The organism is Flavobacterium sp. 38-13 (assembly GCF_001899155.1).
Classification (GTDB): Bacteria; Bacteroidota; Bacteroidia; order Flavobacteriales; family Flavobacteriaceae; genus Flavobacterium; species Flavobacterium lindanitolerans.
The window spans coordinates 1-115343 of sequence record NZ_MKVG01000014.1 but is presented as its reverse complement, the minus strand read 5'-3'; the positions used below and the strand labels follow the sequence as shown (position 1 = coordinate 115343).

Below are 115343 nucleotides of genomic sequence, written 5' to 3'. Positions count from 1 at the left end.
TAAACATTGTTCAATGAAGCGATGTTTGCAGTCATAGATTGCATTTGTTCTTTTAATTTAGCAGCGTTGTCAGCGATTTCTTTGTTAGCCTCAGCATTTCTAGAAGCACTTTCCAATTGTACTTTGTACAAGCTGTTTAATGACTCCATTTGAGCTGCAGCCATAGATAATTCTTCGCTGTATTTTTTTGTAGCTGCAATTCCGTCAGCAGCCGGAGAAATTCCTTTAGCAGCAGATTCGAAATTTTTGATACTGTTTCCTAAGCTAGCCATTAATTCACCATCAATTTTAGCTTCTTTCAATAGGTTATCTAATTTTTGAGACAATAGACCTTGAGCTTCAGTTGGGTTTTCTTTTTTAGCTTCTTTCTTTTTAGCTTCACCTCCTGCTAATTCAGGATATACAAGAGTCCAATCAATTTCGTTATCTACAGGCTCGAACGCAGACAAAGCAAAGATAATCGCTTCTGTTACAAGACCAATAGTTAACATTACGTTTCCTGTTAGTGGTCCTATTTCGAAGTGGATGATCTTAAATAATGCTCCTACGATTACAACTGCCGCTCCCATACCGTAAGCGAAATTCATTGCTTTTTTGCTTAAAATTGCCATAATAATAAATAGTTTTTAGTTAGTTAAGTAAATATAATAATTATAAAGTTGGTTAAATTTTCTTATTTAGGTGTGTTTCCTGTATTTTGAACACCCATATAATCCTGTACGGTTCTGAAACCGATAAAGCTTCTTGCAGAATCAGCATATTCGAAGTCTCTTGTACTTACCTGCAAGAAATAAGCAACATCTTTCCAGGAACCTCCGCGTGTTACTTTACGCTCATTTTTAGCATCCGGCACGTTAGGGTTCATTGTAGAAACATATTCGTAAGATGATGCATCATAAGAAGAGTTTGTCCACTCCGCTACGTTACCTGACATATTATAAAGGTTATAATCGTTAGGCTCGTATGATTTCGCTTCTACAGTATACAAAGCTCCGTCAGCAGCGTAGTCACCACGGTTAGGCTTGAAGTTTGCCAGGAAACAACCTCTGTCGTTTTTAGCATAAGGACCACCCCAAGGGAAAGTTCCTGACTCAAGGCCTCCTCTAGCAGCGTATTCCCATTCTGCTTCTGTTGGAAGACGGAAAGAGTTGATTTGGTTTCTTCCTTTTTTCTTCGCCTTGATGTATGCGTTTTTGTATAATGTTCTCCAAGCACAGAAAGCTTTAGCCTGTTTCCAGGTAACACCTACTACAGGATAATCATCATAAGCCTGGTGCCAGAAGTAATCATTATGCATTGGCTCATTATAAGAGTAAGCGAAGTCTTTAATCCATACCGTAGTATCAGGATAGATTTCAATTGGCTCCGTCTTTTTATAGAAATCTTTTCTTCCTTTTTTCTTAACCGCATCGTTTAGATTCGCTTCAGAGTAACGGAATTTCAATTTTGAAACATCAATAGTTCTTAATCCGTTGTATGATTCGGCAGCAGGCAAGTACATTGAATCCATAACCTCAACATAATATTCATCCGGATATTTCTGAGGGTCTGTAATCAATTTTACTTTTTTATTCAGCTTTCTTCCCGCATACGGATCATCTCCTGTACCAACACTATAGTAATTCTCATACATATATTTGTCATAAGGAGACATTGTAGCCGGATCTGTATCATCAAACGCAAACTCACCGATACCACCAGTTCCTTTGGTCTGACCTACTTCTTCAGCAAGAATAGCCAAACGCATTCTGATAGTTGAGTCTTTCACCCAATTCACAAATTGCTTGTACTCGCTATTCGTAATTTCTGTTTCATCCATATAAAAGGATCGAACGGTAACCGTTTTTGTCGGAGCGTCCTGTACGTTGGCTAAATCATCATCTGATTTACCCATAATAAAAGCACCACCTGGAACCAGAGTCATACCGTATGGTTTTTCTGGATGCCATTTTCTGCCTTTCACACCTACTAACTCCCCTTTATCGCTCGAACCACAGCTTGTCAATATTGATGCTAATGCTGCTAATGCAATGAACTTCTTCATATAAATTTGGGTTATGATATATTCTTATTTTTTAAGGGCGTAAACCTATTTATTATTTTTCTAAAAAACAATTTTTTTATTAAAAATCCTTAAATAAAGTATAACATTGACCTAAGGATGTGTTAAAAAAAATAGGAACGTGCCGTCTATACTATATTTTTCCTTTGTGCCTTCCACCATCTTTCCGGGATTTCGTTGGCACAAGCACCTAAATAATCTTCATAAGTGCAAGGTAATAACGTATTTCTTTTTAATTTATTATTAACATTTGAAATAAAAGGTATTTCTATCCACCAACGTTCTGTTTTGTGGCTTTTAAAAAACACCAGTTCCTCGTCTTCTAAAGGCACAATGTATTTTAAATAGTTATCTCTGCTTCCAAACGGATACTCGTTCGAACGATAATGATAACCTTCAATAAAATACCACACAATCTGGGCGATCAGAACTGCCTCCTGTTTTGAATTATTGTGATTAAAAATGCCAAAAATTGAAACTTTATCGCTGATTCCTGCATATCTTGATAAAGAACAGATTTCTTTCCCGTTAAATCCGTTGGGTGTAAAAGTAATAAAATTACCGGAATCAGAAGATTTCACACATGTTAAATCTACACTCACAATATCCGCATCTCTGAAAACCGGCTCGGCTATTGAGATATTATTGGAAACTTCACCCAAACGATAGGCATCAAAGAATAATTTTTCTATTAAATCAATCTCTTCCTGTGAGTTATAATAGGTTTGATAACCCAGGTTGCTGTAATTAAAAAGATTGTTAGGTTCTTCAACAATCATTTTAGTAAGGTAGGAATTTGCAGAAAGTGGTCTATCGGCTGCTCCAAAGTCAAATTTACTATCGATAGACGCAACATTTACCATTTGTTCCAATTCATCAAAGGCTCTGTATAGCGGATAGGTCAAATCCTGTGAACCACCAATAACTATCGGAATGATTTTGTTTTTCAACAAATAGGCTGTCACTTTTTTTAAGGCGAAATAGGTATCTTCTATATCGTTGCCAGCCAAAATATTTCCCAGGTCTGCAATTGATGCTTCCCAGTTTCCCGGAAATAATCCATACAGTTCCTTGCGGATATGCGACAGCTTTGTATTTTCAATTTCAATATGGGCACCTCTGTTTTCCTTCACTCCCACAATTGCGAGTCTGATTTTGCTTAAATCAGGAAAGTCTTCTCTGGTATGCAGTACTACCTTGCTTCCTAAATTCTGGGAAGACAGTCCGTTAATAAACTCCAGTATCTCTTCATCTAAAGGAGTCAGAAAATCAAATTCCATATATTATTTCTTTTTTACAGTAGTTTTTTTAGCAGCCGGCTTTTTCGTAGCGGTTGTCTTTTTTGCCGCAGTCTTCTTTGCGGGAGCCTTCTTCTCAATCATATCTTTTACTTCGTCCAAAGTAAGTTTGGATGCATCAACATCTTTACTCAATTCTATCTTGACCTTCCCTTTGGTAATGACTGAACGTCCCCAACGCGCTTTTTCAACCCGGATTCCGTCTTCTTTCCAATCATGAATTACCTTATCAATCTCTTTTTGGAGCTTGTCCTCTATCAACTCAGTAATGTCGGATTGGGAAAGATTGTCGAAATTGTATTTTTTGCTGACATTAATAAACATGCCATTCCATTTGATAAAAGGTCCGAAACGACCCACTCCTTTTTGTACCGGCTCATTTTTATACGTTCCGATTGGAGCATCTGCCTGTTCTTTTTCGGCTATCAATTCTTTGGCACGGTCAAAAGTAACATCCAAAGGATCTTCTCCTTTTGGAAGCGAAATGAACATTTTTCCAAATCGCACGTAAGGCCCGAAACGACCATTGTTAACTTCTACCTCTTCACCTTTATAATCTCCTAATTTTTTAGGCAGCAAGAACAAATTCAAAGCTTCTTCCAGAGTAATATTTCCAATATTCTGGTCAGCCATCAGACTTGCAAATTGCTTTTCATCATCTTCCGCATCACCTATCTGAGCCATTGGACCAAATTTACCCAAACGAACGCTTACCGGTTTTCCGGTTTTCGGGTCCGTTCCCAGAATTCTCTCTCCCGATTCTCTCTCTGCATTGGCTTCAACATCTTTTACATTAGGATGGAACTGGTCGTAAAACTCCTGCATCATCTTTGCCCAGTTTACATTTCCTTCTGCAATTTCATCAAAATCCTGCTCAACTTTTGCCGTAAAATTATAATCTAATATTCTTTCAAAATTCTTTACCAAGAAATCGGTCACAATAACACCAATATCGGTTGGAACGAGTTTTCCTTTATCAGAACCTGTATTTTCCTTTAATACTTTTTCATCAACTTTTCCGGACTGTAAGGTCAATTGTGTATATTTTCTTTCCTGCCCGTCCAGATTTCCTTTTTCAACATAATTTCTATTAATAATAGTAGAAATGGTTGGCGCATAGGTCGACGGACGTCCAATTCCAAGCTCTTCCAGTTTTTTAACTAAAGAAGCTTCCGTATACCTTGCCGGCGGTCTGGAATAACGTTCTGTTGCAGTGATATAATTGTTCTGAAGTTTTTCATTCACTTTTAAAGCCGGAAGCATTCCTTCCTGTTCTTCGTCTTCATCATCATGTCCTTCCAGATATACTTTAAGAAATCCTTCAAAAAGCAAAACTTCTCCGGTTGCGGCAAACACCTCTGAATGGTTATTGGCTTCAATTTTTACATTGGTTCTTTCCAATTCGGCATCGCTCATCTGCGAAGCCAATGTTCTTTTCCAAATCAGGTCATAAAGTCGGGCCTGGTCTCTATCAATATTCACCGTATGTCTTGACATATCTGTCGGACGGATGGCCTCGTGAGCTTCCTGGGCACCTTTGCTCTTATTGGCAAAAGTTCTGGGCTTTGAAAATTCCTTACCATACGATTTGATGATTTCTGCCTCAGCCGCATTTATGGCTTCATTCGACAGATTGACACTGTCTGTTCTCATATAGGTAATCAATCCCGCTTCATAAAGCCTCTGGGCCAATTGCATCGTTACCCCAACCGGGAGGTATAATTTTCTTGCTGCTTCCTGTTGCAAAGTGGAAGTAGTGAAAGGTGCTGCCGGTGATTTTTTGGTAGGTTTCGTTTCTAAATCTGATACCTTATATGTAGAACCTATATTTTTATTCAGGAAATCTTCGGCTTCTTTTTTTGTATTGAAATTCTTTGGCAGTTTCGCCTTAAATGTTTTTCCTGCTTCATTTGAAAATTCTGCTACTATAGAGTAAGAAGCTACGGCTTTAAAGTTTTGGATTTCTCTTTCTCTTTCTACAATTAATCTTACTGAAACTGACTGTACTCTTCCGGCAGAAAGCCCGCCTTTTACTTTTCTCCATAAAACCGGAGAAAGCTCATAACCCACCAATCTGTCCAGGACTCTTCTTGCCTGCTGCGCATTTACCAAATCGTAATTAATCCCTCTTGGATTCTCAATCGCTTTTTGGATTGCCGTTTTGGTAATTTCATGAAAAACAATCCTTTTTGTTTTTGATGGTTCTAACTTTAATTCTTCTGACAAATGCCACGAAATGGCTTCTCCTTCACGATCCTCATCACTCGCCAGCCAAACCGTATCTGCTTTTTTAGAAAGATCCTTGAGTTTTTTCACCAATGCTTTTTTATCAGGAGAAACTTCATATTTTGGAAGAAAGCCATTTTCAACATCTACTCCTATTTCTTTAGAAGGCAAATCTGCTATATGTCCATAACTGGACTCTACCTGATATTCGCTCCCTAAAAACTTCTCAATGGTTTTTGCCTTTGCAGGCGACTCAACAATCACTAAATTCTTTGCCATAATGCTTCTGTTTGTGTCGCAAAAGTATATGAATTTTTTAAATATTGCATTTCAGAAAATTTTAAAAGTAAAATTATTAACTCCTAACAGACTTCTGAGAAAGAGCAAAACACTGATTCTTAAAAGATTGAAAATACCATATAAATTTTAAGAAGCCATACCTTATATAGACACCCTTTACCTCCTATCGGCTTCCTTTTTATGTTAAACATTCGGATTTCATAACCGATTTTCATTTCTTATTTATAAATTTATGCAAACATATTACAAGATTTTTCCTACCATGAATCCAAACTAAAACGAAAACATCGTGATTTCAGTCCTTAAGAAATACCTAGAACAGAATCGGCATGGCAATCTGAATGAGGAATTTAAAGATATTTATCTCTCACACCCCAACTACCCAAGCTTGTTTTCCGTCACAGACACTCTGGAAGTGTTGCGCATTGAAAACATGGCTGCCAATGTTCCTAAAAATCAGCTTGAAAATCTTCCGGAACACTTTATTGCAGCTATAGAAGTCAAGGATGCCCTAAACTTTGTCTTTGTCAGTAAGAACCAGGACACTATTATTTATGAGACCGAAAACAATGAAAAACATACCGTAAACCTGGAAGAATTTCGGGAATTATGGAATGGTTTGATTCTGGCAATTGAGAAAAACGAAAAACCATCTGATATAAAAAAATCAGAACACAAAATAGCCATTACTTTAGCACTATTGGCCACTGTTTATCTGGTTTCTAATTTTGCTTACGGATTTGAAATTTACGGCTTCCTGTTCAGAACCCTATCATTTATAGGGTTGCTTGCCGGTATTTTTATACTTTTAGAAAAAAACGAGAACGGCAACGAACTTGTTTCTAAAATCTGTAGCTTTAATTCCAATACCTCCTGTGATTCTGTAATAAAGTCAAAAGACAGCCGGATTACCCAATGGCTTGATTTTACAGACTTGCCCATTTTATTTTTCTCCATCAATTTTATAGCCGGTTCATTAGCGGGGTTTGCTTTTGGCATTATCGGGTTGCTTAGCCTGCTGTCATTACCCGTTTGTCTTTATTCGGTATACCTGCAACAGACAAAACTTAAAAAATGGTGTGTACTGTGTCTTGTTGTGTCGTCTTTGGTTTTGGCACAATCATTATTGTACGTTTCATATTTTGATAATTTCAAGATAAATCTAACGGCTGTCATCCATTACTCTATTATAACTGCAATTTGTTCTGCCTTGTGGTTTCCGTTAAAAAAAATTATATCCGAAAGAAAAGACCTGGCAGACAAAAACAAGGAACTTTCCAGATTTAAAAGGAATTTCAATCTATTCGAATTTCTTTCTTCAGATGTACAGGAGTTGCCGGAATTGACAAGCCTAAAACCTATTCTTTTCGGAAATCCGGAAGCTTCATTAACCCTAAGGCTTTTCCTTAGTCCCAGCTGCGGTCATTGCCATACAGCTTATCAAAAAGGTAAAGACTTTATGGAAAAATATCCCGAAAAAATCAGGTTGGCGGTTTATTTTAACCTGAATATAGACAATCTTGGAAATCCTTATGTGCCTGTCGCAACAAATCTGCAGCAGATCTATTTTAACAATGGCAATATCAGACAGGCTATTGAAGACTGGCACGTCCAAAATCTCAATATCGAAGACTGGTTAAAAAAATGGAAACAGCAAACCATCAGCGAGGAAGTAGCGACAGAACTCAATAGACAATACCAATGGTGTATCAAAAACGAATTCAATTATACGCCGGTAAAAATAGTAGACCATAAATTATTGCCTAAAGAATATGAATTAGAAGAAATAAAATATTTCCTGTCGGAACTGGAAGACCTAAAAGCCGCAATCGTTTAGACGTAAATTACGGACTAGTTGTTCATCCTAAGGAAATAAGAAATATATTTGACTAAATTCGAAAAAATTAATGCAGAAATTCCCTTTTTTCAAACAAGCCGACCAAAAAGACTGTGGCCCTACCAGCTTGAAGATTATTGCCAAATACCATGGCAAAAATATCAACATACAAAAGCTTCGCAGTCTAAGCGAAACCACCAGAGAGGGAAGCAATTTGCTATCGCTAAGTGAAGCGGCAGAAAAAATAGGATTCCGGACACTGGGTGTACGGCTCAGTTTAGAAAAACTGGAAGAAGCCCCTTTACCGTGCATATTGCATTGGAATAACAATCACTATGTCGTACTGTATAAAATCAAAAAAGGGGTTTATTATGTTTCTGACCCTGCCTTTGGGCTGCTCCAATACAATAAAGAGGATTTTTTAAAATCCTGGATTGGAAATAATGCAACCGAAGCAACTCCAGAAGGAATAGCCCTTCTTTTTGATACGACACCCAAATTCTACGAAAACGAATTTGAAAAAGAAAACAAAAGCGTTTTTGGTTTCGGATTACTTTCAAGATATGTATTCCGGTACAAATCGTTTATTATTCAATTAGCGATTGGACTTCTGGCAAGCAGTTTATTACAACTGATTTTTCCATTCCTTACGCAAAGCATCGTCGATATTGGAATCCAAAACCAGAATATTCACTTCGTTTATCTGGTCTTGTTTGCCCAGCTTTTTTTGTTTGCCGGAAAAACAGCCTTGGAACTTATCAGAAGTTGGATATCACTCCATCTTTCGGCAAGAATAAACATTTCGCTTATTTCTGATTTCTTTATCAAACTGATGAATCTGCCAATTTCCTTTTTTGACGTCAGGATGACCGGAGACATCATGCAGCGAATCAACGACCATAACAGAATTGAGCGACTGTTAACAACCTCGTCACTGGATGTGCTGTTTTCTATAATCAACATGATTATAATGGGAGGTGTTCTGGCCTATTACAACCTGAAAATCTTTTTGGTTTTCTTTGCCGGAAGCCTGCTCTATTTTCTTTGGATTATACTGTTTCTTAAACGAAGAGAAGCCTTGGATTACAAACGCTTTTCAGAAATCAGCCAGGAGCAAAGCAAGGTCATCGAACTCATAAACGGAATGCAGGAAATCAAGCTCCACAATGCCGAAAAGCAAAAACGCTGGAGCTGGGAATATATTCAGGCCCGCCTTTTTAAAGTTTCCATGAAAGGATTGGTATTGGAACAAACACAAAACATTGGTTCCTCAACCATCAACCAACTTAAAAACATCTTCATTATTTTCCTTTCTGCCAAATTGGTTATTGATGGAGAAATTACGCTGGGTATGATGATGGCAATTACCAGTATTGTAGGAAGCCTGGATGGCCCGATTACACAACTCATCCAATTCATCCGGGAAGTACAGGACGCAAAAATATCACTTTCCCGATTATCTGAAATCCATGAAAAAGAAGATGAAAGCCAACAGGAAGAAAATCAGATTCATGAATTTCCTGTTGATTCCGACATTGTACTTAAAGACGTCAGCTTTAGATATACAGGAACAGACACTCCTGTTTTAGAAAATCTGAATCTTGTCATCCCTGCCAATAAGATAACGGCAATTGTAGGAACCAGCGGCAGTGGTAAGACAACGCTGATGAAGCTCCTGTTGAAATTTTACGATTGCGACAAAGGAGAAATTACGGTTGGAAACACGCTCCTTAAAAACATTGCCCAAAAAGCATGGCGTGCCAATATTGGCGCTGTGATGCAGGAAGGCTATATTTTTAATGATACAATAGCCAACAACATTGCGATTGGTGTTGACATTATAAACAAGGAAAGACTCGCCTATGCCAGCGATGTGGCAAATATCAAAGGATATATTTCAGGCTTGCCTTTGGGATATAACACCAAAATTGGCATGGAAGGCATTGGCATGAGTACCGGGCAAAAGCAACGATTATTGATTGCCAGGGCGGTTTACAAAAACCCGGAAATGTTGTTTTTTGACGAGGCTACATCGGCACTGGATGCCAACAATGAAAAAGAAATCATGGAAAAACTGGATGTTTTCTTCAAAAATAAAACCGTTGTGGTAATTGCACACCGACTAAGCACCGTAATGAACGCTGACCAGATAGTAGTTCTCGATAATGGAAAAATAATAGAACAAGGCAATCACGAAGCATTAGTAAAATTAAAAGGAAGCTACTACCAGCTTGTTAAAAACCAACTGCAACTCGGAACATAATATGCCAGACGATAAACACATAGAACTACGAAGTGAAGAGGTTCAGGAAATCCTGACCAAAGTACCGCATTGGATGATACGATGGGGAAATGTGGTTATTTTAACCGTACTGTTATCCTTACTGGTCATGTCGTGGGTTGTAAAATATCCTGACATTGTCACTTCAGAAATTACCATAACCACGCAAATCCCTCCACAAAGACTCATTACCAAAAGTTCGGGGCGTATTGAGAAAATTTTTATCAAAAACGGAGAAACTGTTTCGGCAAATACAGCTTTGGCCGTAATTGAAAACACGGCCCGATATCAGGATGTATTTTTGCTAAAAAGCATTATCGACACCCTTAAAATAGATAAGAGTTTTATCCGGTTTCCGTTTGAATCGCTCCCTTCCATGCAGCTGGGTGAAATTGAAGGGCCATTTGCCGTATTTGAAAAAGATTTTATTGCTTACAGCCTTAACAGAAAATTACAGCCTTATAAAGTAGAAGGCGCTGCACAAAATTATGAAGTCATCGAAATCAAAGAAAGGCTAAACCTTTTGCAACAGCAAAAACAAATAAGCGAAACAGAAATTCAACTTAAAAAGAAAGAGCTTGACCGTTATAAAAAACTTTACGACAAAGGCATTATATCCACACAGGAATGGGAAACTAAAAATTTAGATTATCTCCAGACAGAAAAAAACTTGCGTGGACTCAGTTCCTCTATTTCGCAAATGAAATCGTCGTTGAATGATTTGAACAAAAACAGCAAATCGACAAAGATTAACGAGACTAAAGACGATGTAAGTCTGTTCAGGAATGCCATACAGTCCTATAACCAGTTGAAAAAAGCCATTGCCGATTGGGAATTAGCCTATGTGCTCCGGTCATCAATTTCAGGCGAAGTCTCTTTCATGCAAGTATGGACAGAAAACCAAACCATTACGGCAGGCGATAATGTTTTTTCTATTATCCCGAAAGAATCTGACAATTACATCGGAAAGATAAAAGCCAAGGCTCAAAATTCAGGAAAAATCAAAATTGGCCAGAATGTAAATATCCGTCTGGCAAATTATCCTGACCGGGAATTTGGAGTCATCAGAGGGAAAATACAATCCATCTCTTTAACCCCTGATAAAGAAGGCAACATTCTTATTGATGTATCCTTGCCAAATAAACTGGAAACTTCCTATCACAAAAAGATTGCATTTCGTCAGGAAATGAGCGGAACTGCCGATATTATCACCCAGGATTTGCGATTAATTGAGCGACTGCTTTACCAATTTCGGGATTTATTCCGAAGAACCTAAAAACGGTAAAAAACATTCCAAAAACATTGTTAAATCTAAATATGACATCTTGTCATATTACTTCAAATAATTGTATCTTTGCAAACTGATTAAATTTCTCTTTGGGAGACTATGGAAAAGATAATAGAAGAAAACAAGCAAGGAGAAAGCCTTGTATTAGAACATAAAACAGGAAACACCAAAAAGCTTTTTATTGAAAGTTATGGTTGTGCCATGAACTTTTCAGATAGTGAGGTTGTAGCCTCTATTTTATCTGAAAATGGTTTCAATACTACTCAAATTCTGGAAGAGGCCGATTTGGTATTGGTCAACACCTGTTCCATTCGGGACAAAGCAGAACAAACCGTACGAAAAAGACTGGAAAAATACAATGCTGTAAAACGCAGCGTGAATCCAAAAATGAAAGTGGGTGTGTTGGGCTGCATGGCAGAACGCCTTAAAAGTCAGTTTTTAGAAGAAGAAAAAATTGTCGATTTGGTTGTCGGCCCGGATGCTTATAAAGACCTTCCAAATCTTTTGCAGGAAGTAGAAGCCGGAAACGATGCCATCAATGTTATTCTTTCCAAAGATGAAACTTATGGCGATATTTCTCCGGTTCGTTTGCATAGCAATGGCGTTACTGCATTTGTTTCCATAACAAGAGGATGCGACAATATGTGTACCTTTTGCGTAGTTCCTTTTACCCGTGGCCGTGAAAGAAGTCGTGAGCCGCAAAGCATTATGGAAGAAATCGCCGACTTGTCTAACAGAGGTTTTAAAGAAATTACTTTATTAGGACAGAATGTAGACAGCTATCTTTGGTATGGTGGTGGTTTGAAAAAAGATTTTGTCAAGGCAACCGAATTCCAAAAAGCTACGGCTGTTGATTTTGCCCAATTACTGGAAATGGTCGCTACAGGATTTCCAAAAATGCGTATCCGTTTTTCAACATCGAATCCGCAGGACATGCACGAAAGCGTATTGCATGTTATTGCAAAATATCCAAACGTATGCAAACACATCCACCTTCCCGTACAATCCGGAAGTGACAGGATATTGGCAGCAATGAACCGACTGCATACCAGAGAAGAATATATCCAACTGATTGATAAGATAAACCGTATCATTCCGGGTTGTGGCATCACCCAGGATATGATTTCAGGATTTCCTACCGAAACGGAAGAAGACCACCAGGATACATTGAGCTTAATGGAACATGTCAAATACGGTTTCGGATATATGTATGCCTATTCTGAACGTCCGGGAACACTGGCCGGAAGGAAAATGGAAGATGATGTGCCGGAAGAAACAAAACTAAGAAGGCTTCAGGAAATAGTTGATTTACAAAGAAAACACAGCGCTTTCAGAACCCAGGAATTCTTAGGGCAAACTGTAGAGGTGCTGATAGAAAAGACTTCTAAAAAATCCGAAGAGCAATTCTCAGGCAGAAACTCACAAAGCATAACAGTTGTTTTTCCTAGAGAAAATTATAAAATAGGTGATTTCGTAAATGTAAAAATCAATAGTTGTACCAGTGGCACTTTAATTGGAGAAGCCGTTGGATATAGTGATATGAATTAATTTTGAGATTTATGATTGCAGATTTATGATTTGAGATTGCAGTTTAAACATATAATTCATGCAATTCGTTGTATAATGATAAAAAGTATAAGTCTTATCTCGAGTTGACATAAACAGCCACTGATTCAAAGATTTCACAGATTTAGAATCTTTATAATCCATCAATCTGCGGCAAAAAAATAAACAAATACAAGCCTTTGATTAAAAACAAACAGCCACTGATTCAAAGATTTCACAGATTTAGAATCCTTATAATCCATCAATCTGTGGCAAAAAAATAAACAAATTACAAGCCTTTAATTAAAAACAAACAGCCACGATTCAAAGATTTCACAGATTTAGAATCCTTATAATCCATCAATCTGTGGCAAAAAAAACAAACAAATTACAAGCCTTTAATTAAAAACAAACAGCCACGATTCAAAGATTTCACAGATTTAGAATCTTATAATCCATCAATCTGTGGCAAAAAAATAAACAAATTACAAGCCTTTAATTAACACTCAAAGTCACAGATTTGGAGATTTATCGGATTCAAAATCCTTAAACTTTCTAATCTAAAGCAAAAATAAACGCCAAAAAGAATAAAGTATGAGCTATTACAAAGAAGAAGAGACGTATAGAATAATTGGAATTTGCATGGAAGTTCATAGAAATCTAGGCCCGGGGTTATTAGAAATAATTTACAAAGATGCCTTAGAAATAGAACTTACAGACAAGAATATTCCTTTTGAAAGAGAAAAAGAATTCCTGATAGAGTACAAAGGAAAAATCTTGCCTCATAAATTTTATGCAGATTTCATCATAAATGAAGATATAATTTTGGAAGTAAAAGCAATAAAGGAATTTTCAAAAGAACACATTGCGTAAATACTAAATTATATGAAGCTATCTAATTCAGAAATAGGCTTGCTAGTTAATTTTCAGGCTAAATCATTACAATATAAAAGATATATTTAATTATCTTACGCTAGTAACATAATCAAAACCATCATTTAAAATAATTTAAATGGAATCAGTTCAAGCCATAAAACAGCGATTTGAGATTATCGGGAATGACCCGAAACTGAATCGTGCAATAGAAAAAGCAATTCAGGTTGCACCAACAGACATTTCCGTCTTAGTGGCAGGAGAAAGTGGTGTCGGAAAAGAAAGCATTCCTAAAATCATCCACTCGCTTTCACACAGAAAGCATGGAAAATATATAGCCGTAAACTGCGGTGCGATTCCGGAAGGAACTATTGACAGTGAATTATTTGGCCACGAAAAAGGTGCTTTTACCGGAGCAACTTCAACCCGCGAAGGCTATTTTGAAGTCGCTGACGGAGGTACTATTTTCTTAGATGAAGTTGGTGAACTTCCTTTAACCACACAGGTACGTCTGTTACGTGTTTTGGAAAACGGAGAATTTATAAAAGTAGGTTCCTCTCAAGTCCAAAAAACAGATGTAAGGATTGTGGCGGCTACCAATGTCAATATGTTTGATGCCATCGAAAAAGGAAAATTCAGGGAAGACCTTTATTACAGATTAAGTACTGTCGATATTACGCTTCCGCCTTTAAGAGAAAGAAAAGATGATATCCATCTGCTGTTCCGGAAATTTGCAGCCGATTTTGCACACAAATATAAAATGCCTCCAATCAAGCTTGATGACAATGCAGTCCATTTCTTGTTGCAGTTCCGTTGGAGCGGTAACATCCGTCAGCTTCGAAACGTGGCAGAGCAGATTTCTGTTTTGGAAACCAACAGGGATATTTCGGCGGCAACATTACAATCTTACCTTCCATCAGAAGGCAGTCAGTTACCGTCTGTAATCAAGGACAAAAAAAGCGAAAGTGATTTCAGTAACGAAAGGGAGATTTTATACAAAGTGCTTTTTGATATGAAAAGCGACCTGAATGACCTGAAAAAACTGACATTGGAATTGATGCAGAATGGAAATACAAAAGTTCAGGAAAACAACAAAAACCTGATTCAGAAAATTTACGGAAGCAACCCTTCAGACAGCGAAATTGCTTTTGAAGAACAGCCAAGTGTGGCCCTAATCACAAAGCCAAAAGCGGAAGAACATTTTGAAGAAAACGATGACAATTTCACATTTGCTGAAACCGTTGAAGAAGAAGAAATCCTGAAACTGGAAGAAAAGGAAATCGAACTTATCAAAAAATCATTGGAAAAAAACAAAGGAAAAAGAAAGGCAGCAGCAGATGAGCTTGGAATTTCCGAAAGGACACTATACCGAAAAATAAAGCAATTTGATTTGTAAAAACTGTCTATATTTGACAAACTAAAGCATGAAATACATTAAATACATCATCCTTCCGGTCTTATTCCTTGCCTTCAATGGCTGTTCTGTATATAATTTTACAGGAGCGAAACCCATTAACGCCAAGACCTTCCAGGTTAATTATTTTCAGAATAATGCCGACCTTATCGAACCCGGAATTGAACGTAAATTTACTCAGGATTTGCAAAACCTGATTCAAAACCAAACGAACCTCAGCCTGACAAATTCAGGAGGCGAATTGGTTTATGAAGGCGAAATTGTAGATTACAGGGTTTCTCCAATGACTGCCACGGCCGACCAAAGAGCTGCCCAAAACCGTTTGACAATCTCTGTAAACGTGCGTTTTACAAATAAGAACAAAGAAGAAGATGATTTCGAAAAAAGATTTTCTTTCTTCTATGATTTCCCCGGAACAAGCCAGCTTGTAGGGTCACAACTGACCACTGCACTGGATGTAATTTTTGAAAGGATTACACAAGACATCTTTAACGAATCATTAGCCAAGTGGTAACAAAATAAACTATTTGAATTTGAACCTTACTGAATTTACAACCTTACTAAGCCACCCAAATGCCGTCAGTGAAAGACAGGTATCTGCTTTGGAAAAAATAGTCGAAGAATTTCCCTATTTCCAAAGCGCAAGAGCTTTACGCCTAAAAGGATTGTACAATCAGGACAGTTTTAAATACAATGGCGAATTAAAAGTCACTGCGGCACATACAACAGACAGGAGCGTATTGTTTGAATACATCACCTCGGAAAATTTTATGGCCATCAACAAAGCTTTTTTTGCAGAAAAAGAAGCCCGAATCAATGCCATTAAAGTTAATGAGATTGAGATTCTGAATCCGGAGAAAAAAGAGGAGCCTGTAAAAATCGACCCTCTTGAACAATCTATTCTGACTTCAATACGCGAAGCTTCTGCCTCAAAACCGCAACAGGTTGAAGAAGAAAAAGCTATAGAAATTCCGCAGCAAGAAACAAAGCCGGAAATCTCTGAAGAAAGCATAGAAGAAAAACTGGAAATTGGGAAACCACTGGAATTTTCCCGTGGTGAGAAACATTCTTTTCAGGAATGGCTTCAATTATCGACTTTTAAGCCAATCCAGAGAGAAGAAACTCCAATTGAATCTGAAAAAACAGCTAATACGGAAGAAATTTCAGAAATAGATTCAGAAAAAAAGAAAAAATTAGAAATAATTGACCGGTTTATCGAAGCCAATCCAAAAATTTCTCCTGTAAAAAACACTACTCCTATTTCATTGATTTCTGAGCGGAACTCCCAAGATAATTCATATCTGATGACAGAAACCCTGGCAAAAGTTTATCTCGAACAAAAGAAATATCAAAAAGCAATTCAAGCTTATGAAATATTAATTTTGAAATATCCAGAAAAAAGTCATTTCTTTGCAGACCGAATTTTGGATATTAAGACATTACAACAAAATAACAATAATTAAAACAATGAGCACATTTACAATTTTTTTGGTTTTAATCACAATCGTTTGTTTTCTACTAGTCGTAGTTATTATGGTACAAAACCCTAAAGGTGGCGGTTTGTCATCTACACTAGGCGGTGGCGGACAAATGGGTGGAGTTCAGAAAACTACTGATTTCTTAGACAAAAGTACCTGGACACTAGCCGGATTGTTAATTGTTTTGATTTTATTGTCTAGTTTGAGCTTCACAGGAACTTTTGGTGGCAATACATTAAAAACAATCGACCCAAAAGCGGCTCCGGCTCCAAAAACGGCTGCGGCTCCGGCAAAAACCAATGCAGCAGAAACTCCGGCTACAGCGCAACCAGCAGCTACAGCACAGGACACAGCAAAATAATTTTTTTGAAAAAATACATTCAAAATGCCAACACGTCAGATGTTGGCATTTTTTTTTGACCAAAATGTCATAAATAGCGATTGGCACAATTTCTGTCTAGTAGAAGAAAACTTCAAAAACACATATAAATATAAAATTTTATAATTATGGCTTTAAACATTAAACCTCTTGCAGACCGTGTATTGGTTGAACCGGCAGCAGCAGAAACAAAAACTGCTTCTGGAATTTTTATCCCTGACACAGCAAAAGAAAAACCTCAAAAAGGAACCGTTGTAGCTGTAGGAAACGGAACAAAAGACCACAATATGACCGTGAAAGTCGGTGATTCTGTACTTTACGGAAAATATGCCGGAACAGAATTAAAATTAGAAGGTAAAGACTACCTGATTATGAGAGAAGATGATATTCTTGCAATAATTTAAAGGCTAAACGCTATAAGCTATAGGCTAAAGGCTGTAAGCCTTAAAAACATATTCAATATAAGCCAAAAAAACATGAGAGATTTTAAAAAGTATGACATCTGGCAATCAAGTCATTCTTTCACCTTAGAAGTTTATAAAATGACTTCCAATTTCCGAAAGAAGAAACTTATAATTTGATAAGCCAAATCCGAAGGGCTTCCTCTTCTATTCCAACTAATATCAGTGAAGGTTGTGGAAGAAACAGTGATAAAGAATTCAATCAATTTCTCAACATCGCATTGGGATCAGCTAATGAAACAGAATATCTTTTGATCTTGTCCAGAGATTTGCATTATATCAATACTGAAATTGCATTAGACTTTCTTGATAAAATCAATTCTATAAAAAGTAAAATATACAATTTAAAACAAAAATTAATTTCACCAACGGCCTAAAGCGTAAAGCTTAAAGCCTAAAAAACAAATACAAAAATGGCAAAAGAAATAAAATTTGATATCGAAGCACGCGACGGTTTAAGACGTGGTGTTGACGCTTTAGCAAATGCAGTAAAAGTAACCCTGGGACCTAAAGGACGTAATGTAATTATAGGAAAATCATTTGGCGGACCTACTGTCACTAAAGATGGTGTTTCTGTGGCCAAAGAAATAGAACTACAGGATACGCTTGAAAATATGGGAGCTCAAATGGTTAAAGAAGTAGCTTCTAAAACCAATGACCTTGCCGGTGACGGTACTACAACTGCGACGGTTTTGGCACAGGCTATCGTAAAAGAAGGATTGAAAAACGTTGCTGCGGGTGCAAACCCGATGGACTTGAAAAGAGGTATCGATAAGGCTGTAGAAGCTATCGTAGCCGATTTGGCAAAACAAGCTACAGAAGTAGGTACAAATACAGACAAAATCAAACAGGTTGCCTCTATTTCTGCCAACAATGACGATGTAATCGGAGAATTGATTGCTACAGCATTCGGTAAAGTTGGCAAAGAAGGTGTAATTACCGTTGAAGAAGCTAAAGGAACAGACACTTATGTTGATGTAGTTGAAGGTATGCAATTTGACAGAGGTTATCTTTCTCCATATTTCGTAACGAACTCTGAAAAGATGGAAGCGGAATTGGAAAACCCTTACATCCTGCTTTACGATAAAAAAGTTTCTTCATTAAAAGAATTACTTCCAATCCTGGAGCCAGTGGCACAATCCGGAAAACCATTGTTGATTATTGCAGAAGATGTTGACGGTGAAGCATTATCTACTTTGGTTGTAAACAAACTAAGAGGTGCCCTGAGAATTGCTGCTGTAAAAGCACCTGGTTTTGGAGACAGAAGAAAAGCAATGTTAGAAGACATCGCAATCCTAACCGGAGGTACAGTCATTGCTGAAGAACAAGGCTATACTTTAGAAAATGCAACGCTTGAAATGCTTGGAACAGCAAAACGTGCCACTATCAATAAAGACAATACTACATTGGTTAGCGGAGCCGGTGACATCGAAATGATTAAAAACCGTGTCAACCAAATCAAGAGCCAGATGGAAACTACTACTTCTGACTACGACAGAGAAAAACTTCAGGAACGTTTGGCTAAATTAGCCGGTGGTGTTGCTGTACTTTATGTTGGAGCTGCTTCAGAAGTAGAAATGAAAGAGAAAAAAGACAGAGTTGACGATGCTTTACACGCTACCCGTGCAGCAGTTGAAGAAGGAATCGTTGCTGGTGGAGGTGTTGCCCTTTTAAGAGCTAAAAGCGTTTTGAAAGACATCAAAGCTGACAATGCTGATGAAGCTACCGGAATCCAGATTGTTTCCCGCGCAATTGAATCTCCTTTGAGAACAATTGTTGAAAACGCCGGACTTGAAGGCTCTGTAGTTGTTGCTAAAGTAGCTGAAGGTTCAGGAGATTTTGGTTACAACGCTAAAACTGATGAATATGTAGACATGCTAAAAGCAGGAATCATCGACCCTAAAAAAGTAACCCGTGTTGCTTTGGAAAATGCAGCTTCAGTTTCAGGAATGATTCTGACTACAGAATGCGCTTTGGTTGAAATCAAAGAAGAAAATGCCGGAGCAAGCCCAATGGGTGGCGGCATGCCGGGAATGATGTAAAAATCAATTTATATTTTTAAAAAAGGACGCTAAATAGCGTCCTTTTTTATTTCTGATAAACAAAATCATTAATTTAATACATATATTGCATCTGTTAACCATTATACAACATTATTATGCAATCCATCTTTCGCCTCCATGTAGTTTTTATTTTTTTCGCTGCCACATTTTCCTGCTACTCCCAGGAAACAGATTCCCAAAAAAACTTTATTTCAAAAACCATTGAAGATTATTTCTTTTTGGAAAGAGAAAATATCCATCTTCAGCTTGACAAATCAGTATTTATTTCAGACGAAGATGTATGGTTTAAAGGCTATGTATATCATCGCAAAGAAGAAGTTCCTTTTTTCACCACTACCAATGTCTATGCTTCCCTCTATGACGAAAACGGAAACAGAATAAAAGACAAATTATTATTTAGTAGCATGGGTAGTTTCTCCGGGAAATTTGAATTGGGAGATGCCTTCAAAAGCGGCAACTACTATATTCAGGTTTTCACCAACTGGATGAACAACTTCAAAGAAGACGAATCTTCTGTTTTTAAATTCAGTGTCATAAATAAAAATGACAGGACCGCCTCAATCAAGAGCTCACCCGATTATTCCAAAATAAACATTGAGTTTTTCCCCGAAGGTGGCTCTATCATTCAAGGCACTCAAAATACAGTAGGCATAAAAGTAAGCGATTGTCACGGTAATCCTTTGCCATCAATTGAAGGTGAGATTATCGGTCCGGAAGGCAAAAGCCTTCAGAAAGTCAGCCTGAATAGATTCGGATTGGGGAAATTCCAGATTTTTGGTGACAGCAAAACCTCAAAAGCCTCTTTTCTGGTCAATGGGAAAAAAGTAGAAGAAAATCTGCCATTTGCATCCCCAAATGGTCTGGCACTTGAAATCAACAACTTTGCATTAAAAGACAAAACGATTGTCAAAATCAGAACCAACGAAAAAAACATTGCTTCTTTTAAATCAAAAAAACATTATCTGGTAGTACATCAGGACAACAAATCCACCATCTTTGACATAGATTTCAAAAATACTTTAGAACAAAACATCACTTTCACCAAAGACAATCTCTCCGAAGGTGTCAATACCGTCAGAATAATCGATTCTGATATGAAGCAACTTGCTGAAAGGTTTATTTTCAAATACCCCGAAGAATCCTTAAAGCTTGATATAAAGCTTTTGAAAAAAGGAAAAGATTCCATCCATTTTTCCGGGAACCTGAACTCCGTTAACAGCAGCATTAGTATTTCAGCCGTTCCGGAACAATCAATCGCAATAAACCAGGATTATTCAATCCGCGCTTCCTTTCTGCTAAATCCGTATTTATCTAAAAACCAATCCAACACCAACTATTATTTTGAAGAAGTATCAAAAGCAAAAGAGTTTGAGCTTGACCTTCTCCTTTTAACCCAAAGTACCGGAAAATACAAATGGGAAAACATTGTGACTACACCTCCAAAAGACAACAACACCTTTGATTTTGGACTTACGATCAAAGGAACGATAAATCAGACCCTGGCTGACCGTAAAAAATTCAAGGTAAAGTTATTTTCATTACAATCCAGCATTAGCGAATCCACAGGAATCAATGATAAGAATGAATTTTATTTCAACAACATGGTTCTGGCCGATTCAACCTGGGTAAACTTCACACTAACCGACGACAAGAACAAGCCAATTGTTTTAAAATTATATCCGCAGATTTTAAACGGACGAAGAACATTCAACAAGCCCTTCAAAATAGAAAAAAAGGAATGTGCCTCCATTGAAGAAAAGGTAGAATATGAAACCCCAAGTTTTGTAAACGGAACAATTATGCTTGAAGACGTTGAAATTGCCGTAGAAAAGAAAAAGAAACTTAAATATTCGAATAGTTTAGGAAACGGAAATCTTAGAGGTTACAAAGTGGCAGAAAATGACCAGACAGACGTATTGAACTTTATTAGAAACAATGGCTTTGAAGTTCCTACGATTAACGGTTTTTCCAATACGGTAGAAATCTACAGCCGTTCCGTAACAACCATAAACGGGGCAAGAAGTACTCCGATACTTTTTATTGACGGACTTCAGCAAATGAGCTTTGATTTGCTTCTGAATATGAGAATGAACGAAGTAGATGAAATTTACATCAATGCACACGCTATTGTTCCATCTGTAAATAACAACATCGGAATTATAAAAATTTATATGAAAAAAGGCGGTAGCGGTTTGCCACAAAAAAATAACGCTATTCCTTTTGAAATAAAAAATGCTTTTTCAAAGATTGAACCTTTTAAGAATAAGCTGTATACTTCAACTGAAAACAGAGGCTTTCAAAATTTTGGATTAATTCATTGGATTCCTGCCATATATACCCATGACAGCAAGGAATTTAAATTTCAGATTCCAAATATGGGACAAAAAAACGTAAAACTACTTATTGAAGGTTTTTCTGCCGAGGGGCAATTAATCTCTGAAACCAGAACAATCTCTTTGGAATAAAAAAATCCGAAGCCTAAACTTCGGATTTACCAACTAAAAAAACCAACCAACTATTAAATAGAAACTTGATACTGTGCGATAAAAGCTCCTTTATGGTCTGTCAGATTGCCCGATGTATTATATATCGGGCGATTCTGATAGGATACCGTAAACTTTGAAGTCTGTCCGTTTAACAGCCAGTTTACGCCTATATCATAAAAACTCATATCCTTATTCAATCTTTCATAATGGGCATGTTGGATTGCAACATACGGCATCAGAGTTGTCATTCCAATCAGGTTATCTTTAAGTTTGTAGCCTAACTGTGCATACAAAACATTTCCGGTTCCATAGGCCGGGAAACCATTTCCGCTACCATTCAAAACAGTTGAATCACTACTTCCATTGGCAGGATTCATTGGCGCAGCATTACGGATGTAATTGGTTCCGAAATCATAATGCGTAAAATTTCCGTAAAAACTTATCGCCTCACCTCTTGAACCTATTGGCGCATCATAAAAAACATCTGCTGCCAAATGAAGCATATCTGTATAAATAGTATCATTGACCGCATTTCTATGCCACATGGCATCTTGCTGGTATACAATCCCGGCTCCTATATTGAAGACTTTCTTTTTCCCTAAATAACTTCCGGTAGCGTAAGGAGTCAGATTGGATTCCTGTTCCTTAAACTGGTACTGGAAATAACCATTGAATTGCATCTGTGGCGGCTTCGGAGAAAAATTAGACCTTTCACTTATTGCCGCAACATAGCCGGAACTTTTCTGTATGGCCAGTGGCTGTGCAAAAGCCATCCTATAGTCTAACTTACCCAGCTTGCCTTTTGCATAAAACGAAAGCTTTCTGACGAACTGGTCTGTTACATCGTTTGTTGATTCAAGAAATAACGGTATATCAATACCCATAATAGAACCTACGGAAGAAGCAGAAAATCTTGACAATCCTGTCCATGAAGACAAGCCCGCCCCTAAAGACAGCTTTTCTTTATCAATGGCATATTCACCCAATGCATCATGAATAAAAAAACCCTGTTTCCTGTCGGAAACATTATTGAAGTTATTCTGGCCAATTTGCCCATAAATAAAAACACGGTCTGCAACCTGTCCGTACATCTGAATCCTGAATCTTCGGATACCGATATCTGTTCCGGCCGTTTTAGGGGAATCAAAAATTGTAGTCCCCGGATTATACTCCTGATTTCTAATCCAAACCTGGGAAAGCATTGCAAACTTCAGATAGTTGGAACCGTCTTCATTCAGGTATAATTTCTTATCGTGCCAAAATTCATGTTTCGGTTTTTCCGGTGCAGGCTGTTGTTCCTGTGCAATCGTTTTTTGCGACAGGAAAAGGACTGATAGTCCGCAAAAAGCCAGTGAATACTTCAATGATTTCATTCTATGTAATTATTTATTTCCAATCCTCAATATCTCAATCCCGACAGCATCTTTCCAATCCGTCAGGCATCTGTTAATCCCAAGTTATTTTGTCAGACCATTGATGTAAAAATACCTTGAAAAAATTCAAGGTATTTTTTTACTGTTTTTAGTTTCTTTCGTAAGCACAACAAGTATGAAGCTTTGCATAGTCTTCATCTGTCGCCTTTACTTTTTCAGTATCGTGCCCCACTTTGGCAATGGCTTTCTGCACTTCCTCTTGCGAAGTTTTTTCTTCATTCAGAATAAGGTGTAGTTGCTTATCTCCAATATCCCAGCTGGCCGATTTTACACCTGCAACTGAAAAAGCTGCTTTTTCGATTCGTTTTTTACACATTTCGCAGTTGCCTTTAACTTCAACGGTATGTTTTGCATTTTTATTCTTTTTCTCTTGTGCCTGTACTGCAAATCCTATTAGGGAAACAAAAAGCACTATCATTAATTTTTTCATATTTTCTGTTTTTAATTATTTATCCTTAGTTTATTTTATCTTAAATCGCAATCCTGCATAATACATCTGTCCAAAAATTGGCGCATAGATTATGGAACTATCAAAATTTGGTCCAAACGGATTATCACTTCCTAAAATGGCCTTATCCTGTTTATAATTCCCTATGTTTTCACCACCAACATACACTTCAAAGGTAGAAGAAAAAGTTCTTGTGATTTGGGCATTCATCAGAGAAAAAGATGGCGAATAGTCCGGAAGCCTGTCAGATACAGGATTTGATGCCGTATTTGGCAACTGTTGTTTCCCAAGCCAATTGTATGTAAAATCGAATTTCCATTGCTGCCCTTTATCCGTGATATGTGTCTCATACTCTAAGTTACCAAAGAAACGATGTTTCGCCTGTAACGGTCTTTGTGCGCTTCCGCTTAGGTAATCGGTTTCAATTTCATAAAACTTATAAGCCGTTCTTAAATTAAAATGTGTTGCCAGTTCATAATTAAAATCAAGCTGTAAACTGTTAGCAAATGATTTTCCGTCCAGGTTATAAAACAAAGCCTGCTGTGGACTGGCATACAAATCTACAACAGCCTGATTTTGGAAATCGGTTCTGTAAAAATCAAAAGTAACTTCTGCCGGCCTGTTGAAAAGCGTAAAACCCTGCATAAAGCTGACTCCGTAATTCCATGCAATTTCCGCATCCAATCCGTAGATTTTGCCTCCCGTATTCAGAATATCAAAAACCCTTGAACTGGCAAAAAGCTGTTGGTTCTCTGCAAAAATATTCGCAGAACGTTTTCCTCTTCCTGCAGAAGCCCTTACTACTGCCCTATCCCACGGATTGTATCTTGCATGGATTCTTGGCGTAATAAAAGTTCCTAATCGGTTGTGATTATCAACTCTGGCACCGGCAACCAAACTGAAGTTTGTGGTATTATCATAAGTATATTCAAAAAATGCACCAACAGAATTATCAATTCGGTTGAAGTCTCTTGCAATATTTGGTACGCCCACAAACTCATCGTATTTGTCATAGGTAAAATTCAACCCGGTTGCAAACTTATTCAGCGTATTGCTGATAATGGAATTAAAAATCAGATTGGAATAAAAACTTTTCTGATTAATATCATACCTGTTCAGACCAAAATACGATTCCTGGTCATGACCATTGAAAGAAGTCTGGAACCCGATACTTTGGTAAGGCATATCAGGAAAAACATAACCCAATTTTGCCGAAACATCATAACGCTGTGTTTTGATTTCAGAACCCCAGTAATTTGTTGTGAATTTATCGCGGTCTTTATCAAAATCAATTTCTCCGGTCTGCTTTGCATCATTCATGTACCTGAAATTCAAAAAGCTTACCCATCCTTTTTCCATGTCGGTATACTGCCATCTGTTCAATACGTTAATTTGTTTTGAAAGCGGATTATCCAAAAATCCGTCATCATTCATGTCGTTCTTACCCAATCTGGCATTACCATGAAGAAATAAACTTGTACTCCATTTATCAGATACCTTTTTGTTGAAGTGGGTATTTAGTTCAAAACGGCTGTCTGTAGAACCATAGGCATTCAGGAAAAAAGGAATATCGTTTACAGGTTTGATAAGTTCTGTATTGATCTGTCCTGAGATACTTTCAAAACCATTAACAACAGACCCCGCACCTTTTGTAATCTGTATGCTTTCCACCCAGGTTCCGGGCGTAAAAGAAAGGCCATAAGCCTGTGAAGCTCCTCTTACCGAAGGAAGATTTTCTTCCGTAATCATCAAATAAGGGCTTGTTAACCCTAACATCTTAATCTGCTTTGTTCCTGTCAAAGCATCAGAAAAGTTGACATCGATTGACGGATTCGTCTCAAAGCTTTCTGCCAGATTACAGCAAGCCGCTTTCAGCAATTCTTTGCTGGACATTGTAGTAACGTTGGCCGTTTTCATATACGATTTCTGAAGGCTTTTTCGCTCTTTGTTAATCGTAACTTCTTCCAGCTCGTTATTCTGAACAAGGGAATGGTGAATAAAATTTGGAGAATTTACAGTAATCGTGTCTGTTGAGAATCCCACATAACTAATCACCAATTTTGTAAATTCCGGCTTATAAGAAATTGAAAAGTCTCCATTTACATCAGTAGTTGTACCTATCTGGGTGTTGAGCCATTGTATACTGGCCCCAATGATTGGCTGTCCTGTAGCAGTTCCTTCTGTTATTTTCCCTTTCAACTCTTGCGAAAAAGAAGCGGCAGAAACGATAAGACATAACAGCAGTATGAATTGTTTTTGCATAAAAAAAGATTTAATAGTATAATTATAGTTAAGCCATCGAAGGCTTTACGGAATTATCTATCAAATCACGCGTAGAAAATATACTGGGAATATAGCTTGAATAAGGGCGGCGCATTGGCATCGCAATAGTATTCAATATTTTCCTGCTTTGGAGCCTGAAGTGGCTTTCCAAAAACTTCCGGTTTCCAATCCTGGAATATAACAGCAGGTCCTGAATGAAATGAAAAGGTTTTTACAACTACCTGTTCTGATTTTTTCTTAAGTTCAACTTTCTTATCAGAGCAGCATTTTTTTCCTTCTTCTGCTTTTTTGGCACAACACTTCTTTTCAGTAGTTTCCTTTTTAGGCAGGGCACATACTTCAGAAGTTTTATAAGCCGCTGAAATGGAAGAAACTTTTCCGCCACAGAAATGCACATTGAAAGCAAATCCCATATTGGAAACCAACAGGAAAAGTGCTAAAATCAAACTTGTGCTTTTTCTTAAATTCATTAACTTATAAATTGTCTGGTGCAAAACTATTAAAATTGCCAACACAAAACTATTTAAGAATTGTTATTTTTTTTCGAAATCTTATTCTGGTAAAAAAAGGCCGGAACAAATAACAACAAAAACAGCGGTTGGATTAAAAACCTTCGGACATAAAAAAGCAAAAGGTTGTTTTCCTGGTCGGAAAAATTGAGAATGGAAAAAAAGACCGCTATCAGCAGGATGAAAAAAACCAGATATAGCATACCTGCAAATTTTGACAACCCTAAATCTTTAAACAAAACCTGTATGATAGCAATTGAAATCAGACTATTTAATGCATATCTTAAAAAAAGGCTGAAAAACAACTTAAAGGAATCATACTGCGGAAAAGGCTTTTCCATATAATCACTTCTGAAATAAGCCAGAAACGGATCGTAAAAATATTCTTCAAACAGCCTGATTAAGGCCAGAAGAAAAACCAGTATTAGCGATAAAGCGATTTCTTTTTTATAATTAAGAAGCTTTTGCATGCAATGAAAATTTTTGAACCCACAATACCCAAAGACCAAATACTACTCCATAAATAAAGAGTGGAAAAACAACACCGTGCAAAATATGCTCATATTCCGGATAATGATACAACGCAATGGCAAGCAATGCAATTCTAAGAATATTTAATATGTGGATAACCAGAATACTTATCAGGACAAACACTATTGTTTGCTTCATTTTCCCTTTAAAAGCAACAACAAATGCCACGAAAAGAATCATAACACTCATGGCATTGCAGCCTTCCACTACTCTTGCTATAAATTTGCCGTTAAGAAAAAGTTTTACAGAGGGCTGGGAGTCATGTGGAGCAATTGAAGTATCCTGCCCGAAAAGATGGAGTACATCATTAGTCTGTGAAGCTACAAGTTCTGTAAAACTGTCCGTTTCAAATTTTTCAGCATCAAAACTATTGAGATACAACTGATATGCAAACATCAGCACTCCATAAGTCAGAAAAAACTTTAGGAGAAATATAAAAAACGGCCGGTATTGGACGAAGTAACTTTTCAAAAAAATATTTTTAACAAAACTATACAATTTTAGCTTTCCGTAATTAAATACTTTTGTATAGTAAAAACCATCATTATGACTTTTGAAGAATTAAAACCTAAGGTTGAGGACATCCTCCACCACAAAGACATTTTAAGAGAAGACAAATTAATGCAGATTTGCCATCTCTTAAGAGACAACATTGACTATTATGACTGGGTTGGATTCTATTTCAGGAATGGTGATAAAGAAGAATTGATTTTGGGCCCTTATGCCGGCGAACCAACAGACCACACGGTTATTCCTTTCGGAAAAGGAATTTGCGGACAGGTGGCTGTTTCCAACCAAAACTTTGTAGTGCCTGATGTAAAAGCACAGGACAATTACATTGCCTGCAGCTTTACGGTAAAATCTGAAATCGTAATTCCGCTTTTTGTTGAAGGAAAAAACATAGGCCAGATTGATATCGATTCCAACGTATTGGATCCTTTTACTGAAATGGACGAACGCTTCCTTGAATTTGTAAATGCTGAAGTAGCCAAATTATTTTAGGAACTCCAATCCCTAAGCAGATTCAAAAACAAGCTAACTGTCAGCCGTTTAAACAAAACAAACTCTACAAACCGTATTTTTTAAAATCTTTTTTCTGAAAATTATTTTTTCTGAAAATAAATATTACCTTTGCACTCGAATAAGAAAAACTTATTCATTACATAATAATCATTTAAACAAATATTGGCATGTACTTAACTAAAGAAGTTAAAGAGCAAATCTTCGCTAAACACGGAGGATCAGCTAAAAACACAGGTTCAGCTGAAGGACAAATCGCGTTATTCACGCACAGAATTGGTCACTTGACTGAACACTTGAAGAAAAATCGTCACGATTACAACACGGAGCGTTCGCTTGTCCTACTAGTAGGTAAAAGAAGAAGCTTGCTTGATTATCTTAAGAAAAAAGATATCAACAGATATCGTGAGATTATCAAAGAATTGAATATTAGAAAATAATTCAATAGAAAAGAGGTGCTCACGCGCCTCTTTTTGTTTTTACATATTGCCGAAAAAAAGTTTGGTTTTTCATTGGGTTTTAGATAACTACACACAACAACAACTACAACACAACTAAAACCCATTGTTTAATCAAAAGAGGAAAAATTTTATGATTCCAAAAGTTTCAAAAGAAATTATCGATTTAGGAGATGGAAGAAGCATCTCGATCGAAACAGGAAAACTGGCAAAGCAAGCCGACGGATCTGTAGTAGTAAGAATGGGAGATTCAATGTTGCTTGCTACCGTAGTATCTGCAAAAAAAGCAACTCCCGGAGTTGACTTTTTGCCTTTAACAGTTGACTATCGCGAAAAGTTTGCAGCTGCAGGTCGTTTCCCTGGCGGGTTTTTCAAACGTGAGGCACGTCCAAGCGACAGCGAAATCCTTACCATGAGATTAGTTGACCGCGTTTTGCGTCCGCTTTTCCCGGATGATTACCATGCAGAAACACAGGTAATGATCCAGTTGATGTCTCATGACGAAACCGTAATGCCTGATGCTTTGGCAGGTTTGGCTGCATCTGCAGCACTAGCAGTTTCAGACGTACCTTTCTCAACCCTGATTTCAGAAGTACGCGTGGCCCGAATCGACGGTAAACTCGTAATCAACCCAAGCCGTGCTCAATTGGAATTATCTGACATCGACATGATGATTGGAGCTTCAAAAGATTCTATCGCAATGGTAGAAGGTGAAATGAAGGAGATTTCAGAAAAAGAAATGGTTGAGGCTATCAAATTTGCACACGAAGCTATCAAAATCCAGATTGAAGCGCAGGAAAGACTGCAAAATCTTGTTGGCAAAAAAGAGGTCCGTACTTATGAAGAAGAGCGCAATGATGAAGCTATCTACGAAAAAGTAAGAGAATTGGCTTACGACAGATGTTTTGCTATTGCTCAGGAAGGAACAGCCAAGCACGAGCGTTCTGAAAAATTTGCCGAAGTAAAAGAAGATGTAAAAGCTGCTTTTACTGAAGAAGAATTATTAGAAAATGGAGACCTGATCTCTAAATACTATTCAAAAGTTAATAAAGAAGCCGTTAGAGAAGTTATTCTTCAATTAGGATTGCGTCTTGACGGAAGAAAAACCACCGAAATCAGACCAATCTGGTGTGAAATCGACTATCTTCCATCTGTTCACGGATCTTCTTTGTTTACAAGAGGAGAAACTCAGGCGTTGGCCACTGTAACTTTGGGAACTTCAAGAGAATCCAACCAAATTGACACTCCATCAGAACAAGGTGAAGAGAAATTCTACCTGCACTATAACTTCCCTCCTTTCTCAACAGGTGAAGCAAAACCGCTAAGAGGAACTTCAAGAAGAGAGGTTGGACACGGAAACCTGGCGCAACGTGCCTTGAAAAATATGATTCCTGCAGACTGCCCATACACTGTAAGAGTAGTTTCAGAAGTTTTGGAATCTAACGGTTCTTCATCTATGGCTACCGTATGTGCCGGAACTCTGGCTTTAATGGATGCCGGTATCCAAATGACAAAACCTGTTTCAGGTATTGCAATGGGATTGATTTCTGATGATAAAACCGGAAGATGGGCTGTATTGTCTGACATCTTAGGTGATGAAGACCACCTTGGTGATATGGACTTTAAAGTTACCGGAACTGCTGATGGAATCACGGCTTGCCAAATGGACATCAAAATTGAAGGTCTTGCCTATGACATCATGGAAAAAGCCCTTGAACAGGCTCGTGACGGACGTTTGCATATTCTGGGAAAACTGACTGAAGTTATCGCTACCCCAAAAGCAGAAGTGAAGAAACATGCACCAAAAATCGTTACCAGAATCATTCCTGGTAACTTCATTGGAGCTTTGATCGGACCTGGTGGAAAAGTAATTCAGGAACTACAAAAAGCTACCGGCACAACTATCGTTATCAACGAGGTTGACGAGCAAGGCGTTGTAGAAATTCTTGGTACTGATCCGGACGGAATGGCAGCAGTATTGGCAAAAATCGATTCTATCGTTTTCAAACCTGAAGTAGGCGAAACATACGAAGTGAAAGTAATCAAGATGCTTGATTTTGGTGCGGTAGTAGAATATACTGCAGCTCCGGGTAATGAGGTATTGCTTCACGTATCCGAACTGGCATGGGAAAGAACTGAAAATGTTGCTGATGTGGTAAAAATGGGTGATGTATTCCAGGTAAAATACCTTGGGGTTGATCCTAAAACCAGAAAAGAAAAAGTTTCGAAAAAAGCTTTACTGCCAAGACCTCCTAGAGACGAAACAAAAAGACCTCCAAGAGAAGAGGATAAAAAATAATTAATTCTTATATAAGGTTAATTCAACTGAAGCCCCGTTTCATTTATTTGAAATGGGGCTTTTAAATTGTATACATTTCATTTTAAAAACGATTTCCTTATTCACGGTTTATCCCTGCGTAGTTTTATTTCTTCTTCTGCACATTTTTTTTCTTAAGAAAAGGCATTAAGAAATTCATTTTATTAAATGACAATCAATAAGTTACACCTATAAACATAACATTCAAAATAAAATAAAAATATTTTGTTTACCTTTTTGTAACTTTTTTGCAACTCGTTACGTATAACAACCTGAATACATAAATTAAGGAAAAACCAGAATGAGACAGCTCAAAATTACCAAGCAGGTAACTAACCGTGAAACTGCTTCCTTAGACAAATACCTACAAGAAATTGGAAAAGTTGACCTTATTACCGCTGATGAAGAGGTAGAATTGGCTCAGAAAATAAAAGCCGGAGACCAGAGAGCATTAGAAAAATTGACAAAAGCCAATTTGCGTTTCGTGGTTTCTGTAGCAAAACAATATCAAAACCAAGGACTTACACTTCCTGACTTAATTAACGAAGGAAATCTGGGTCTTATTAAAGCAGCACAACGTTTCGATGAAACACGTGGTTTTAAATTTATCTCTTATGCAGTTTGGTGGATTCGCCAATCTATCTTGCAGGCTTTGGCAGAACAGTCACGTATTGTTCGTCTGCCATTAAACAAAATCGGTTCTATCAATAAAATCAATAAGATGTATGCGTTATTGGAGCAATCTAATGAGCGCCCGCCATCTGCTGAAGAAATTGCAAAAGAACTTGACATGACAGTAAACGACGTAAAGGAATCTATGAAAAATTCCGGACGTCACCTTTCAATGGATGCTCCTCTTGTTGAAGGAGAAGATTCTAACCTTTATGACGTTTTGCGTTCTGGTGAATCTCCAAATCCGGACAGAGAGCTAATCCACGAATCTTTGCGTACGGAAATCGAACGTTCATTAGAAACATTGACTCCAAGAGAAGCAGATGTGGTCCGTTTGTACTTCGGTCTGGGCGACCAGCATCCTATGACTTTGGAAGAAATAGGCGAAACTTTTGACCTGACACGTGAGCGTGTTCGTCAAATTAAGGAAAAAGCAATCCGCAGGTTGAAACACACTTCGAGAAGCAAAATCCTGAAAACCTATTTAGGATAACAAATTGCAAAGTTTTCTAAAATCATTTTGATTCTTAGATTTTATTTGTATCTTGTTTTCCCAAAAAATTGACACCCTTATATTATAATATTTAACGTAACAACAGTTCAAAACTGTTCGTTTTTTGATTGATGATTGAAACTCCGGCTGATTACCGGAGTTTTGTTTTTTTATCAAACAAAACTGCCGGTCTGTTCGCTCCGCTCGGGTTTCCGGGGTTTTGTTTTTATCTAAAGAAAGAACACAAAAAAACTATTTTTAATAGCTCTTTCACACAAAGCGCGCAACCTTAACTACTCAGAACCTTAGAACCTTTTACACAGCCTTTGTTATGATTCTCATTTTAGCCACAGATTGGAATGATTACACAGATTTAAAAAATCAATACTAACCCAACAACATTCTCCCTTTTACAAAGAACACAACCTTAGCCACTCAGAACCTTAATTCCTTAGCACCTTTAAAAAAATCTTGTATGCTTAGCTGTTTAACTGTACTTTTGCACAAAACAACACAACAACATGAAAAATACCCTCATTGCACCTTCTGTGCTGGCTGCCGACTTTGGAAACCTGCAGCGTGACCTTGAAATGATTAACAACAGTGATGCCGATTGGTTCCATGTAGATATTATGGACGGTGTTTTTGTACCTAATATTTCTTTTGGGATGCCAGTATTGGAAACCATCCAGAAACACGCCAAGAAAACAATTGATGTGCATTTGATGATAGCTGACCCTGACCGCTATATCAAGACTTTTGCTTCACTTGGCGCTAACGTATTGAGCGTTCATTATGAAGCCTGCACGCACCTTCACAGAACATTACAGGCTATCAAAGCTGAAGGAATGAAAACCGGAGTTGCTTTGAATCCCCATACCAGTGTTACCGTATTGGAAGATATTATTAATGATATTGATGTGGTTTGCATCATGAGCGTGAATCCAGGTTTTGGAGGACAGTCATTTATTGAATCGACCTATAAAAAAGTAAGACAATTGAAAGAAATTATTTCCCGCAATAAAGCAGAAACCCTGATTGAGGTAGACGGCGGTGTAACAGACAAGAATGCCAAACAACTGGCTGAAGCCGGTGCTGATGTTTTAGTAGCCGGAAACTATGTTTTCAAGTCCGCCAATCCAACCGAAACCATTTCCCATTTAAAGAAGACTGCCTCACTTTAAAAGCATTTCTATAAAATAAAAAACCTGTTCTACGAACAGGTTTTTTTTATGCAATTAATTCAGATATTCCTCTTTAAAATTAATCATCTTTTTTACCCTTTCATATAATTCAGGGTGTTCTTTCCTGAAAACCTGTGGAGACTCAAAAAAGTGTTCCAGCAATACGGCCAGGAACTCAAATTTATTTTCATACGCATATTCGCGAAAATAGCCTCTCTGAACCAATTCTAACGATAATGCTGCATCATCATAGTATTTTACGATTTCGTTGAACTCATCGTAAAATATGGACGCATTTGGGTCACCATTTGTCTTTTTAGAATGAAAATGGAGTACATGTGCAAATTCGTGCAATCCTAAATTTACATTATCGTTTGTTGTATTGTGTCCTGAAAGAAAATCTTCCCAAGAAAAAACTACTGCTTTCAGCCGCAGGTTAAATTCTCCTTTATGATTTTGCTGTGTTATGACGGACGTATATTGGCCTGGATAAATAATGATTTTTCTAAACAGCGGTGTAAGATAAAACCGCATTCCGAACGTCAGCATAACATAGGTTCCGGCAATCATAACTTTCATTTCTTCTGTAACGGAAATGTCTTTGCCATGAAATTGGTAATTCATCAGGAATGACTTGACACGGTGCTCAAAATAGACTTTTCTCTTATCGGAAAGCTTTCTGTAAAAAGAAAATTCTCTTTCCAGAATCTGTCTTTGAAATGGTATTATTTTTTTAGGAACGGGATACCAATGAATATATAAAGGCTTATTAAAAATCAACACGTAAGCCGGCTCAACAAATAGCCTTATAAAGCCTGCAACTACTAAAAGGACTACGATTGCCGCAAGCAAAAAAGTTAAAACAGTAAAAATGGCTTCACTCATGTCCTGAATTTATTTTTTGGAAATAAAAAAGGGACTAAATCAGTCCCTTTAAAAAATCTGTGACCCTGGAGGGGTTCGAACCCCCAACCCTCAGAGCCGAAATCTGATATTCTATCCAGTTGAACTACAGGGTCAGTTTAGATTTTAAGTTTTATGACAATAATTTCTTTACGATAGTTGAGATGGTCTTTCCGTCAGCCTTTCCTGCCAATTCAGCAGAAGCCTGCCCCATAACCTTACCCATTGAAGCCATTCCTGAAGCACCTGTTTCAGCAATAATTTTAGCTACAACAGCCTCTACTTCTTCTTCGCTTAATTGGGCCGGAAGAAATTTTTCAATTACAGCAGCCTGCTGCAATTCCGGTTCTGCCAAATCAGGTCTGCCTTGCTCAGTAAAGATATTGGCACTGTCTTTTCTCTGTTTTACCAAACGTTGCAAAAGCTTGATTTCATCGTCCTGAGTAATTTCTTTTGCCCCCGAGTCTGTTTGCAGAAGCAACAATGCAGACTTTACAGCTCTTAACGATTCAAGGCTTACTGTATCTTTGGCTCTCATCGCCGTTTTGATTTCTTCGTTGATTTTATCTTGTAAGCTCATTAGTATGATTCTTTTCTATTTACAAATTATCTAAAAATCAGGCAGATAAACTTTTCAGATTACAAAACATTATTATTTCACGCTCTAAATGCCTAAATGCTTCTTTTAAACTTGTTGCGAAGATAAAAAAAATAACCCGAAAATCAATTGAATTTTCGGGTTATCGGGTTTTGGTTTGAGTTAGTTAATCTACGTTGTCGTGAAGAAAGGAGTTATTTGAACGCAATTGTAAATCGTCGTTACTGTCCGTTCCTAGTGACATCCTAGATTTGCTATTATCAGCCTGGGTATGATTCAAATCAATTCCCATTCTTTTGTAAGCTGGTTCTTTTTCGAACTCATCAACTCTTGATGGATTGTTATGGAATTTATAGTTAAATTCTTTCATCTTCAATCTTCTTTCATCAGCTCTCTTTTTCAAAGTCTGCTCGATAGTCATTTCAAGAGGCGATATTTCTTCAAAGGCAGTATTGTTGAATTTAGGTTCTTCTACCTTCATTTTCAAATCCAATTCTTTATCTACCGGCTCTTCAACTTTAGCTACCGGTTTTGACTGGATCAGTTCGTTTTCAACTTCCATATATTCTTCCAAAGAATATTTCACAATACCTTTTTCGTTCAATTCTGTTACAGGAACCACCTGAACCGGCTGGTTTACCTTAATATCCTTAGTCTCGTTTGACAATTCGAAAAGAATTCTGTCTTCTTTTGGCTCTTCTGCTTTTTTAATTGGCAGGTCAAAAGAGAAAGTAATCTGCTCTTCTTCTTTGTAGGCCACAAATTCCGGCTCACGAACTTCCATTTCTCTCACTTCCGGAGTCGTAATATAAAATTCATGCTCGCTGATAGGTGATACTATTTGAAATTCAACATCGATATTTTTGATGAATTCGGTCGTTTTTATCAAATCAGAAACGATTTCCGGCTCTTCAACTTTCGCATCTGCTACTTCAAAATCTTCCAATGCAAAAACAATCTTTTCTTCAGTCTCTTTTTTTTCTTCTACTGGAGCCGGCGAAAAATTGAATGATGGCACTACTTGTTTTTGTGACAGGTCTCGCCCCATTTTTTGCTCATCCTCTAAAGCGTGGATAATTTTTTTTGGTTCCGTATTAACGATTTCGTTTTGCTGCTCTACATTAAATCCCGTAGCGATAATCGTTACAGCAATAGAATCTCCAAGCGCTTCATCTTCACCAACCCCCATAATGATGTTAGCATTAAAGCCTGCTTCCGTCTGGATATGGTCGTTGATTTCTCCGATTTCGTCAATAGTAATTTCATTGGTTCCAGAAACGATAAGCAACAATACGTTTTTGGCTCCGGTGATTTTATTATCATTCAACAATGGAGAATCTAAAGCCGCAATAATCGCTTCTTTGGCACGATTTTCACCAATTGCTGTAGCAGACCCCATAATTGCAGTACCGCTATTTGACAATACTGTTTTGGCGTCTTTTAAGTCAATGTTTTGAGTATAGTGGTGCGTAATTACTTCGGCAATACCTCTTGAGGCTGTTGCCAAAACTTCATCCGCTTTAGAGAAACCCGCTTTAAAGCCCAGGTTTCCGTATACTTCTCTTAATTTATTATTGTTGATTACGATAAGCGAATCTACCTGTTTTCTCAATCGTTCAACACCAACCAAAGCTTGTTCAGAACGGACTTTTCCTTCAAACTGGAACGGAATGGTAACGATTCCAACTGTAAGAATGTCTCTCTCTTTAGCCAACTGAGCAATTACCGGTGCGGCTCCTGTTCCGGTTCCGCCTCCCATACCAGCCGTGATGAAAACCATCTTGGTATTGCTGTCCAACATTTTTTCAATATCGGCAATACTTTCTATAGCTGACTGCTGCCCAACTTCAGGATTTGCCCCTGCTCCAAGACCTTCTGTAAGGTTCACACCTAACTGAATCTTGTTTGGAACGGCGCTATTTTGCAATGCTTGAGAATCTGTATTGCAAACGATAAAATCCACTCCTTTAATCCCTTGCTGAAACATGTGGTTGATCGCGTTGCTTCCGCCTCCTCCAACACCAATTACCTTAATTACATTTGATTGATTTTTAGGTAAATCAAATGAAATGCTTCCAAAATCTGAGTTGCTCATCATAATATTTGGTTTTAATTTCTTTTCCTTTTCTTTTTAATTTCTGTCTGGCAATTATGCCCTATTCTGCATTGTCTAAAAACTCTTTTATCTTGTCGATGTATTTGTCAAAGAATGACTTTTTCATCCTGCCTTCTGTAGAAACAGATTTGGCCTGTTCTACTTTTTTAGGCTGCTCTTCGATTACTTCTTCTTCATAATGGTTAGAAGTTTCTACAACCACTTCTTTATGAACCTGAACCGGAGGCGCTTTTTCAACTTCTACCTGATTCAACGGAACCGCGCTTCTGGTATTGTTTCTGATACTGTTCATCACCAATCCAACAGCAGTAGCATACAACGGACTTGAAATTTCCTCATCTGAATTTCCTGCCAGATGTTCATTTGGATAACCGATTCTTGTATCCATTCCGGTAATATATTCTACCAATTGCTTGATATGCTTTAATTGGGCTCCTCCACCTGTCAGAACGATTCCTGCTATTAGTTTCTTACGAGGGTCTTCGTGTCCGTAGGATTTGATTTCTGTAAAAACCTGGTCAATAATCTCAACTACACGGGCATGGATAATCTTTGATAAATTCTTCAAAGAGATTTCTTTCGGTTCTCTTCCTCTCAAGCCCGGAATCGAGACAATTTCATTGTCTTTATTTTCGCCCGGCCATGCTGAACCAAACTTCACTTTTAAAAGCTCTGCCTGTTTTTCTATAATGGAACATCCTTCTTTGATATCATCGGTAATTACATTTCCGCCAAAAGGAATTACTGCCGTGTGGCGAATAATTCCGTCTTTGAAAATAGCAAGGTCTGTAGTTCCACCTCCAATATCAATCAGGGCAACGCCCGCTTCTTTTTCTTCCTGGCTCAATACCGCATCTGCAGAAGCCAATGGTTCTAATGTCAAACCTGACAAATCAAGACCTGAACTCTTAATGCAGCGCCCAACGTTTCTGATAGAAGAAGCCTGTCCAACCACAACATGGAAGCTCGATTCAAGTCTTCCTCCATACATTCCGATTGGTTCTTTGATTTCCGCCTGTCCGTCAATTTTAAATTCCTGCGGCAGGACATGGATGATTTCTTCACCCGGAAGCATAGCCAGCTTGTGAACCTGATTGATTAACAAATCAATATCATTTTCACTGATTACTTCTTCAGGATTGCTTCTGCTGATGTAGTCACTGTGCTGAATACTTCTGATGTGCTGGCCGGCTATACCCACCACCACATCTTTTATTTTATAACCCGAATCCACTTCAGCTTCATGCACAGCCTGTTGGATGGATTGAATTGTCTGTGTAATATTGTTAACAACACCTCTTGCAACACCCAGGCTCTTGGATTTTCCAACACCCAAAATTTCAAGTTTTCCGTATTCATTTTTCTTGCCAATCATAGCGACAATCTTGGTTGTCCCAATGTCTAAACCTACTGCAATGCTCTCTTTTTCCATATCCTAATTTTTGGTGCACACTACCTGTTGCGTAAACTTCAGATTTACTGTCTTGTATTTATTTATCAAACTGTCCTGAATTGCCTTTTGAAAAAAGGCTTTATAATTCTTGAACTTCCTGTCTACATTGATGGTTCTTCCGAAATCGATAACATAATCAAAATTTCTGTTCATCATTTTCAGGCTTCCATTCGGCAAAACCTGTATGGCAATGATATTTTTATGCAAAAACTCATCGTCATAGATGTAACGAAAAACTTTGTTCAGTTCTTCTTTATTTTTACTGCTAATCCCCCCCGTAACCATTGGAACTCTGGCAGTGAAATTATCAGATAACGGCATCTCATGTCCTTCATAATCAATATAAAAAGAACCGTTATCATCAAACACCCGGGCTACCGGCGTCTTTTGTTTCACCACTGCTTTTAGGACACCATCAACACTCACAAATACGTCACACTTTTCGATCATATTGTGATTATTGAGGTTTTTCTCCAACTTATTCAAATCTAACTCATCTTTTTGAATGCTCGTAGGGGCTGCATTATTTTCTATTAACAATTTATTAACCGCTTCTTGTGTAATAAATGGGCTGTTTTCATTGACAAATTCCACTACAGATTTTTTCAATTTTCGCTGTTCATTTCTCTTCGAAGTAAATGAATACAGAAAAATTACCAATGCGAACATCAGCACCAATTTAATGTTTGTCCAGTTAAACTTTTTCATGCAAAGCCTGCTTAATTGGTTTCACTAATTCTCCTATATCACCTGCTCCTATTGTAACAACAACACGGGCATCACTTTTCAAAATTTCCGAAATCAGGCTGTCTTTTGACACCAGTTTTTTATTCGGATTATCAATCTTCCCCAGCAACCATGCTGAATTTACTCCTTCTACCGGAAGTTCTCTTGCAGGATAAATATCCAACAGGATTACTTCGTCAAAAGCCGAAAGGCTTGAGGCAAAACCATCGATAAAATCCTTGGTTCTGCTAAACAGATGCGGCTGAAAAACAGCCAGAACCTTGTCTTGCGGATAGAGTTCAGAAACCGCCTGATGTACTGCGTTTATTTCCGTCGGATGATGGGCATAATCATCAATATAAACCCTGTTTTTTTCTTTAATCTGATAGGAAAACCTACGTTTTACACCCTGAAATGAAAATAATGCTTTGGCAATGGCTTCGGTCGGGGTGCCGAAAGTATATGCCATTGCCAAAGCGATAAGGGCGTTCGTTAAATTGTGTTTTCCCGGCAAATTAAACCGTATGTCTTTTATAACTTCTGACGGCGTCTGTACGTCAAAAACATAAGTGCTGTTTTCAATTCGTATATTGAAAGCTTTATAGTCTGCTTCATCATTAACTGCAACGGTGATTCCTTCAAGCGGAAGTCCTTTTGCGACAAATAGTTTTTTCTTGTCTTTTACCTTATCGGCAAATTCTACAAACGATGCTTCAATAGAAGCAGTATCGCCATAAATATCCAAATGGTCCGCATCCATAGATGTCACGCAGGCGATGTCCGGATATAGGTGCAGGAAGGAACGGTCGAATTCATCTGCTTCAACAACCGTTACGGTTTTTCCGCTGCCAATCAGGTTGGAATTATAGTTTTCTACGATTCCTCCCAAAAATGCCGTTACATCTGCTCCACTTTCATATAGGATGTGCCCTAAAATACTTGATGTAGTGGTTTTCCCATGTGTTCCCGCAACTGCAAAACAAAAGGTGTCTTTTGTAATTATTCCCAGTACTTCAGCTCTTTTTTTGACCTGATATTCTCTTTCCAGAAAATAGTTCCATTCTGAATGCGTTTTTGGAACTGCCGGGGTTATTATAACCAGCGTGTTTTCTGCATAATAGTCTTTGGGAATCAAAGAAATGCTGTCTTCAAAATGAATTTCGATTCCAAGAGCTTCCAATTCTTTTGTCAGCTCAGTTTCCGTCTTGTCATATCCAGATACGCTTTTACCGATAGCCTTGAAATAGCGCGCCAAAGCGCTCATTCCGATGCCTCCGATTCCGATAAAATAAACGTTATGTATCTGATTCAAATTCATTTTTTTTTATTTTTTAGCCTAATGTTACAAAGTCTTAAAGTTTTAAAGTCTAAAGATTTTTGCCTTTATGACTTTTGTCTTAACAACTTTTGACTTTATTACTTTTGACTTTATTACTTTTGACTTTCAATTAATTTTATTATTTCATCAACAATGTCTTTTGTTGCATTTGGCATTGCCATTTTTTTTATGTTCTCCCCCAGGCTTTCCTGTAAGGCTTTGTCTTCCAAAAGCTTGTTAAAAGTTGAAGTGAATTGGGTATCCAATTCGTTTTCCTTCATCATCAGCGCTCCTTTTTTATCAACAATAGCTTTTGCATTTTTTGTCTGATGGTCTTCAGCCACATTAGGCGATGGAATAAAAATTACCGGCTTCCCTACCAAACACAACTCGGAAACAGACGATGCTCCTGCTCTGGATAGTATCACATCGGCGGCTGCATATGCCAAATCCATCCTGTCAATAAATGCCTTTACCTGTACGTTTTCTTTTTCATCGAAGTGTTTGTATTCTTCAATATAGAATTTTCCGCATTGCCAGATTACCTGTACATCCTGTGATATAAAATTCACCAATTCTTTTGCAATTAGCTGGTTGATTCTTCTGGAGCCTAAACTGCCACCCAAAACCAGCAACACTTTTTTATCCGGGTCCAGTTTAAAATAGTCCCTGCTTTCTTTTTTCTTTCCTTTTATGTCTATCAAATCCTGACGGACCGGATTTCCTGTGAAAACTATTTTGTCTTTTGGAAAAAACCGTTCCAGATTTTCATAAGCCACGCATATTTTGCTGGCGTTGCCGCTCAGCCACTTGTTTGTAATTCCCGGATAGGAATTCTGTTCCTGTATTACAGTCGGGATTCCTGCCGATCCTGCTGCCTTTAACAATGGCCCGCTGGCAAATCCTCCTGTTCCGATGGCTACATTTGGCTTAAATTGCTTTATAATTTTTCTTGATTTAAGCAAGCTATCCATAAGCTTAAAAGGGAACATCATGTTGTCAAGCGTCAGCCTTCTTTGTATTCCTGCAATCCACAATCCTTTGATAGGATAACCGGCCTTCGGAACTTTTTGCATTTCCATTTTGTCTTTTGCTCCTACGAATAGGATTTCACAATCCGGAAAACGGCTTTTTAATTCATTAGCAATGGCAATTGCCGGATAAATATGCCCGCCAGTTCCGCCTCCGCTTAATATGAATTTTAATTTCTGCATTTTTTATTTTCTTTTGTACAGATTACTCTGCCCTCTTAAATCTTTTTTTTTGCCACTGATTACTCAGATTACACAGATTCTCTTCAAACTGCTATCATAAATCTTAAATCAACAATCTCAAATCCCAATTTCTTTTTTTGCCACTGATTACTCAGATTACACTGATTCACTTTTCAAACTGCATCTTAAATCTAAAATCTGCAACCTTAAATCTCGAATCACTTCCCCATCACCGCTTTCATCGGGTTGTCGCTTACATCTTCAATTGCATATTGTGGCTCTTTATTTTCAACAGCCGTATCTTCATCCGGATTGTTTTCACCATTCATTTCCCTTTCAATCAATCTTTGAAGCGCTTCTTCTCTTTGCGCCCTTTCAAGATTTTCCTGAGCAATTTCCTCATCTTTCTTGGTTACGCTTAATATAATTCCTAATGAAACACAGGTCATCCAGATTGAACTTCCTCCGCTACTTATGAGCGGCAAAGTTTGTCCTGTTACCGGTAATAATTCAACAGCAACTGCCATGTTTATGAGTGCCTGGAATACAATCGGGAAACCTAATCCTACAACCAGCAATTTTCCAAACAGCGTATTAGCTTTATGCGAAGCTATCAGGAACCGGATAAACAGCATAATGTATAAGAACATTACGGTGAGTGCACCAAGCAATCCGTTTTCTTCCACAATAATCGCATAGATAAAATCTGAAGATGATTGTGGAAGAAAATTTTTCTGTATGCTTTTTCCCGGACCTACGCCATAAATCCCACCTGTGGCTATTGCAATTTTTGCTTTTTCAATCTGGTAGTTATCTTCATCCGGCTTGTCGCTTGTAAAATTTTCAATACGGCTAACCCAGGTATCTACACGGTTTGGAAAGGCATCCGGAAATGCTTTTGCCATGAGGATAAAAAAGGTAAGACCAACAATACCGGCTCCAATAACAAGCCCCAGATATTTCAAAGGATATTTACCTACGAAAACCAGCATAACCACCATCGAAAATATCAATGCGGCTGTAGAAAAGTTAGCAGGTAAAATCAGCATAATGATTGCAAAAACAGGAAGCCATAACTCGATTACGGATTTTTTAAACGTATCTTCTACTTCACGTTTTTTAGCCAGGTATCTTGCCACATAAATCATCAGCACCATAGAGGCCAATGTTGATGTCTGGAAGCTGATACCCACAAACGGAATCTGAATCCAGCGGCTTGCGTTTGCGCCGCCTATCGTTTTCCCTTGCAAGAGTGTATACAGCAACAGCAATCCTACGATTGGCAAAGCAATCATAGAGATAGCTTTGAAATAATGGTACGGAATTTTGTGTACCATATAGACTATCAGAAATCCGATTCCAACGTGTGCAAAATGCTTTATCAAAAAACTCATAGTGTTTCCTGACCCGTTTGCACTGTATGCCAAATTACTACTCGCGCTGTAAACAGGCATAAACGAAATCAAAGCCAACAGGGCGATGAATGCCCAAATGACCTTGTCTCCTTTAAGATTGTTTATAAACTCTTTCATAATTCCCTTTCTTTATTTTCTTTTATCTAAAAACAGTTAATCGTTACAGATTTTGGACTGCCTGCTTGAACTGCCTTCCTCTGTCTTCATAATTTTCAAACAGGTCAAAGCTGGCACAAGCCGGAGACAGCAATACCGTATCCCCTTTTTCTGCCATTCTTTGTGCATATTTTACAGCATCTTTCATGTTTTGGGCTTCAATCAACTCATCAACAACATCACCAAAAGCATCAATAATTTTTTTGTTGTCAATACCCAGACAAATAATTGCCTTTACTTTTTCACGCACCAAAGGCATCAATTCCGAATAGTCATTGCCTTTGTCAACACCACCTACAATCCATACTGTTGGGGTGTTCATACTATCCAAAGCATAAAATGCAGCATTTACATTCGTCGCTTTTGAATCGTTCACATATTGCACGTTTTGAATTTTAAGCACTTTTTCCAAACGATGCTCTACACCCTGAAAATCAGAAAGGCTTTCACGGATTGTGGATTTTCTGATTCGCAATAATTGCGCAACCGTAGCGGCTGCCATTGCATTTTTCACATTGTGTTTTCCTTCTAAGGCTAGTTTGTCTTGTGGCATAACAAATTCTTCGTTATTGATGTTTATATTGATTGTATCTTCTTTTGCAAAGGCTCCGTTTTCTATTGTTTTTGTCATTGAAAAAGGCAGCAGTTGCGCTTTTGTTTTATTCATTTTAAGCCAATTATGGATGGCTTCGTCATCAGCATCATAAATCAGGTAATCTTCTTCTGTCTGGTTTTCCGTTATCCTGAATTTTGCGGCGATGTATTTTCCGTAATCGTAATCGTACCGGTCTAAATGGTCAGGGCTGATATTGGTGATTATGGCAATATGTGGCTTATAATCTATAATTCCGTCGAGCTGAAAGCTGCTTAATTCAAGAACGTATATGTCATGTTTTCCTTCTGCTACCTGCCAGGCGAAACTTTTGCCTACATTTCCTGCCAATCCTACATTGAGTCCTCCCTGTTTCAGCAAATGATAGGTCAGCATGGTGGTAGTAGTCTTTCCGTTGCTTCCCGTAATGCCAACCGTTATCGCTTTTGTGTACTGGGCTGCAAATTCAATTTCAGAAATGACCGGTATGCCTCTCTCCACAAGTTTTCTCACTATTGGAGACTTTTCAGGAATTCCGGGGCTTTTCATCACCACATCTGCATTCAGAATCAAATCTTCCGTATGCTTTTCTTCTTCCCATTTTATGCCATGAAGACCAAGAACTTCTTTGTAATTGTTTTTTATTTTCCCAAAATCCGACACAAAAACGTCGTATTCTTTTTTCTTACCGAGAATTGCCGTGCCGACACCGCTTTCTCCACCTCCTAAAATGACCAGTCGTTTTTCCATTTACCTTAATTTTAGGGTTACGATTGACAGAATTGCCAATAAGATTCCCACGATCCAGAAGCGGGTTACAATCTTACTTTCGTGGTAACCCTTCTTCTGGTAATGGTGATGCAATGGCGACATCAAAAATATTCTCCGGCCTTCGCCGAAACGTTTCTTTGTATATTTAAAATAAGACACCTGTAATACGACGGAGAGATTTTCTGCGAGGAAAATACCACACAATACCGGAATCATTAATTCTTTTCTGACTGCAATAGCTAAAACAGCGATAATTCCACCTATGGTTAAACTTCCTGTATCACCCATAAATACGGTTGCCGGATAGGTATTGTACCAGAGAAATCCGACGAGTGCTCCGACAAAGGAGGCGATATAGACCGTCATTTCGCCCGAATTCGGGATATACATTATGTTCAGGTAATTCGAGAAAATAATGTTACCGGATACAAAAGTGAAAATTCCGAGTGCAATGACCGAAATGGCCGATGTTCCTGCAGCGAGACCGTCAATCCCGTCTGTAAGGTTGGCTCCGTTTGATACGGCAGTGATGATAAAAATCACAACCGGAATAAAAATCAGCCAGGCATAATCTTTATAATTATCTCCTGCCCATGAAAGCAGTTCTGCATAATCAAATTCGTTGTCCTTGAAAAACGGAATTGTTGTAGCGGTAGATTTTTCTTCCAACGGAACAGCCGAAACGGTTGTCTGATTTGTAGCAAAAATATTAGTGTTGCCTGTATCCGTTCTTACCGTAACACTTGGATGGAAATACAAAACTGTTCCTACAATCAATCCCAAACCAACTTGTCCGATAACTTTAAATCTTCCTTTAAGCCCCTCTTTATCTTTCTTGAAAATTTTAATATAATCATCTATAAATCCGATGGTTCCCATCCAAAGCGTAGTGACAATCAGCAGCAGGATATAGATATTATTCAATTTGGCCAATAACACGACCGGTACTAACGTAGCGACGATGATAATGAGTCCTCCCATGGTAGGTGTTCCTGCTTTTTCATTTTGTCCTGCAAGACCCAACTCTCTAACCGTTTCACCAACCTGCTGTCTTCTCAGAAAGTTGATAATCTTTTTACCAAAGACTGTCGAAATCAATAGCGAAAGTATGATTGCCAGTCCGGAACGAAACGTTATGTATTGGAAAACTCCTGTTCCCGGAATGTCCATCTGGTCTAAATAGTCAAATAGATAGTATAGCATAGATTCTCTATTTATTCAATTGTTCTAAAAGTTCTGTTACAATTTTCATATCGTCAAAGTCATAGCGCACACCATTAATTTCCTGGTAGGTCTCATGTCCTTTTCCTGCAATCAGTATAATATCGTTTGGCTGTGCCAACTGGCAAGCTGTTTTTATAGCCTGCTTTCTATCTACTATAGCCAGTGTTTTTTTATAGTTTTGGGGCTCTACGCCTTTTTCCATTTCTAAAATAATTGCTTCAGGGTCTTCTGTTCTCGGATTATCTGAAGTCAGTATTGCTTTGTCGCTCAATGTCGATGCAATATTGGCCATTATTGGGCGCTTGGTCTTATCTCTGTCGCCACCACAACCTACAATTGTTATAAGCTGCTCATTTTTAGTCCGGATATCGTCGATTGTCTTTAATACATTTTCCAAAGCATCCGGTGTATGTGCATAATCAACAACAGCGGTAATATTTCCTTTAGAAACTATATATTGGAATCTCCCCGACACACTTTCCAGTTCTGACAACAACCTCAAAACTTCCATAGTATCCAGTCCTAATTCGACAGCCGTTCCATAAATAGCCAGCAGATTATAGGCATTAAAATTCCCTATCAACCGAACCCAAACTTCCTGTTCATTAATTTTCAGCAAAAGTCCGGAAAGCTGGTTTTCTAAAATCTGCGTTCTGTAATCGGCATATGATTTTAGGGCGTAGGTCAGCTTTTTTGCATTGGTATTCTGCAGCATGACCGGTCCGTTTTTGTCATCGATATTTACCAGGGCGAAGGCACCTTTTGGCAATTGGTCGAAAAATGTTTTTTTGACATCGCGGTATTCTGCAAATGTTTTATGATAATCTAAATGGTCATGCGAAAGATTTGTAAAAACTCCTCCGGCAAACTGTAATCCTTCAGTTCTTTTCTGTGCGATTCCGTGCGAGCTTACCTCCATAAAGCAATATTCTACTCCCACATCGTTCATTTCTTTCAAGAACTTATTAATTGTAATGGAATCTGAAGTAGTAAGCATCGACTTGTATTCCACATCGTCCACGACATTTTTTACCGTAGAAAGCAATCCTACCTTATAACCGGCTTTTTTGAACAATTGATAGAGCAGGGATGCAATGGTTGTTTTTCCGTTTGTTCCTGTAATACCTACCAATTTCAAATTAGCCGATGGATTTCCATAATAGTTCGAAGCAATAAAAGCCAAAGCTCTGTTCGTGTCTTTTACCTGCACATAAGTGACCCCTGAAACTATATTCTCCGGAAAAGTATCACAGATAATTGCGATTGCTCCTTTGCTTAAAGCTGTTTCTATATATTCATGTCCGTCTGCAACAGTACCACGAATAGCTATAAATACATCATTATTTTCAATTTTTCTTGAATCAAAATTGATGGCATTGATAGCAATTTCCGTCGAACCTTTTACAGCTTCAATTGCAACTTTGTATAATATATCTTTTAGAATAATCACGATAATTCTAATATTATGGTTCTGTTTTTTACTATGGCTTCACCCGGCGGGATGGATTGTTTTTTCACTTTTCCGATTCCGATAACCTTAACTTTCATTTTCATGTTCTCAAAAAGCGCTACGGCATCCATTCCTGCCATTCCCTGCACATTCGGGATTGTTTCTTTCGAAACCAAATCGGAATATTTTGCATAATTCTTTTCCTGATTGATGCTTTTTCTATTCAGGTTTTTAATTTCATTGGTTGACGGTACATCGGTAAAAATCTTCTGAGCGATTCTTTTGAAAACCGGTCCGGACACATCACCTCCATAAAAACCTTTGCTTTTGCTTGGTTTGTGGATGATGACAATACAGGAATATTTTGGATTGTCTGCCGGAAAATATCCTGCAAATGACGAAGCATAATACATTGCATCTGTGTGTTTTCCTTTGGCATAATCCACCTGCGCCGTTCCTGTTTTTCCTGCCATTGAAAAGTCTTTGGAATACAATTTGGAACCCGTTCCTTTTTTTACCGTATTTTCAAGAACTTTTCTGACTTTTTTCAAGGTTTCATCAGAACATATTTTTGGGTTGATGACTTCCTTGTCAAATTTTTTGATGGTTTTGTTCCATTCTTTGATTTCTTTTACAAAGATTGGCTTCACCATTTCACCATTATTTGCAACGGCATTGTAAACCGTAAGCGACTGCAATGGCGTCATTGAAACCCCATAACCAAAAGCCATCCATGGAAGTGACGTACCATTCCATCGTTTTGTTTTTGGCTGTGGAATAAACGGAACCCCTTCGCCTTTGAAAGGCAACCCTAACGGCTTGTTAAGTCCCATTTTATTAATTCTTCCGACAAACTCCATCGGATTGTCCTTATAATTTTCATAGACCGCCTGCACCATCACTGTATTGGAAGAAAGTTCAAAACCTCTTGCCAATGAAACTTTTCCATAGCCGCCTTTTTTCGAATCTCTTACGTGTCTGTTATGGTAGGTAATGTCACCACCACGACTGTCATATATCTGGCTTGTATCTACTTTTTTATCATCCAAAAGGGCAATCAGGTCTATCAGTTTGAAAGTAGAACCCGGTTCATGAGATTCTGCCACTGCATAATTCAGCGTTTCGGAATAGCTGCCGTCTTCTGTCCTTCCAAGATTTGAAATCGCCTTTACTTCGCCTGTTTTAGTTTCCATCACAACCACACATCCGTGTTCTGCTTCATAATACTCCAACTGCTTTAGCAAAGCATGATGGGCAATATCCTGTATGTAAACATCAATTGTAGAAATAATGTCATATCCGTCCTGAGGCTCTACCTGATTGTTATCGCTGATTGGTTTCCATTGTCCTTTGGCGATTTTCTGCTTCAGTACTTTTCCGTCCTTACCGTTGATATAATCTTTAAAAGCCCATTCGATTCCTTTTCCATCAACTCCGCCGTCTACATATTCTCTTTCATAACCAATGGTTCTTTGGGCAATCATGCCAATTGGATGTTCTCTTACCGTTTTCTGCTCTGCTATCAGGCCGCCTTTATTAGCTCCCAAGTTAAACAGCGGGAAAGTTTTCACTCTCATATATTCTGTGTAACTCAATCCTCTTGCCAACAGCATATATCTGTTTTTGTTGGCTTTTGCCTTACGGAATTCATTGAGATAATGAGAACTTGGCTTACCTAACAACACCGAAAGTGAATCGGAAAGCGCTTCAATATTTTTATTAAAATCTTCCTTTTTAGGTGCTACGGCATCAAACCGGATAGTGTAATTTGGAATGGAAGTAGCCAAAAGACTTCCGTCTGCAGAATACACATTTCCTTTGTTGGCAGGAATCACAAAATTTTTCACAGTGCGGTCTTTCGCCAGCTTCCTGTAATAATCACCCTCAACCCACTGAATATTGGTCAGCTTTACGATTATTCCAGTAGCCATCACCACGATTGCAAATGCAACGAGGTAAATCCTGTAAGAAATATTTTTTTCTTCTACTGCCATAACTTTTCAAAAAAGCCTTTTTCTTTTTCTTTTAATACCTTAATTTTTTTTGGGGGAACAGATGATGGAAAAATTCCTTTGACTTCCATTTTCTGGGAAATTGTCGATTCCATTTTCAGCTTCATCAACTCAGAGCGCCTGTCTACAAATTCCGAACGCAGTTCTTTTACTTCTTTATCTAACTCGGTAATCCTGTATGTTTTCTGCTCGTAATTGTGGGAATTTGCAATCATTATCAAAGCCAGTACAATTAAAAAGATGATGAACTGCCAATTTTTAGCCGCATCATCATTAATGAGAAATTTTGCTTTTAATATGCTGTAGATTCCACCTTTCATTTCCTGATTTATGATTTTGGATTTTTTGATTTATGATTTTGGATTTATGATTTTGGCTAGTTTGACCCATTACCTAAAATCTTAAATCATAAATCTTACATCTAAATACTATATCTTTTCTGCTATCCTCAATTTTGCACTTCTCGCCCTATTGTTTACCCTGATTTCTTCTTCATCAGGAACAATCAATTTCCCTATTGTTTTGAATGGAACCGAAAAATTCCCGAAGAAATCACGTTCCGGCTCACCTTCAAACATTCCGTTTTTGATGTATCTTTTCACCAAACGGTCTTCAAGAGAGTGATAGGAAATCACGCTCAGGCGTCCGCCCGGTTTTAATATTTCCAGAGATTGCTCTAAAAACTCTTTTAAGACATCCATTTCCTGGTTTACTTCAATACGGATAGCCTGATACATCTGCGCCAAAATCTTATTGCTTTTGTGCGCCGGTAAAAAACGGCCCAAGACTATCTTTAATTGCTCTGTATTTCTTATGTCACCATGCTCCCTAGCTTCTAAAATCACCCTTGCAATGGCAGGAGCATTTTTCAGCTCACCATAGTCATAAAATACACGACGCAGGTTTGCCTCGTCATAACCATTAACTACAGTATAAGCACTCAAATCATTTTTTTGGCTCATTCTCATATCCAGCTCCGCATCAAAACGCGTTGAAAAACCTCTTTCAGCTACGTCAAACTGATGAGAAGACACCCCTAAATCAGCCAAAATTCCATCAACGCTTTTCACATTGTGGAATCTTAAAAACCTTTTGATAAACCTGAAATTCTCATTAATCAGCGTAAATCTGTCGTCATCAAGAGCATTCGCCAACGCATCTTCATCCTGGTCAAAAGCAAACAGCTTTCCTTCAGGCCCTAAACGCCTCAGGATTTCTTTTGAATGACCGCCGCCTCCGAAAGTCACATCCACATACACCCCATCCGGCTTGATATCCAAACCGTCTACAGTTTCTTTCAGCAAAACCGGATTATGATATTCCATTGTCGTCATCATTTATATTTCCCATTACATCTTCAGCCAAATCTGCAAAATCTACATCATCGCCTGAAATTGATTTTTCATACAAGTCCTTATCCCAGATTTCAACAATATTTACCGCCGAAGACAATACCAAATCTTTTGAGATATTTCCAAAAGCCGTCAGGTCTTTCGGAATCAGAAGCCTTCCCAGATTATCAATCTCCACCACTTTCACTCCGGCAGTAAAGCGTCTGATGAAATCATTGTTCTTCTTCACGAAGCGATTCAGCTTATTGATTTTCTGCATCATCAAATTCCACTCTGCCATTGGATAAAGTTCCAAACAAGGCTGAAACACGGAACGTTTCAACACGAAACCATCATTCAATGAATCCGTCAGCTGCTTTTTCAAAGGAGCAGGCAGAAGCACACGCCCTTTGGCATCTATCTTACATTCATATGTTCCGATAATGGTATTCAATGAGTTACGTTTTTCATTGTTTCATAGCAAATGTAGAAAAATAATTACCACAATTTACCACAATCTACCACTTTGTTGATAAGTTTTACCACATTACACTCGAATTCGACACAAATCAGCCACTCAAAATATCAGGTTTTATTGCTAATACTTTAGCTAAATTTAATTTTGCCGATAAATTCAATAAGAGATTTGTGATTTACATTAAAAATTTTACGCATTTTTTAAAACGAAACCACAAGAATAAAAAACCGAAATAATTGACTGATACCACTTTAGGTTCCGAAGGCCCAGAAAAAACGTTTTCGTTAGAAATTACTTACAGCATTAAAAAATAAGCTGAAATTTTAAAAGTAAATTATCAATACAAAAATTCGTTTTTATCTATAAAATCATATATTTGTGTGAATTTGAAATGCCTAAAACAATCAATGGAAGAACACTTAATAAAAGAAGGTAAATACAAATATTTTGAAACCGGTGAAGGAACACCCATCGTTATCCTTCATGGACTTATGGGAGGATTAAGCAATTTTGACGGCGTTGCAGAATATTTCCCAAAACAAGGATATAAAGTTGTCATCCCCGAATTGCCCATCTACACGCAAAGCATCCTAAAAACCAATGTAAAAGCCTTTGCCAAATATGTTAAAGATTTTATTACCTACAAAGGTTTTGAGCGTGTGATACTTTTAGGAAATTCATTGGGCGGCCATATTGCCCTGTACCACACCAAAATGTATCCTGAAAAAATGCTTGGACTGGTAATAACAGGAAGCTCAGGTCTTTATGAAAGCGCCATGGGTGACAGTTATCCGCGCCGGGGCGATTATGAATACATCCAGAAAAAAGCCGGCGATGTTTTTTATGACCCAAAAATAGCCACCAAAGAAATTGTTGATGAAGTCTATGCCATGGCCAATGACAGAATCAAATTAATCAAAACCTTAACGATAGCCAAAAGCGCCATTCGCCATAACATGGCAAAGGATTTGCCAAAAATGCACGTTCCTACCTGCATCATTTGGGGGAAAAATGACAAAGTAACACCTCCGGAGGTTGCTGAAGAATTCCACCAGTTATTGCCAAACTCAAGTCTTTACTGGATTGACAAATGCGGACATGCCCCAATGATGGAACATCCGGATGAATTCAACAGATTGATGCACGATTGGCTGCAAAAGACACATCTATAATTTTTTAGCCTATATAAATAACCGCGGTTTTACGGATTCCTTTCCAGAAAACCGCGGTTATTTTTTTTGACTACCTTTGCAGAAATCGAATAACTGTTATGAAAATCAATTCCGCCGAATTTATTATAAGCAATTCCGAAGTCAGCAAATGCCCTCAGGAACGCCTTCCTGAGTATGCGTTTATTGGAAGGTCGAATGTAGGGAAGTCTTCCCTAATCAATATGCTGACCAATCATAAAAATCTGGCAAAAACTTCAGGAAGACCCGGAAAAACACAGCTTATCAATCATTTTAAAATCAACAGCAACTGGTTTTTGGTGGATTTACCGGGTTATGGTTATGCCCGGGTTTCAAAAAAGACCAAGGAAGTATTCCAGAAATTCATTACCGATTATTTTGAAAAGAGAGAGCAGCTGGTCTGCGCTTTCGTATTAATTGACATCCGTCTGGAAGCACAGGCTATTGATTTGGAATTCATAACTTATTTGGGAGAAATTGAAGTTCCTTTCTGTATCATTTTTACCAAAGCCGACAAAATCAGCAAGACTAAAATCGATTCACATGTAGCGGCCTATCGCAAAAAACTTCTGGCGAGCAATTGGGAAGAAATGCCTCCCTATTTTATCACCTCCTCTGCCGATGGAACCGGAAAGGAAAAGCTGTTAACTTATATTGAAGAAATCAATACGGAAGTATTCAAAGACCTGAATAATTTTTAAAAAAATACGGACTCAAATTGAGTCCGTATTTTTTTTTATTTGGGCAATATTTATTTTGCCTTCAAATCCATTTTTTCTGCGAAATAATCGCAAAAATCTCTCATGGTATCTGACATTTTCTCATCGTCTGTAGCTCTTTGGAAAGTGTCTGCCATAGCAACAAGGCTTTGGTGAAAGAATTTCTTCATTTCATCAACCGGCATGTCTTTTGTCCAAAGGTCGATTCTCATCGTTTCCTGCACGTTGCTATCCCAGAATGAAAGCATCATGGCTTTGGATTCTTCCTGAACTACACCGCCATCCTGAGCTGCCCAGAAAAGTTTTTCCGGCACTCTGTTTTCATCCAGTTCAACTGTTATTTTTATTTCAGAGGTTATTTTTTTAGACATTACTTTTTAGGTTTGTATTTGGATTTATCAAAAATTTCTTTTGCATCGGTCTGCAATAATTGCTGCAAAGATACGTCATTGTTTTTCATATAAGAACGAACTATCTGCCATCCAATCCATCTTCCTATCTGTCCCGGAGATTCGTTATCTATTTCCAGATAAAATTTGGAGAATGGTGCCGGATTGATAAATCTTCCCGGTAATTTCGGGTCAGAATCGTATAATAGTTTCTCATCAACAAAATAACGCCAGATGTATCCTTCATTTTCCTGGCTCCATGCAATCTGTTCCGGCGTATAGCCAATTTTATCTGCATCTGAAATCTGCGGAATCAACAGGTCTTTCATGTACAATTCTTTACCAAAATAAATCATCTGCGAAAGCAATGTTCTGTCTGTTGGCGGTACAATTTTTCGTATTGCAAAACTCGAAACCACATCTGAAAGCAGTTGTGATTTTTCAAAAGTCTTTCTTTGGTATTCCGGGAAACCAGTATAAAACTCATGGTCTTTGCCAAGATACACATCTAATGATACAAGCAGCAGGCTATCCGCATAGATAACTTTATTATCCGTATCTACTTCCGAAATCAGCGTTACGACCTTTGGCAGTCGCGTTTCCGGAAAATAGTATTTTATATGACGGAAAAGCTCTTCCAAATCGCCTCTTTCTTTCTGAAAATTGCCAAATTTTTTCTGAACCTCATCATGCACCTGCTTTAGCAGTGGGTTTTTCATTTTATTGATCCAAACCGTATCTTCATTTCCCTCAGGAAAAAAATACGGGAATTGCTGTTTTATTTTTGACAGCTCATTCGGGTCCGATTCATAAAAAACTTTATCAAAACGTTCTACAGTAAGTTCCACAGGAACTTCTTCTATTGCTTTTTCTACTTTATCTTTTTTATCACAGGAGATGAAAAAGAGAGTAAACATCAATAAAAAGGCAAGTTTTCTCATTTATATTTTTGTTAGTATTTTTGTATTAAATCTTAACCTTAAATTATGAATTGTTTTGTTTAACTTTAATAGATAAAATTTAAAGTGCAAATATACACTTCAACAATCTAATTAATAAAATTGTAATGCAAAAAAACAATACGCTTCAGGCCGATAAGGTTACATCCCACATTGTAAATTGGCTAAAGGACTATGCTACAAACGCAAAAGTAAACGGTTTTGTTGTTGGAATTTCCGGCGGTGTTGATTCTGCCGTTACTTCTACATTGTGTGCCGCTACCGGCATGCCAACCCTTTGCGTCGAAATGCCTATCCACCAGGCACCAAGCCAGGTTTCCAGAGGAAGGGAGCATATTGAGCAATTAAAAAAGAAATACTTAAACGTAGAAAGTGTTGAAACCAACCTGACGACTGTTTTTGAGATTTTTAAAAGTGTAGTTCCCGCCAGCGATGATGAAAAAAAATTACATCTCTCTCTCGCCAATACCAGAGCACGTCTGCGCATGACTACTTTATATTATCACGCCGGAATTCACGGAAGGCTGGTTGCCGGAACCGGAAACAAAGTTGAAGATTTCGGGGTAGGTTTTTACACAAAATATGGCGATGGCGGTGTAGACGTAAGTCCTATTGCTGATTTGATGAAATCTGAAGTGTATCAGCTTGCGGAATACATGGGGGTTCCTGAATCCATTCTGATTGCTGCTCCAACCGACGGGCTTTTTGGAGACGACAGAAGTGACGAAGACCAGCTTGGCGCAAGTTATGATGAATTGGAATGGGCCATGAAGGCCGTTGAACAAGGAAAAGAGGCAACCGATTTTACCGGAAGAAAAGCAGAAGTTTTTTCAATCTATAAAAGACTTAATTACGTAAATCAACATAAAATGATTCCGATTCCTGTTTGCGAAATTCCGAAACATTTGAAATGATTTTCATACAACCTTTATTTAATTTGAAAAAATTTAACTAAATTTACTATAGATTTATCAGTTTAAATTTAAAAAAAATGAATTATGATTAAAATATGTTTAGCCGATAATCATCCCATCGTCCACTACGGGATTAAATCCTACTTTAAAGACAATTCAGAAATCAGCATTGTTGGCCATGCTGAAGACTTTACTACTTTAGAAGATATCCTCAATAAAAAGTCTGTTGATATTGTTATTTTGGATTTGGATTTGGAAGGTCTGTCCAGCATCAACCTTATAAAAGGAATGGTTAAAGATTATCCTTCAACAAAGATTGTGATTTTCACAAATCTTTCCGAGCAAATGTATGCCCCGAATGCTCTGAAAGCAGGTGTTTCTGCCTACATCCACAAAACTTCCAAATTAGAGAATCTTGCATCCGCATTGATAAAAGTTTACGGAGGCGCTGTTGTTTTTAGCGAAACCGTAAAGAAAAATCTTGCCCTGATTGGAAAAAGAAACAAATCAGAGCGTTTGTACAGAAAACTTTCTACACGTGAAATTGAGGTATTACGCTATTTGAGCGATGGAAAAAAGAATAAGGAAATTGCCAAAATTCTTGACTTAAACGAAAAAACAGTGAGTACCTACAAATTAAGGCTTCTTACGAAATTAAATGTAACTAACCTGGTTGACTTGGTTAATAAGGCAAAAACGCTTGAAATAGTCTGATTTTAGCTATAACGCGACATTACCCTGCCTAGTTTGGATGAAAAAGAATTGATTAGTTTATAATAATCCATAGCCATAGACAAGGTTTCCGTATTATCTGAATCCGGACCCGATGTTATGCTTCCTTTCAACTCCTCTATAATCCTGTCAACAAGATACCACCTCAACGTCAGGATTGTTTCGGAAACATATTGTTCAATGGTTTGGTCTTTCTGCTTTACTATAATGTTTTGACCTTCCCAATTGTGAAGAACTTCCCTTTCTTCATGCATCAATATGTCTGTCACTTCTTGCGCTAATTCCGGCGCAAGATGCATGAGATAGTGTTCTGTATTAAACGATTCATTCTGGTGGAAATAATTCACCATATCGTTATATATTTCCCGGAATAACGGATTTGCCAATTCAACTTCATCTTCCTGAAGGCTCAGATAAATTCTTTGGTAGACCTTATATTCTTTTTTTTCCGTAACTTCTTCTATCTCACCTTCCTCATTTGCACGGAGTATCACATCTTCAAATTCTTCGGTCTTATTTCCATAAAGCAAAAGAATTTCTATTATTTTTCTTTCCAGTTCATAGAGTACATCTATTCTTTGTGACTGTTCCGGATTCTCATTTTTGACAACTTCAAAAGCCTTCTGCTCCTGTTTCTGCTTCTTACCTGTCTCAACTACGTCTTTCTGAATGAGCTGCGCCAGTGTATTGACCAAAACCTGTTCAGAAATATCCATGATTCTTGCCGTCTCCTGAAGGTAGATTTCACGTTGGATTCTGTCCGGTATTTTTGAAATACTCGTAACCATATCGCGAATGAGCCCCGCTTTTTTTACAGGGTCATTTTGAGATTCATCCATCAGGAGCGATGCCTTAAACTGAATAAAATCTTTTGCATTGGTATCCAGATAGCGGACAAGTTCCTCATAGGAATTTTTACGCGCAAAGCTATCCGGGTCTTCTCCCTGAGGAAACGTACAGACCTTTACATTCATTCCTTCTTCCAGAATAAGGTCAATTCCACGGATGGAAGCTCTCAATCCGGCTGCATCACCATCAAAAAGTACCGTAATATTTTTTGTCAATCGGTTAATCAGACGGATTTGATCTGATGTCAGGGCTGTTCCTGACGATGCCACGACATTTTCTATGCCTGCCTGGTGAAATTGTATTACATCGGTATAGCCTTCAACCAAATAACAATTATCCAGTTTGGCAATGGATTGTTTGGCATAAAAGATTCCGTAAAGCACTTTACTTTTGTGGTAAATGTCGCTTTCCGGCGAGTTCATGTATTTGGCCGCTTTTTTATCGTTGCCGAGAATTCGGCCACCAAAGCCCAACGTTCTTCCCGACATGCTCTGTATAGGAAACATCACACGCCCTTTAAAACGGTCAAACTGCTTGTCTTCCTTAACAATAGTCAATCCCGTTTTTTCGAGATATTCCAGCTTATAGCCTTTCCCTAATGCTTCTTTAGTCAAGGCATCCCAGGTGTCAGGCGAATAGCCCAATTCAAATTTTCTTATTGTTTCGTTGGTAAAACCTCTTTCCTTAAAGTAAGAATAGCCAATTGCCTGTCCTTCTTCATTATTGAGAAGTATGTCGTGGAAATAGCGTTTTGCAAATTCAGAAACCAGATACATGCTTTCCTTTTCATTAGCTTCTGCTTTTTCTTCCTGCGACTGCTCTGTTTCTTCAATTTCTATGTTGTATTTCTTGGCAAGGTACCTGATGGCTTCCGGATAGGTAAAATGCTCATGTTCCATTAAAAAAGCAACAACGTTACCTCCTTTTCCGGAACTAAAATCCTTCCATATCTGTTTTACAGGAGAAACCATAAATGAAGGCGAGCGTTCATCCGAAAACGGGCTCAGTCCTTTAAAATTACTTCCCGCTCTTTTCAATTGCACAAAATCACCAATGACCTCCTCAACACGGGCGGTTTCAAAAACGGTATCTATGGTTGTCTTGGCAATCAATGGCTAAAAAAATCAGGATTTAAGAGCCCAAAGATACGAAGATTTTGTCTTGCAGAATTCGGCAGACTATAAGAAAAGTGCTCATTTCCCAAAACAGGGAATGAGCACTTCTCAACGTATTCACTAACTTCAACTTTTCTAATTAAAATCAAATCTGATTCCTAAGGAGACATTATTCTGGTCAATTTCATTGTCGCGGAAAATCGTATTCAGGTCATATTTAACATACAAGCTCGTCTGTCCATAACCAACATAAGCGCTGAGTCCGTATATAAAATCATTAACATTAAAATCGCCTTTGGTTCTTTCTTTTACATTATGGTCGTCTATTTCATATCGCAAAATCTGTTTTGATTTCACATTTACTCCCGCATAACCACCAACACCCAATCGGAAACTTTCGTGTGAGCGGAAATATGTCCTCTTTTCTGTAACACGTTTTTTTGTAAAATCCAATTCCAGATGCAACGGAACTACCAGATAAACGTTTCTGAAACGGGAGTCTTTCAGATGAATCGGATTTCTTTCAAGGTTGGTCTGGTCGCCATTAACAACAAAGCTCCGATTGTCTGTAGGCCTAAGATTGTTGTACATCAAAGACAGTCCGTATTTTGCATGCAGGAGGTTATGGTTTTTAGCCAATCTCGTATTGAACGCAATTCCCCATTCATAAAAATGCGACCCCCACATTCTGTAATCTGAACCTTCTAATGAACCCAGGTCGCCTTTTGTGAGTGCATTGTTAAGTCCTATTGCAAAAACAAATTGTGAAGTTGTTCTTAACTCGCCTCTGTTGTTTCTTATAGAATCTCTTTTTGGCGAATCTTTTTCCCAATAAATGCTGAACGCTGTTCTTCTTCCTTCAGACGGCAATTTTCCGTCAACCTTTTCCCTAACCAGGTCAGTAAGTTTTGCTTCTTCGGCACCAACCCTGGTTTCTATATTTTTAGCCCTTACATCCGCTAATTCCATTTTACGTTTGTCTGCTTCTTCAAGGTCAATTTCTCCTTTTTCGAGTAATTTATTTACAGCTTCTACTTCCTCTTTGAGCGCGTCTTTTTCTTCTTTGGTAATGGTTTCGATACGCAAGGCTATCGCTTTAGCTCTTTGCTCAAAAGTTTCCTGTGCTATTGCTTTAGATACTAAAAAACATAGCATTATCATTGCATAAAAAATAATTTTTTGCATGTCATTGGGTTTTAAAAAATTAAATCTGGTTTATTCGTTGTTTCTGTTTGCAAGGGATGTTTTGACAGATTCATAATTTCTGCCAATTGATTTGATTACTCTGTTTCTAAAACTTTCGTTCAATTCTCCTTCAACATCAGAAAGAAGACCCTTAGAGTCTACTTTCACACTCGATTTTGCAACATATTTCTTCACTGATTGTGATTGGATTTTGTTTTCGGCTTCGGCCAAAAGTTTCTCTGATTCGATATACTTGTTTGCCTTAACCGTTTCTTTTTGCTCAACAGTAGCTATCGCTTCAGTTTTTTCAGGCATAACCTGCGAAGTTTTATCTTCCTGCGAAACAGCAGAAGATTTTATTTTTTGAACCTTCTTTTGTTCCGGCAATCTTGAAGCGATGGCTCCTGCAGCTGCTGTTGTGATTTGATTTGATGATTTTGTATTGTATTCGTCTACAGTTATTGTCTCTCCCTGTTTTTCTGTTGTTTTTTCCTGAACAACAACTCCTTTTTCTTTAGCGGTCTGGATTTCTACTTCTGGCTGTTTGAAGAAGATTGTCCCGACCAGCAAAAACCCTAAAAAACTGGCTGCAATATAGAGCCATGTGCGTTTTTTCGGCTTACTTTTCTTTTCTGCTACCGACAGCATGGCGTCCAGCCTGTCCCAAGACATTTCAGAAGGCTGAATAGTTCTTTCATTAAGCTTCTTCTTGAAATCCTGTTCTAATTTATTCAGTTCCATTTTGAAAATTCTTTAGTTTGTTAATTTGTTCCTGCAGCATTTTTCTTGCATGCGACAATTGCGATTTAGATGTTCCTTCATTAATTCCAAGCATTTTCGCAATTTCCTGATGCTTGAATCCTTCAATAGCATAAAGGTTAAAAACCATTCTGTAACCATCCGGAAGACTGTCTATCAAAAACTGAATATCTTCCACGTTAAACTGACTGTCTGTATTGTTATAGGTTTCCTCGAAATAGGTTTCGTCTTCAATATACTTTACTTTTTTCTGAACTCTTATAAAGGAAATACATTCGTTAATCATTATCCTTCTAATCCAGCCTTCAAAACTTCCTTTGTGTTCAAAATTTTTCAGATTGGCAAAAACTTTCATAAAAGCCGTAATCATTACATCTTCTGCCTGATGCAGGTCTTTTATGTATTGCCTGCATACGCTTAACATTTTGGGAGCATGTCCGGCATATATCTTCTGCTGAGCATGCCTGTTGTTCGCTACAGCCTGGGCGATTATGTCTTTTTCTTCTTGATGTAAAGCGATAACTTTCATTTATATTTTTCGGGTCTTTTTGATAATCGAACCTTCCAATTAGTGTTCTATTGGTATAGACGAGTCTTGTTTGAAAATGGTTGCATGGATAGCAAAAAAAATTAAAAATCAGATATAATAAGCTGTAATTACTTATAATAGAAGAGCTAAATTAAAATATTTTTTGCTTCTCAAGTCTTATCTGTTGTGTTTTGCCATCCTTATTTAGGCTTATGACAATTTCATTTTTTCCTTCCAAAAGAATATTGTAAGTTTTTTTACACATACAAAAATCCTGACAATCTATTTTTTTACCATTTATTCCTTCAACTACATCATCTATCCGTAAGCCTGCTTTCTCAGCCGTGGAGCCTTTTAGTAAGGTTGCTATTTTTGTTTTTCCATTATCGTATTTGAGCGTAAACCCATAAGTTATCCATCCTTCATCTGCTGTTTCAACAGGAAGAAAATACATTTCACCATCTTTAAAATTTAGGGTGACGATATAGTCTTTTATAATTGGGTTGCCAATCAGGGATTCATTATTTGATGAAGTATAAAGAATGGGCTTGTTGGAATAATAAAGATTTTTAATTTCAAGCTTGCCTGAATTCATTACATAAATTGATTCTTTGATAATGCCATTCCCACCTTCTGTTCCACCTCCTATAATCTCACAGACATTTTCTTTATCATGCTTTTTTGCTGCTTTTTCTGTCATGCTAAACAAAGTAGAACTTCCCAGGTCAAACATCATTTTTTCTTTCTTGCCGTTTATCCGTACCTCTATATAAGGCATGAGTCTGCTATTAAAAGTAACCGGAACTTTTATCGCTTTTTGCAGATTTACTATTTTGCCAATCTGGTCAGTAACAATTATTTTTTTTCTCGGATAGTCAATCTGCCAGATATAATTTTTGATAATACTCGCCCCAATCAATCCGCCATCAATCGTGCATTTAATTGTGGGTGATTCATCAAAATTCATCTGCAAAGCGGCAAGGTCATGAAAAGTGAGGGGACCAATATGCAGGCTGTCCAGTTTTACAATATTGATTTCTTTTTTAATTTTATTGCTGCTTCCTACTGTCTGCCTGGTCAGTATCGGGAAATTGTTTTTTTCCTGTATGGCATCTGTAATATTGTTATAGCCTCCGGTGTCAAAAATATAATCGTAGGTATGATTTCCTATCCGAACCTGGATGACAATTTCATCATTGCGGTAGCTAAAAGGAATTTCAAAATAAAAGTTTTTGTTCTCTGAGGGAGCAGTATTAATCCAATTCAGTACTTCTTTAGGCTTTTGGGCACAAACCTGTAGTGTGATAAGAAAGAAAGAGAAGTAGAGGAAACGCATGACTGACAGATTTTAGGTTCTACTGTCAAAGACGATATTACGGCTAAAAAGGTTGCATAGCAATAAAAACAATCAGCAGCAACAGATTATTTTTTTCTTTCTATCACATAATTTACCATCAGGGTAAGCGCATCCTTGTAGGGAGAGTTGGGAAAATCCTGAATTAGTTGCAACGCTTCTTTCTGGAATTCGGTCATTTTTTGTTCTGCATAGGCCAGACCGTTATTTTCTTTTACAAAAGAGATGACTTCTTTTACCCGTTTTTTGTCCTTATTGTGATTTTTAATGGAGTTGATAATCCAGCTTTTTTCTTTTGGTGTACAATGATTCAGCACATAAATCAATGGCAGCGTCATCTTTTGTTCTTTAATATCGATTCCGGTTGGTTTTCCAATAGCATCATCGGTATAGTCAAACAAATCGTCTTTAATCTGGAATGCCATTCCAATGAGTTCACCAAATTTGCGCATTCTTTCAATAACCTCATCATTTTCCGGAGCTACAGAACAAGCTCCGAGTGAACAGCAGGCTGAAATTAAGGTTGCTGTTTTCTGGCGTATGATTTCGTAATAGATGTCTTCTGTAATGTCCAGCCTTCTGGCTTTTTCGATTTGAAGCAATTCTCCTTCGCTCATTTCTCTTACGGCTACAGAAATTATTTTCAGCAAATCAAAATCACCATTGTCAATAGAAAGCAACAGTCCTTTTGAAAGCAGGTAATCGCCAACCAAAACGGCAATTTTGTTTTTCCACAAAGCATTGATTGAGAAAAACCCGCGACGCCTGTTACTGTCATCAACAACATCATCATGCACTAAAGTTGCAGTGTGGATTAATTCGATTACCGAAGCCCCCCGATAGGTTCTTTCGTTGACTGTACCACCTGAAACCATTTTGGCTGTCAGGAAAACAAACATCGGTCGCATTTGTTTTCCCTTGCGGTTTACAATATAGTAGGTAATTCTGTTGAGCAAGGCAACTTTTGACGACATCGCTTCATGAAACTTTTTCTCAAAAAGTTCCATTTCGGCAAGAATCGGCTGTTTTATTTGCTCCGTGATTTTCATTGAGGACAAATATACTATTTAAGTGGTAAAGTACAAGAGGTGTTGTGAGGTTATAGAAGATGCAGTTACATTAAATACGCTATCAAAGTTTGAAACTTCGAAAACATAATGCGTTATAATTATTCTTGTTTTGTTATAAATTTGATTTTTTAAAGAAAAAAGATTATGTTTACAACTTAACAGCCATATAAATTTATTCAAGCATGAAAAAAACTGTATTTATTTTATTCGCCATGTCTTTCCTACTTTTAAGCTGCGACAAAGAAAACCTAGAAACACAAAATACAAATAGTGTTTTAAAAGATGACAAAAGAATCAATAGCCAAAAACGTATTATTGATAACAAGCTAAGTGATTTTATCACTGAATGCATCGCATTAAACAATCAAATCCTAACAATTTTAGAAGAAAGCAATAGTGACATAAAAAGCACCAGCCAAAATCTTGATGATATAAAAGACGAGGCAGAACTATTACGCTATTTTGAAAAACTAAAAATCTCTAAACCTGACAAACTAGTTAGACTTACAAAAGAACTTTCGATTCAAACTGAGATATTTTATCGAGACAACAAAGAGTTTTATGAAATACCAGAAGCAGACAGGTTTGAAATCATAATGCAAGAAATAGATTCTCAACTCAATTATGAAGCACATACTTCTTCTAAAAGAACATGTAAAGAGCAGTGGGCAATAGACGATGCCAGATGTGAACGTACCTTTTGGATTGGCGTATCTTTTGCCGCAGCTTCAGGGTTTGTTTCCTTTGGCTGGAGCACGGTAATCGGATATGCTGCCGTGCAGGCCAATATGATTGTTTGTAAAGCTGATGCTAACGCAGATTATGAAGCATGTATAAGAAAATAAAAAATATTAGTAAAAAAGATATTAGCGCAATAATATCGTACAGCTTTCTTTATATGGTGTTGATTATTCAAATTTTTGACACTGATGACTCGTTATTATACCTACAGTATATCATTTTGGGCGTATCAATAGTGTTTACCATTGTTACAGTATCACTCCGGAAATCCCCGAATAAGTAAAGAAACAAACCCTGACAGAGTTTGGAACTCTGTCAGGGTTTGTTTCTATTGTTTTTGTTTGAAAAATAGTTACGTTTAAAAAATTAAGCAAACTATTTACCAATTTTTAATTAATCTATACGCCATGTTTAAGATAAAAATCGATAAAAAGGTTATTAGCCAAATTATATCAGTTGGTTTGCTTTATACAGGTTTACTTATTCCATTTTTTGACACTGATGACTCATTATTATATCTCCAATATAGCATTCTAGGTGTATCGATAGCACTTACTATTGTCACGGTACCACTCCGGAAATCTCCTAAGAAGTAAAAAACAAACCCTGCCAGAGTTTGGAACTCTGGCAGGGTTGAAGTATTCTTCGATTTTTAATTAAGCTTCTTTATTTGCCAACTGTCCGCAGGCGGCATCAATATCTTTTCCTCTGCTTCGGCGTACTTTCACAACAATATCGTTTCTTTCCAAAGCTTTTATGTATTCGTTTATCGATTCTTCCGAAGCTTGCTGAAATTCACCATCATCGATCGGGTTGTATTCGATAAGATTGACTTTGCACGGAACATATTTACAGAATTTCACCAAAGCATCAACGGAAGCTTTATTGTCATTAATTCCTTTCCAAACGACATATTCATAGGTAACCCGGCTTTTGGTATGGCTGTACCAATATTCTAAGGCTTCACGCAAATCAGCCAACGGAAAGCTTTTGCTAAAAGGCATGATTTGCGAACGGATTTCATCAATTGCAGAATGCAGGGAAACTGCCAGTTTGAATTTCACTTCGTCGTCAGCCAGTTTTTTAATCATTTTAGGAACTCCTGAGGTTGAGACCGTAATTCTTTTTGGCGACATTCCAAGTCCTTCCGGCGAAACAATCTTGTCTATTGCTTTCATGACATTGTTATAGTTCATCAACGGTTCTCCCATTCCCATAAAAACGATATTCGATAAGGGACGATTGTGATACAGTCGGCTTTCATTATCGATGGCCACTACCTGGTCATAAATTTCATCAGGATTCAGATTTCGCATTCTTTTCAGCCTTGCAGTAGCACAAAAATTACAATCAAGGCTGCAGCCCACCTGAGAAGAAACGCAAGCCGTTGTTCTGGTTTCCGTAGGAATCAATACTGATTCTACCACCAATCCGTCATGGAGACGGACAGCATTTTTTACAGTTCCATCTTCACTTTTTTGCATTTGGTCGACCCTGATATGGTTGATGACAAAATTTTCTTCCAGCATCTGACGCGTTGCTTTGGCAACATTGGTCATGTCATCAAAATTATGCGCTCCTTTGTTCCAAAGCCATTCATAGACCTGATTTCCGCGAAAAGCTTTGTCTCCGTTTGAAACAAAAAATTCCCTCAATTGGTCTTTTGATAATGCTCTGATGTCTTTCTTCTCAATTTGCATGGCGCAAAGTTATATATTCAAAGTGAGATGTACCTAATGAGTGTTAATATTTTATAATTTTGTAAAAACTTTTTACCATGCATTTTATTTCTCCCGAGCTAGAACTTTATGTCGAAAAACATTCTGAAAACGAACCTGCACTCTTAGCAGCCCTTCACAGGGAAACTTTCCAAAAAATTATGCAGCCGAGAATGCTTAGCGGCCATTTTCAGGGTAGAGTCCTAAGTATGATTTCCAAATTGGTCAATCCGGAAAATATTCTTGAAATAGGAACCTATACAGGTTACGCCACTTTATGCCTTGCAGAAGGAATGAAGGAAAACGGTTCCATCGACACTATTGATATTAATGAAGAATTACTTAGCATTCAAAAAAAATATTTCGACCTGTCGCCATGGAAAAACCAAATAACACAGCATTTGGGAAATGCATTGGAAATTATACCTACACTCGGAAAGAAATTTGACCTGGTTTTTATTGATGCCGACAAGGATAATTATCTGAACTATTTTGACATGATAGTACCTATAATGAATAAGGGAGGTATTATTCTTTCTGATAATGTGTTATGGAGTGGCAAGGTATTGGAAACACCAAATCCGAAAGACATAAGTACCAACGTACTTTTAGAATATAATAAAAAACTGAAAGACGACCCGAGAATTGAAACCGTATTGCTTCCTATCCGCGACGGATTAACCGTAAGCAGGGTTTTATAACCTAATTTCGTATAGGTTCATCATTAGTCGGATTGTCGACGTATTCTTTTTGTGGAAAGTATTTATCCCTTAAGTAAGCATATAATCGCAGCATGATCATTGCCATTAAAATTCCCCATACATATCCGCAAAGAATATCTCCCGGATAATGCAGTCCGAGATAAATCCTGCTGTAGGCAAAAATCAGCGGCCACAAGAAGATAAAGCCCATATATTTAAGGTAAGGCTTCAATACTTTATAAAGAAAAAAGGCAGCAGCCATTGAGTTGGATGCATGGCCGGAAATAAAGCTAAAGGATTTTCTTGTCTGTACGGCACGAATCAGGCCTGCAAGGTCAGGGTCGCTTCCCGGCCGTAATCTTTGGAAGCCGTTTTTGAAAAGATTTGTTGTTTGGTCTGTCAATGTAATCAGTAAAGCCATAACTACAATTATCATCAGGGCGTGCCTCCAGCCCAGATTTTTGAAAACCAAATAGAGTATGATAGCAAAAATTGGAATCCAGTTGATCTGTTTTGTAATAAATAACCAGAAACCGTCGAACGTTTCAGAGCCGAGACTATTGAGATAAATAAACAGGTTTCTATCAAGTTCTAACAATGTCTCCATTATCTATCCTGTCTTTTTATAGGTCCTTCCATCGTTTCGATATCTTCTTTTACTTTCGTAATTTCTGAATTGATATCTTGTGTTATTTTGTCCAAACCAAAACTGTTATCGTTGGAGTTTTCAATAATTTTATTGAAATTTTCTTTTACCTTACTGATTTCTTCAGAAAAACCGCCTGTTAATGATTGGGTATCCAAACCATTTTCTGAAGCTGTCTTGTGAATTTCAGTTTTAATATCGTCTGTTGCATTTTTAAGCTGCTGCATTCCTTTTCCCAAAGTTCTTGCTACTTCCGGAATTTTATCTGCCCCAAAAAGCATTATGGCTATAAATATGATGAATACTAATTCCGATCCTCCGATACCAAACATAATCTTGTATTTTATTCTCGCAAAGATACAGCAAAAAAACAACCGCGGTCTTAGCTTTATTGCTTTACTGTTCTTTTTTAATATGATTTTAACTTAATCCTCCAGTTCGTCAAATTTAGATTTAGCCTTCTCTCTTGGCCATGAATTGTTCTCTAAATCAATATCTGCGGTCTGTAATTTTGGGTCCAGCTTAATCTTAGCTACTTTTTTATCTGTTGCAAAAACACGGGACACTACCTGATTGCCTTTCCTCCATATTTGTACCGGAAAATTAAAATCTTCCGTGGTACCGTCTTCATAAACCAGCTGTACCAAAATTGGCATTAGCATACCTCCTGGCTTTTCAAAAGCAACTTCGTAAAAATATTTTGGGGATTTGAGTTTGCTTCTTTCTTCCTGTGTATATTTTTCCTGAATAAAGTCAGACAACACTTTTATATCATTAACATCCAAAGGTTTTATATTCTTTTTATTAAAACCTTCAGAATCTGACGAAACCATATAAACGAACGGCCCTTCCTCTTTATTAAAACGTCCCTTTCTTATATTGACATCTTTAGTTTCTTTTGGTGCTTCTGCCGTAACATAATATTCTTTCACATTTTGGATTCCTATATCAACATAATCTGTAGAATAAAACCACCCTCTCCAGAACCAGTCCAAATCAACCGCCGAAGCATCTTCCATGGTTCTGAAAAAGTCTTCCGGCGTAGGGTGTTTAAATTTCCAACGGTTGGCATAGGTCTTGAATGCATAGTCAAACAATTCTTTCCCCATAATGGTTTCACGCAATATGTTCAATCCTGTGGCAGGCTTGGCATAGGCATTGGCCCCAAATTGGTGTATTGTTTCCGAATTTGACATAATTGGCTCTAAAAAATTCTGCGGTCCGCTCATATACGGAACAATCTTAGCCGCGGGTCCTCTTTGTGAAGGATAACTCGGGCTTAATTCCTGTTCTGCCAAATACTGCAGGAAAGTATTCAATCCTTCGTCCATCCAGGTCCATTGGCGTTCATCAGAATTGACAATCATCGGGAAAAAGTTATGCCCTACTTCATGAATAATCACGCTTTGCATGCCGTATTTTATTCTTTCGCTTACGAATCCGTTTTCATCAGGACGTCCGTAATTCCAGCAAATCATAGGATATTCCATTCCCTGGTCTTCGGCAGAAATCGAAATTGCTTTTGGATAAGGATAGTCAAACGTGTGTGAGGAATAACTTTTTAAGGTATGGGCAACCGTTTTTGTTGAATATTCGCCCCAAAGCGGGTTGGCTTCCGGCGGATATAATGATATGGCCATTACTGACTTTTCCGAAAGCTTTACAGCCATGGCGTCATAGATAAATTTTCTTGAAGTTGAAATTCCAAAATCACGCACGTATTTTGCACTGAATTTCCATGTTTTTTTCTTGTCTGAGAAACCTTTTGAAGCTGCTTCTGCCTCTTCCTGAGTAACTACCACAACCGGCTTGTCATAGGTTTTTTCTGCCAACTGATATCGCTTAAACTGTTCTGCAGTGAAAACTTCTTTCCTGTTCAGCAAGTCACCCGTCGCTTCCAGAATATGGTCTGCAGGAACGGTGATATTTACTTCAAAATTCCCAAACGGAAGGGCAAATTCTCCCGAACCCCAAAACTGCATGTTCTGCCAACCTTCTACATCATTATAGACGGCCATTCTTGGATAGAATTGGGCAAGTACATACAGGTTATTACCATCTTTATCAAAATGCTCATAACCGGAACGTCCTCCCTCTACCCTATAATTATTGATATTGAACCACCATTTTATAGAAAATGAGATTTTTTCTTTTGATTTCAAAGGTTTCGGCAAATCAATACGCATCATGGTATGGTTGATGGTATATTTCATCGGATTGCCCTTCGCATCTTTTACATATTCAATCACAAAACCTCTTTCCGGTTTTTCTTCCAGAAATTTTTTCGAAAACCCGGCCGGAGTCATTGCCTTATCCATTTTTTGATTATCTACCAAAGGTGATTCCGAGTCTTTCGCTTTTTGATTTTGGTCGAGCTGCACCCATAAATATTCCAGATTATCCGGCGAGTTGTTATGATAGGTAATGGTTTCCGTTCCATAAAGCCTTGCATTACGGTCATCCAATTCGATGTTCATCTTATAATCTGCCTGTTGCTGATAATAGGCCGGACCTGGCGCTCCCGATGCTGTTCGAAACATATTAGGCGTGGCCATCAAATCATACATCTGGCTGAATTTGTTGGTATCGTATTTCCCAGGCTCGCGCTTCTTTTCCGTATTTTTTGTTTCTTGCGCAAAGAACACCGCAGGAAGCATCGCGAATAGAAAAATTATTTTTTTCATGGAGGAGTTGGGTTATTTTAAGATTGAAATTTAATCAATTTGATGTAATACCGGAAAAAAAATGCTAATAATTTAACTGACCCCGTATTTTGTCTGAGGTAAGAAGCAGGCTTTGCTTTTTCCCTAAAACGTGCGTATGGAAAATATGCTGCTGGTCATAAAGCTCCATTAAAATAGTGTCTTTTATTTCGATAGAACTGATTTTCTCGACATTCTTGATTGTGAAATAGCAAATCAGGACATTATCTTCTACTTCTTTGCCTAAAAAACGGATTTCTTTTTCCTGTTCGTTTACTTTAACGGCAAATTTTTCCTGAAAATATTTCTGAAGCAGTTCTTTGCTTTCTTTTATTTCCTTACTTGTTCCCAGATATATTTTTTTGCCAAACCTTTTCTCCAAGGCCAAATCCATATCATCAATAAAAAGTCGGGATGTTATTTCTATGGCTTTCTTTTCCGGCACATAATCCAATTGGTTTACGGAAACATAAAATTTGTGAAGCGAAGCCGAAGTCAGCCCAGTAAACAACAGTAAAAGAAAAACTATTTTGATTGCCTTTTTCATTTTACAAAAGTACTATTCTTTTACAATTTCTTCATTTTGAAGTTCATTGTATTTTCTGGCCAGTTCGATTATTGCCAATTTGATTTTATCTTTCACCCTCGAATTGACAATTTTCATAAAATCCGGCTGTTCGGAGCAATAATACTTGAACGCCATGACATAATCAGGGTCAATCTTTAGTACTCTAATGAAATATTCATCACTATACAGGATTCCAATTCTTTCAATCAGCATTAGTTTTTTCTCACCTTCGACCCTTGCTTCTCTTTCTGCCCTACTTCCTACTCTGGCTATCATCCTTCGTTCTGCAACCGTATAAACTTTTGGCTTGAATTTTATGATTCCTAAATTATAGGCCGTTATGTTGACATATTTTGTAATTTCGACTTCATCGAGCTGATTTATTTTAGGCTCCATTTCTATAATAATGATATCTTTTTGAAAATCATCCGCTTCAATGATTTTTCTTTTATAATGCATATTGACAGCTGAAAAAACGAGCAGGTCGTCAACCTTTGCCAGAATCGAAAAATCTCCATTGGAATCTGTGACGGCTGATTTTTCATTTACCAAATTCACCAGATTTATGCCTTCAACGTTATTGCCGTTTGCAACAACTCTTCCCTTTATCATTTTTTCTTGCGAAAGGGCGACATAAGAAACCAAAAAAGTAAGGAGTAAGATTTTATTGCTTTTCATCAGACTGCAACTTATTGTATTCTACTGCAAGTTCATTGATCCAAAAAGTTGCCAGTGTTTTGTTTTTTCCCCTAACGGCACTTGCGAATTTAAAATCTTCGATACAGAAGTATTTGAATGCCATGATGTAATCAGGATTGATTTTAAGGGTTTGCGTATAAAATTCATCATCGAAAAGATCATTTACTTTTTCCAGAAGTATTTGTTTTTTCTCTACCGAAATATTCTGCTTAAGTCTTTTGGTCCTGCCCGACATTAAATTAATTAGCGGGTCGAGCAGTCCCGTGGTGGCCGTCCTCAATTTTCTTTCTGCCGGGGTGTAAACTTTTGCAGGCTTTGATAAAATGCCTAAAGAAACAGCATTAATGTTGTTGTATTTTGTAATTTCTACTTCATCCAGCTGATTGGCTTTGGGTATCATCTCAATGATAACTACTTCCGATTTCAGGTCGTCAGCATCAATAATTTTTCGCTTGTATTCGAAATTCAAAGCAGACAGAACCAGCAAATCGTCTTCTTTTGCCAGAATGCGAAATTCTCCTGCTGCGTTTGTAACGGCTGATTTTTCATTAACCAGATTGACTACATTAATTCCTTCAACATTGTTGCCACTGCCTGTAACTTTTCCGCGGATTATTTTTTCCTGTGAAAAAGTAAAGTGCACTACAAATAAAAAGGCAAAAAGAAAGCTAGTTTTCATCTGAAATCAATTTAAGATATTCCTTTGAAAGCCTGGCCAGTTCAAACTCTGACTTTATCTTATTTTTATCTTCTAATAACCTTACAAAATTCTCATCACCTATACTGTATAATTTAAAACCTTGTATGTAGTTTTCAGGTATTTTAAGATGTCCTAAAAAATAGTCATCCTGAAACATATCTTCTACCTTTTTCAACAAAAATTCCTGCTGTTCGATTTGCACTTCTTTCTTAAGACGTTTTGTTTTTCCGTTTATTGCATTTAGTACCGGATCCAAAGGAAATTGTCCAAACAGAAGGCCAACCAAATGGACCGGCTTAAAATCACCAGCCGTCCTGAGTCTGCGTTCTGCAGGAGTATATCTTTTTGCAGGAGTTTCCAAAATTCCCAATTCAAAAGCATCAAGATCCTTATACTTTGTAATCTCTACTTCGTCAAGGCTTGTTGTTTTTGGAATCACATTAACAGTAATCGCACCAGCAAGGATGTCTTCTTTGCTAATGATTTTTCTTTTGTACTCGAAATTTATAGCTGAAAACACCAGTAAATCGTCTTCTTTTGCCGAAATAAAAAACTCACCCTTTTCATCTGTAACTGCTGATTTTTCATTAACCAGATTAACCACATTAATACCGCCTACATAGTTTCCATCTGCCATTACCTTTATTAGCAGAAGTTTCTCCTGTGATTGTGAAAACAACATTCCTGCCGATAGCAGAAAAAGCAAAAGCGTGTAATTATTTCTTTTCATCGGCAAGCAATCCCCTATATTTTTCTGCCAGTTTTATGATTGATACTTCAAGAGCGGTTTTATTGTTTTGGTCTAATGCCTTGCTAAACTCTTCATCGCCTACAATGTAGTATTTAAAGCCATTGACATAGTCTTTCGGAATATCGAGGCTTTCTGTATAATAAGCCTCGTCAAAAAAATTATCCAGCTTTTCAAGCCTGGCTATTTCTCTCTCTACCTGAACTCCTTTTTTAAGCGTTTTTGTTCTACCTGATAAGAAATTAAGAATGGCATCGTTACTGATACCCAAACCTTGTATTAGTTCCACAGGCTTTGACGCCGTCCTCAACTTTCTTTCTGCCGGTGTATATTTTTTCACTCCCTGCACTACCGAAAATTCATCACTTTTTTCAACCACAACTTCCTGAAGCTCTGTCACCTCAGGCTTCATCACAATTTCAACATTTCCTGAATTGAATTCGTCTTTTGTAATCGTTTTTCTTTTGTGTTCAAGATTGGCTCCCGACAAAATCAGCACGTCACCTGTTCTGGCATAAATGTAGAATTCTCCTTTTGCATTCGTTCTGGTCTGGGTGGCATTCGAAAAATTAACTACTTCAATATCATCAACCGGAACTTGTCCTGCTGTTATTTTTCCATATATTTTTTTATTCTCCTTACTCTGCGAAAACGCAATTTGAGAAAGCAGTATGAGTAGTATTAAAAAGTAATTATTTTTCATTGGTTATGGTTTGAATATATGTTTTGGCAATCTCTCCTAATAAAAATGTCGCCATTGCTTTATTTTTACTGTTCAGATTTTTTACTAATCGTTCGTTTTCAACCGCATAATACAAAAATCCTTTGACATTTTCGGCAGGGATTTTAAGTTTTTTCGTATAGTATTCTTCTTCAAACAAATCCTCCAGCTGGCTTATCCATTTCTCTCTTTTTTCTACTTCCAGTTCTTTCTTGAGCATCGAAGTCCTTCCGGACATCAGGTTTAAAAGCGGGTCGAGAGTAAATGAATTATTTAGTCCTACTTTAGGATCTACACCTGTCGCTGTTCTTAATTTTCTTTCGGCCGGTGTATAGACCTTGGCGGGCTTGGGTATAATTCCTAAATCGTAAGCATTGATATTTTTATATTGCACGACTGTTACTTCATCCAATTGATTTACCATAGTTTCCAGCTTCACAAAGAACAATTCTTTCTCAAAATCAGCCTGGCTGACTTCCACAATTTTACCTTTGAACTGGATAGACGAAAACATTAATGAATCTCCTTCTTTGGCCTGAATCGAAAAATAACCGCCTTCTTTGGTTACTGTTTCTTTTTCTGAAGACAGGTTCAGGACATAAATCCCATCAAGATTGGAAGCAGATGCCATAACTTTCCCTTTCAGGTTTTTTCGCTCGGAAACCTGTGAAAGCACCGAAGGAGAAACAGCTATAAAAAAAGAACATAAAAATATTTTTTTCAGCATAATGAATTGAGGGATAAGTTTGTCAGGTAAAAATATCTTATCACCTCCCAAATTATTGCCAACGACCTAATAAATTTGTGTTAATAATAAAGTTAGCATTCTACTGCTTTATAATTTCCAACCTTGCTAACTTTACGTCATAAAATCATATTAAAATGAAAAATCTGATTATAGCGAGTACCTCAACATTACACAACGGAGGTTATCTCGAATATCTTTTGCCGGAACTTTCTGTTCACTTCAAAAATGTGTCGGAACTTGTCTTTATACCTTATGCCAGACCAAGTGGTATATCACATGACGAATATACTGAAAAAGTACGTCAGGCTTTTTCTAAAATCAACATTAAAGTAAAAGGCCTGCATGAATTTGAAGACCTGAAAGAAGCCCTAAAACAAGCGGAAGGAATTTTCACAGGTGGCGGAAACACTTTTTTATTAGTAACACAGCTTTATCGTCATGACCTGATGACTTTGCTGTCTGAAACATTAAAAAAAGGTACTCCTTATTTAGGAACCAGTGCCGGAAGCAATATAACCGGACTGACAATGCAGACTACTAATGATATGCCTATTATTTATCCGCCAAGTTTCCAGACTTTGGGCATGATTCCATTTAACCTCAATCCGCACTATCTCGACCCGGACAGCAACTCAACACATATGGGCGAAACACGGGAAACAAGAATAAAAGAATTTCATCAATTCAACACTTTACCCGTTTTAGGGCTTAGGGAAGGAAGTTGGCTGGAAGTAAGAAACGAAACCATAACCTTAAAAGGAAATCTGAAAGCACGCCTTTTCAGACAAAACCAGCAACCTGAAGAATTAGAAAGCGGAAGTGATTTGAGTTTTCTGAACTAGCAACATTTAATGCCCCCTGAAGTTCATAGAACTTTGCGCCTCTGCGAGTAATTATTTCACGCAAAGGCGCAGAGGCGCAAAATACAAACCCCTAAATTTATTGGAAATCTATTTCTGATAAAATTTTGGAAATAAAAAAACCTCAAGCTTTCACTTGAGGTTTTATTTTTAGAGCGGAAGACGAGGCTCGAACTCGCGACAACCAGCTTGGAAGGCTGGAGCTCTACCAACTGAGCTACTTCCGCATTTCTACGGTGCAAATATAAGCAATAAGTTTTTTCAGTTGCAAGTTTTTTTTCAAAAAAAATACAATCTTTTTTTCGCAATCTTTGCACAAATAAGCTTTTCGACCGCTAAGAGTTTTATTATTAAATTGTTATATTTTACAATACCGCCCAAAAAATTTTAAAAGAAAAATGGAAACTATAAAAGAAATACCCGCATTAGATACATTTTCTGTCCGACATCCCGTTTTACGACCCGGAAAACCGATAGAAACCTGCCATTTTGAAGGCGATAATTCAGAATCTACAAAACATTTTGGCTTATTCAGCAATGAAAAACTTGCAGGCATTGCTTCCCTGTTCATACATCCCACTCCTTTCTTAGAAGAAAAATTACAATTTCAACTAAGAGGCATGGCCATATTGCCGGAATTTCAGAAAAAAGGATTTGGCGAAGCTTTAGTAAAGCATGCAGAAAATGATGCCCGGGCACGTGGCGGAAAAATTATCTGGTTTAATGCACGGGAAATTGCGGTTGGATTCTATAAAAAACTCGGATATGAAATTATTGGAGAGCCTTTTGACATAGCCGTTATTGGTAAACATTATGTAATGTACAAAAAGTTAGATACCGTATAAAAATTTACCGGGTACTTCGCAACTTGAAACTTTTTGAGTAACTTCACACAAGTCCTTGTACAATTCTTTGGTTATGTATCGATTTTTTCTCATAACGGCATTATTGCTTCTTCTGGTTTCCTGCAAGGAAAAAGAAATCGCTTATACCCCACCTTTAAATAAGGATACAGGAGATGTGACCAAACACGAACCCAGAAGTTATGATATTGATTCCGCTTATGTAGCAAGCTTTGAGAATGATTCGCTTACTTCATTTTACAGGATGAATGGTTTCAAAACTGTATGGAATACGTCAAAAAACAGACAGCTCATCATTGAAGAACTTTTAAGAGTTGACAAGGAAGGTTTAGAACCTAAAGATTACAATTCCTACGAGTTGGAGCGTCAGGAAAAAAGCCTGTCTTCATTAACCGAAAAAGAAATCGTAAGCTATGACGTGCAGATGACACTTGCCATTCAAAAATATCTTCTGCACCAGACCCGCGGCAAACTAAATCCAAAAGAACTTTATGCGGATTGGGATTTGATTCCTAACCAGGCAAAAATCAATCAGCTATTAACAGATGCCAGCAATGGTGATTCACTACAGACTATTATTGAAAAAGCAAAACCAAACCATATTGTCTATAAAAAACTAAAAGAAGCGTTGGTGCTCATCGATAAATTCCCAACCGATACGCTTAAAAAAATAGAAGTTGCCGGAAAATTAAAAGTAAATGATACCAGCCAATCAATCATAAATATCAAAAAAAGACTGATGTACTGGAGAGACATGACACCACAAGATTCTCTTACCAATCTTTACGACCCCGAAACTGAGAAAGGAATCAAGAGATTCCAGTCCAGACATGGGCTTGTAGCAGATGGAGTCATTGGCCCGAGTACGGTCATGGCACTAAATATTCCTAAAAATGTGCGGAAAGAACAAATCATTGCCAATCTGGAACGCTGGCGATGGTTCCCTAAGAATATGGGAGAGCACTATATTATTATCAATATCCCTGATTACAGGCTCTATACGGTTTTTAAAAATGATACGACCAGAACACATAATGTGATTGTTGGCACTTCTAAAAGGAAAACACCCATATTGAGTTCTAAATTGAGTTATGCCGTATTCAATCCTACATGGACTGTCCCTCCTACAATTTTAAAGGAGGATATAATACCTGCCACAACAAAAAACCGAAACTATCTCACGAAAAAAAACATTACTGTTTATGACAAAAACGGAAAAGAGGTAAGCTTAACGAGCTGGGATCCTGAAAAAGCACTGAACTATCGCTACGTGCAAAGTCCCGGCACTTATAATTCATTAGGAATGGTAAAAATAATGTTTCCGAATAATTTTACGGTTTACCTGCATGACACGAATCACAGGGAATATTTTGACAAAACTAACCGTTCACTTAGCTCCGGTTGCGTCCGGGTTCAAAATCCGTTGGAGCTGACAGAGTACCTGTTAGACGATAAGAAAAACTGGAGTCTTGAAAAGATTACCGAAACCCTGAAAAGAGAAAAAACTCAAAATGCGAAAATTAAAAAAGAAATTGCCATTCACCAGCTATATTGGACAGCATGGAGTAATGGCAATAGTTTACAATTCAGGCCTGATATCTACACCTTAGACAGCAGTCTGTATCTTAAATTACGAGATTAATTTAGTTGCTGCTTTATAATTAGCAGAAGGATGGTAGATAAAAAGGCACGATTTATCTTTAATCACATTGATAACTTCTTTTGTAATTCCAACCGGTAATGCAGGGCATCCCTGGCTTCTTCCAAGTCTTCCGTGAGTTTTTATAAAAGATTCTGCCACATAGTCGGCACCATGAACGACAACCGCTCTGCTTCTGGCGTTATCATTTATACCTTTCTCTAATCCATCAAGGCGTAACGAAAGACCGTGTTTTCCCTGATAAACTTCTCCGGTGGCATAAAATCCAAGACTGCTTTTGTTAGAAGAAGATGCATTTGAAAACTCTTTTGCATATTCTTCGCCTGTATTTCTGCCATGGGCAACAAGTGAATTATAAAGTACCGTATTGGTTGACATGTCAATAATCCACAATCTCTTGGAATTGGAAGACAGACTAAAATCGATAATTGTTAATATGTTTTTTGAAACCAGACCTTTCTCTTTCAGTTGGTAAAAACCCTGAAGCGCTTTTGAAAAACTCTCCAATTTTGGTAAAGAAAGATTATTTGAATGCAGTGTGTGGTATAGCTTTTCAGCTTTCATCGAAAAACTTGCTTCGGCTGTGGCTGCAATTAATTTTTCTGGCTCTGTAGGTTTGCTCACATTTGTTGTAAATGAAGCAAAAAAGTACATGAAGACGGGTAAAAACTTGTAAATCATTGAAATTCTAATGGGTTAAAATTGACTTGGGGAGCGCCAAAAGTATTAAAAAAAATTTATTCTCAAAATTTATTACTCTTAAAATGAGGTATTTAACAAAATTAACCTTTTTTTAATTTTAGTGTAACAGAGATTATAACGCACAAAATTCAAAAATATTGCAAAGTAATTGTGTATGTATATTTTATGGCTATTTTTGCTATATAAACACGCACAAATGGGCAAACCGTTTTCACTGATTTTACTTTTTTTCGCAATCATTTCTACTTTCGACTCCTATGGTCAGAGAAAAAACCTGCAAGCAAAATCAATTTCCGAAAACATTTCCATTGACGGTAAACTTAATGAGGCCATTTGGAATACTGCTCCGGTCGCTACCGATTTTTTAATGCTCGAACCCGATAACGGAAGGCCAATAAGTCCAAACAAAAAAACGGATGTTCGCATATTATATAACAATGACGCCATTTATGTAGCCGCCACACTCTATGACGATGAACCCAAAAAAATACTAAAAGAGCTAACCCAAAGAGACAATTTTGGAACAGCAGACCATTTTGGAATTTTCATCAACGGATTTAATGACGGCCAACAGGATTTCCGCTTTTTTGTAAGTTCATCGGGCGTGCAGATGGACTGTCTTGCGACTGAAGGCGGTGAAGATTATAGCTGGGATGCCATTTGGGACAGCGAAGTTTCCATTACAGAATATGGCTGGGTCGTTGAGATGAAAATTCCATATGCGGCACTGCGTTTTTCTAATGATGAAAAACAGACATGGGGTCTTAACTTCTACAGGGAAATAAAAAGAGACCGCCAGAAATATACTTGGAATCTGATTGATATGAAAATTGGAGCCGCGCTTCCTCAAACCGGCCAACTGGAAGGTATTGAAAATATAAAACCGCCCACGAGACTCTTTTTTATACCCTATTCTTCTTTCTATGTAGAAAACAATAAGGAAGGAACAGATAATAAATTTAAGGCCGGAATGGACATCAAATATGGCATCAACGATTCTTTCACATTAGACGCGATTCTGGTTCCTGATTTTGGACAGACAAAATATGATAATGTCGTATTGAATTTAGGACCTTTTGAACAGCAGTTCAATGAAAACCGCCCTTTTTTTACGGAAGGAACTGACCTCTTTAACAAAGGAAACTTATTATATTCCCGCAGAATTGGAGGTAGCCCCTCCACGTACCTGTATTCTTCAGATGAAAATGTTATTGCCAGTAATCCATCTACTGTCAACCTCATTAATGCCATAAAAATTTCAGGAAGAACCTCTTCAGGACTCGGAATTGGCGTACTGAATGCTGTTACTGAAAAAACATACGGAACTTTAAGAAACACACAAACCAATGAAACCAACAGAGTGGTCGTAGAACCACTTACCAACTATAATATTTTGGTTTTAGACCAGAGATTTAACCAGAATTCATCTGTAGCACTCGTAAACACTAACGTAACCCGCAATGGTGAATTTCGTGATGCAAATGTTTCTGCTTTGGTTTATGACCTGAACACTAAAAACAACAAATTCAATCTCACGGGAGATTTTAAATACAGCTATATCAACGAATATGGCGATAATGACAATCTGAATGGCATCAATACCGCCATACAAATTGGAAAAAAAGGAGGAAAATGGAGATATAATACCGGAGCTACATATGTTTCCAAAGAGTATGACGCCAACGACCTCGGCATCACTTTTATTAATAATTTCCATTCGGGTTATGTCAACCTGGGCTATAGAATTTTGAATCCAAATTCCGTTTTCAATACTTTTAAGATTAACACAAATTATTACGCCGAATTCCAAAATACTACGGGCCGCCTGCAAAAAGGTGAAATAAATATTGACTTTACTTCAACAAGCATAAAAAATGATTATTATGCCATTTCTGTCTATATCAGCCCACTGGAAACGTATGATTTTTATGAGGCACGTGTTAACGAACGCTTTGTGAATCTTCCTAAAAATGTTTATTCTTCATTTTATTTCTCCTCCAATTACAACAGGAAATTTGCCCTTGATTTCAACCCTTACTTTACCGTAACAAGTGAAAAAAACCGTGTTTCCTATGGTTTAAAAATAGCACCCAGATATCGATTTAGCGACAAACTGCTTATGAATTATATGATTGAGGCTTACAACCAGAATAGTGACAGAGGATGGGTGGCTTTTGATGGTGATGCTATTATTTTTGCCGAACGCGACCGCAGGACATTGACTAACGAATTGGGTTTAAAATATTCAATGAATCCAAAAATGACTTTAAATCTGGCGGCCCGCCATTATTGGTCATATGCAGAAAATAACCAATATTTAACACTTCAAAACGACGGTAGCTTAACATCAAATAGTACTTTTACAGTAAATAAAAATTCGAATTTCAGCACCTGGAATTTTGACCTTTCCTATTCATGGTGGTTTGCTCCAGGAAGCCAGATTTCGGTACTTTACAGAAACAATGCTACTGATAGCAGAACAGAGATTGACAGGAGACTCGGAAACAATTTTAAAAACCTTTTCAACAACAACCTGAACAACATCCTTTCAATCAGCGTCAGATATTTTATTGACTACAATTCGATTAAAAACAAGTTTTAGATGAACAAAAAAGTAATCCTAATGATATTGGATGGATGGGGCAAATCTCCTGATCCAAAAGTTTCTGCAATAGACAATGCAAATACACCTTTCATTGACAGCCTGTATACAAAATATGCCAACGCTCAACTAAGAACAGACGGCCTTAATGTTGGCCTTCCGGAAGGTCAGATGGGTAATTCTGAAGTAGGACACATGAATTTAGGTGCCGGCAGGATTATCTACCAGGATTTGGCCAAAATTAATCTGGCCGTCCAACATAAAACCCTGCAACAGGAAAAAGCATTGATTGATGCTTTTCATTATGCCAAACAGAACAATAAAAAAGTTCACCTTTTGGGATTAGTATCAGACGGAGGAGTGCATTCCCATATTGACCATGTAAAAGGCCTGATTGACGCAACCCAGGACTTCGGACTTGAAAATGTATATGTCCACGCTTTTACTGATGGTAGAGATGTTGACCCGAAATCAGGAATATTTTTTATTTCGGCACTGGAGAAGCATATGGAAAACACTTCCGCAAAACTGGCCTCTATCGTTGGGCGCTATTATGCAATGGACCGCGACAAACGTTGGGAAAGAGTAAAAAAAGCCTATGATTTGCTGGTAAACGGAGTAGGAATTCATTCTCAAAACGCGGTTAGCAGTCTGCATGACAGCTATGAAAAAAACATAACCGATGAATTTATCGAGCCTATTGTTATGGTTGATGAGAATAACAATCCTATCGCAACCCTACAAAATGATGATGTGGTCATTTTCTTTAATTTCAGAACCGACCGAGGCAGGCAACTAACAGAAGTGCTCACACAGTTTGATTGCCATGAACAGAACATGCACAAACTCAATCTGTACTATGTGACAATGACAAATTATGACGATAGTTTTGTTGGGATACATGTAATTTATGATAAAGAAAACATCACCGAAACGCTGGGTGAAATTTTAGAAAAAAACCATAAAAAACAAATCCGTATAGCCGAAACTGAAAAATACCCACACGTGACCTTTTTCTTCTCCGGCGGCAGGGAGTTACCTTTTGTAGGCGAAACCCGAATTTTGAAAAATTCTCCAAAAGTGGCCACCTATGACCTGAAACCTGAGATGAGCGCTTATGAATTGGCAGACGCGCTAGTTCCTGAACTCGAAAAAGAAGAAGTTGATTTTGTGTGCCTTAATTTCGCGAACGGCGACATGGTTGGCCATACCGGCGTTATGGAAGCCGCTATCAAAGCATGTGAAGCGGTAGACAAATGCGCTGAAAAGGTCATCACAACTGCTTTAGCACACAATTATACAACAATTGTCATTGCAGACCACGGAAATTGCGAGACGATGATTAACCCGGATGGTTCACCTAATACTGCTCATACTACAAATCCCGTTCCGATTATCCTGGTTGACAAAGATTTAAAACACATAAACAATGGTATTCTGGGCGACATTGCTCCTACCATTCTGGACTTGATGGGCATTCAAAAACCTGAGGTCATGACCCAGCATTCACTGCTATAAAACAAGCTTTTTATAAAATAAAAGGGAATTCTATTTTTTAAGTGGAATTCCCTGTTTTTATTACAATCTATTTGTTAATTAACAGATAGACAGAAGAATATTGTTATGATTTATAAAAAAATAAAAATAAACTGATTATTTTCGCGTTGAAAACAATTAAATTTCACACGTTGTTTCTTTCCAAAGCATGAAATCATTGAACAGACTTTTACTTATTATTCTTTTTCTAACAGCAGAAATGGCCTACTCCCAGGGCGGTGCTCCATCATGTGCCGAATTACAGGCTAATTTTGAGCGTTATCAATCCTGTGCAACCAGTATTCCTTTTACTAATTCAACCAACAATACCAGTGGCGAAACTTTTACCACAACTTGTATACGACAGAATTTTAGAGGACCTACGTGGTTTTTCATGAAAATAAAGACGAGCGGAGATATCTTTTTGCAAATTTCACAAGTTAATAATGCAGGTGCTTCCACTGATGTTGATTTTGTATTATGGGGTCCCTTTTCAGAGATGAGAGATATTTGCAGTCAATTAAACATTTCTAAAGAAGTAGATTGCAGTTGGTTACCAGATGGCATAGAAAATGTGGCAATACCTAACGCTAATGCCGGAGAAATATACATTCTCTTAGTCGACAATTATTCCAATTCTCGAGGTCAAATTACAATTACACAGACCGGAGGCGCTGGAAGTTCCGATTGCAGCTTTCTTTCCTCAGTCAAAATAAAAGACAATACCGGAAACGATATTACACAATTAAATTACTGCAAACCTGACACGAAAGACCTTGTTGCTACAATTGATGTTACCGATTTTCCAGGAAACACAAGCGATTTAAGATTTAACTATAAATGGTATAAAGACGGAATATTGCTTACAACAATTGCAAATTCACTTTCCAACACCAATACACTCACCGTTTCTGATAGCGGACTTTATAAGGTCGAAACCACAGCATATGACAGTACGGATCCGACGGTCAATCAGAACGACCTTCAGGTAAGCGATGCTGAAATTGACCTGAAATTCTTTACAGCCCCAAACATGACGTTGCAAAATACAAATACGCAATGTTTGGCCAGTAATCCGGTTCTACAAACCATTGACAACAACACAATAGTACAGACATATACTTACGAATGGTTTCGGGGTGGGATTTCGATACCGGGAGCAACCGGTTCTACTTTCACGCCAACCCTGCCTGGAAATTATTTTGTAAGGATTTCAAATCCGGGTTGTGCCCCATTTGACTCAAATATTATTGCTATATATGAATCTCCTCAGGTTACTATAACAGACAATCAGACAATTTGTGAGAATGACACCTATCAAATAACTTCTACCATCGCTAATGCTGCCAATCTTACCAATGTAACTTATCAATGGTATAAGGATGGGAATTTAATTCCGGGAGCGACATCAAGTTCTTATATTGTTTCTCTAGCAGGTCAAAATGCGGGTACAACGTCATCTTATGTTGTGGAAGCAACAGAACAGGGACTATGCACCACAACATCAAACCCGGTAGCTATTACACTTAACGCAAAGCCTCTTTTGAGCACGCCTGTAGCCTTGCAACAGTGTGATTATATTTCACCAAACAATGACGGGTTTGCCACTATAAATCTTACGCAGGCCTATAACGCCCTGACAAATGGTGATTCGGCACTTGTCTTAAGCTATTTTTTAGATGCAGGATTAACCCAGCAGATAACCACACCTAATTCCTTTACCAATACAGTTGCTTTCTCACAGAACATTTATGTTACTGCCATAAATCCGTCACATATTCCAATTTGTACTTCAAATGTGGCAATAATCAATCTTTCTGTTAATCCAACCAGTGTTGCGACTTATACAGACATGGCACCTGTTTGCCCGGAATTGAATGCTAATTACGGATTCGTTGATTTCAACTCAAAAAGGGCTGCCATAAAAGCATCCTCTTTCCCTACAACTACTGTAGACATTGCTTTTTACATTAATGAAACGGACGCATCAGTAGAAGAAAACGCATTAACCAATACCTCTCAGATACCTGTCGGGATTTCAACAATTTATACACGAATAGAAACCAATAATAATTGTGCCGGAATAGGAACTTTTAAAGTTCAGGTATATGCCGGCCCGGCACAGAATGCAATTACTCCAATCAATGCCTGTCAAACTGAAACCATTATTCTGGCGAATAAAGACAGCGAAATATTGGCCAGCCAAACTCCAACCGTGAGCGTTAGTTATTTTAATACGTTTGATAATGCACGTACCAATACGGCTGCCATAAACAAAAATACCGCCCTGCCTCTCACTGTAGGAACTAAAGCAATTTTTGTACGACAGTTCGATATGGCCACACAATGTGTTTCGGTAGTGAGTTTCGATATCAATGTGTTTGCAAATCCGACCATCACTACTCCTGACCCGATTACGATTTGCGGCAGCAATACCGCTGATTTTAATCTTGACAGCAGAATTCCTCAAATTACTTCCGGAAACACAAATTACAGGGTTTTCTTTTACGAAACTCCTGCCGATTTAGCTGCCGACACGCCTATTACTGCTACGAATCCTTACAATTCGGTTTCAAAAACAATCTCAGTTAAAGTTGTCGACCCAACCGGAAATAACTGTTTCTCAACAACAACTCTTCGATTAAACGTTGTAGGAAGTCCGGGCAGCACAACCAATCCGGATATTATCCAGGCTTGTGATGACAGCGGATTCTATCCGTTTAATCTTACCCAAAGGCAGTCCCAGATGGCTGGAACAACTCCTTTGAATACGATTCAGTTCAGATATTACATTCGTGAACAGGATGCATTAAGCAATTCCAACAATGCGATTCCTGCTCCTGAGAATTTCACCAATACTGTTGCCGACTATCAAAAAATATATGTACGTCTGAACAGCACCGTAAATATTGGAAGCGAAAACGGGGAAGCTTGTTTCAGAATACTCGAATTGGAATTGTTTGTAAGGCCATTCCCGGCCAATAATATACAAGAGTATCCTTATAGAATATGCAAGGACATCTACAATAATGTAGTTACTCCGGCATTTATAGATACGCAATTATCTGAAACCGATTACGATTTTGAATGGTATACCGGTCATGATGCGGTTGCTTCCAACCGAATCTCTTCTGAAACAGGAAGTACCTTCACTACCTCAGTACAGGGAGATTATTCCGTTAAGATAATAAACACAACGAATACGGCTCTTTGCGCCCAAATTATCAATTTTACGGCCAAAAACTCGCTGATTCCTTTTTCAATAACAGGTGACCCTTCAGAACAAATTACCTTTGAGTCTGACAGCAAAGTTACCGCAATTGTTACACCACAATCACCCGATTTCCAATACATGATTGATGATAACGGGTGGCAGGACAGTAATGTATTCCATAATATTAAAGAAGGAATTCATCTCTTAAAAGTGAGAAACAGATACGGCTGCGGCGAAATCAGCACCCGCATTGTAATAGTCGATTATCCAAGATATTTTACTCCAAACGGTGACGGATTTAACGACACGTGGAATATTGGCGGAAGAACGTCATTAGACATTTCAAACGTCTACATTTTTGACCGCTACGGAAAAATCCTGACCGACCTACGTCAAAACGGCTTTGGATGGGATGGTACTTTTAATGGTCGCCCAATGCCTTCAGACGATTACTGGTTCAAAATCATTTATCAAAAAGACGGGGTAAAAAAGGAATTCAAAAGCCACTTCACTTTAAAACGATAAAATACACAAACTGCCTCAAGGGCAGTTTTTTATTTGCTCCGGTTTCTAATCAAATAAAAATAGTATTTTTGCAAACTGATAAAATTCCAATTTATGATTATCCAAAAAACCAGAGAAGAAATTGAGTTGATGCGCGAAAGTGCTCTTTTGGTTTCAAAGACACTAGGCATGATTGCAAAAGAAATCAAGCCAGGAGTCACAACCTTGCACCTTGATAAACTAGCGGAAGAATTTATTCGTGACCATGATGCTGTTCCTGGCTTTTTAGGATTGTATGGCTGTCCTTCTTCAATTTTAACCAGCGTTAATGACCAGGTTGTTCATGGCTTGCCTACTAACCGCCCGATAGAAGAAGGTGATGTTGTTTCTGTAGATTGCGGTGTTTTAAAAAATGAATTTTATGGTGACCATGCCTATACTTTTGAAATTGGAGAAGTAGCTCCGGAAACCAAAAAACTGTTACAAGTGACCAAAGAATCGCTGTATGTTGGAATACGCGAATTTAAAATTGGAAACCGTGTAGAAGACGTAGGAAATGCCATTCAGAAATATACAGAAGCACATGGTTATGGCGTAGTTCGCGAATTGGTTGGACACGGTCTGGGCAGAAAGATGCATGAAGACCCGGAAATGCCTAACTACGGGAAACGCGGTCGCGGAAAGCTGTTTGTTGAAGGAATGGTAGTCGCTATCGAACCGATGATTAATCTGGGAACTAAAAATATCAAGCAATTGAAAGACGGCTGGACAATTGTTACTGCCGACAGAAAACCAAGCGCCCATTTTGAGCATGATGTAGCATTAATTGACGGAAAGCCTGAACTGCTTTCTACATTTGCCTATATATATGATGCTTTGGGAATAAAAAGCGACGAAGAAAACGAATTCAGAAGACAGCCTTTGGTGATTTCCTAATGAAAAAAATTTTCAGATTCGTCTTAAATACTATCCCGAGGCCGGTATTAATCCGCCTGAGTTATGTCATTCGCCCAGTTCTTGCTTTTACCTTAAAAGGAAAAAAATATACGGACCCGATTGATGGAAAAAGCTTCAGGAAATTCCTGCCTTATGGTTATGGTACGCAACGCAACAATGTGCTTTCTCCAAGTACTTTATCATTGGAAAGACACAGGCTCCTTTGGCTCTATCTGAAAAACGAAACCGATTTTTTCACCGCACCTAAGAAAGTATTGCATTTTGCTCCGGAACAGGCATTTTACAAAATCTTCAGAAACCAAAAGAATCTGGACTATACAACAACCGATTTACTGTCGCCTTTGGCCGATGTAAAAGCGGACATCTGCAATTTGCCTTTTGAAGACAATTCATATGATGTAATTCTTTGCAATCACGTTTTGGAACACATTCCTGACGACACCAAAGCAATGCAGGAATTATTCAGGGTGCTGAAGCCCGGAGGAATGGGGATTTTCCAGATTCCGCAGGATTTGAAAAGGGCAACTACATTTGAAGACGATTCCATCACCGATCAAAAAGAACGTGCGAGAATTTTTGGCCAGTATGACCACGTACGTGTTTATGGAAGAGACTATTTTGACAAATTAAGAAGTATCGGATTTACTGTAAACGAAGAAGATTATACCAAAAAGATAGGTCCGGAACTGGTAGAAAAATACTGTCTGGCTCCCGGAGAAATAATTCCCGTGTGTTACAAATAACAATAACCGAATACCATAAAAAAGCCTGATGGAAATCCATCAGGCTTTTGCTTAATCCAATCAAGATTTAGCTTTTTTCAGGCATTAATATACCCACAACCTTATCTTTTGTAAGATACTTTTTCGCTACATCCTGAATGTCTTTTGCAGTGATTGCATTCACCTTCTCTTCTACTTTCAAGATGTCTTCCGGATTGGTTCCGTTAACATAAGAGCGGTTAAAATTAGACAGCCAATACCTGTTTTCCTTAATATCCTTTTTATAATCCAACAGTTCAGCCTCCTTGAATTTCGTTACATCGGCAGGCAGTGGCCCGTTATCAATTATTTTCTGTAATTCTCTTAACGCAGAAGCCGTAAGTTTTTCAGCATTATCAGGTCCGCATGGGAAGTTAATTGAGAAATTATAAGAACCATTCGGAACTTTACTCATGCTTCCTCTGGCACTGATTCCATATACGCCACTTTCATTCTCTCTCAATTCTTCAACCAATTTAATAGAAAGCACTTCACCCAGCGCCTGCATTGCCAAAGCTTCTTTTGGGCTGTATTCAGCGTCTCCATAATACATTATTGTAACTGTACTCTTTGGATCTGTACCTTTATTTACAATTTTCTTATGCTCGCCTTTAAGCATTCTGTAACCAACATCAACGGCCTTTTCTTTCTTGTCATTTGATGGCAAAGCAGCCAGATATTTTGCAGAATACTCCTCAATCTTTTTATCATCTATATTACCCACAAAGAAAAACTCGAAATCTGCAGCATTTGCAAAACGCTCTTTGTATTTGTTATAAGCCAATTGGTAATCTGTAGTTTCCCATGCTTTTTCGTCCGGTATCATACCAAAGAATCTTGGGTTGTCTTTAAGCAGGTATCCGTATAATTCCTGTTGGAAATAGAAACCTGGCTGTGATGCCATGTTTTTGAAAAATGCAGATTGCTTTTGCTTATAACCTTCAAAGGCATCTTTGTCATAATTCAAATCTGTAATATAAGCCACAGTCATCTGGAACAGATATTCCAAATCTTTTGGCGTAGCACTTCCTCTAAGTCCTTCGGTTGTATTTCCAATATATGGATTTACGTTTGCTACTTTTCCAGACATAAATTTATTGATGTCATTCTCTTTCAATCCGGAAAAACCTGCCTGAGTCAATCCACCATTTGCAAATTGTGTTTTCTTCAACTCGTCAACCGAATACAGGTTTGTTCCTCCAAAGCTAACAGCATCCATCAAAACCTCATCATTTTTGAAATCGGTTTTCTTGTAGGTTACTTTTGCACCATTGGAAAGGAATAGTGTCGTTGTTCCGATTTTGTCGTTTTTCTCTTTTTTGACAATGGTTCCCGGCTTCAGCTCTTTTCTCAAAAGGCTCGATGCCACTTCAGAATCTGCATATGGAGTAATCTCGGCTGTATTCACTTTTAATGCTCCCAATACTTCCTGTTCTGTCGGTTTTTTCAACCCGTCTTTTTCCGGACCTGTCAAAATCACAACCCTGTTATCTTCTTTAACATAGTCTTTAATCAAACTGTTTACATCCTTCAATTCGATAGCAGGCAATAGTTTTTTAGTCGCATTGTAAGTCCATTCAATACCCGGAACCGGCTCTTTTTGCAAGAAATGTGATTGATATTCTCCCACAAATCTTCGGGATTCTGTTTTGTCCCTGTCGTTATAATCAGATTCGATATTCGCCAGGATTTCTGATTTGGCACGTTCCAATTCACCTTGTGTGAAACCAAACTTTTTAACTCTCTCGTTTTCTGTAACTAAAACTTTTAAGGCATCTACCTGTTTGTCTTCCTGCGACATTGCGAAAGACTGGTAAGCCTCTTTGGTTCTTGCCCATGTTCCGCCATGATAGGAATATCCATAAGTAAATGGAGGTGTAGGTGAATTGGTTAGTTCGTTTAACCTGTTGTTAATCATAGTAGAATACAAACCTTCTACAAGCGATTTTCTAAAGTCATTAACAGTTACGACCTGCTTTGCATTTTCATAATCTTTATAAATCAACTGTACCTGAGCAGCAGAAGCTTCTTTGTCGCTTTCAACCGCTACAAAAGTTTCTTTGTGATTTGGCACATCAAAAATCTTTCTTGGTTTTTCGTTTTTAGGATTCTTGTAGGCCGCAAAATGATCTTTGATTTTCTTTTCCATTGCAGCCACATCAATATCTCCCACCACAATAACGCTCATCAAATTAGGACGGTACCAATCTTTGTAGAAATTGATTAGTTTGTCATATTTGAAGTTCTCAAGGATTTCTTTTTTACCAATTGGAAGACGTTCTGCATAATGCGATTTGTACATCATTTTTGGCATATAGCGCCCCATCATTCTTTTACCGGCTCCAAGTCCAATACGGTACTCTTCCAAAACCACTCCTCTTTCCTTGTCAATCTCTTCCGGTGTCAGAACAGCATTGAAAGCCCAGTCTTCCAGAATCTGGAAACCTTTCTCCAGTTTTTCCGGGTCATCAGAAGGAATTGGAAGGAAATAAACAGTCTCATCAAAACTGGTGTAAGCATTCAAGTGCTGACCAAACTTAACACCTATGCTTTGCAAATAATCTACCAGTTTGTTTTTCGGGAAACGTTTGGTTCCGTTAAAACACATATGTTCCATAAAATGCGCAAGACCTTGCTGGTCGTCGTTTTCAAGAATAGAACCTGCATTGATGACAAGTCTTAAATCTACCTTGTTTTCCGGTTTTGCATTTCTCTTAATGTAATAGGTCAATCCGTTTTCTAATTTTCCTGTCTTCACAGAGGGGTCAAACGGAATTGGACCATCGCCTTTAAGTTCCTGTGCAAAAATTGACACTGGAAAGGCCAACAGAAGCACGAATAGTTTGCTGTAATGTTTCATTAGGTTTGTTATTTATTTGAGTTATAAAACTAAAATTATAACTAGAAACCCACCTATTTATTGTAAAATATTTAACACATTTTATACAATATCTGTTATTTTAGGGTTATTTTTATTTGTTTTTCTACTTCTCAGAAATTTGGCATAATTCTCGCACAATTTTATTTGTCTTATATTTGTTATTATATAAATCCGAAAATCTTTCCGACAGATGAAGAAGAATTATTTTATTATTTTGCTGGCCTGCCTGTTCTCCGGTCTGGTCAAAGCACAAGTTCAAAATGAAATCGACCCGCCATTCAACATAAAAACTGTTTCCTTTGTCCAAAACGGGCAAAATGTAATTCCAATATTCAATCTTCAGGAAGGATTCCAACTGCAATTTGACGACCTTTATGGTAATGAAGCCAATTATTATTATGAAATTGTACACTGCAATTATGATTGGACACCGTCACAACTGGTCAAAAGCGAATACATTCAGGGATTTGACAACCAGCGAATACAGGATTACGAAAATTCCTTTAACACGTTACAGCTTTACTCCCATTACCGACTCCCATTTCCAAATAAATTTACACAGTTTAGGGTGAGCGGTAATTATATCATCAAAATATTGAATGAAGACAGGGATGTTGTTTTTTCAAGAAAATTCATCCTGTATGAAGACCAGGTGTCGGTTCCTTTACAGATAAAAAGAGCCCGCGATGTACGCGACATCAATTACATGCACAATCTTGACTTTGCTATTAAGTCGGCCTCCATTACGTTTATCAATCCGCTGCAAAGTGTGAAGATCATGCTATTGCAAAACGGGCAGTTTAAGGAAGCCATCTACAATATCAAGCCGCAATATACCATCGGAAATGACTTGATTTACAAATACGATAAAGAAACACAATTTTGGGCCGGCAATGAATTCTTATATTTCGACAATAAGGAAATCAGGGCTGTTGTCAACAACATCAATTATGTGAGGGCAAAAGACCTTTATGAGCCGCATCTCTACATTAACAGAGCAAGAGCCAATCAGGTATATACTTATTATCCGGATGTCAACGGAAATTTCGTAGTGCGTAATTTCAACACCCAAAATAATGAAATAGAAGCCGACTATGCCTGGGTGTATTTCACATTAGATGCTCCAAACTACTTTGGAAAAAGCGACATCTATATTAATGGAATGTTTAACAATTATGCGATGAATGATGAAAACCGAATGGATTTCAATCAGAAAACCGGCATGTATGAAAAAGCAATCGTAATCAAACAAGGGTTTACCAATTACCAATATGTCATTGCAGATAAAAAAGGCAAAATAGACCATGCTAATGCCGTTGACGGTAATTTTTACCAAACCGAAAATAATTATCAGGTAATTGTTTATTATCGTGGTATTAATGAAAGATATGACAAAGTGATTGGAAGAGGAACTGCCAATTCCGAAAATATTGTAAATTAAAAAAGCTAAAAAACTGTTTTTAAAACCATTAAGCAAAATTTAGCAACAAAAACACCAATCCAATAGTATAAATTTGTACTTTTGAAACATTATTAGCATTCTATGGTTACGCAAATAACTCGAGGTATTAAAATTTCTGTTTTGACTAGTTTTGAAGGAACTTACTTCAAAAACTATAAGATTCATTTTGCCTTTAGTTATGAAATCACCATTGAAAACCATAGTAAGGATTCCGTACAGCTAATGTCCCGCCATTGGGAAATCTTTGATTCCTTAAACAACAAAGACTTTGTTGATGGTGAAGGCGTCATTGGAAAAAAACCGGTTCTTAAACCTGGCGAATCACACACCTACAGCTCAGGCTGCCTTCTCTCCTCTCCTTTTGGCGCTATGAAGGGCTATTTCAACATGATTAATTTCACCTCAACAAAAAGTTTCAGGGTTATTGTTCCTACTTTCAGGCTGAGCGCACCTTTCGCTTTGAATTAGCCCAAGTCTGTAAAAATTATAAATTCCATAAATCCGGAAGCAGTACCCATATGATTGTTATCAAAATGGTAATTCTTTCAAAGTTCCCTATTGATTTTGTATCTTTGCCGTGCAAAAATTTGATATTATTAAATATAAAAACAAATCAGTATGCCAAAAGGAATTTACAATGTCCCTAAAGCGGTTAACGAAGTAGTTAAGTCTTACGCTCCGGGAAGTCCAGAAAGAGAACAAATCTTAAAAACGTATAAAGAATTATATAATTCAACTGTAGATGTCCCTTTGTTTATTGGCGAAGAGGAAATCAAAACCGGAGACACCAAAAGACTGTTCCCACCATTTGACCACCAACATACTTTGGGTCAATACCACCAGGCTGACAAAGCTCTTGTAGAAAAAGCTATAGCATCAGCTTTAGAAGCGCGTAAAAAATGGGCTACCATGCCATGGGAACACAGAGCTGCTATCTTCTTAAAAGCTGCTGAATTATTGGCTGGTCCATACCGCGCTAAAATCAATGCGGCAACTATGATAGCCCAAGGAAAAACCGTTCACCAGGCAGAAATTGACTCGGCTTGTGAATTCATTGATTTCTTGCGTTTCAACGTGCAGTATATGACTGAAATTTATGCTCAGCAGCCTGTTTCTTCAGAAGGAATCTGGAACCGTTTGGAGCACCGTCCGCTAGAAGGTTTTGTTTATGCTATTACACCTTTTAACTTTACAGCCATTTCAGGAAACCTTCCTTCATGTGTTGCCTTGATGGGTAACGTGGTAGTATGGAAACCTTCTGCAACTCAAATCTATTCAGCAAACGTGATTATGGAAGTTTTCCAAAAAGCAGGATTGCCAAAAGGCGTCATCAACATGATTACCGGAGATTCAGGAATGATTACGGATACCATTTTAGACAGTCCTGATTTTGCCGGAATCCACTTTACGGGTTCAACGGGTGTATTCAACAGCATGTGGGCAAAAATTGGACAAAATATCAGCAAATACAAAACCTATCCTAGAATTGTGGGTGAAACCGGAGGAAAAGATTTCGTATGGGCACACCCTTCATCAAATCCGATTGAAGTAGCAACAGCATTAACACGCGGTGCTTTTGAGTATCAGGGACAAAAATGTTCGGCTGCTTCAAGAGCTTACATTCCTGTTTCCATCTGGAATGCTGTAAAAGACCGTTTTGTTGCTGATGTAAAATCATTCAAAATGGGCTCACCGGAAGACACTTCAAACTTTGTTTCTGCTGTAATTTCAGAATCATCATTCGATAAATTAGCTAAAGCTATTGATGAAGCCAAAGCATCGTCCGAAGCTGAAGTAATTGTTGGTGGTGGTTATGACAAATCTAAAGGATGGTTTATTGAACCAACAGTAATCGTTACTACCAATCCAAAATATGACACTATGGAGACAGAGTTGTTCGGACCTGTATTGACAGTATACGTTTATGAAGACGCTAAATGGGAAGAGTCACTTAAACTGGTTGACGAAACTTCAATTTATGCCTTAACCGGAGCTATCTTCTCTCAAGACCGTTATGCGATTGATGTTGCTACAAAAGCCCTGGTAAACGCTGCCGGAAACTTCTACATCAATGACAAGCCAACCGGAGCGGTTGTTGGACAACAACCTTTTGGTGGCGCGAGAGCTTCCGGAACAAACGACAAAGCCGGTTCTATTTTGAACCTACTTCGTTGGGTTTCTCCAAGAACAATCAAAGAAACATTTATTCCTGCAACTGACTACAGATATCCATTTCTTGGGTAGTGGATAGTTGTCAATCGATAGTCGAAAGTTGTAAAGTCGAAAGATTTAAAGATTTTTGACCACACATAAAAAAAGCCGAATCTGAATTCAGATTCGGCTTTTTACTTTATGCCTTTTTACCTTAATGACTTAGCACTTCAGGACCTTAACACTCACAAACTATCCACTATCCATTATCAACTATAAACTACCCACTACAAACTATCCCTTATATTTAAGCGGTAAATGAACCACTTTTTTAGTCTCAAAAAATTCATTATCAAAAAAAGCGGAAATATTATATTCCGTAGCTTTTGGAAAATCTTTTAATTCTTCTGTCAGGTCGCCGCCTTTCAGATATAAAATTCCGTTTTTGAGTTCGTGTTTCTGCTGTTTTTTGATTTTCAGCCTTACCCAGCTCACAAAATCGGGCATATTGGTAACGGCACGACTAACGATAAAATCAAAATCTCCCTTGACATTTTCCGCACGAATCTGTTCGGCTTTTACATTTTCGAGTTTTAAAGCTTCAGCAACTGCCTGCACCACTTTTATCTTTTTCCCAATAACATCAATCAGGTAAAATTGGGTTTCCGGAAAAAGGATAGCTAACGGAATTCCCGGAAAACCACCGCCTGTTCCCACATCCAGAATAGAAGTCCCCGGCTCAAACTCCTGAATTTTTGCAATTGCCAAAGAATGCAGTATGTGTTTTGTATACAATTCGTCAATATCCTTACGTGAAATAACGTTTATTTTTGCATTCCAATCGTGATAAAGTTCCTCTAATTTTTCAAACTGCTGCTTCTGAATATCAGACAGATTAGGGAAATATTTTAGAATTTCTTCCATTTTTAAAATTTTCACAAAAGTAAACATTTTCAGATTGAAATTTTTTAGGTTTTTATCCGTTTACATAAGCAAGAATCTTTACCTTTGAAGACTTTATTTTGATTAATTATAAATTACCATATGAATACCACAATTCCAACGTTTTCCAAAAATGACAGCTTGAAATTTTTTAGGACCCTAAACACTCGCGTCAACAATTATTTCAAGGAAAATAACATCAAAAAAACCGGAAACTGGAAATTGCATCTCAAGGCGATTATCATGTTCAGCCTTTTTCTAACTCCATATTTCCTGATATTGGCTCTGGACATGCCTTTTTGGCTTATGCTTTTGCTGTCCATCGTAATGGGAATCGGAATGGCCGGAGTAGGTATGAATGTGATGCATGATGGAAATCACGGCTCTTATTCCAATAAATCATGGCTTAATAAAATTATGGGAGGCAGTATATACATTCTGGCAGGAAACGTATACAACTGGCAAGTACAGCACAATGTCCTTCACCATACCTATACCAATATTCACGGACATGATGAAGATTTGGATGCCGGAAAAATCATCCGTTTCACACAAGATGCAAAATGGCACAGATTCCACAAATTCCAACACTACTATTCTGTTTTCTTATACGGTTTGCTGACATTCAACTGGGCAATCACAACCGATTTCAGACAGATGAAAAACTACCTCAGAAGAAAACTTTCCTATGGTGAGCCTCAAAGCCCTGTCAAATTATGGACCGTTTTGGTTATCACAAAAATCATCTACATTTCCATATGGCTGGCACTTCCAATGATATTAGGAATTTCCTGGTGGAAAGTTCTTTTAGGATTTCTGGTGATGCATTATACAGCCGGATTGATTTTAAGCATTATTTTCCAGTTGGCACACGTAGTAGAAGAAACGGCTAATCCTGTTCCAAATGATGAAGGGGAAATTGAAAACACCTGGGCTATCCACCAACTGTATACTACAGCCAATTTCGCTCCAAAAAACAAAATCGTTAATTGGTTTACCGGCGGATTAAACCACCAGATAGAACATCATATTTTTCCACATATCAGCCATGTTCATTACGGAAAAATTGCTGAAATCGTAAAACAGACAGCAAAAGAATGCAATCTGCCTTATCATGAATTCAAGACCATGCGAGGTGCAGTAGCAGCTCACTTCAGACACTTGAAAGAATTAGGACAGAATCCAGCAATGGCATAATTGACTAAAATATAAACAATACGTTTTTCATGAATCATTTATCGGATAGAATCAACAGATTATCAACTTCGCAAACCTTGGCAATGGCAGCATTGGCAAGAGAATTAAAAGCCCAGGGAAAAGACATCATCAGCCTGAGCTTAGGTGAGCCTGATTTTAATACGCCTGACTTCATCAAAGAAGCCGCAAAAAAAGCAATTGACGAAAACTACAGCACCTACACGCCTGTAGACGGTTATGCTGAACTGAAAGAAGCGATATGCAGAAAATTTAAAAGAGATAACAATCTTAATTATACACCTGCCAACATTGTCGTGTCAACAGGTGCCAAACAATCTTTATACAACGTTGCACAAGTAATGCTAAACGACGGTGACGAAGTAATTTTACCTGCTCCTTACTGGGTAAGCTATTACGAAATCATCAAAATGTCGGGTGGTATTCCGGTAGAAGTTCCTACTACCGTAGAAAGTGATTTCAAAATTACGCCGGAACAACTTGAAAAAGCGATTACACCAAAAACAAAAATGATTTGGTACAGCTCGCCATGCAATCCGAGCGGTTCTGTATACAGCCGCGAAGAACTGACTACATTGGCAAAAGTATTGGAAAAACATCCTGATATTTTTGTAGTAGCCGACGAAATCTACGAACATATTAACTTTTCGGGCACATTTTGTAGCATTGCCTCTATTCCGGGAATGTTTGACAGAACCGTAACTGTGAATGGTGTGGCTAAAGCTTTTGCCATGACCGGATGGAGAATCGGATATATTGGTGCTCCGGAATTTATTGCAAAAGCCTGTACTAAAATGCAGGGACAGGTAACAAGCGGTGCTAATTCAATAGCGCAAAGAGCAACAATCACAGCGGTTGATGCAGATCCTAGCGTATTAAATGACATGGTGGCCGCTTTTAAAAACCGCAGAAATTTAGTAGTAGGACTCATTAAGGAAATTCCGGGCCTAAAGCTAAATGTTCCTGAAGGTGCCTTTTATGTTTTCCCGGACGTTTCTTCCTTTTTTGGAAAAACACTGCGTGGCACTGAAATCAAAAATGCTGACGACTTTTCTATGTATCTTTTAGCAGAAGCCAACGTAGCCACTGTAACCGGTGATGCGTTTGGAAACCCAAACTGCATCCGCTTGTCTTACGCAACCAGCGAAGAACTGCTCACAGAAGCCTTGCGAAGAATCAAAGAAGTTTTAGCTTAAACAAATACGCCCTGAGGAAACTTGGGGCTTTTTATTTTATATTTATCCACAACCCTTTCAGGGTTTTGAACCCTGAAAGGGTTTTCAAAAACGATACTAAATGTCAAAAATACTACTACTCGGTTCCGGAGAATTAGGAAAAGAATTTACAATCGCAGCACAACGCATCGGACAAACGGTAATTGCTGTTGACAGCTATGAAAATGCCCCTGCCATGCAGGTAGCCCACGGATTTGAAGTTATCAATATGCTTGACGGAGAAGCATTAGACCGGATTGTAGCCAAACACCAGCCAGATTTTATAGTGCCTGAAATAGAAGCCATCCGCACAGAACGCTTTTATGATTATGAAAAGCAAGGATATACCGTAGTTCCTTCTGCAAAGGCAGCCAACTTCACAATGAACCGAAAAGCCATACGCGATTTGGCAGCCAAGGAACTGGGCCTAAAGACTGCAAATTACCGATATGCCACTTCTTCCGAACAACTGCACAAAGCCGTTGAAGAAATTGGAATTCCTTGCGTAGTAAAACCTTTGATGTCATCTTCAGGAAAAGGCCAATCCACCATCAAATCTCCTGAAGACATTGAAAAGGCATGGAACTATGCAGTGGAGGGCTCCAGAGGTGATGTTGTAGAAGTTATAGTGGAGGCTTTTGTAAAATTCAATTCCGAAATCACACTACTCACCATTACTCAAAATAACAATCCAACGCTTTTCTGCGCTCCGATTGGACATAGACAGGAACGTGGCGACTATCAGGAAAGCTGGCAGCCCGCCCGTATTTCAGACAAAGACCTGTTTGAAGCGCAGGACATGGCCGAAAAAGTAACCGAAGCTTTAGGAGGAGCCGGTCTTTTTGGGGTAGAATTTTTCCTGGCAGACGATGGCGTATATTTCTCCGAATTATCTCCAAGACCGCACGACACAGGAATGGTAACGTTGGCGAGAACACAAAATTTCAACGAATTTGAGTTGCATCTGAGAGCTATATTAAGCCTGCCTATTTTCGAAATAAAATTGGAAAAAGCAGGTGCAAGTGCCGTAATTCTCGCTTCCGAAAATTCTTCGAACCCAACTTATGAAGGTATCGAAAAAATTGCCGGACTTGCCAAAACCGACTTTAGGATTTTTGGCAAACCAACCACAAGACCCTATCGTAGAATGGCGGTAGCCCTGACTAATGATTCTCTTGACACTCCAATAGAAGAAGTAATCGAAAGAGCTAAAAATGCTGCCCAATTAGTAACTGTAAAATAATACACTCATGAAAAACATCATCGCTATCGCTTTCCTGTTCTTATCTTTTACTGTAAGCGCGCAAAACTCCGGCGCTAAACAAGCCAATCCAAAAAAGACAGCTCCAAAATCCCAAATAGTGGAAGCGTCCTGCGGACAATGCCAGTTTGGAATGAAGGGACACGGCTGTGACCTGGCCGTCCGTATAGACGGAAAACCTTATTTTGTAGACGGCAGCGGAATCGATGACCATGGAGATGCACATGCAAGTGACGGTTTTTGCTCTAAAATCAGAAAAGCAGAAGTTACCGGAGAAGTCAAAAACAATCGTTTTGTAGCAACTTCATTCAAGTTGCTTCCTGAGAAAAAATAATTTATAAACTTCATATATACTACTTAGCGGCTCTGTGTCTTTGCGTGAAATAATCTACGCAAAGACGCAGAGCCGCTAATGATATGAAGAAGAAATATAGAAAGTAAAATTGTTGTGATTTCTTTATTCAGCACAAACTTCCCCGGTATTAGAATCTGGGAAATCATTTAATCTGTAGCTGAAAAAATTATTTCTTTTTTTACCTAACACGCCCACTAGTTGTTTAATCACTGCATTAAAAAAGCGCCAAAATCAGGCGCTTTTCTTTTTATTTTTTCTTTCCGATGTTCTTGTTTTCAAAACTCGAAACATCAATCACTTCTTCTAAATCAACATCAAAAGAAATTGTGATGGAATCGCCTACAACCGTTACGGGCAGTTCATTTGACAATTGAGATGACCCAACAAAAATATTAGGATAATCTTTCACCGTAAAATAATAAAAACTGTTTCCGTTCTTGACATCGCTGCTGATTCTTGTCACTACCGACTTTATACTTTTCTTACTGGTTATGCTTTCCGGATTTATACCATTGTCTGCCATGTTATAAACGTTTTTGTAGGACATTAAGGTTTCACGCATTGTATTTCCTACGCCTACAATAGTATAATCACTTATGGAAACCATCGCAAACATTTTTACCAGACCTCCATCATCTTTAAGTGTCATGACATAGGTCGGGATATTATTGATTACATACGGAATGGGCAATGAAGCATGATATCCCTTTTCCTGTACCTTCCCTTCGGCCGAACTCTGTGCCGCATATTCTGTTGCACCGCTTTGCTTATAATAGGTTGTTTCTTTGGTTCGTGTATCTACCAATACAAATCCTACGGTTGATTCTTCTTTACCAACAGACGACAAGCCGGTATACCAATACGATTTATGGTTCTCTCCATAAACCAAAGTCAGTCCTTCTGTAGTCTGCAACTTATTTTCATTCGAAAAGTTCCAATAGCCATGAACATATTCGCCCCAATCATTAAGCTGTTCTTCAACAAAACTTATCGGCTGGATTCGGTCAACCCATAAAGGCGTATTGTCAATATTATATTCCTTTATTTCTCCGGTCTGCGCATCAACCGTTAAAACACCGGTAGCATCGTTTCCGGCAAAACCTATCGTTTTTTTGTATTTGGTAACAATCCAATACGGATTTCCGGCATCATCAATTTCAAAATTAAAATCTTCTAATCCGGTTGTTGCATATCCGTTGAAATAAACATGCCTGTCAATTCTTGAACCAAAATAAGCCGATGGCTGGAATTTAATTTTAAGCGGTTTTCCGTTAATATTCTGAATCAGCTTCACATCTCTTTCATTGGTAGCAGAAACCATTACATAACCCGGCGTACCTTCTGAATTGTTATACCATTTGAAAAATCCGGTGTGCAGCAAAGGTGCCACCCAATATAATTCGTCATTTACCTTTTGTATGGTAAACTCCCCTATTTCTGCCTGAGAACCTAATGATGGCTGAGAACCGATAATCTTTTCACCCAAAAGCATGGCAAGCTCTTCATCAACAACCCTAATCTTGTCCAAAGAAATAGGTGCTATATGATTTTTAAGGTCGTCTCCGTTTTCAACCTTACCTATTAATTTTTGATAAGCACTGCTTCTAAACATCGGGAGTGAAGTTAACAGAGGCACAACCAACAAATACAACATAAGTCCAAAAGACAGGAAAAACAGTATTTTGTTCGTTCGTGAAAAAACATTCAGTTTCCTTGCTTTAGCTGTTACTTCGACTTTTGAAAAAATTATAATCGCCAGAAATATCAGAAATAACAATAGCAGTGGCAAACCCACAAAGCCATAATTAATTACGGGCAATATGTTGTAAAATAAAAAGAATCCGATTAAAAGCAGGATAAAAATCAGAATAGTTTTTTTCATGGTAGTGTTTTATTTGGTTTGCTTAATAAGTCGGTGAACATTAAAAATGTTACATCACTTATGAAGCAGATTTATAAAGATTTTTTACCTTTATAATACGCTGAATGCAAACACTAAAAAAAGAACGTCATGGAAGACAAGAAAGAATATTCAAATGGAGAGGTAACTGTGGTTTGGCAAGCTGAAAAATGCATCCATTCAGCCAATTGCGTTAAAAACAATCCACAGGTATTTCAGCCTAAAATGAGACCCTGGATTAATATTGAAGGCTCATCAAGTGATAAAATTATCGAAACAGTAAAAAAATGCCCTTCAGGAGCTTTAAGTTTTTATCAAAATAATCAGTCATAATTCGACATACTTGATTATATAACTCCGTTTTCTTATAATTTTCGCAAAAACAACGATTGAATTTTACGTTTTACAAAATTTTAACATTTCAATCTCTACTTTTGTTTTTGAGCACCAAACCCCTATTCTATGAAGCTACTCATTGTTGAAGACGAGCCTAATCTTTTGTCGATTATCCGAAAAGGACTTTCCGAAAAAAACAATGAAGTCAGTGTTGCTCTTGACGGCACTACTGCTCTGGAAATGATACAGAATCATAATTTTGATGTGATTGTCATGGATATTATGTTGCCGGATATTAACGGAATAGAGATTTGCAGACGGCTTAGGGCTTCTAAAAATTTTGTACCAATTCTCTTATTAACCGCGTTGGGAACCACAGAAAACATTGTTACCGGATTGAACGCCGGCGCTGATGATTACCTGGCCAAACCTTTCAAATTTTCAGAACTGGAAGCCCGCATAGGTGCTTTGGCAAGAAGGTCAAACCAGGACCATAAGCCTAATGATAAAATTCAGATAGATGATTTGGAAATCGATTCACGTTCAAAAACCGTCAAACGCAATGGTGAAATAATACAACTCACAGCCAAAGAATTCAAATTATTATATTATCTGGCAAAAAATACGGAAATCATCCTTTCCCGCGAAAAGATTCTGGATAATGTATGGGACATTAATTTTGACATGAATACGAATGTCGTTGATGTTTACATCAATTATCTGAGAAACAAAATAGACAAACCTTACCAAAATAAATTAATCCACACCATCAAGGGTCTTGGATATGTTATAAAATCACAATCCTGATGCAGATACGAAAAAAAATTACCGCCACTTATATTGCACTCTCCTGCTTTAGCACCTTGCTTTTGAGCGTTTTGGTTTTTTTTCTGTTCAAGCAGAATAATGAATATTATTTTTTAAAAAGACTTCAGGACAGGGCAAAAATTGCTTCTTCAATCTATTATCAAAACGACCTCCGCAAGACGCGCTATTTTCAGGAATTCAAAAAAGAAGGACTTGAAGAGCTGGTAGAAGAAAAAGACTTCGTACTAAAAGTAAACGGAGAAAATACTTTTGAATATAATACAGACCTGCACCTTCCTCCGGAATTTTATGCCAATGTAATGAAAACCGGCTCCAGCTGGATTGAAGAAAATTACAGCTATTATTACGGTCAGATTTTTAAGGAATCCGGACAAAAATATATGGTAATCGTTACGGCTAAAGACCGAAGAGGATATACCAGCGCTATCTATATGATACAGATTTTAGTGTTGGGAGGAGCCGGATTTCTGGTTTTGGCTTTCTTTTTCGGAAGACTTCTGGCACGACGGGTTATTGACCCAATGGCTAGAATTACCAAAGAAGTTAAAAGAATCAGCGCTTCCAATCTTCATAACAGATTAGCAGACGCAGAAGGAAATGACGAGATTTCCGATCTTGCAAAAACCTTTAATGATATGTTGGACCGTCTGGAAACTTCTTTCGAAATACAGGCCAACTTTATCAACAATGCATCACACGAATTAAAAACACCAATCACCACAATTATAGCAGAAACCGAAATCATGCTCTTAAAAGAAAGAGAAGTTGAAGAATATGTAGGTTCATTAGAAAATATAAATCGCCAGGCTACAAAACTGGGGAACTTAACCGAAAGTCTGCTGAAATTGACCCAAACCGGATATGACGGAACCAAGCAGGTTTTGGATATTGCCAGAATCGATGAGCTCCTTTTGGAAGCAAAAGCTTCAATCGACACTTTATTTCCGGACAACCGTGTCAACATCAAGCTAAACGCCATTCCGGAAGACGAATCCTTGCTGACTATTCCCTGCAACAGACCATTGCTGGAACTGGCACTAAATAATATTATTTCAAACGGCGTAAAATATTCAGACAATGACGAGGTTTTTGTAACGCTTTCTGCCGACAAGTCCAAAATTAAAATTGCGATTACCGATATAGGAATTGGTATTCCGCCTGAAGATATTCCTTATCTGTATGAGCCTTTCTTTCGCGGAAAAATTGCATCCAAATATAACGGTTATGGTTTAGGACTGCCTTTGGCAATGAAAATCATCCGGATGCACAACGGAGAGCTGCATATTCAATCTGAAACCGGAAAAGGTACCGTTGTAAACATTACCTTCCACAAAACCAACATTAGAAATTCTAATCTGAAATCTTAGGAAATTCTAATTTTAATCTAAGTCCGTTCTAATTTCGTCCCACTTATTTTGTATGTATAATCAAAACCGATATACATATGAAAAATCTATTAATACCATCAACATTAGAAAAGGACACTATTAATGCCATAAAAGTTGCCATCCAACAGTCAAAAGGAAAAAGCTGTACCATATACTTAGCTTTGGTTAGTGAGATTCCGGACACTTACTCCTCTGCCGCATTTTTAAGAAACATTAAAAGCGACATGAGTGTTTCGCAAAAAAGCATTTTGCATAGTTGCCGCGAACTGGTTGCCGCTTCACAAAACTGCTCTCTAAAAATCCACAATCAATACGGAATTTCTGCTCCGGTAATGAAAAACCTGATGGAGCATCTTAACATTGAATTGACAATACTGACTCCTTCTTATAAAAACACCGAAAGAAGAATTCACAATCAATTCCTGCAGATTCTTGCCAATTGCAAATGCCCGATACTCCACCTGAGTCCAAACTTCGAGGAACAGGATTTGAGCAAAGCCCTGTATTTGGAACAGACAAAATCAAAACTGCATGTAGAAGACCTGCAGGAACTTGTTCAAAATCATTTTGATTTCAGAATTGTAAGCCAGGCCACCATTTTTAATGACCAAAAGCCCGAAGAGATTCAACCTTTACTCACAGAGACCATTACAAAAAACAACATCAATGTTTTAATAGAAACAAGAAAACCTAAAAAAATCAAGCTGAAAAATAAAAATTTCAGCATCAATGAAAGCTTCGGATTGCCTGTATTGTCCTTATATGAGGAAATTGTCTAAATCCGGAAGCCATGGAAAAATTATTAAAAAACAAAACATATTTATATGCTACTAAAAAAGAAAATACCAATGAAATATGTACTGGGAAAAATCAAAATCGAGCTTTTCTTAGTCATCCTATACGTTATCTCCTTTGAAATTTTCCTTTATTATTACGGGACAAACGCTATAAACATTCCAATTGCAATCCCAACAATTATCGGAACCATCATATCACTTCTGTTGGCATTTAAATCCAACCAGGCCTATGACCGCTGGTGGGAAGCACGAATCATTTGGGGTGCTATCGTAAACGACTCCAGAACATTAATCAGACAGGTTATTGCTTTCTATAAGGACCCGGATTTTTCTGTGGAAGCTAATGATTTCAAAGAAAATTTTGCAAAAAGACAGGCTGCCTGGTGTTACAGCCTTAGCCAGTCATTGCGAGGAAAAGACCCTTTAAAAGCAGTAAAGCAAATTTTAAGTGACGAAGATTTCAAATATATTAAAAAGCACAAGCACGTTCCTAATGCAATATTGCTGTTGCATTCCAAAGACCTGAAAAAAGCTAACGAACAAGGAAAAATAAACACTTACCAGCAAGTAGAGATTGACAATACGCTGACAAGATTATGTGATTCTATGGGAAAGTGTGAAAGAATCAAAAATACAATTTTCCCGACAACCTATAGCATGTACATCCGTTTCACGTTGTGCCTTTTTATCATCCTTTTGCCTTTTGGGCTTACGGATTTATTAGGCTGGCTACAGATTCCGCTGGTAACAACCATTGGTGCGGCATTTTTCCTGATTGAAAAGATGGCTATCCACCTGCAGGATCCGTTTGAGAACCGACCAACAGATACGCCAATGACTGCTATTTCAAGTACAATCGAAAAGAACCTGGTTCAGATGGTAAATGAATTCCGTGACGAATTTGAAACTCCGGCCAAAAAACCTGAAGTTGAACTCCATCATATACAACCTGTTAAAAATTCGTATTTTGTACTGTAGTTTAATCCCTTTTTCTAAACCGGCCTTCCATTAAGGCCGGTTTTTAGTTTATACAGAAACATTTTATACTCTCTTTATTTGTTATATCTGAAAAAATTTTACTTTTACATAAATCTAACAAAACAATTTATGAAGACAAACACTTTCAGAAGCATTGCTGGCAAAGCATTCTTAATCTTAGGATTTTTATCCTTCACTTTTTTTGTTTCATGTTCTAACGACAGCAATCCTGAGGCGGTAGCAGAGAAATTCTTAAACCACATCAACAAAGGAGAATTTAAGGAAGCAAAAGAATATTGTGATGAGCAAACTGCTTCATTAATCGGAATGATGGAATCTATGGCTGGCGCTAAAAAAGACGAGCTAAAAAAGAACGACGCAAAAGTTGAAATTATTTCTTCTGAAGTTAAAGACGATAAGGCTACAGTAAAATACAAAACTGTTGGAGGAAAAGCAGAAGCTGCTGCTGAGCAAACTCTTAACCTTGTGAAAGTTGACGGAAAATGGAAAGTAACTATCGACAAAGAAAACGCTAACAAAGAAGGAGCTAAAGCTCCAGGTGCTGATATGGAAGCTACTGATTCTTTGGCAGCCCCTGCTGATGAACCAGTTGTTCCTGCTGATTCAACAGAAACAGCAGAATAATCTAACAAACCCTAACATTTAAAAAAGCATTGCCTAATGAAGAAATTTATCTTTTATACGGCAATGCTTTTTGTTTTAGGAATTATTGCCTACAAACTTTTCTTTTATTTTGATAAAAAATCAGAACAGAAGGCCATCCTAAAAAATGAAGCCATAACCCGACTTTCGGAAGATGAACTTTCAAAAATCGAGGAAGGCGATTTTATACTCCGCAGAGGCTTTGGCTTTTTTAGCGATTATATTTCCAAAGAGCTCAATTCAGGACCTATTGACGTAACACATGCGGGCATTATCATAAAGAAAAATGACTCACTCTATGTCGTACATTCTTTATCCTCAGATGTGACAGACGTTGACGGATTACAGCTACAACCGCTTAAAGAGTTCCTTAAATATTCTTTCCCCAACAAAATCATCGTAACACGTGCCAAAAATTGCGACAAAAAAATGGGAGCGCAAATTTCACAACTGGCTCAAAAATATCTGGCCATGCATATTCCGTTTGACCACAAAGGAGATTTTGACGATGATACAAAATTTTTCTGTACCGAAATGATTTGGAAAATTTTGGAAAAAGACCTGCATAGTGTCACCCTGCCTACCGAAGCTGCGGCGCGAAAAAAATTCTTTTTTTCTATGACTCCGATGTATGATACCCAATATTTCGACATTAAGATAAATCAATACGATATTAAGAATAAATAGTATTTTTGCGACAATAAACAAAACCGAGAACAAATGAAGGCATACGTATTTCCAGGTCAGGGAGCCCAATTCACAGGAATGGGAAAAGACCTATACGAACAATCAGAACTAGCAAAAGAATTATTCGAAAGAGCCAATGCTATTTTAGGCTTTCGAATCACAGATATTATGTTTGAAGGAACAGCTGAACAGCTGAAAGAAACCAAAGTAACGCAACCTGCCGTTTTCCTCCACTCTGTTATCCTTGCCAAAACATTGGGCAATGATTTCAAACCGGAAATGGTAGCCGGTCACTCTTTAGGCGAATTTTCTGCCCTGGTTGCCAATGGCACCCTATCATTCGAAGACGGACTAAAATTGGTTTCACAAAGAGCCATGGCCATGCAAAAAGCCTGCGAAATTACTCCTTCTACCATGGCAGCAGTTTTAGGTTTAGAAGACCATATTGTTGAGGAAGTTTGTGCTTCTATTGACGGCATTGTAGTGGCTGCTAACTATAACTGTCCGGGACAGCTTGTAATTTCAGGTGAGACGACAGCAGTTGAAAAAGCCTGTGAAGCCATGAAAGCTGCCGGAGCAAAACGCGCCCTGATTCTTCCTGTTGGAGGTGCTTTCCACTCTCCAATGATGGAACCTGCCAGAGAAGAATTGGCTGCTGCTATCGAAAATACGGTTTTTTCCCAACCTATATGTCCGGTATACCAAAATGTGCCTGCAAGCGCAGTTTCTGACCCAATTGAGATTAAGAAGAATCTTATCACACAATTGACAGCTCCTGTAAAGTGGACACAGTCTGTACAGCAAATGATTAAAGATGGTGCCACTTCTTTTACAGAAGTAGGACCTGGAAAAGTACTGATTGGATTGGTCAATAAAATTGACAAAGAAGCGGCTACTTTCTCTGCCTAATCTATTATACAGCATAAAAAAATCCCGCATTTAATAAATGCGGGATTTTTTATTATTTAGCTTCTGATTTTCTTTTCCCATTTCCAGGCACTTTCGATAGCTTCATCCAGAGTCGATTGTGCTTTCCAACCCAACACAGAATTTGCCTTTTGGGTATCTGCATAAGCTTCTATTACATCACCATCACGTCTTTCAACCAATTTATAAGGTAATTTTTGTCCGCTGACTTTTTCAAAAGAACGAATAACCTCTAAAACGCTGCTACCTTTACCTGTTCCCACATTAAAAACTTCAACAGCAGTCTCATTTTTTTTGTCAATCAATCGTTTCAGGGCAACAACATGGGCTTTAGCCAAATCTACAACATGAATATAGTCACGGATGCATGTACCGTCAGGCGTAGGATAATCTGAACCAAAAACCGAAAGTTCCTTCCTCATTCCTATACCTGTCTGAGTAATAAAAGGCACCAGATTTTGCGGCACTCCGATAGGAAGTTCTCCAATTTCTGCCGAAGGATGCGCTCCAATCGGGTTGAAATAACGCAAAAGAATCGCATTAATATTAGACACTTTTGCTACATCCCGGATTATTTCCTCACCTATCTGTTTTGTATTTCCATATGGAGAAGCCGCCAGTTGAATAGAAGCATCTTCTGTTATTGGCATTTTTTCTGCCTGACCATATACCGTACAGGAAGAACTAAAAATAAAATCGGCTCCTGGCTTTGACTGCAATTCCTGCAATATATAAACCAAAGCGTTAATATTATTTTCATAATATAATAGTGGATTTTCCACGCTCTCACCTACTGCTTTTGAGGCCGCAAAATGAATAACCCCCGCAATATCGTTGTATTTTTTAAAAAAGGCCCTTACAGCTTCTTTTTCTCTCAAATCAAGATTTTCAAAAATCGGTTTTTGGCCGGTAATCGCCTCAATTCCATGCAGAACCTTTTCTTCAGCATTTGAAAGATTATCAATAATTACGACTTCAAAACCTTCGTTCTGCAATTCGACAACTGTATGTGAGCCAATGAAACCTAAGCCTCCTGTTACTAATATTTTTTTCAATTTACTTACTCTTTTGATAGACGATGGAAAAATTAAAAAGGTGTTTGCTGTTTTTGTAAAATTCTTGTACTATGCCAGGAATTCCAAAATAGAATCTGTGATAAACTTAATCTGCTCGTCGTCCAGTTCTGTATGCATTGGCAATGAAATTACTTCCTGCACCAATTGGTTTGTAATCGGGAAATCTTCTTCCTTATAACGTGGGTCAAGATAGGCTTTCTGGCTGTGCAACGGAATTGGGTAGTAAATGGCACATGGAATGCCCTTATCCAATAAATGCTGCATTAAAGCATTTCGGTCTGCATCCAATATTCTTAAAGTATATTGGTGGAAAACATGCGAATCTCTTTCACCTGCAATATAAGGTGTAACTATTTTGTCATGATTTGCCAAAGCCTGGCTGTATTTTTGAGCCGCAAGCTGTCTTGCCGCATTATATTCATCCAAAAGCGGAAGTTTTGCATTTAAAACCGCTGCCTGTATGCTATCCAAACGGGAATTTACCCCAACAACATCGTGGTGGTAGCGCACATACATACCGTGGTTTACTATGCCTCGCAGCTTGTGAGCCAAATCGTCATCATTGGTAAAAATAGCTCCACCGTCACCATAACATCCTAAATTTTTGGAAGGGAAAAAGGAAGTTGAAGCCACATGACCTATCACACCTACTTTTTCTTTTTTGCCATCAAAATATTTGTAGTTTGCTCCAATTGCCTGAGCATTATCTTCAATCACATACAAATTATGTTCTTTTGCCAACTGCATGATGACCTCCATATTGGCTGCCTGTCCAAAAAGGTGAACCGGAACAATAGCTTTGGTTTTTGGCGTAATTGCTTTTTTTATCGCCTCGACAGAAATATTAAAAGTATCTATTTCAACATCTACCAAAACCGGAGTCAGCTGCAAAAGGGCAATTACTTCTACTGTTGCCGCAAAAGTAAAATCTGCCGTGATAACCTCATCCCCTGGTTTTAAATCCAGCGCCATCATGGCAATCTGCAAAGCATCAGTTCCATTAGCACATGGAATCACGTGTTTTGCTCCCAGGTATTCTTCAAGATTTTTTTGAAATTTGTGAACTTCAGGTCCGTTAATATAGGTATTAGTATCGAGAACTTCCTGAATAGAATTGTTTACTGTTTCCTTTATATTTTCGTATTGACCTTTAAGGTCAACCATTTGGATTTTTTTCATCTAAATTAAATTTAAAACAAGCAAAACTACTAATAAAATGACGGACGACCAATGAAATTTCTCGAAACTAGCGTATTTTAGCAATTCAAAATCAGGCGTATGTTTTTTCTTTATAATCTGTTGGTAATCATTGCGGGATATGCCCTAAAGGCAATCGCATTTTTCAATCCGAAAATGAAGCTTTTTGTAAACGGCAGAAAAAATGTTTTCAGAACTTTAGGCAACAAAATCCAGCCAACAGACAAAACCATCTGGTTTCATTCGGCTTCGCTTGGTGAATTTGAGCAGGGACTTCCTGTTATGGAAAAAATCCGCGGCCTGTATCCGGAACATAAAATCGTACTGACCTTTTTTTCGCCTTCGGGATATGAAGTCAGGAAAAACTCAACTGCAGCAGATGTAATCGTATACCTTCCGTTGGACACGAAAAAAAATACTGCTGAATTTCTAAGGCTGGTACATCCTGAAATGGCATTTTTTATCAAATATGAATACTGGCCGAATTATTTAAAGGAATTAAAGGAACAGAACATCCCAACCTATCTTTTCTCCGGTATTTTCAGAAAAGACCAGATTTTCTTTAAATGGTATGGCGGTTTTTACAGAAAAGCCCTGACCGCTTTCAAGATGTTTTTTGTACAGAATGAAAGTTCCAAATTATTATTACAACAAATTGGTTTTCAAAATGTAAAAATAAGCGGCGACACTCGTTTTGACCGGGTATTAAAAATCCTGAACAGAGACAACTCTTTAGATTTTGTAGAAAAATTCAAAGACGGCAAACTGACTGTCGTTTGTGGAAGTACCTGGCCAAAAGACGAAACCCAATTGGTTAATTTCATAAACACCAATCCTTTTGGCGTCAAATTTATCATCGCTCCTCATAATGTAAAACCCGAACAGATTAGCGAACTGAAAAACAGCATTTCAAAAAAGACTATACTGTTTTCTGAACTAAAGAATAAAACCCTGGCAGATTATGATGTTTTTATCATTGACACAATTGGCATCCTGACAAAAATCTACAGTTATGCGGACATTGCTTATGTAGGAGGCGGTTTTGGAACCTCCGGTTTGCATAATATTTTAGAGCCCGCCACTTTTGGCATACCCATCATTATCGGACCAAATTACATTAAATTTTCAGAAGCTGTTGCCTTAGTAGGAATGGGCGGCTGCATTCCGGTAAAAAACAAAAAAGAATTAGAAGAAACCCTTTCTTTCTTAATCCAAAACGAAGACGAACGTTCTGAAAAAGGGCATATTGCCAGCACTTTTGTCCAGATGAATAAAAACGCCACAGAAATAATCCTGAAGAATTTATAAAACTATAATCCAAAAAAAACATGACAACTTTCAGACCTATACAAACTTCAGACATTGATACCATCGTACCCATGATGCAGGAATTTTACAGCATCGATAATTACCCCATTGATATTGCTATTTCCAAAGCCTTATTTTTGGAATTCATAGAAAATCCGCACCTGGGAAAAGCCTGGCTGATTTATTCCGATGAAGAAATAGTAGGCTATATAATACTGACATTTGTTTTTAGCTTTGAATACAAAGGAACTATCGCTTTTTTGGATGAATTATACATTTCGGATAAAGCACGTGGCAAAGGGATAGGCAAAAAGGCATTGGACTTCATCCATCAGGAAGCCCTTTCACTGTCACTTAAAATCATCTACCTCGAAATAGAGAATCACAACGAGATTGCCCAGAAATTATACCTCTCTAAAGATTTTGTGGTTCACAACCGAAGCCTCATGAAACTGACGCTAAAATAACTTCCTAAGAACACTTAAAAATTTCAGAAACCGTTAAATAGTTCGGTTTTGGAGCAAAAAATTGTAAATTGCGACCTCTAAACTTCAATTTTTACCTATGAAATTTTTAAGACTTATTGTCCTTTTACTGGTTCTTCCTGCCTATTCGCAGCAAGGCGGAATGTGGATTCCATCACTTTTAAAAGGGATGAATGAAACAGAAATGAAAAATCTGGGAATGAAAATGTCGGCTTCAGACATTTATGACGTAAACAAATCGAGCCTTAAAGATGCAGTACCTCAATTTAACGGTGGCTGTACTTCCGAAGTTATCTCTCCAAAAGGATTACTTCTTACCAACCATCACTGTGGTTTTGGAGAAATCCAATCCCACTCCACTATAGACCATGATTATTTGACAGATGGTTTCTGGGCCATGAGTCTGGAAGAAGAACTTCCAAATCCGGACCTTGAGGTAACCTTTATCGTAAAAATTGAGGACGTAACTGCCAAAATTTTAGATGGAGTTGCAGCTATTTCTTCAGAAGCTGATAAACAGAAAAAAATTCAGGAAAACATCGCTTCCCTGACAAAGTCTTCTCCAAAGGAAGCCTGGCAGGAAAACCGTATCCGTACTTTTTATGAAGGAAACCAATACATCCTTTTTGTAGTTGAAAGCTATAAAGACGTGCGTTTGGTTGGTGCTCCGCCATCATCTATCGGAAAATTCGGTTCCGATACAGACAACTGGGTATGGCCAAGACACACAGGAGATTTCTCTTTGTTCAGAATTTATGCAGACAAAAACAATCGTCCGGCGGCCTATTCAAAAGACAACGTGCCTTATACCCCAAAACACTATCTTCCGGTTTCTATAAAAGGGGTAGAAGAAAATGATTTCACGCTTGTTTTCGGATATCCTGGCAGAACCACGGAATATCTTCCTTCTGTTGCCGTAGAACAGATTATAAACGAATTAAATCCTGCTAAAATTGAAATCAGAGACAAAGCCTTAAAAGTGGCCGACGGCTTTATGAGAAAAGATAAGGCAATCAAAATCCAATATGCTTCCAAATATGCCAGCATTGCCAACTATTGGAAAAAATGGATTGGCGAAACCCAGGGCTTGAAAAAATCAAATGCCATTGAAGCAAAAAAGAAATTTGAAAAAGACTTTCTTGAAAAAGTAAACAAAGCCGGAAAACAGGCTGAATATGGAAATCTGTTTACAGACTTTGAAAAAAATTATAAAGAAATTGCTCCGTATGCTTTAAGCAGAGACTATTTTACTGAGGTCGTTTTAAGAAATACGGAAATGTTAACTATAGGCTACCGTCTTTACCAATTGGAACAGGTATATAATGCCCGAGGAGAACAATCTTTTAAAGACAGAAAAGAAGCAACCATCAAAGCTTTGGAAGAAACTTATAAAGATTTCAACGCTACTGTAGACGAAAAAGTTTTTGAACAGTTAATCGAATTATATGCTACCAAAGTACCAAAGCAGTTTTTGCCGGCCAGCATGAAAAATTCAGATTATAAAAAACTGACCGACAAAATTTACGACCAGTCAAAACTGACAACATACAAAGGCCTGAAAGAATTATTGATCGGCGATACAAAAAGTGTCCTGGCTAAGATTAATGCAGACAAAGGTTATCAGTTTGTAAAATCGATGGCAGATGTTTACCTAAAAGAGGTGGCTCCAAAATATGACGAAATCAATCTTAGGATTGCGGCATTACAAAGAACCTACATGAAAGGCATTTTAGAGTTAAGCCCTAAAGAAGCAAGAATTTTTCCGGATGCCAACAGCACCTTAAGAGTAACCTATGGAAAAGTAAAAGGCTATTCTCCAAGCGATGCCGTTACCTATAACCACACTACCTATCTGGATGGTGTAATGGAAAAATACATTCCCGGCGATTATGAATTTGACGTACCTGCTAAACTGATTGACCTTTATAATAAAAAAGATTACGGACAGTATGGCAAAAACGGTAAGATGCCGGTTTGTTTTATTGGAACTAACCACACTACTGGAGGAAATTCAGGAAGCCCGGCTATAGATGCCAAAGGAAATCTTATCGGATTAAACTTTGACCGTGTATGGGAAGGAACAATGAGTGATATTTACTATGACCCTGCTATTTGTAGAAATATTATGGTCGATATGAGATATGTGCTTTTTATCATTGACAAATTTGCCGGCGCAAAACACCTAATCAATGAAATGAAGGTCGTTGGAGGAAAGAAATAATTGATAATTTACGCCCTGTTTTTTTAAAGATTGACGAAAAATAGGGCGGCAAATTTGAAAATTTGACGAATCGGAACTTCAATCAGGGTTTTTAACAAGCATTGAATGACAAAGACCTCATTTAAAGCCTTGTAATTCAAGGAATTTATTTTAAAAAAAAATCTTTAAAAAAAAGTTCAATAAATATTTTAAGATATTAAAAAATTTATATCTTTGCTCCGAATTAATAATTAACCTTTATAATTTAGTAAGATGAAAAAAGTTGTATTAAGCTTAGCATTAGTTGCTACTATGGCATTTGTTTCTTGCAAAGAAACTGAAAAACCAGCTGAAGAGGCTGCTGTTGAAGCTACAGAAGTTGAGGCTACTCAAGCTGTTGAAAATGCTGAAGTAAACGCTGAAGCTACTGTTGATAGCACTAAAGTTGCTGAAGAAGCTAAAGTTGAAGAAGCTAAAGCTGAAGCTGCTGCTCCTGCTAAACAATAATTAGCACACAGTAAAAAAAATAACCCTGCCAAAAGCAGGGTTTTTTTATGCCTTATAGTTAAAATAGCCATAAGGAAGTTTATAACAGACAGGCATTATTCTACATCTATATTATCCAGAAACTTTGCGGCTCTGCACCTTTGCGAGCAATTATTTCACGCAAAGGCGCAGAGCCGCAAACAAGAAAAACACAAACTTATTATTGTTTAAGATTTAATCTTTGTTAATCAATTAAATTTAAGGCAAATCTGCAAAAATATCGGCTCCGGTAAAATCCAACACCTCGGCTTTGGGCACATACAAAGCCACTTCGGCTATTCCTTTTGCCAAACGTAATTCCGTATTGAATTTCCGGCTAACCGCATAAATCTTACTGTCTATAATCAGTTTATAGAAATACTTGCCACTGGAGGCCTTAAATTTCAAACAGAGTGCTGTTTCTGCCTTTGCCTTGATAATTTCAATATCGCTCTCGCAATCCATTTTCAATTCATACGTCATACTGGTAAAGACAATCTTACCTTTTCGCGAAGTATAAACAAACTTGTAGTGATCTTCATCTTTTTTACTGATAACGAATGCGCCCATATAAAATCCAAAATAGTTAAAGACAAAAAAGCCTCTCAATAGAGAGGCTTTTTCATTAATTGATTACTCTTTTTAATGATAGTAGTCCAAATATAAGAATAAATTTGAGTCTTCACAAGAAGACATTAATAATTGAAAGGCTAAAATTACAAACATATTGAATGCCAACACTAAAGAACATCGCGTATTTTAAAACAATTCTTCACATTAACCTTCAAAGACTCCTTGCCAGGCTTTTCATAAGAATTACCATATTTTTATCTTATACAACCTAAAACGGTTTTTGGAAACAGGGTGTCGGAATTCAGCCATACAAACAGGAATTAGACTGGGGAAATACACAGCAGTTCCTTGTAGAAAAATCAGGCAATGAAGATTTGCTAACAAAGATAAAGCCCGGAACCAGATTGAAATTAAACAATAGCAAAATCCTGACTGTTAAATATATTACAGATATGAAAATAGACTAGTGGATAAGGATCGGATTAACCGAAGTCTTTCAGGTCTTGCAGACGTGGCAGGTTTCCAAACTATATTACAATCCTATAAAATAAAAAAAGCACCCAAAAGGTGCTTTTTTATTTTCACGTGAAAATTTTTATTCCTGCAAAAAAGGGGGATTACTGTTTTACAATTTTCAGTGTCTGTGTATTATCGGCAGAGGCTACCTTTACCAAATAGGTTCCTGGCGACAAAACAGATAAATTGAGTGCTGCTTCATTGGCCTGAATGGACTTGCTGAATATTTCCTGGCCCAGCAGATTGTATATGGAAACGGCTGTAATT

At 37.7% G+C, this 115343-nt stretch carries 100 protein-coding genes, 2 tRNA genes and 2 pseudogenes (1 of these 104 running past the window's edge); 51 read left to right on the top strand and 53 right to left on the bottom strand.

All coding sequences use genetic code 11. From position 1 onward, the window contains the following. The 4 genes from porL to topA form a co-directional block, all read right to left on the bottom strand. On the bottom strand, positions 1–611 hold the 5' portion of the coding sequence (gene porL, locus BGO88_RS08925) for a type IX secretion system motor protein PorL/GldL (RefSeq protein ID WP_056068390.1). Its footprint begins 37 nt before the window's first position; 611 of the gene's 648 nt are visible here — the first part of the coding sequence; the start codon lies at positions 609–611; the stop codon falls past the left edge of the window. Between the two features lie 62 nt (positions 612–673). Then, positions 674–2044 (bottom strand): T9SS ring complex lipoprotein PorK/GldK, encoded by a 1371-nt coding sequence (gene porK, locus BGO88_RS08920; RefSeq protein WP_056068388.1) that lies wholly within the window; start codon positions 2042–2044, stop codon positions 674–676. 146 nt (positions 2045–2190) lie between these two features. Then, positions 2191–3342, bottom strand: coding sequence for a formimidoylglutamase (locus BGO88_RS08915; RefSeq protein ID WP_286706638.1), 1152 nt, complete (start codon positions 3340–3342; stop codon positions 2191–2193). 3 nt (positions 3343–3345) lie between these two features. After that, on the bottom strand, positions 3346–5865 hold the full coding sequence (gene topA / locus BGO88_RS08910; protein WP_277016341.1) for a type I DNA topoisomerase: 2520 nt from the start codon (positions 5863–5865) through the stop codon (positions 3346–3348). Positions 5866–6175: 310 nt separating this feature from the next. Between topA and BGO88_RS08905 the strand changes: the two genes are divergently transcribed. The 13 genes and pseudogenes from BGO88_RS08905 (at position 6176) to BGO88_RS08845 (ending at position 21970) form a co-directional block, all read left to right on the top strand. Next, a complete protein-coding gene (locus BGO88_RS08905; protein WP_286706637.1) occupies positions 6176–7723 on the top strand; it encodes a vitamin K epoxide reductase family protein in 1548 nt (515 codons plus the stop codon). A 70-nt stretch (positions 7724–7793) separates the two neighbouring features. Then, a complete protein-coding gene (locus BGO88_RS08900; RefSeq protein WP_277016345.1) occupies positions 7794–9986 on the top strand; it encodes a peptidase domain-containing ABC transporter in 2193 nt (730 codons plus the stop codon). Position 9987: 1 nt separating this feature from the next. After that, positions 9988–11280: an HlyD family secretion protein gene (locus tag BGO88_RS08895; RefSeq protein ID WP_286706636.1), complete on the top strand. Its 1293-nt coding sequence runs from the start codon at positions 9988–9990 to the stop codon at positions 11278–11280. Positions 11281–11391: 111 nt separating this feature from the next. Next, positions 11392–12840, top strand: coding sequence for a tRNA (N6-isopentenyl adenosine(37)-C2)-methylthiotransferase MiaB (gene miaB / locus BGO88_RS08890; RefSeq protein WP_056068375.1), 1449 nt, complete (start codon positions 11392–11394; stop codon positions 12838–12840). 591 nt (positions 12841–13431) lie between these two features. Next, positions 13432–13800 (top strand): annotated as a pseudogene (locus tag BGO88_RS08885) (GxxExxY protein). A gap of 49 nt (positions 13801–13849) precedes the next feature. Then, the gene (locus BGO88_RS08880) at positions 13850–15106 is read left to right on the top strand and encodes a sigma-54 interaction domain-containing protein (RefSeq protein WP_101471358.1); all 1257 of its coding nucleotides are present in this window, start codon (positions 13850–13852) and stop codon (positions 15104–15106) included. 28 nt (positions 15107–15134) lie between these two features. After that, entirely contained in the window at positions 15135–15638 is a 504-nt protein-coding gene (locus BGO88_RS08875) for an LptE family protein (RefSeq protein ID WP_056068371.1), read from the top strand. 19 nt (positions 15639–15657) lie between these two features. Next, complete coding sequence (locus tag BGO88_RS08870; protein WP_286706635.1) at positions 15658–16587, top strand: tetratricopeptide repeat protein; 930 nt, start codon at positions 15658–15660, stop codon at positions 16585–16587. A gap of 4 nt (positions 16588–16591) precedes the next feature. After that, on the top strand, positions 16592–16963 hold the full coding sequence (gene secG / locus BGO88_RS08865) for a preprotein translocase subunit SecG (RefSeq protein ID WP_056068481.1): 372 nt from the start codon (positions 16592–16594) through the stop codon (positions 16961–16963). 146 nt (positions 16964–17109) lie between these two features. Further along, on the top strand, positions 17110–17385 hold the full coding sequence (locus BGO88_RS08860; protein WP_056068368.1) for a co-chaperone GroES: 276 nt from the start codon (positions 17110–17112) through the stop codon (positions 17383–17385). Positions 17386–17457: 72 nt separating this feature from the next. Next, positions 17458–17819: pseudogene (locus BGO88_RS08855) on the top strand (four helix bundle protein). A gap of 36 nt (positions 17820–17855) precedes the next feature. Beyond that, entirely contained in the window at positions 17856–19484 is a 1629-nt protein-coding gene (gene groL / locus BGO88_RS08850; protein WP_286706634.1) for a chaperonin GroEL, read from the top strand. A 116-nt stretch (positions 19485–19600) separates the two neighbouring features. Next, the gene (locus BGO88_RS08845; RefSeq protein WP_286706633.1) at positions 19601–21970 is read left to right on the top strand and encodes a hypothetical protein; all 2370 of its coding nucleotides are present in this window, start codon (positions 19601–19603) and stop codon (positions 21968–21970) included. Positions 21971–22023: 53 nt separating this feature from the next. Here BGO88_RS08845 and BGO88_RS08840 read toward each other — a convergent pair whose 3' ends face one another. The 6 genes from BGO88_RS08840 to xrtF all read right to left on the bottom strand — a co-directional run bounded on the left by BGO88_RS08840 (position 22024) and on the right by xrtF (position 27666). After that, on the bottom strand, positions 22024–23364 hold the full coding sequence (locus BGO88_RS08840) for a hypothetical protein (RefSeq protein ID WP_286706632.1): 1341 nt from the start codon (positions 23362–23364) through the stop codon (positions 22024–22026). Between the two features lie 148 nt (positions 23365–23512). After that, positions 23513–23854: a heavy-metal-associated domain-containing protein gene (locus BGO88_RS08835; protein ID WP_286706631.1), complete on the bottom strand. Its 342-nt coding sequence runs from the start codon at positions 23852–23854 to the stop codon at positions 23513–23515. 30 nt (positions 23855–23884) lie between these two features. Further along, entirely contained in the window at positions 23885–26134 is a 2250-nt protein-coding gene (locus BGO88_RS08830) for a TonB-dependent receptor (protein ID WP_286706630.1), read from the bottom strand. Between the two features lie 65 nt (positions 26135–26199). Then, entirely contained in the window at positions 26200–26625 is a 426-nt protein-coding gene (locus tag BGO88_RS08825; RefSeq protein WP_056068354.1) for an HYC_CC_PP family protein, read from the bottom strand. 53 nt (positions 26626–26678) lie between these two features. After that, positions 26679–27134, bottom strand: coding sequence for an exosortase F system-associated membrane protein (locus BGO88_RS08820; RefSeq protein WP_286706629.1), 456 nt, complete (start codon positions 27132–27134; stop codon positions 26679–26681). Continuing rightward, entirely contained in the window at positions 27118–27666 is a 549-nt protein-coding gene (gene xrtF, locus BGO88_RS08815; RefSeq protein WP_286706628.1) for an exosortase family protein XrtF, read from the bottom strand. Before xrtF ends, BGO88_RS08820 begins: the two co-directional genes overlap by 17 nt. A gap of 75 nt (positions 27667–27741) precedes the next feature. Here xrtF and BGO88_RS08810 point away from each other — a divergent pair, with 75 nt between their 5' ends. The 5 genes from BGO88_RS08810 (at position 27742) to rpe (ending at position 33339) form a co-directional block, all read left to right on the top strand. After that, complete coding sequence (locus BGO88_RS08810; protein WP_056068352.1) at positions 27742–28197, top strand: XrtF-associated fRMsr-like GAF protein; 456 nt, start codon at positions 27742–27744, stop codon at positions 28195–28197. 188 nt (positions 28198–28385) lie between these two features. Next, positions 28386–28655 carry a 30S ribosomal protein S15 gene (gene rpsO / locus BGO88_RS08805; RefSeq protein ID WP_056068350.1) on the top strand — a complete coding sequence of 90 codons (270 nt, stop codon included), beginning with the start codon at positions 28386–28388 and terminating at the stop codon, positions 28653–28655. 151 nt (positions 28656–28806) lie between these two features. Continuing rightward, positions 28807–30972, top strand: a complete 2166-nt coding sequence (locus BGO88_RS08800) for a polyribonucleotide nucleotidyltransferase (protein ID WP_056068348.1) — start codon at positions 28807–28809, stop codon at positions 30970–30972. Positions 30973–31291: 319 nt separating this feature from the next. Continuing rightward, a complete protein-coding gene (locus BGO88_RS08795) occupies positions 31292–32155 on the top strand; it encodes a sigma-70 family RNA polymerase sigma factor (RefSeq protein ID WP_026707723.1) in 864 nt (287 codons plus the stop codon). A 521-nt stretch (positions 32156–32676) separates the two neighbouring features. After that, positions 32677–33339, top strand: coding sequence for a ribulose-phosphate 3-epimerase (gene rpe, locus BGO88_RS08790; protein ID WP_286706627.1), 663 nt, complete (start codon positions 32677–32679; stop codon positions 33337–33339). Between the two features lie 54 nt (positions 33340–33393). Here the strand turns inward: rpe and BGO88_RS08785 are convergent, their stop codons facing one another. The 16 genes from BGO88_RS08785 to mraZ form a co-directional block, all read right to left on the bottom strand. Continuing rightward, the gene (locus BGO88_RS08785) at positions 33394–34224 is read right to left on the bottom strand and encodes a zinc-dependent peptidase (RefSeq protein ID WP_286706626.1); all 831 of its coding nucleotides are present in this window, start codon (positions 34222–34224) and stop codon (positions 33394–33396) included. A 60-nt stretch (positions 34225–34284) separates the two neighbouring features. Further along, positions 34285–34358, bottom strand: a tRNA-Arg gene (locus tag BGO88_RS08780). Positions 34359–34375: 17 nt separating this feature from the next. Further along, positions 34376–34822, bottom strand: a complete 447-nt coding sequence (locus tag BGO88_RS08775; protein WP_056068332.1) for a GatB/YqeY domain-containing protein — start codon at positions 34820–34822, stop codon at positions 34376–34378. Positions 34823–35006: 184 nt separating this feature from the next. After that, positions 35007–36938: a cell division protein FtsZ gene (ftsZ, locus tag BGO88_RS08770; RefSeq protein WP_056068330.1), complete on the bottom strand. Its 1932-nt coding sequence runs from the start codon at positions 36936–36938 to the stop codon at positions 35007–35009. A 58-nt stretch (positions 36939–36996) separates the two neighbouring features. Then, positions 36997–38388: a cell division protein FtsA gene (gene ftsA, locus BGO88_RS08765; protein ID WP_056068328.1), complete on the bottom strand. Its 1392-nt coding sequence runs from the start codon at positions 38386–38388 to the stop codon at positions 36997–36999. 3 nt (positions 38389–38391) lie between these two features. Then, positions 38392–39117 carry a cell division protein FtsQ/DivIB gene (locus BGO88_RS08760; protein ID WP_277016390.1) on the bottom strand — a complete coding sequence of 242 codons (726 nt, stop codon included), beginning with the start codon at positions 39115–39117 and terminating at the stop codon, positions 38392–38394. Next, complete coding sequence (gene murC, locus BGO88_RS08755) at positions 39104–40453, bottom strand: UDP-N-acetylmuramate--L-alanine ligase (protein ID WP_286706625.1); 1350 nt, start codon at positions 40451–40453, stop codon at positions 39104–39106. Before murC ends, BGO88_RS08760 begins: the two co-directional genes overlap by 14 nt. Before the next feature lie 113 nt (positions 40454–40566). Next, a complete protein-coding gene (murG, locus tag BGO88_RS08750; RefSeq protein WP_286706624.1) occupies positions 40567–41667 on the bottom strand; it encodes an undecaprenyldiphospho-muramoylpentapeptide beta-N-acetylglucosaminyltransferase in 1101 nt (366 codons plus the stop codon). Positions 41668–41885: 218 nt separating this feature from the next. Next, entirely contained in the window at positions 41886–43199 is a 1314-nt protein-coding gene (locus tag BGO88_RS08745) for an FtsW/RodA/SpoVE family cell cycle protein (protein ID WP_056068319.1), read from the bottom strand. Positions 43200–43242: 43 nt separating this feature from the next. Continuing rightward, positions 43243–44580 (bottom strand): UDP-N-acetylmuramoyl-L-alanine--D-glutamate ligase, encoded by a 1338-nt coding sequence (murD, locus tag BGO88_RS08740; RefSeq protein ID WP_286706623.1) that lies wholly within the window; start codon positions 44578–44580, stop codon positions 43243–43245. Further along, positions 44581–45804 (bottom strand): phospho-N-acetylmuramoyl-pentapeptide-transferase, encoded by a 1224-nt coding sequence (mraY, locus tag BGO88_RS08735; protein ID WP_056068314.1) that lies wholly within the window; start codon positions 45802–45804, stop codon positions 44581–44583. 7 nt (positions 45805–45811) lie between these two features. Then, positions 45812–47275: a UDP-N-acetylmuramoyl-L-alanyl-D-glutamate--2,6-diaminopimelate ligase gene (locus BGO88_RS08730; protein ID WP_286706622.1), complete on the bottom strand. Its 1464-nt coding sequence runs from the start codon at positions 47273–47275 to the stop codon at positions 45812–45814. After that, the gene (locus tag BGO88_RS08725; protein ID WP_056068309.1) at positions 47272–49269 is read right to left on the bottom strand and encodes a PASTA domain-containing penicillin-binding protein; all 1998 of its coding nucleotides are present in this window, start codon (positions 49267–49269) and stop codon (positions 47272–47274) included. The genes BGO88_RS08730 and BGO88_RS08725 overlap by 4 nt, the downstream gene beginning before the upstream one ends. Continuing rightward, a complete protein-coding gene (locus BGO88_RS08720) occupies positions 49260–49607 on the bottom strand; it encodes an FtsL-like putative cell division protein (protein WP_056068307.1) in 348 nt (115 codons plus the stop codon). The genes BGO88_RS08725 and BGO88_RS08720 overlap by 10 nt, the downstream gene beginning before the upstream one ends. A 108-nt stretch (positions 49608–49715) precedes the next feature. Continuing rightward, positions 49716–50624 (bottom strand): 16S rRNA (cytosine(1402)-N(4))-methyltransferase RsmH, encoded by a 909-nt coding sequence (rsmH, locus tag BGO88_RS08715; protein ID WP_286706621.1) that lies wholly within the window; start codon positions 50622–50624, stop codon positions 49716–49718. Then, positions 50599–51072 (bottom strand): division/cell wall cluster transcriptional repressor MraZ, encoded by a 474-nt coding sequence (mraZ, locus tag BGO88_RS08710; RefSeq protein ID WP_056068305.1) that lies wholly within the window; start codon positions 51070–51072, stop codon positions 50599–50601. Before mraZ ends, rsmH begins: the two co-directional genes overlap by 26 nt. Before the next feature lie 431 nt (positions 51073–51503). Here mraZ and BGO88_RS08705 point away from each other — a divergent pair, with 431 nt between their 5' ends. After that, entirely contained in the window at positions 51504–52268 is a 765-nt protein-coding gene (locus BGO88_RS08705; protein ID WP_056068303.1) for an alpha/beta fold hydrolase, read from the top strand. 98 nt (positions 52269–52366) lie between these two features. Continuing rightward, on the top strand, positions 52367–52987 hold the full coding sequence (yihA, locus tag BGO88_RS08700; RefSeq protein WP_056068301.1) for a ribosome biogenesis GTP-binding protein YihA/YsxC: 621 nt from the start codon (positions 52367–52369) through the stop codon (positions 52985–52987). 50 nt (positions 52988–53037) lie between these two features. Here yihA and gldC read toward each other — a convergent pair whose 3' ends face one another. Together gldC and gldB are read right to left on the bottom strand one after the other, a co-directional pair. After that, complete coding sequence (gene gldC, locus BGO88_RS08695) at positions 53038–53376, bottom strand: gliding motility protein GldC (RefSeq protein WP_056068299.1); 339 nt, start codon at positions 53374–53376, stop codon at positions 53038–53040. Further along, complete coding sequence (gene gldB, locus BGO88_RS08690; protein WP_286706620.1) at positions 53376–54335, bottom strand: gliding motility lipoprotein GldB; 960 nt, start codon at positions 54333–54335, stop codon at positions 53376–53378. The genes gldC and gldB overlap by 1 nt, the downstream gene beginning before the upstream one ends. Positions 54336–54460: 125 nt before the next feature. Here gldB and nadE point away from each other — a divergent pair, with 125 nt between their 5' ends. Together nadE and BGO88_RS08680 are read left to right on the top strand one after the other, a co-directional pair. Beyond that, a complete protein-coding gene (gene nadE, locus BGO88_RS08685; protein ID WP_286706619.1) occupies positions 54461–55267 on the top strand; it encodes an NAD(+) synthase in 807 nt (268 codons plus the stop codon). 84 nt (positions 55268–55351) lie between these two features. Further along, positions 55352–55981, top strand: coding sequence for a response regulator transcription factor (locus BGO88_RS08680; RefSeq protein WP_056068294.1), 630 nt, complete (start codon positions 55352–55354; stop codon positions 55979–55981). Positions 55982–55983: 2 nt separating this feature from the next. Here BGO88_RS08680 and dnaG read toward each other — a convergent pair whose 3' ends face one another. The 6 genes from dnaG to BGO88_RS08650 form a co-directional block, all read right to left on the bottom strand. After that, positions 55984–57960 (bottom strand): DNA primase, encoded by a 1977-nt coding sequence (gene dnaG / locus BGO88_RS08675; protein ID WP_101471339.1) that lies wholly within the window; start codon positions 57958–57960, stop codon positions 55984–55986. A gap of 138 nt (positions 57961–58098) precedes the next feature. Further along, the gene (locus BGO88_RS08670) at positions 58099–59148 is read right to left on the bottom strand and encodes a hypothetical protein (protein WP_056068290.1); all 1050 of its coding nucleotides are present in this window, start codon (positions 59146–59148) and stop codon (positions 58099–58101) included. A gap of 30 nt (positions 59149–59178) precedes the next feature. Continuing rightward, positions 59179–59889 (bottom strand): hypothetical protein, encoded by a 711-nt coding sequence (locus BGO88_RS08665; RefSeq protein WP_286706618.1) that lies wholly within the window; start codon positions 59887–59889, stop codon positions 59179–59181. After that, complete coding sequence (locus BGO88_RS08660; protein ID WP_056068286.1) at positions 59876–60436, bottom strand: RNA polymerase sigma factor; 561 nt, start codon at positions 60434–60436, stop codon at positions 59876–59878. The genes BGO88_RS08665 and BGO88_RS08660 overlap by 14 nt, the downstream gene beginning before the upstream one ends. A gap of 151 nt (positions 60437–60587) precedes the next feature. Next, a complete protein-coding gene (locus tag BGO88_RS08655) occupies positions 60588–61772 on the bottom strand; it encodes an aspartyl protease family protein (protein ID WP_286706617.1) in 1185 nt (394 codons plus the stop codon). 86 nt (positions 61773–61858) lie between these two features. Then, the gene (locus tag BGO88_RS08650) at positions 61859–62839 is read right to left on the bottom strand and encodes a polyprenyl synthetase family protein (RefSeq protein WP_286706616.1); all 981 of its coding nucleotides are present in this window, start codon (positions 62837–62839) and stop codon (positions 61859–61861) included. 203 nt (positions 62840–63042) lie between these two features. Between BGO88_RS08650 and BGO88_RS08645 the strand changes: the two genes are divergently transcribed. Further along, a complete protein-coding gene (locus tag BGO88_RS08645; protein ID WP_286706615.1) occupies positions 63043–63705 on the top strand; it encodes a hypothetical protein in 663 nt (220 codons plus the stop codon). 552 nt (positions 63706–64257) lie between these two features. Here the strand turns inward: BGO88_RS08645 and rlmN are convergent. Further along, positions 64258–65301: a dual-specificity RNA methyltransferase RlmN gene (rlmN, locus tag BGO88_RS08640; protein WP_056068279.1), complete on the bottom strand. Its 1044-nt coding sequence runs from the start codon at positions 65299–65301 to the stop codon at positions 64258–64260. 77 nt (positions 65302–65378) lie between these two features. Between rlmN and BGO88_RS08635 the strand changes: the two genes are divergently transcribed. Beyond that, the gene (locus tag BGO88_RS08635; RefSeq protein ID WP_101471329.1) at positions 65379–66020 is read left to right on the top strand and encodes an O-methyltransferase; all 642 of its coding nucleotides are present in this window, start codon (positions 65379–65381) and stop codon (positions 66018–66020) included. Between the two features lies 1 nt (position 66021). On the opposite strand, the gene BGO88_RS08630 is transcribed toward BGO88_RS08635, so the two are convergent. From BGO88_RS08630 to BGO88_RS08590, 9 genes are all read right to left on the bottom strand, one after another. Beyond that, positions 66022–66627 (bottom strand): phosphatase PAP2 family protein, encoded by a 606-nt coding sequence (locus BGO88_RS08630; protein ID WP_308842162.1) that lies wholly within the window; start codon positions 66625–66627, stop codon positions 66022–66024. Further along, positions 66627–66998: a Sec-independent protein translocase subunit TatA/TatB gene (locus BGO88_RS08625; protein ID WP_056068273.1), complete on the bottom strand. Its 372-nt coding sequence runs from the start codon at positions 66996–66998 to the stop codon at positions 66627–66629. The genes BGO88_RS08630 and BGO88_RS08625 overlap by 1 nt, the downstream gene beginning before the upstream one ends. Before the next feature lie 93 nt (positions 66999–67091). Then, a complete protein-coding gene (locus BGO88_RS08620; protein WP_286706614.1) occupies positions 67092–69350 on the bottom strand; it encodes a M1 family metallopeptidase in 2259 nt (752 codons plus the stop codon). A 64-nt stretch (positions 69351–69414) separates the two neighbouring features. Continuing rightward, positions 69415–69915, bottom strand: coding sequence for a DUF6702 family protein (locus tag BGO88_RS08615; protein WP_056068269.1), 501 nt, complete (start codon positions 69913–69915; stop codon positions 69415–69417). A gap of 12 nt (positions 69916–69927) precedes the next feature. After that, positions 69928–70614 carry a carboxypeptidase-like regulatory domain-containing protein gene (locus BGO88_RS08610; protein WP_286706613.1) on the bottom strand — a complete coding sequence of 229 codons (687 nt, stop codon included), beginning with the start codon at positions 70612–70614 and terminating at the stop codon, positions 69928–69930. After that, positions 70601–71314: a carboxypeptidase-like regulatory domain-containing protein gene (locus BGO88_RS08605; RefSeq protein ID WP_286706612.1), complete on the bottom strand. Its 714-nt coding sequence runs from the start codon at positions 71312–71314 to the stop codon at positions 70601–70603. Before BGO88_RS08605 ends, BGO88_RS08610 begins: the two co-directional genes overlap by 14 nt. Then, positions 71304–72065 carry a peptidase associated/transthyretin-like domain-containing protein gene (locus BGO88_RS08600; protein ID WP_286706611.1) on the bottom strand — a complete coding sequence of 254 codons (762 nt, stop codon included), beginning with the start codon at positions 72063–72065 and terminating at the stop codon, positions 71304–71306. Before BGO88_RS08600 ends, BGO88_RS08605 begins: the two co-directional genes overlap by 11 nt. Next, a complete protein-coding gene (locus BGO88_RS08595; RefSeq protein WP_286706610.1) occupies positions 72052–72786 on the bottom strand; it encodes a peptidase associated/transthyretin-like domain-containing protein in 735 nt (244 codons plus the stop codon). The genes BGO88_RS08600 and BGO88_RS08595 overlap by 14 nt, the downstream gene beginning before the upstream one ends. After that, complete coding sequence (locus BGO88_RS08590) at positions 72776–73531, bottom strand: peptidase associated/transthyretin-like domain-containing protein (protein WP_101471323.1); 756 nt, start codon at positions 73529–73531, stop codon at positions 72776–72778. The genes BGO88_RS08595 and BGO88_RS08590 overlap by 11 nt, the downstream gene beginning before the upstream one ends. Positions 73532–73686: 155 nt before the next feature. Here BGO88_RS08590 and pepE point away from each other — a divergent pair, with 155 nt between their 5' ends. Next, positions 73687–74394: a dipeptidase PepE gene (gene pepE, locus BGO88_RS08585; RefSeq protein ID WP_286706609.1), complete on the top strand. Its 708-nt coding sequence runs from the start codon at positions 73687–73689 to the stop codon at positions 74392–74394. 172 nt (positions 74395–74566) lie between these two features. Here pepE and BGO88_RS08580 read toward each other — a convergent pair. Further along, positions 74567–74639, bottom strand: a tRNA-Gly gene (locus BGO88_RS08580). Positions 74640–74810: 171 nt separating this feature from the next. Between BGO88_RS08580 and BGO88_RS08575 the strand changes: the two genes are divergently transcribed. Together BGO88_RS08575 and BGO88_RS08570 are read left to right on the top strand one after the other, a co-directional pair. Beyond that, entirely contained in the window at positions 74811–75257 is a 447-nt protein-coding gene (locus BGO88_RS08575; RefSeq protein WP_286706608.1) for a GNAT family N-acetyltransferase, read from the top strand. Between the two features lie 73 nt (positions 75258–75330). Continuing rightward, positions 75331–76917, top strand: coding sequence for a L,D-transpeptidase family protein (locus BGO88_RS08570; protein WP_286706607.1), 1587 nt, complete (start codon positions 75331–75333; stop codon positions 76915–76917). Here BGO88_RS08570 and BGO88_RS08565 read toward each other — a convergent pair. Next, the gene (locus BGO88_RS08565) at positions 76906–77616 is read right to left on the bottom strand and encodes a murein L,D-transpeptidase catalytic domain family protein (RefSeq protein ID WP_056068251.1); all 711 of its coding nucleotides are present in this window, start codon (positions 77614–77616) and stop codon (positions 76906–76908) included. The two genes, BGO88_RS08570 and BGO88_RS08565, sit on opposite strands and share 12 nt — an antisense overlap. 217 nt (positions 77617–77833) lie before the next feature. On the opposite strand from BGO88_RS08565, the gene BGO88_RS08560 reads away from it, so the two are divergent. From BGO88_RS08560 to BGO88_RS08540, 5 genes are all read left to right on the top strand, one after another. Next, complete coding sequence (locus tag BGO88_RS08560) at positions 77834–80239, top strand: DUF5916 domain-containing protein (RefSeq protein WP_286706606.1); 2406 nt, start codon at positions 77834–77836, stop codon at positions 80237–80239. After that, a complete protein-coding gene (gene gpmI / locus BGO88_RS08555; RefSeq protein ID WP_056068247.1) occupies positions 80240–81757 on the top strand; it encodes a 2,3-bisphosphoglycerate-independent phosphoglycerate mutase in 1518 nt (505 codons plus the stop codon). It begins immediately after the preceding gene. Positions 81758–81944: 187 nt separating this feature from the next. After that, on the top strand, positions 81945–85514 hold the full coding sequence (locus BGO88_RS08550) for a T9SS type B sorting domain-containing protein (protein WP_286706605.1): 3570 nt from the start codon (positions 81945–81947) through the stop codon (positions 85512–85514). 93 nt (positions 85515–85607) lie between these two features. Further along, entirely contained in the window at positions 85608–86429 is an 822-nt protein-coding gene (map, locus tag BGO88_RS08545) for a type I methionyl aminopeptidase (RefSeq protein WP_056068244.1), read from the top strand. After that, positions 86429–87193: a class I SAM-dependent methyltransferase gene (locus tag BGO88_RS08540; protein ID WP_286706604.1), complete on the top strand. Its 765-nt coding sequence runs from the start codon at positions 86429–86431 to the stop codon at positions 87191–87193. Before map ends, BGO88_RS08540 begins: the two co-directional genes overlap by 1 nt. 67 nt (positions 87194–87260) lie before the next feature. Here BGO88_RS08540 and BGO88_RS08535 read toward each other — a convergent pair whose 3' ends face one another. Next, a complete protein-coding gene (locus BGO88_RS08535; RefSeq protein ID WP_286706603.1) occupies positions 87261–90071 on the bottom strand; it encodes a M16 family metallopeptidase in 2811 nt (936 codons plus the stop codon). A 211-nt stretch (positions 90072–90282) separates the two neighbouring features. On the opposite strand from BGO88_RS08535, the gene BGO88_RS08530 reads away from it, so the two are divergent. The 3 genes from BGO88_RS08530 (at position 90283) to pruA (ending at position 93798) form a co-directional block, all read left to right on the top strand. Beyond that, on the top strand, positions 90283–91533 hold the full coding sequence (locus tag BGO88_RS08530) for a type IX secretion system plug protein (protein WP_286706602.1): 1251 nt from the start codon (positions 90283–90285) through the stop codon (positions 91531–91533). Between the two features lie 102 nt (positions 91534–91635). Beyond that, a complete protein-coding gene (apaG, locus tag BGO88_RS08525) occupies positions 91636–92022 on the top strand; it encodes a Co2+/Mg2+ efflux facilitator ApaG/CorD (RefSeq protein WP_056068235.1) in 387 nt (128 codons plus the stop codon). 150 nt (positions 92023–92172) lie between these two features. Continuing rightward, the gene (gene pruA, locus BGO88_RS08520; RefSeq protein ID WP_286706601.1) at positions 92173–93798 is read left to right on the top strand and encodes an L-glutamate gamma-semialdehyde dehydrogenase; all 1626 of its coding nucleotides are present in this window, start codon (positions 92173–92175) and stop codon (positions 93796–93798) included. A gap of 201 nt (positions 93799–93999) precedes the next feature. Here pruA and rsmG read toward each other — a convergent pair whose 3' ends face one another. Then, positions 94000–94629 (bottom strand): 16S rRNA (guanine(527)-N(7))-methyltransferase RsmG, encoded by a 630-nt coding sequence (gene rsmG, locus BGO88_RS08515; protein ID WP_056068472.1) that lies wholly within the window; start codon positions 94627–94629, stop codon positions 94000–94002. 120 nt (positions 94630–94749) lie between these two features. Between rsmG and BGO88_RS08510 the strand changes: the two genes are divergently transcribed. The 4 genes from BGO88_RS08510 (at position 94750) to BGO88_RS08495 (ending at position 98671) form a co-directional block, all read left to right on the top strand. Further along, positions 94750–95844, top strand: coding sequence for a fatty acid desaturase family protein (locus BGO88_RS08510; RefSeq protein WP_056068231.1), 1095 nt, complete (start codon positions 94750–94752; stop codon positions 95842–95844). Between the two features lie 29 nt (positions 95845–95873). Then, entirely contained in the window at positions 95874–97058 is a 1185-nt protein-coding gene (locus BGO88_RS08505; protein ID WP_286706600.1) for a pyridoxal phosphate-dependent aminotransferase, read from the top strand. Between the two features lie 100 nt (positions 97059–97158). Further along, complete coding sequence (gene purT / locus BGO88_RS08500; RefSeq protein WP_286706599.1) at positions 97159–98319, top strand: formate-dependent phosphoribosylglycinamide formyltransferase; 1161 nt, start codon at positions 97159–97161, stop codon at positions 98317–98319. 7 nt (positions 98320–98326) lie between these two features. After that, entirely contained in the window at positions 98327–98671 is a 345-nt protein-coding gene (locus BGO88_RS08495; RefSeq protein ID WP_101471311.1) for a DUF6370 family protein, read from the top strand. A 268-nt stretch (positions 98672–98939) separates the two neighbouring features. On the opposite strand, the gene BGO88_RS08490 is transcribed toward BGO88_RS08495, so the two are convergent. Continuing rightward, the gene (locus BGO88_RS08490) at positions 98940–100574 is read right to left on the bottom strand and encodes a hypothetical protein (protein WP_286706598.1); all 1635 of its coding nucleotides are present in this window, start codon (positions 100572–100574) and stop codon (positions 98940–98942) included. Between the two features lie 129 nt (positions 100575–100703). Here BGO88_RS08490 and BGO88_RS08485 point away from each other — a divergent pair, with 129 nt between their 5' ends. The 8 genes from BGO88_RS08485 (at position 100704) to fabD (ending at position 107178) form a co-directional block, all read left to right on the top strand. Continuing rightward, positions 100704–100925 (top strand): (4Fe-4S)-binding protein, encoded by a 222-nt coding sequence (locus BGO88_RS08485; RefSeq protein WP_056068468.1) that lies wholly within the window; start codon positions 100704–100706, stop codon positions 100923–100925. Positions 100926–101054: 129 nt separating this feature from the next. Continuing rightward, positions 101055–101735: a response regulator transcription factor gene (locus BGO88_RS08480; RefSeq protein ID WP_056068221.1), complete on the top strand. Its 681-nt coding sequence runs from the start codon at positions 101055–101057 to the stop codon at positions 101733–101735. Next, the gene (locus BGO88_RS08475) at positions 101735–103123 is read left to right on the top strand and encodes a HAMP domain-containing sensor histidine kinase (protein WP_056068219.1); all 1389 of its coding nucleotides are present in this window, start codon (positions 101735–101737) and stop codon (positions 103121–103123) included. The genes BGO88_RS08480 and BGO88_RS08475 overlap by 1 nt, the downstream gene beginning before the upstream one ends. A 77-nt stretch (positions 103124–103200) precedes the next feature. Further along, the gene (locus BGO88_RS08470) at positions 103201–103923 is read left to right on the top strand and encodes a hypothetical protein (RefSeq protein WP_286706597.1); all 723 of its coding nucleotides are present in this window, start codon (positions 103201–103203) and stop codon (positions 103921–103923) included. Between the two features lie 69 nt (positions 103924–103992). After that, positions 103993–104919: a bestrophin family protein gene (locus BGO88_RS08465; RefSeq protein WP_235498569.1), complete on the top strand. Its 927-nt coding sequence runs from the start codon at positions 103993–103995 to the stop codon at positions 104917–104919. Between the two features lie 129 nt (positions 104920–105048). Then, entirely contained in the window at positions 105049–105564 is a 516-nt protein-coding gene (locus BGO88_RS08460) for a DUF4878 domain-containing protein (protein ID WP_056068213.1), read from the top strand. Positions 105565–105600: 36 nt separating this feature from the next. After that, entirely contained in the window at positions 105601–106269 is a 669-nt protein-coding gene (locus tag BGO88_RS08455) for a YiiX/YebB-like N1pC/P60 family cysteine hydrolase (protein ID WP_286706596.1), read from the top strand. Between the two features lie 33 nt (positions 106270–106302). Then, a complete protein-coding gene (gene fabD, locus BGO88_RS08450) occupies positions 106303–107178 on the top strand; it encodes an ACP S-malonyltransferase (protein WP_056068209.1) in 876 nt (291 codons plus the stop codon). 56 nt (positions 107179–107234) lie between these two features. On the opposite strand, the gene galE is transcribed toward fabD, so the two are convergent. Both galE and BGO88_RS08440 read right to left on the bottom strand, forming a co-directional pair. Continuing rightward, entirely contained in the window at positions 107235–108251 is a 1017-nt protein-coding gene (galE, locus tag BGO88_RS08445) for a UDP-glucose 4-epimerase GalE (RefSeq protein ID WP_101472030.1), read from the bottom strand. 69 nt (positions 108252–108320) lie between these two features. Next, positions 108321–109451, bottom strand: coding sequence for a DegT/DnrJ/EryC1/StrS family aminotransferase (locus BGO88_RS08440; RefSeq protein WP_286706595.1), 1131 nt, complete (start codon positions 109449–109451; stop codon positions 108321–108323). Between the two features lie 99 nt (positions 109452–109550). On the opposite strand from BGO88_RS08440, the gene BGO88_RS08435 reads away from it, so the two are divergent. The 4 genes from BGO88_RS08435 to BGO88_RS08420 all read left to right on the top strand — a co-directional run bounded on the left by BGO88_RS08435 (position 109551) and on the right by BGO88_RS08420 (position 113969). Further along, positions 109551–110777, top strand: a complete 1227-nt coding sequence (locus BGO88_RS08435; protein WP_286706594.1) for a 3-deoxy-D-manno-octulosonic acid transferase — start codon at positions 109551–109553, stop codon at positions 110775–110777. A 20-nt stretch (positions 110778–110797) separates the two neighbouring features. Continuing rightward, entirely contained in the window at positions 110798–111244 is a 447-nt protein-coding gene (locus BGO88_RS08430) for a GNAT family N-acetyltransferase (protein ID WP_056068200.1), read from the top strand. Between the two features lie 97 nt (positions 111245–111341). Further along, positions 111342–113483, top strand: coding sequence for a S46 family peptidase (locus BGO88_RS08425; RefSeq protein WP_286706593.1), 2142 nt, complete (start codon positions 111342–111344; stop codon positions 113481–113483). A 252-nt stretch (positions 113484–113735) separates the two neighbouring features. Next, complete coding sequence (locus BGO88_RS08420; protein ID WP_101471300.1) at positions 113736–113969, top strand: hypothetical protein; 234 nt, start codon at positions 113736–113738, stop codon at positions 113967–113969. A gap of 237 nt (positions 113970–114206) precedes the next feature. Here BGO88_RS08420 and BGO88_RS08415 read toward each other — a convergent pair whose 3' ends face one another. Both BGO88_RS08415 and BGO88_RS17390 read right to left on the bottom strand, forming a co-directional pair. After that, positions 114207–114557 (bottom strand): hypothetical protein, encoded by a 351-nt coding sequence (locus BGO88_RS08415; protein ID WP_056068195.1) that lies wholly within the window; start codon positions 114555–114557, stop codon positions 114207–114209. Positions 114558–115177: 620 nt separating this feature from the next. Beyond that, a complete protein-coding gene (locus tag BGO88_RS17390) occupies positions 115178–115342 on the bottom strand; it encodes a T9SS type A sorting domain-containing protein (RefSeq protein ID WP_353743398.1) in 165 nt (54 codons plus the stop codon). Position 115343 lies beyond the last annotated feature (1 nt).

Coding starts and splice junctions, on each gene's coding strand:
- porK (WP_056068388.1), bottom strand. CDS start 2,044: ATGAAGAAGTTCATTGCATTAGCAGCATTAGCATCAATATTGACAAGC.
- BGO88_RS08915 (WP_286706638.1), bottom strand. CDS start 3,342: ATGGAATTTGATTTTCTGACTCCTTTAGATGAAGAGATACTGGAGTTT.
- topA (WP_277016341.1), bottom strand. CDS start 5,865: ATGGCAAAGAATTTAGTGATTGTTGAGTCGCCTGCAAAGGCAAAAACC.
- BGO88_RS08900 (WP_277016345.1), top strand. CDS start 7,794: ATGCAGAAATTCCCTTTTTTCAAACAAGCCGACCAAAAAGACTGTGGC.
- BGO88_RS08895 (WP_286706636.1), top strand. CDS start 9,988: ATGCCAGACGATAAACACATAGAACTACGAAGTGAAGAGGTTCAGGAA.
- miaB (WP_056068375.1), top strand. CDS start 11,392: ATGGAAAAGATAATAGAAGAAAACAAGCAAGGAGAAAGCCTTGTATTA.
- BGO88_RS08880 (WP_101471358.1), top strand. CDS start 13,850: ATGGAATCAGTTCAAGCCATAAAACAGCGATTTGAGATTATCGGGAAT.
- BGO88_RS08875 (WP_056068371.1), top strand. CDS start 15,135: ATGAAATACATTAAATACATCATCCTTCCGGTCTTATTCCTTGCCTTC.
- secG (WP_056068481.1), top strand. CDS start 16,592: ATGAGCACATTTACAATTTTTTTGGTTTTAATCACAATCGTTTGTTTT.
- BGO88_RS08860 (WP_056068368.1), top strand. CDS start 17,110: ATGGCTTTAAACATTAAACCTCTTGCAGACCGTGTATTGGTTGAACCG.
- groL (WP_286706634.1), top strand. CDS start 17,856: ATGGCAAAAGAAATAAAATTTGATATCGAAGCACGCGACGGTTTAAGA.
- BGO88_RS08845 (WP_286706633.1), top strand. CDS start 19,601: ATGCAATCCATCTTTCGCCTCCATGTAGTTTTTATTTTTTTCGCTGCC.
- BGO88_RS08840 (WP_286706632.1), bottom strand. CDS start 23,364: ATGAAATCATTGAAGTATTCACTGGCTTTTTGCGGACTATCAGTCCTT.
- BGO88_RS08835 (WP_286706631.1), bottom strand. CDS start 23,854: ATGAAAAAATTAATGATAGTGCTTTTTGTTTCCCTAATAGGATTTGCA.
- BGO88_RS08830 (WP_286706630.1), bottom strand. CDS start 26,134: ATGCAAAAACAATTCATACTGCTGTTATGTCTTATCGTTTCTGCCGCT.
- BGO88_RS08825 (WP_056068354.1), bottom strand. CDS start 26,625: ATGAATTTAAGAAAAAGCACAAGTTTGATTTTAGCACTTTTCCTGTTG.
- BGO88_RS08820 (WP_286706629.1), bottom strand. CDS start 27,134: ATGCAAAAGCTTCTTAATTATAAAAAAGAAATCGCTTTATCGCTAATA.
- BGO88_RS08810 (WP_056068352.1), top strand. CDS start 27,742: ATGACTTTTGAAGAATTAAAACCTAAGGTTGAGGACATCCTCCACCAC.
- rpsO (WP_056068350.1), top strand. CDS start 28,386: ATGTACTTAACTAAAGAAGTTAAAGAGCAAATCTTCGCTAAACACGGA.
- BGO88_RS08800 (WP_056068348.1), top strand. CDS start 28,807: ATGATTCCAAAAGTTTCAAAAGAAATTATCGATTTAGGAGATGGAAGA.
- BGO88_RS08795 (WP_026707723.1), top strand. CDS start 31,292: ATGAGACAGCTCAAAATTACCAAGCAGGTAACTAACCGTGAAACTGCT.
- rpe (WP_286706627.1), top strand. CDS start 32,677: ATGAAAAATACCCTCATTGCACCTTCTGTGCTGGCTGCCGACTTTGGA.
- BGO88_RS08785 (WP_286706626.1), bottom strand. CDS start 34,224: ATGAGTGAAGCCATTTTTACTGTTTTAACTTTTTTGCTTGCGGCAATC.
- BGO88_RS08775 (WP_056068332.1), bottom strand. CDS start 34,822: ATGAGCTTACAAGATAAAATCAACGAAGAAATCAAAACGGCGATGAGA.
- ftsZ (WP_056068330.1), bottom strand. CDS start 36,938: ATGATGAGCAACTCAGATTTTGGAAGCATTTCATTTGATTTACCTAAA.
- ftsA (WP_056068328.1), bottom strand. CDS start 38,388: ATGGAAAAAGAGAGCATTGCAGTAGGTTTAGACATTGGGACAACCAAG.
- BGO88_RS08760 (WP_277016390.1), bottom strand. CDS start 39,117: ATGAAAAAGTTTAACTGGACAAACATTAAATTGGTGCTGATGTTCGCA.
- murC (WP_286706625.1), bottom strand. CDS start 40,453: ATGAATTTGAATCAGATACATAACGTTTATTTTATCGGAATCGGAGGC.
- murG (WP_286706624.1), bottom strand. CDS start 41,667: ATGCAGAAATTAAAATTCATATTAAGCGGAGGCGGAACTGGCGGGCAT.
- BGO88_RS08745 (WP_056068319.1), bottom strand. CDS start 43,199: ATGAAAGAGTTTATAAACAATCTTAAAGGAGACAAGGTCATTTGGGCA.
- murD (WP_286706623.1), bottom strand. CDS start 44,580: ATGGAAAAACGACTGGTCATTTTAGGAGGTGGAGAAAGCGGTGTCGGC.
- mraY (WP_056068314.1), bottom strand. CDS start 45,804: ATGCTATACTATCTATTTGACTATTTAGACCAGATGGACATTCCGGGA.
- BGO88_RS08725 (WP_056068309.1), bottom strand. CDS start 49,269: ATGGCAGTAGAAGAAAAAAATATTTCTTACAGGATTTACCTCGTTGCA.
- BGO88_RS08720 (WP_056068307.1), bottom strand. CDS start 49,607: ATGAAAGGTGGAATCTACAGCATATTAAAAGCAAAATTTCTCATTAAT.
- rsmH (WP_286706621.1), bottom strand. CDS start 50,624: ATGATGACGACAATGGAATATCATAATCCGGTTTTGCTGAAAGAAACT.
- BGO88_RS08705 (WP_056068303.1), top strand. CDS start 51,504: ATGGAAGAACACTTAATAAAAGAAGGTAAATACAAATATTTTGAAACC.
- yihA (WP_056068301.1), top strand. CDS start 52,367: ATGAAAATCAATTCCGCCGAATTTATTATAAGCAATTCCGAAGTCAGC.
- gldC (WP_056068299.1), bottom strand. CDS start 53,376: ATGTCTAAAAAAATAACCTCTGAAATAAAAATAACAGTTGAACTGGAT.
- gldB (WP_286706620.1), bottom strand. CDS start 54,335: ATGAGAAAACTTGCCTTTTTATTGATGTTTACTCTCTTTTTCATCTCC.
- nadE (WP_286706619.1), top strand. CDS start 54,461: ATGCAAAAAAACAATACGCTTCAGGCCGATAAGGTTACATCCCACATT.
- BGO88_RS08680 (WP_056068294.1), top strand. CDS start 55,352: ATGATTAAAATATGTTTAGCCGATAATCATCCCATCGTCCACTACGGG.
- BGO88_RS08670 (WP_056068290.1), bottom strand. CDS start 59,148: ATGCAAAAAATTATTTTTTATGCAATGATAATGCTATGTTTTTTAGTA.
- BGO88_RS08665 (WP_286706618.1), bottom strand. CDS start 59,889: ATGGAACTGAATAAATTAGAACAGGATTTCAAGAAGAAGCTTAATGAA.
- BGO88_RS08660 (WP_056068286.1), bottom strand. CDS start 60,436: ATGAAAGTTATCGCTTTACATCAAGAAGAAAAAGACATAATCGCCCAG.
- BGO88_RS08655 (WP_286706617.1), bottom strand. CDS start 61,772: ATGCGTTTCCTCTACTTCTCTTTCTTTCTTATCACACTACAGGTTTGT.
- BGO88_RS08650 (WP_286706616.1), bottom strand. CDS start 62,839: ATGAAAATCACGGAGCAAATAAAACAGCCGATTCTTGCCGAAATGGAA.
- BGO88_RS08645 (WP_286706615.1), top strand. CDS start 63,043: ATGAAAAAAACTGTATTTATTTTATTCGCCATGTCTTTCCTACTTTTA.
- rlmN (WP_056068279.1), bottom strand. CDS start 65,301: ATGCAAATTGAGAAGAAAGACATCAGAGCATTATCAAAAGACCAATTG.
- BGO88_RS08635 (WP_101471329.1), top strand. CDS start 65,379: ATGCATTTTATTTCTCCCGAGCTAGAACTTTATGTCGAAAAACATTCT.
- BGO88_RS08630 (WP_308842162.1), bottom strand. CDS start 66,627: ATGGAGACATTGTTAGAACTTGATAGAAACCTGTTTATTTATCTCAAT.
- BGO88_RS08625 (WP_056068273.1), bottom strand. CDS start 66,998: ATGTTTGGTATCGGAGGATCGGAATTAGTATTCATCATATTTATAGCC.
- BGO88_RS08620 (WP_286706614.1), bottom strand. CDS start 69,350: ATGAAAAAAATAATTTTTCTATTCGCGATGCTTCCTGCGGTGTTCTTT.
- BGO88_RS08615 (WP_056068269.1), bottom strand. CDS start 69,915: ATGAAAAAGGCAATCAAAATAGTTTTTCTTTTACTGTTGTTTACTGGG.
- BGO88_RS08610 (WP_286706613.1), bottom strand. CDS start 70,614: ATGAAAAGCAATAAAATCTTACTCCTTACTTTTTTGGTTTCTTATGTC.
- BGO88_RS08605 (WP_286706612.1), bottom strand. CDS start 71,314: ATGAAAACTAGCTTTCTTTTTGCCTTTTTATTTGTAGTGCACTTTACT.
- BGO88_RS08600 (WP_286706611.1), bottom strand. CDS start 72,065: ATGAAAAGAAATAATTACACGCTTTTGCTTTTTCTGCTATCGGCAGGA.
- BGO88_RS08595 (WP_286706610.1), bottom strand. CDS start 72,786: ATGAAAAATAATTACTTTTTAATACTACTCATACTGCTTTCTCAAATT.
- BGO88_RS08590 (WP_101471323.1), bottom strand. CDS start 73,531: ATGCTGAAAAAAATATTTTTATGTTCTTTTTTTATAGCTGTTTCTCCT.
- pepE (WP_286706609.1), top strand. CDS start 73,687: ATGAAAAATCTGATTATAGCGAGTACCTCAACATTACACAACGGAGGT.
- BGO88_RS08575 (WP_286706608.1), top strand. CDS start 74,811: ATGGAAACTATAAAAGAAATACCCGCATTAGATACATTTTCTGTCCGA.
- BGO88_RS08570 (WP_286706607.1), top strand. CDS start 75,331: ATGTATCGATTTTTTCTCATAACGGCATTATTGCTTCTTCTGGTTTCC.
- BGO88_RS08565 (WP_056068251.1), bottom strand. CDS start 77,616: ATGATTTACAAGTTTTTACCCGTCTTCATGTACTTTTTTGCTTCATTT.
- BGO88_RS08560 (WP_286706606.1), top strand. CDS start 77,834: ATGGGCAAACCGTTTTCACTGATTTTACTTTTTTTCGCAATCATTTCT.
- gpmI (WP_056068247.1), top strand. CDS start 80,240: ATGAACAAAAAAGTAATCCTAATGATATTGGATGGATGGGGCAAATCT.
- BGO88_RS08550 (WP_286706605.1), top strand. CDS start 81,945: ATGAAATCATTGAACAGACTTTTACTTATTATTCTTTTTCTAACAGCA.
- map (WP_056068244.1), top strand. CDS start 85,608: ATGATTATCCAAAAAACCAGAGAAGAAATTGAGTTGATGCGCGAAAGT.
- BGO88_RS08540 (WP_286706604.1), top strand. CDS start 86,429: ATGAAAAAAATTTTCAGATTCGTCTTAAATACTATCCCGAGGCCGGTA.
- BGO88_RS08535 (WP_286706603.1), bottom strand. CDS start 90,071: ATGAAACATTACAGCAAACTATTCGTGCTTCTGTTGGCCTTTCCAGTG.
- BGO88_RS08530 (WP_286706602.1), top strand. CDS start 90,283: ATGAAGAAGAATTATTTTATTATTTTGCTGGCCTGCCTGTTCTCCGGT.
- apaG (WP_056068235.1), top strand. CDS start 91,636: ATGGTTACGCAAATAACTCGAGGTATTAAAATTTCTGTTTTGACTAGT.
- pruA (WP_286706601.1), top strand. CDS start 92,173: ATGCCAAAAGGAATTTACAATGTCCCTAAAGCGGTTAACGAAGTAGTT.
- rsmG (WP_056068472.1), bottom strand. CDS start 94,629: ATGGAAGAAATTCTAAAATATTTCCCTAATCTGTCTGATATTCAGAAG.
- BGO88_RS08510 (WP_056068231.1), top strand. CDS start 94,750: ATGAATACCACAATTCCAACGTTTTCCAAAAATGACAGCTTGAAATTT.
- BGO88_RS08505 (WP_286706600.1), top strand. CDS start 95,874: ATGAATCATTTATCGGATAGAATCAACAGATTATCAACTTCGCAAACC.
- purT (WP_286706599.1), top strand. CDS start 97,159: ATGTCAAAAATACTACTACTCGGTTCCGGAGAATTAGGAAAAGAATTT.
- BGO88_RS08495 (WP_101471311.1), top strand. CDS start 98,327: ATGAAAAACATCATCGCTATCGCTTTCCTGTTCTTATCTTTTACTGTA.
- BGO88_RS08490 (WP_286706598.1), bottom strand. CDS start 100,574: ATGAAAAAAACTATTCTGATTTTTATCCTGCTTTTAATCGGATTCTTT.
- BGO88_RS08485 (WP_056068468.1), top strand. CDS start 100,704: ATGGAAGACAAGAAAGAATATTCAAATGGAGAGGTAACTGTGGTTTGG.
- BGO88_RS08480 (WP_056068221.1), top strand. CDS start 101,055: ATGAAGCTACTCATTGTTGAAGACGAGCCTAATCTTTTGTCGATTATC.
- BGO88_RS08475 (WP_056068219.1), top strand. CDS start 101,735: ATGCAGATACGAAAAAAAATTACCGCCACTTATATTGCACTCTCCTGC.
- BGO88_RS08470 (WP_286706597.1), top strand. CDS start 103,201: ATGAAAAATCTATTAATACCATCAACATTAGAAAAGGACACTATTAAT.
- BGO88_RS08465 (WP_235498569.1), top strand. CDS start 103,993: ATGAAATATGTACTGGGAAAAATCAAAATCGAGCTTTTCTTAGTCATC.
- BGO88_RS08460 (WP_056068213.1), top strand. CDS start 105,049: ATGAAGACAAACACTTTCAGAAGCATTGCTGGCAAAGCATTCTTAATC.
- BGO88_RS08455 (WP_286706596.1), top strand. CDS start 105,601: ATGAAGAAATTTATCTTTTATACGGCAATGCTTTTTGTTTTAGGAATT.
- fabD (WP_056068209.1), top strand. CDS start 106,303: ATGAAGGCATACGTATTTCCAGGTCAGGGAGCCCAATTCACAGGAATG.
- BGO88_RS08440 (WP_286706595.1), bottom strand. CDS start 109,451: ATGAAAAAAATCCAAATGGTTGACCTTAAAGGTCAATACGAAAATATA.
- BGO88_RS08435 (WP_286706594.1), top strand. CDS start 109,551: ATGTTTTTTCTTTATAATCTGTTGGTAATCATTGCGGGATATGCCCTA.
- BGO88_RS08430 (WP_056068200.1), top strand. CDS start 110,798: ATGACAACTTTCAGACCTATACAAACTTCAGACATTGATACCATCGTA.
- BGO88_RS08425 (WP_286706593.1), top strand. CDS start 111,342: ATGAAATTTTTAAGACTTATTGTCCTTTTACTGGTTCTTCCTGCCTAT.
- BGO88_RS08420 (WP_101471300.1), top strand. CDS start 113,736: ATGAAAAAAGTTGTATTAAGCTTAGCATTAGTTGCTACTATGGCATTT.
- BGO88_RS08415 (WP_056068195.1), bottom strand. CDS start 114,557: ATGGGCGCATTCGTTATCAGTAAAAAAGATGAAGATCACTACAAGTTT.